Source organism: Paenibacillus oenotherae (assembly GCF_019443105.1).
GTDB lineage: Bacteria > Bacillota > Bacilli > Paenibacillales > Paenibacillaceae > Paenibacillus_Z > Paenibacillus_Z oenotherae.
In genome coordinates this window covers 230,686-321,657 of sequence record NZ_JAHZIJ010000005.1, presented here as the reverse complement: position 1 = coordinate 321,657, position 90,972 = coordinate 230,686, and the positions used below count along the sequence as shown (strand labels likewise).

At 52.9% G+C, this 90,972-nt stretch carries 76 protein-coding genes and 1 pseudogene (1 of these 77 only partly in view); 41 read left to right on the top strand and 36 right to left on the bottom strand.

The window, feature by feature from the left end; all coding sequences use genetic code 11:
- The 7 genes from K0T92_RS10540 to trhA form a co-directional block, all read left to right on the top strand.
- On the top strand, window positions 1-944 hold a 944-nt coding region (locus K0T92_RS10540), incomplete at its 5' end, for an RHS repeat-associated core domain-containing protein (RefSeq protein WP_219872412.1).
- A gap of 24 nt (window positions 945-968) precedes the next feature.
- Window positions 969-1,616, top strand: a complete 648-nt coding sequence (locus tag K0T92_RS10535; RefSeq protein WP_219872411.1) for a hypothetical protein — start codon at window positions 969-971, stop codon at window positions 1,614-1,616.
- A gap of 194 nt (window positions 1,617-1,810) precedes the next feature.
- A complete protein-coding gene (locus tag K0T92_RS25630; protein ID WP_246628052.1) occupies window positions 1,811-2,008 on the top strand; it encodes a hypothetical protein in 198 nt (65 codons plus the stop codon).
- Window positions 2,009-2,137: 129 nt separating this feature from the next.
- Window positions 2,138-2,581: an RHS repeat-associated core domain-containing protein gene (locus K0T92_RS24985; protein ID WP_343223687.1), complete on the top strand. Its 444-nt coding sequence runs from the start codon at window positions 2,138-2,140 to the stop codon at window positions 2,579-2,581.
- A 6-nt stretch (window positions 2,582-2,587) separates the two neighbouring features.
- Window positions 2,588-2,701 (top strand): ParB N-terminal domain-containing protein, encoded by a 114-nt coding sequence (locus K0T92_RS25625; RefSeq protein WP_219872435.1) that lies wholly within the window; start codon window positions 2,588-2,590, stop codon window positions 2,699-2,701.
- Entirely contained in the window at window positions 2,702-3,244 is a 543-nt protein-coding gene (locus K0T92_RS10520; RefSeq protein WP_219872410.1) for a hypothetical protein, read from the top strand.
- Window positions 3,245-3,323: 79 nt separating this feature from the next.
- Window positions 3,324-3,965: a PAQR family membrane homeostasis protein TrhA gene (trhA, locus tag K0T92_RS10515; RefSeq protein ID WP_219872409.1), complete on the top strand. Its 642-nt coding sequence runs from the start codon at window positions 3,324-3,326 to the stop codon at window positions 3,963-3,965.
- Window positions 3,966-4,091: 126 nt separating this feature from the next.
- Here trhA and K0T92_RS10510 read toward each other — a convergent pair whose 3' ends face one another.
- Both K0T92_RS10510 and K0T92_RS10505 read right to left on the bottom strand, forming a co-directional pair.
- On the bottom strand, window positions 4,092-4,814 hold the full coding sequence (locus K0T92_RS10510) for an amino acid ABC transporter ATP-binding protein (protein ID WP_219872408.1): 723 nt from the start codon (window positions 4,812-4,814) through the stop codon (window positions 4,092-4,094).
- Window positions 4,807-6,255: an ABC transporter substrate-binding protein/permease gene (locus tag K0T92_RS10505; protein WP_246628051.1), complete on the bottom strand. Its 1,449-nt coding sequence runs from the start codon at window positions 6,253-6,255 to the stop codon at window positions 4,807-4,809. Before K0T92_RS10505 ends, K0T92_RS10510 begins: the two co-directional genes overlap by 8 nt.
- 166 nt (window positions 6,256-6,421) lie before the next feature.
- Here K0T92_RS10505 and K0T92_RS10500 point away from each other — a divergent pair, with 166 nt between their 5' ends.
- Window positions 6,422-7,033, top strand: coding sequence for a DUF2087 domain-containing protein (locus K0T92_RS10500; protein ID WP_219872407.1), 612 nt, complete (start codon window positions 6,422-6,424; stop codon window positions 7,031-7,033).
- 955 nt (window positions 7,034-7,988) lie between these two features.
- On the opposite strand, the gene K0T92_RS10495 is transcribed toward K0T92_RS10500, so the two are convergent.
- Window positions 7,989-9,869: a GGDEF domain-containing protein gene (locus K0T92_RS10495; RefSeq protein WP_219872406.1), complete on the bottom strand. Its 1,881-nt coding sequence runs from the start codon at window positions 9,867-9,869 to the stop codon at window positions 7,989-7,991.
- 252 nt (window positions 9,870-10,121) lie between these two features.
- Here K0T92_RS10495 and K0T92_RS10490 point away from each other — a divergent pair, with 252 nt between their 5' ends.
- A complete protein-coding gene (locus K0T92_RS10490) occupies window positions 10,122-12,428 on the top strand; it encodes an ATP-dependent DNA helicase (RefSeq protein ID WP_219872405.1) in 2,307 nt (768 codons plus the stop codon).
- Between the two features lie 108 nt (window positions 12,429-12,536).
- Here the strand turns inward: K0T92_RS10490 and K0T92_RS10485 are convergent, their stop codons facing one another.
- A complete protein-coding gene (locus K0T92_RS10485) occupies window positions 12,537-12,998 on the bottom strand; it encodes a GNAT family N-acetyltransferase (protein ID WP_219872404.1) in 462 nt (153 codons plus the stop codon).
- Between the two features lie 462 nt (window positions 12,999-13,460).
- On the opposite strand from K0T92_RS10485, the gene K0T92_RS10480 reads away from it, so the two are divergent.
- Window positions 13,461-16,409, top strand: a complete 2,949-nt coding sequence (locus tag K0T92_RS10480) for a M6 family metalloprotease domain-containing protein (RefSeq protein ID WP_219872403.1) — start codon at window positions 13,461-13,463, stop codon at window positions 16,407-16,409.
- 605 nt (window positions 16,410-17,014) lie between these two features.
- On the opposite strand, the gene K0T92_RS10475 is transcribed toward K0T92_RS10480, so the two are convergent.
- From K0T92_RS10475 to K0T92_RS10460, 4 genes are all read right to left on the bottom strand, one after another.
- Window positions 17,015-18,634, bottom strand: coding sequence for a glycosyltransferase family 2 protein (locus K0T92_RS10475; protein WP_219872402.1), 1,620 nt, complete (start codon window positions 18,632-18,634; stop codon window positions 17,015-17,017).
- A complete protein-coding gene (locus tag K0T92_RS10470) occupies window positions 18,627-19,727 on the bottom strand; it encodes a tetratricopeptide repeat-containing glycosyltransferase family 2 protein (protein ID WP_219872401.1) in 1,101 nt (366 codons plus the stop codon). The genes K0T92_RS10475 and K0T92_RS10470 overlap by 8 nt, the downstream gene beginning before the upstream one ends.
- Before the next feature lie 79 nt (window positions 19,728-19,806).
- Entirely contained in the window at window positions 19,807-21,027 is a 1,221-nt protein-coding gene (locus K0T92_RS10465; protein ID WP_246628050.1) for a BclA C-terminal domain-containing protein, read from the bottom strand.
- A gap of 964 nt (window positions 21,028-21,991) precedes the next feature.
- Window positions 21,992-22,237 (bottom strand): hypothetical protein, encoded by a 246-nt coding sequence (locus K0T92_RS10460; RefSeq protein WP_219872400.1) that lies wholly within the window; start codon window positions 22,235-22,237, stop codon window positions 21,992-21,994.
- Between the two features lie 264 nt (window positions 22,238-22,501).
- Between K0T92_RS10460 and K0T92_RS10455 the strand changes: the two genes are divergently transcribed.
- The 3 genes and pseudogenes from K0T92_RS10455 to pdaA form a co-directional block, all read left to right on the top strand.
- Entirely contained in the window at window positions 22,502-24,262 is a 1,761-nt protein-coding gene (locus tag K0T92_RS10455; protein WP_219872399.1) for a DEAD/DEAH box helicase, read from the top strand.
- Between the two features lie 645 nt (window positions 24,263-24,907).
- Complete coding sequence (locus K0T92_RS24980; protein ID WP_246628074.1) at window positions 24,908-25,357, top strand: hypothetical protein; 450 nt, start codon at window positions 24,908-24,910, stop codon at window positions 25,355-25,357.
- Window positions 25,269-25,964, top strand: a pseudogene (gene pdaA, locus K0T92_RS10450) (delta-lactam-biosynthetic de-N-acetylase); the annotation flags it as partial. The gene K0T92_RS24980 and the pseudogene pdaA, both read left to right, overlap by 89 nt.
- Before the next feature lie 104 nt (window positions 25,965-26,068).
- On the opposite strand, the gene K0T92_RS10445 reads toward pdaA, so the two are convergent.
- On the bottom strand, window positions 26,069-27,052 hold the full coding sequence (locus K0T92_RS10445; protein ID WP_219872398.1) for a helix-turn-helix transcriptional regulator: 984 nt from the start codon (window positions 27,050-27,052) through the stop codon (window positions 26,069-26,071).
- 170 nt (window positions 27,053-27,222) lie between these two features.
- Window positions 27,223-28,731, bottom strand: coding sequence for a copper amine oxidase N-terminal domain-containing protein (locus tag K0T92_RS10440; protein ID WP_219872397.1), 1,509 nt, complete (start codon window positions 28,729-28,731; stop codon window positions 27,223-27,225).
- 206 nt (window positions 28,732-28,937) lie between these two features.
- Between K0T92_RS10440 and K0T92_RS10435 the strand changes: the two genes are divergently transcribed.
- A complete protein-coding gene (locus tag K0T92_RS10435) occupies window positions 28,938-29,771 on the top strand; it encodes an SDR family oxidoreductase (RefSeq protein ID WP_219872396.1) in 834 nt (277 codons plus the stop codon).
- 48 nt (window positions 29,772-29,819) lie between these two features.
- On the opposite strand, the gene K0T92_RS10430 is transcribed toward K0T92_RS10435, so the two are convergent.
- The 4 genes from K0T92_RS10430 to K0T92_RS10415 all read right to left on the bottom strand — a co-directional run bounded on the left by K0T92_RS10430 (window position 29,820) and on the right by K0T92_RS10415 (window position 37,015).
- Entirely contained in the window at window positions 29,820-31,997 is a 2,178-nt protein-coding gene (locus K0T92_RS10430) for a response regulator (protein WP_219872395.1), read from the bottom strand.
- Window positions 31,998-32,019: 22 nt separating this feature from the next.
- Complete coding sequence (locus tag K0T92_RS10425) at window positions 32,020-32,856, bottom strand: CheR family methyltransferase (protein ID WP_219872394.1); 837 nt, start codon at window positions 32,854-32,856, stop codon at window positions 32,020-32,022.
- 1 nt (window position 32,857) lies between these two features.
- Window positions 32,858-36,562 (bottom strand): response regulator, encoded by a 3,705-nt coding sequence (locus K0T92_RS10420; protein WP_219872393.1) that lies wholly within the window; start codon window positions 36,560-36,562, stop codon window positions 32,858-32,860.
- Window positions 36,563-36,679: 117 nt separating this feature from the next.
- Complete coding sequence (locus K0T92_RS10415) at window positions 36,680-37,015, bottom strand: YflT domain-containing protein (protein ID WP_343223686.1); 336 nt, start codon at window positions 37,013-37,015, stop codon at window positions 36,680-36,682.
- A gap of 184 nt (window positions 37,016-37,199) precedes the next feature.
- Between K0T92_RS10415 and K0T92_RS10410 the strand changes: the two genes are divergently transcribed.
- Window positions 37,200-38,948 carry an alpha-glycosidase gene (locus tag K0T92_RS10410; RefSeq protein ID WP_219872392.1) on the top strand — a complete coding sequence of 583 codons (1,749 nt, stop codon included), beginning with the start codon at window positions 37,200-37,202 and terminating at the stop codon, window positions 38,946-38,948.
- Between the two features lie 199 nt (window positions 38,949-39,147).
- Window positions 39,148-40,377 (top strand): glucose-1-phosphate adenylyltransferase, encoded by a 1,230-nt coding sequence (locus K0T92_RS10405; protein WP_219872391.1) that lies wholly within the window; start codon window positions 39,148-39,150, stop codon window positions 40,375-40,377.
- 170 nt (window positions 40,378-40,547) lie between these two features.
- Here the strand turns inward: K0T92_RS10405 and K0T92_RS10400 are convergent, their stop codons facing one another.
- Both K0T92_RS10400 and K0T92_RS10395 read right to left on the bottom strand, forming a co-directional pair.
- Window positions 40,548-41,051 (bottom strand): ferritin, encoded by a 504-nt coding sequence (locus K0T92_RS10400; RefSeq protein ID WP_281423138.1) that lies wholly within the window; start codon window positions 41,049-41,051, stop codon window positions 40,548-40,550.
- 127 nt (window positions 41,052-41,178) lie between these two features.
- The gene (locus K0T92_RS10395) at window positions 41,179-41,403 is read right to left on the bottom strand and encodes a DUF1450 domain-containing protein (protein WP_219872389.1); all 225 of its coding nucleotides are present in this window, start codon (window positions 41,401-41,403) and stop codon (window positions 41,179-41,181) included.
- 657 nt (window positions 41,404-42,060) lie between these two features.
- On the opposite strand from K0T92_RS10395, the gene K0T92_RS10390 reads away from it, so the two are divergent.
- Window positions 42,061-42,273 carry a YwbE family protein gene (locus K0T92_RS10390; protein WP_219872388.1) on the top strand — a complete coding sequence of 71 codons (213 nt, stop codon included), beginning with the start codon at window positions 42,061-42,063 and terminating at the stop codon, window positions 42,271-42,273.
- Here the strand turns inward: K0T92_RS10390 and K0T92_RS10385 are convergent.
- The 4 genes from K0T92_RS10385 to K0T92_RS10370 all read right to left on the bottom strand — a co-directional run bounded on the left by K0T92_RS10385 (window position 42,251) and on the right by K0T92_RS10370 (window position 44,636).
- Complete coding sequence (locus tag K0T92_RS10385) at window positions 42,251-42,610, bottom strand: DUF6463 family protein (protein WP_219872387.1); 360 nt, start codon at window positions 42,608-42,610, stop codon at window positions 42,251-42,253. The genes K0T92_RS10390 and K0T92_RS10385 overlap by 23 nt on opposite strands.
- 44 nt (window positions 42,611-42,654) lie before the next feature.
- On the bottom strand, window positions 42,655-42,897 hold the full coding sequence (locus K0T92_RS10380; RefSeq protein ID WP_219872386.1) for a hypothetical protein: 243 nt from the start codon (window positions 42,895-42,897) through the stop codon (window positions 42,655-42,657).
- Between the two features lie 24 nt (window positions 42,898-42,921).
- Window positions 42,922-44,094 (bottom strand): ArsA family ATPase, encoded by a 1,173-nt coding sequence (locus tag K0T92_RS10375; RefSeq protein WP_219872385.1) that lies wholly within the window; start codon window positions 44,092-44,094, stop codon window positions 42,922-42,924.
- Window positions 44,095-44,159: 65 nt separating this feature from the next.
- Window positions 44,160-44,636: a MarR family winged helix-turn-helix transcriptional regulator gene (locus K0T92_RS10370; protein WP_219872384.1), complete on the bottom strand. Its 477-nt coding sequence runs from the start codon at window positions 44,634-44,636 to the stop codon at window positions 44,160-44,162.
- Window positions 44,637-44,842: 206 nt separating this feature from the next.
- Between K0T92_RS10370 and K0T92_RS10365 the strand changes: the two genes are divergently transcribed.
- The 3 genes from K0T92_RS10365 (at window position 44,843) to K0T92_RS10355 (ending at window position 49,494) form a co-directional block, all read left to right on the top strand.
- Window positions 44,843-46,915 (top strand): Calx-beta domain-containing protein, encoded by a 2,073-nt coding sequence (locus K0T92_RS10365; RefSeq protein WP_219872383.1) that lies wholly within the window; start codon window positions 44,843-44,845, stop codon window positions 46,913-46,915.
- A 665-nt stretch (window positions 46,916-47,580) separates the two neighbouring features.
- Window positions 47,581-48,087: a DinB family protein gene (locus K0T92_RS10360; protein WP_219872382.1), complete on the top strand. Its 507-nt coding sequence runs from the start codon at window positions 47,581-47,583 to the stop codon at window positions 48,085-48,087.
- A 72-nt stretch (window positions 48,088-48,159) separates the two neighbouring features.
- A complete protein-coding gene (locus K0T92_RS10355) occupies window positions 48,160-49,494 on the top strand; it encodes a DUF2252 domain-containing protein (RefSeq protein ID WP_219872381.1) in 1,335 nt (444 codons plus the stop codon).
- Between the two features lie 116 nt (window positions 49,495-49,610).
- Here the strand turns inward: K0T92_RS10355 and bioC are convergent, their stop codons facing one another.
- The 6 genes from bioC to bioA are packed head-to-tail and all read right to left on the bottom strand — an operon-like array spanning window position 49,611 to window position 55,782.
- Entirely contained in the window at window positions 49,611-50,531 is a 921-nt protein-coding gene (bioC, locus tag K0T92_RS10350; protein ID WP_219872380.1) for a malonyl-ACP O-methyltransferase BioC, read from the bottom strand.
- Complete coding sequence (locus tag K0T92_RS10345; protein ID WP_219872379.1) at window positions 50,470-51,477, bottom strand: alpha/beta hydrolase; 1,008 nt, start codon at window positions 51,475-51,477, stop codon at window positions 50,470-50,472. Before K0T92_RS10345 ends, bioC begins: the two co-directional genes overlap by 62 nt.
- Window positions 51,474-52,652 (bottom strand): 8-amino-7-oxononanoate synthase, encoded by a 1,179-nt coding sequence (gene bioF / locus K0T92_RS10340; RefSeq protein ID WP_219872378.1) that lies wholly within the window; start codon window positions 52,650-52,652, stop codon window positions 51,474-51,476. The genes K0T92_RS10345 and bioF overlap by 4 nt, the downstream gene beginning before the upstream one ends.
- Before the next feature lie 14 nt (window positions 52,653-52,666).
- Window positions 52,667-53,665, bottom strand: a complete 999-nt coding sequence (gene bioB, locus K0T92_RS10335) for a biotin synthase BioB (protein WP_219872377.1) — start codon at window positions 53,663-53,665, stop codon at window positions 52,667-52,669.
- Window positions 53,666-53,683: 18 nt separating this feature from the next.
- The gene (gene bioD / locus K0T92_RS10330; protein WP_219872376.1) at window positions 53,684-54,424 is read right to left on the bottom strand and encodes a dethiobiotin synthase; all 741 of its coding nucleotides are present in this window, start codon (window positions 54,422-54,424) and stop codon (window positions 53,684-53,686) included.
- The gene (gene bioA, locus K0T92_RS10325; RefSeq protein WP_219872375.1) at window positions 54,421-55,782 is read right to left on the bottom strand and encodes an adenosylmethionine--8-amino-7-oxononanoate transaminase; all 1,362 of its coding nucleotides are present in this window, start codon (window positions 55,780-55,782) and stop codon (window positions 54,421-54,423) included. Before bioA ends, bioD begins: the two co-directional genes overlap by 4 nt.
- A 702-nt stretch (window positions 55,783-56,484) precedes the next feature.
- On the opposite strand from bioA, the gene K0T92_RS10320 reads away from it, so the two are divergent.
- From K0T92_RS10320 to K0T92_RS10300, 5 genes are all read left to right on the top strand, one after another.
- A complete protein-coding gene (locus tag K0T92_RS10320) occupies window positions 56,485-56,952 on the top strand; it encodes a MarR family winged helix-turn-helix transcriptional regulator (RefSeq protein ID WP_219872374.1) in 468 nt (155 codons plus the stop codon).
- A gap of 46 nt (window positions 56,953-56,998) precedes the next feature.
- Complete coding sequence (locus tag K0T92_RS10315; protein ID WP_219872373.1) at window positions 56,999-57,547, top strand: glutathione peroxidase; 549 nt, start codon at window positions 56,999-57,001, stop codon at window positions 57,545-57,547.
- Between the two features lie 205 nt (window positions 57,548-57,752).
- Complete coding sequence (locus K0T92_RS10310; RefSeq protein ID WP_219872372.1) at window positions 57,753-58,277, top strand: PadR family transcriptional regulator; 525 nt, start codon at window positions 57,753-57,755, stop codon at window positions 58,275-58,277.
- 16 nt (window positions 58,278-58,293) lie between these two features.
- Window positions 58,294-59,826 (top strand): MFS transporter, encoded by a 1,533-nt coding sequence (locus K0T92_RS10305; protein WP_246628049.1) that lies wholly within the window; start codon window positions 58,294-58,296, stop codon window positions 59,824-59,826.
- A gap of 117 nt (window positions 59,827-59,943) precedes the next feature.
- Window positions 59,944-61,602 carry a glutamine--tRNA ligase/YqeY domain fusion protein gene (locus tag K0T92_RS10300; protein WP_219872371.1) on the top strand — a complete coding sequence of 553 codons (1,659 nt, stop codon included), beginning with the start codon at window positions 59,944-59,946 and terminating at the stop codon, window positions 61,600-61,602.
- Between the two features lie 73 nt (window positions 61,603-61,675).
- Here K0T92_RS10300 and rocD read toward each other — a convergent pair whose 3' ends face one another.
- A complete protein-coding gene (rocD, locus tag K0T92_RS10295; RefSeq protein ID WP_219872370.1) occupies window positions 61,676-62,902 on the bottom strand; it encodes an ornithine--oxo-acid transaminase in 1,227 nt (408 codons plus the stop codon).
- 485 nt (window positions 62,903-63,387) lie between these two features.
- On the opposite strand from rocD, the gene mobA reads away from it, so the two are divergent.
- Window positions 63,388-64,044, top strand: a complete 657-nt coding sequence (gene mobA / locus K0T92_RS10290) for a molybdenum cofactor guanylyltransferase (RefSeq protein WP_219872369.1) — start codon at window positions 63,388-63,390, stop codon at window positions 64,042-64,044.
- A 181-nt stretch (window positions 64,045-64,225) separates the two neighbouring features.
- Here mobA and K0T92_RS10285 read toward each other — a convergent pair whose 3' ends face one another.
- The 5 genes from K0T92_RS10285 to K0T92_RS10270 all read right to left on the bottom strand — a co-directional run bounded on the left by K0T92_RS10285 (window position 64,226) and on the right by K0T92_RS10270 (window position 68,798).
- Entirely contained in the window at window positions 64,226-66,373 is a 2,148-nt protein-coding gene (locus K0T92_RS10285; RefSeq protein WP_219872368.1) for a molybdopterin oxidoreductase family protein, read from the bottom strand.
- Between the two features lie 32 nt (window positions 66,374-66,405).
- Window positions 66,406-66,573, bottom strand: coding sequence for a hypothetical protein (locus K0T92_RS10280; protein WP_219872367.1), 168 nt, complete (start codon window positions 66,571-66,573; stop codon window positions 66,406-66,408).
- Between the two features lie 12 nt (window positions 66,574-66,585).
- The gene (locus tag K0T92_RS10275; protein ID WP_246628047.1) at window positions 66,586-67,572 is read right to left on the bottom strand and encodes a nitrate/nitrite transporter; all 987 of its coding nucleotides are present in this window, start codon (window positions 67,570-67,572) and stop codon (window positions 66,586-66,588) included.
- A gap of 18 nt (window positions 67,573-67,590) precedes the next feature.
- Complete coding sequence (locus tag K0T92_RS24975) at window positions 67,591-67,827, bottom strand: hypothetical protein (RefSeq protein WP_246628046.1); 237 nt, start codon at window positions 67,825-67,827, stop codon at window positions 67,591-67,593.
- Between the two features lie 413 nt (window positions 67,828-68,240).
- Window positions 68,241-68,798 carry an ANTAR domain-containing response regulator gene (locus K0T92_RS10270; RefSeq protein WP_219872366.1) on the bottom strand — a complete coding sequence of 186 codons (558 nt, stop codon included), beginning with the start codon at window positions 68,796-68,798 and terminating at the stop codon, window positions 68,241-68,243.
- 323 nt (window positions 68,799-69,121) lie between these two features.
- On the opposite strand from K0T92_RS10270, the gene nirB reads away from it, so the two are divergent.
- From nirB to K0T92_RS10225, 9 genes are all read left to right on the top strand, one after another.
- Complete coding sequence (gene nirB / locus K0T92_RS10265; RefSeq protein WP_219872365.1) at window positions 69,122-71,575, top strand: nitrite reductase large subunit NirB; 2,454 nt, start codon at window positions 69,122-69,124, stop codon at window positions 71,573-71,575.
- A gap of 24 nt (window positions 71,576-71,599) precedes the next feature.
- Window positions 71,600-71,932: a nitrite reductase small subunit NirD gene (gene nirD / locus K0T92_RS10260; RefSeq protein WP_219872364.1), complete on the top strand. Its 333-nt coding sequence runs from the start codon at window positions 71,600-71,602 to the stop codon at window positions 71,930-71,932.
- 49 nt (window positions 71,933-71,981) lie between these two features.
- The gene (locus K0T92_RS10255; RefSeq protein WP_219872363.1) at window positions 71,982-72,815 is read left to right on the top strand and encodes a uroporphyrinogen-III synthase; all 834 of its coding nucleotides are present in this window, start codon (window positions 71,982-71,984) and stop codon (window positions 72,813-72,815) included.
- A gap of 69 nt (window positions 72,816-72,884) precedes the next feature.
- Window positions 72,885-73,643, top strand: coding sequence for a uroporphyrinogen-III C-methyltransferase (gene cobA / locus K0T92_RS10250; protein ID WP_219872362.1), 759 nt, complete (start codon window positions 72,885-72,887; stop codon window positions 73,641-73,643).
- Between the two features lie 203 nt (window positions 73,644-73,846).
- Window positions 73,847-74,524, top strand: coding sequence for a DNA alkylation repair protein (locus K0T92_RS10245; protein WP_343223684.1), 678 nt, complete (start codon window positions 73,847-73,849; stop codon window positions 74,522-74,524).
- 44 nt (window positions 74,525-74,568) lie between these two features.
- Window positions 74,569-74,988 carry a hypothetical protein gene (locus K0T92_RS10240; protein WP_219872360.1) on the top strand — a complete coding sequence of 140 codons (420 nt, stop codon included), beginning with the start codon at window positions 74,569-74,571 and terminating at the stop codon, window positions 74,986-74,988.
- A gap of 97 nt (window positions 74,989-75,085) precedes the next feature.
- Window positions 75,086-75,910 (top strand): alpha/beta hydrolase family protein, encoded by an 825-nt coding sequence (locus K0T92_RS10235; protein ID WP_219872359.1) that lies wholly within the window; start codon window positions 75,086-75,088, stop codon window positions 75,908-75,910.
- A 280-nt stretch (window positions 75,911-76,190) separates the two neighbouring features.
- Entirely contained in the window at window positions 76,191-77,186 is a 996-nt protein-coding gene (locus K0T92_RS10230) for a cation diffusion facilitator family transporter (RefSeq protein ID WP_219872358.1), read from the top strand.
- Window positions 77,187-77,233: 47 nt separating this feature from the next.
- Window positions 77,234-78,565 (top strand): glycoside hydrolase family 3 protein, encoded by a 1,332-nt coding sequence (locus tag K0T92_RS10225; protein ID WP_246628045.1) that lies wholly within the window; start codon window positions 77,234-77,236, stop codon window positions 78,563-78,565.
- A 340-nt stretch (window positions 78,566-78,905) separates the two neighbouring features.
- Here the strand turns inward: K0T92_RS10225 and K0T92_RS25490 are convergent, their stop codons facing one another.
- The 3 genes from K0T92_RS25490 to K0T92_RS10210 all read right to left on the bottom strand — a co-directional run bounded on the left by K0T92_RS25490 (window position 78,906) and on the right by K0T92_RS10210 (window position 83,896).
- Window positions 78,906-80,873 (bottom strand): glycoside hydrolase family 15 protein, encoded by a 1,968-nt coding sequence (locus K0T92_RS25490; RefSeq protein WP_343223683.1) that lies wholly within the window; start codon window positions 80,871-80,873, stop codon window positions 78,906-78,908.
- On the bottom strand, window positions 80,870-81,898 hold the full coding sequence (locus tag K0T92_RS10215; RefSeq protein WP_219872357.1) for a LacI family DNA-binding transcriptional regulator: 1,029 nt from the start codon (window positions 81,896-81,898) through the stop codon (window positions 80,870-80,872). Before K0T92_RS10215 ends, K0T92_RS25490 begins: the two co-directional genes overlap by 4 nt.
- 231 nt (window positions 81,899-82,129) lie before the next feature.
- Window positions 82,130-83,896: a glycoside hydrolase family 13 protein gene (locus tag K0T92_RS10210; protein ID WP_219872356.1), complete on the bottom strand. Its 1,767-nt coding sequence runs from the start codon at window positions 83,894-83,896 to the stop codon at window positions 82,130-82,132.
- Between the two features lie 400 nt (window positions 83,897-84,296).
- On the opposite strand from K0T92_RS10210, the gene K0T92_RS10205 reads away from it, so the two are divergent.
- From K0T92_RS10205 to K0T92_RS10190, 4 genes are all read left to right on the top strand, one after another.
- Window positions 84,297-84,881, top strand: a complete 585-nt coding sequence (locus K0T92_RS10205) for a TetR/AcrR family transcriptional regulator (protein ID WP_219872355.1) — start codon at window positions 84,297-84,299, stop codon at window positions 84,879-84,881.
- A 6-nt stretch (window positions 84,882-84,887) separates the two neighbouring features.
- On the top strand, window positions 84,888-85,256 hold the full coding sequence (locus K0T92_RS10200) for a DMT family transporter (protein WP_219872354.1): 369 nt from the start codon (window positions 84,888-84,890) through the stop codon (window positions 85,254-85,256).
- A 21-nt stretch (window positions 85,257-85,277) separates the two neighbouring features.
- A complete protein-coding gene (locus K0T92_RS10195; protein WP_219872353.1) occupies window positions 85,278-85,601 on the top strand; it encodes a DMT family transporter in 324 nt (107 codons plus the stop codon).
- An 87-nt stretch (window positions 85,602-85,688) separates the two neighbouring features.
- Window positions 85,689-86,360: a serine/threonine-protein kinase gene (locus K0T92_RS10190; protein WP_246628044.1), complete on the top strand. Its 672-nt coding sequence runs from the start codon at window positions 85,689-85,691 to the stop codon at window positions 86,358-86,360.
- Between the two features lie 74 nt (window positions 86,361-86,434).
- On the opposite strand, the gene K0T92_RS10185 is transcribed toward K0T92_RS10190, so the two are convergent.
- Window positions 86,435-87,073, bottom strand: a complete 639-nt coding sequence (locus K0T92_RS10185; protein WP_219872352.1) for a DsbA family oxidoreductase — start codon at window positions 87,071-87,073, stop codon at window positions 86,435-86,437.
- A 391-nt stretch (window positions 87,074-87,464) separates the two neighbouring features.
- Here K0T92_RS10185 and K0T92_RS10180 point away from each other — a divergent pair, with 391 nt between their 5' ends.
- Together K0T92_RS10180 and K0T92_RS10175 are read left to right on the top strand one after the other, a co-directional pair.
- Complete coding sequence (locus tag K0T92_RS10180) at window positions 87,465-88,682, top strand: ATP-binding protein (RefSeq protein ID WP_343223682.1); 1,218 nt, start codon at window positions 87,465-87,467, stop codon at window positions 88,680-88,682.
- An 83-nt stretch (window positions 88,683-88,765) separates the two neighbouring features.
- Window positions 88,766-90,972, top strand: the 5' end (the start) of a protein-coding gene (locus K0T92_RS10175; protein WP_219872350.1) for a HAMP domain-containing protein. It continues 3,508 nt past the right edge of the window; the window shows 2,207 of its 5,715 coding nt (coding positions 1-2,207); the start codon lies at window positions 88,766-88,768; its stop codon lies beyond the right edge, outside the window.

Here is a 90,972-nt window from a genome sequence, read left to right as displayed (position 1 = left end):
CGGGCAATACGAGTGTGAACCGGTACACGTATGATCTATGGGGCAACCCGCTCACGACCACCGAGGGTGTAGAGAATCCATTCCGCTATTCGGGGGAAATGTGGGATCAGAGCGCAGGCCTGCAATACTTGCGGGCAAGATGGTATGACCCGAGCATGGGGCGGTTTATTAGTAAGGATACGTATGAGGGGCAGATTGATAATCCGCTGACGATGAATTTGTATACGTATGTGCATAATAATCCGTTAATATTCACTGATCCGTCAGGGCATATGTATGAAAATTTAACTGAAGCAGAAGAAGATCGGATTGCATCGCTTCAGTCTTCATTTTATCTCGCTAAAGCTAAGCATGATATAGCCGGTATGCAAAGCTATCACGATCAGGCTGTTGCGATTAGACTTGCAAGCGGTGAATATGAAGTAGTTTACAGGACGAATTATACTACAGGTAAAAAAGATCCTATCGAAGGTACACTCGGAGGGGTTACTGAAGATTGGCTATCATTATCACTGGCAGTGCCTGCTTTGGCGGCTGGTATTATGTATGCTCCTGCCTTAATTTCATCGGGGCTAGCTGCGGCAGATGTTGCTACAATAGGGACAACTAGTGGAACAATTATTGGGGGAGCTTCTGTAGCAGTACAGACAGGTGTTAAATACTACCAGGTTACTTCAAAAGCAGCGGCTAAAGAAATAATGGAAGCGGGTGTTTTAACGGGATCTAAACAAGAAGCTGGTCAGGTTTTCGTATTTACACAAAAACCTACTCTTGCTCAGGCTAAACTATCTGGAGCTAGATCTTTTGAAACGGTAATTGAATTTGAGGTGAAAACAGGTAGTTTTTGGGCGATTGATGGTTCAATATATGGGAAATTGACGGAAATAGCTAGAAAAGCAGATGGCCCAGTTCAAATTACGAATGTGAAGGAAGTGGGTTACTGAACACTATTATAAAGGAGGGTAAGTATGATAAAGATCCATTCAATTTCAGTAAAGAATTTAAACATCAGTTGCACAGCAACTATTTTTAATATGAGATCCATAAAGGAAGAGATTGCAGGATTTACTTACTCTTTTATTCCCGGAAAAGTGTACGGCCTTATTGGCAAGGCGGGTATGGGAGCTTGGGCAATTTCTTATGTATTAGCAGGAAACAGCAGCGCTTATTCCGGGAGCATCTCTATCAATGGTATTGAGGCAGACACAACTATTTTAAGAGAGAATGGTTGGTATGTCGGAGAGCAATTGAAGAGAAGAGGCTTATTGGGGATGAGTAAAAGCCTTTCGGTATTACAGGAACTGGAGCGGGGAAAGCAGAACGCTGAATCTATTAATAACTGGATACAACAATTAGAATTATCACCGACCCGTTTAAATAGGCCCATAGAAAACATTAGTAATGAGAGATGGAATGCATCGGTAGCAATTGGGCTTGCACAGGGGAAAAGTTTGTTCTGTTTCCCGTGGTTTGACCAAGAGTGGAAAGAATTATTGAGAGTTAGACTGGCAACTTGTGCTGAACTTTTAAAGAAACAAGGTTGTATTATGATAATTCCTTCGGATAGCCCATTGGTTATTGAAAGATTTGTGGATGAATTTATTTATTTAAAATAAGTCGATTTTGTATGCTAGTGGTTTGATAGATTATATGATTTAATGAAGCCTTCAGATCTACTTTCCAAAGTAGTTTTGGAGGTTTCATTATTCTTATACAAGAATACGACACCAACACAGTTAAGCTGACCCATAAGAAAGCCAACAACGTAGAGATCAATTCCTTCAACTACGATTATGATGGAAAAGGGAATTTGACGAACCAATCTCTAAGTTTGAACGGGCAAAGCAACAACTATAGTTACAGTTACGATCCCTTGAACCGGATAGCCACCTCGTCCCAGTTCAATGGGACGTATGCTTACAATAACCGGGGCAACCGCTTGTCCCTGCAGAGTGATAAAGCGCGAGAAATTCCAGCGGGGGAGACGAACTACACGTATGATGCGTAGAATCGATTAACGCAGGTTGCCAAGCCTGGAGGCGGACAAGTAAGCTATAGGTACAACGGTGACGGACTGCTTTATGAACGGACAGAGAACAGCACGACCGTTCGCTACTACTATGATGGCGATCAGGTAGTGGCAGAAGGAATTGTCGCCAGTGGCAGCGTTACAATGAAGGTGCAGTACATTCGGGGCAAAGGATTGATTGCTCGCAAGGATGCGAACGGGAAGAATTACTACCTGCATAATGGTCATGGTGATGTGATTGAGCTTCGGGACAGCACGGGCAATACAAGTGTGAACCGGTACACGTATGATCTGTGGGGCAATCCGCTCACGACTACCGAAAGTGTATCGAACCCATTCCGCTATTCGGGGGAAATGTGGGATCAGAGCGCAGGCCTGCAATACTTGCGGGCAAGATGGTATGATCCGAGCATGGGGCGGTTTATTAGCAAGGATACGTATGAGGGGCAGATTGATAATCCGCTTAGTCAGAATCTTTATACGTATGTAGAAAATAATCCTTTGATTTATACTGATCCTTCAGGAAATAAATTAGAAAAGGACAGTAGATAAGAACCGATAGATGTAAAAATTCTTGAAGATGGAACTTTTCAAATAGTCAATGGACATCACAGATGGTGGGCAGCAAAGCAGGTGGGAATAACTACTGTACCTGTAAAGGTGGTCAATTAAATGGGGATAGAGAGTTTCTATGTGAATTTACTGCCTGAAAATATAACTCGTGTTCAGGTAGAAAGTGAGTTTAGTAATATTGGATATATCGGTGATGCGAACGTTACTATATCAGAGTTTGTGAATGCTTTAAGTACTGAGGAAATAGATTGTAACCCTTTAAATCAACATGAATATATTTTGAATGATTCTTTATATCTAACGATTCATTCGGAAGATCTCTTTGTGAAGGAAATAGCACTGGAAGGTTGTTTTTCATGGTATGAAAATTGCGCAAAGGAAATGTATCGAGTAGCGATACTGATTAACAACCGTATTTTAAATGTTAAACTGAATTTTCCGAATAACAGGATTCTGATCATTCCTCCTGACGAACAAGCTTTTTGTCAATTAATTTACGAGAGGTATCGTCTGAAATACGAGGGTTTTATAGAGACCTACGGACAAATCGAAGTTAAATGTCTTCCGAGGAATTATTTCTACTCATTCATTGAAAAAAAATCTTCAAAGAATATCTTTGGGAAAATTTTCAAAAGAAGATGATTTTACTGCGACTCCACGTGACCAGAAGGTGGTCTCAACCACAGCAATAAGGTACACTTGGAACAAGGAGGTGTGCCGGATGGCTGCTACACATATCTACACCAAGCGTGAGGAAATCGCCAACGCTGCTACGCATGGTATCGGGGCTGCATTAAGCGTGGCTGCTCTCGTGCTGCTTGTTGTATCGGCAAGTATGAAAGGTAGTGCTTTGTATACCATCAGCTTTATTGTCTACGGTGTTACCATGCTGCTGCTCTATCTGTGCTCGACGCTTGTGCATAGCTTTCCTGAGGGAAAAGTGAAGGATATCTTCGAGATTATGGATCATTCGGCCATTTATTTGTTTATTGCGGGCACTTACACGCCGATATTATTCCATGTGGTGGAAGGCACGCTGGGCTGGGTGCTGTTCGGCATCGTCTGGGGAATTGCTGTAACAGGCGTGGTGTTTAAGGCATTTTATACGAAAAAGTTTCTGTTCACCTCCACCATTCTGTATATCTTAATGGGCTGGATCATTGTGTTCGCATGGAAGCCGCTTGTTACGAATATGAATGGAATCGGCCTTGTGCTGCTCATTATCGGGGGCGGCTGCTACACGGTCGGAACGGTGTTCTACATGTGGCGCGGGTTCCCGTACCATCATGCGGTATGGCATCTGTTCGTACTGGCAGGGAGCATCTTTCAATTCTTCTCCATTCTCTTATATGTAATGCCGTAACACCTCAGCAGCAGCAAAAGGGCAGCCCTGATAACATCGCGAAGACCGGATCATGCGGTCTGCAGATGTTCTCAAGAGCTGCCCTTTACAATTGTTGCTTAAGTCGCCCTAATTGAATTGCCCCGGCTACAGCACCTTCTCCAGAAAACGGGCAGCACGCTCGTGCTGAGGCCGGGTGAAGAAACGTTCAGGCTCGGCTTTCTCGACCAGACGACCGCCATCCAGGAAGTAGATCGTATCGGCTGCTTCTCTGGCAAAATTCATCTCATGCGTCACTATGAGCATCGTCATCCCGGTGGAGGCCAGGTCGCGGATAACGGCGAGCACCTCCTTGACCATCTCGGGATCGAGTGCGGAGGTCGGCTCATCGAACAGCATAATATCCGGGTCCATGGCCAGACTGCGTGCAATTGCAACACGCTGCTTCTGTCCGCCGGACAGCTTGGACGGATAGGCATCAGCCTTATCTCTTAGTCCGACCCGTTCCAGCAGCACCTTCCCCTTGGAGCGGGCCTCCTCCGCTGTTAGTCCTTTCACTTTGACAGGGGCGAAAGCCAGATTCTCGATAACCGTCATATGCGGGAACAGATGAAAATGCTGGAAAACCATGCCGATGCCCTGCCGCACCTTCGTGATGTCCGTCTTCTTGTCGGTAATATCCGCGCCGTTAATTGTAATGCGACCGCTTGTCGGCACCTCCAGCAGATTCAGGCAGCGCAGGAAGGTGGACTTGCCTGAGCCGGACGGCCCGATGACCGCTACAACCTCTCCGCTCTCGATTGTGGTGGATATATCGTGCAGCACCTCTTGCTTGCCGAATGTTTTGGACAGATGCTCTACATTAATCACTGCGGCGCAGCCTCCTTTCAAGTACACGGGCCAATGAGGTTAGAATGAGCACCAGCACATAATAGATTACCCCTACGAACAGCAAAGCTTCGAATGCTCTGTACGTATTCGCCTGAACGACCGTCGCTCTTCGCATCAAGTCCTGAACGCCGATGACGGAGACCAGCGACGATTCTTTGAGGAGGGCAACGCATTCGTTGACCAGTGCAGGCAGAATGTTCTTGACCGCTTGCGGGAAGATGATGCTGATCATCATTGTCCGGTAAGGGATGCCGAGCGCCATGGCAGCTTCGCGCTGTCCGCGGTCAACCGCCATAATGCCGGCACGAATCGTCTCCGACAGATAAGCGGCGGAATTAAGGCCGAATGCCAGTCCGGCGGCCAATAGCGGCGAGATGTCATAATCCAGCAGCTGCGGTGTGGCGAAGTAAATGAGGAACAGCTGAAGCAGCAGCGGAGTGCCGCGGAACACGGACGTATATGCCGTAGCGAACCATTGGAGCGGCCGGACATGCGAGATTTTGAACAGAGAGAGAATGGCCCCCCACACAAAGCCGAATAAAGCGGACACGAGCGTGAACAGCAATGTAACGTAGATACCCTTCATCATGTAGTTCATATAGTCGCGCAGAATAGTGAAGTCCAGATTAAGCCCTCCTGCTGGGCCTGTTGTCGCCATTATGCTGTCGAACCATTTCGTAACGATTGCCTCTTTCTCTCCGCTTGCTTCAAGCTCCTGCAGCGCCTCATTGAACTCGTCGACCAAGGGAGAGCCTTTGGGAAAAGCAACTGAATACCCTTGATCCTCATCACCATCACCGGAGGGGATCATCGTGAACTTGAGATCGGGATTCGCTGTTGTATTGCCCAGAGCTACGGCATCCTCGACGATGGCGGCATCGATCCGTCCGGATTTGATCTCTTGAATCATATCCGGAATTTTATTCAGCTTCTTGATCTCAGCGTTCTTGATGCTCGCCGCAACTGTTTCTTGCGTTGAGCCCAGCTGGACGCCGATACGCTTGCCGGACAGCTCCTCCAATGTTCCGTAATTATGATTGGCCTTCGAGATGATCGTATTGCGCGCAACATAATACACCTTGGAGAAATCCACGCTCTGCTTGCGCTCATCTGTCACAGACATGGCAGACATGACAAAATCAACCCGGCCTGTCTGTAAAGCAGCGATCAGGCTGTTGAAGTCCATGCCGGAAATCTGGAGCTCATAACCCAGCTTGTCCGCAATCGCCTTGGCGATATCAATATCGAGACCGACGATCTCGCCGCTTCCTTTGGCATCTACGCTTTCATAAGGCGCATAGTCAGGGGAAGTGCCCATGACGATGGTTTTTTTAGCGCCCTCAGCGCTGCTGCTGGAGCCTGAGAATACTAGAAGTAATATGGCGACAACAATGATTGTACTCATCCTGGTATTGGTCATACAGGTAATATACCCAGAATATGAAATAACCTCACACACGGGCCCAGAGAATAGCGCGAAATTTCGACACGGAAAAGTAATTGACAAATGATTCCTGTTTGCACTATCATCTAATTAGTTAATTATCTAATTGTATATTTATCTAAATTAATGGAGGTGGTTCCGTATGCAGCTGGATAAGGTGGTCAATTACCATAAAGCGCTTGCGGATACGACGAGAATGCGGATGCTGATCCTGCTGGCTGACGGGGAGCATAACGGCGGAGAGCTGGCGGAGAAGCTGTGTATATCGCCTGCGACGGTTACACATCATGCGGCGAAGCTGCGAGAGGCCAGCTTAATTAATGAGCGGAGAGATAAGAACACGATTTATTTCACCTTGAACGATTATTTTGTGAAGAGCGGTTCCACGGCAGCGGTTGATTTGATCTATCGCAATGCGGCCGGTGTGAAGGAAGGGGATGGGGATGGAATGGAAGATAAGAACAAGCGGCTGAAGGATTCTGTGGTGAAAAATTTCTTCACTTCAGAGGGTAAGCTGAAGCATGTGCCCGCACAGCTCAAGAAGAAGCTTATCGTGCTGGAGGAGCTGGTGCTCCAGTTAGAGAAGGGGCGAAAGTACACGGAGAGGGAGCTTAATGCGTTCATTGGGCAGTTTCATGAGGATTACGCCACGATACGCAGAGAATTTATTATGCATCAATTCATGTTCAGGGAGAATGAGATCTACGAGTTGAATCCTTCGGAACTTTGGGCAAAATGGGAGGTTCTGTCCTGAGTCGGCGGGAGGTAGCTTGAACGAGGGAATGGTCCAACAGGAAGAGAAGCATCAAGACCGCCTGTACAAAGGGGGTCTTGATGCTTCTTTGTTATTATTCGGGGTCAGGCACATTATGCCTCCCATCGTGTGGAACAGCCTTCATTGTAAAGGCAAACGTGCAGGGCCCTTCAACTGGACGCCTGCCAATGTGTGATCCCGATAACGTGCGACTCTGTGAATTTTGGCTAACCTGCGATCCCGTGACCCCGTGACCCCGTGAACCAAACAACCCGTGACCCCGTGAACCCACGAACCCACGAGCCTGTGAACCCAACAACCCAACAACCCAACAACCCAACAACCCAACAACCCCGAACCCAGCAACTAGTGAACCTACAAACCTGCGAAAGAGCAGGCTTTTCCGCTGAAATCCGCCTATTTGATGATAAGCCTGCGAAAGTGCAGGTATTTCAGCCAATTATTACTCGTAGGGGGTTTAGACGGTACAAAAGATGCGCAATCGCAGGAATATTGGCGGTGAGGGCACAAAACAAAGCGAAAAGATGCGTAATTGCAGGAATACTTCAGCGCTCCCGAGACCAAGCGATCTGATGGGCCCCTGGCGTCCTGATGCCACCCGCTGTTCACTCGGTGGGGCCCATTGGGTCGCCCACTGGCCCACTGGCCTCCCGCTGGGCGTCCGGTGTCTCCCTGCGGAGCCGCTGGCCTAGCAACGGGTCACCGCCGACCTCCTGCTGTGCACCAGCCGTCCTGATGCTACCCGCTGTTCACTCGTTGGGCCCAGTGGTTGACCCGCTGGGCCCGCTGGGCGTCCGATCCCTCCCTGCGGAGCCACTGGCCCACTGGCCCACTGGCCCACTGGCCTCCCGCAGGCTTCCCGCCCGGCCCTCCAGCCTATCCAACCGGCGCCCTCCCGCCGGTCACCTGGGGGAACTCGGCGCCCACCAAGAGGCTATTCATTCGCGCATACGCGGTTTCTGCCCATTGACTTGGCCTTGTACAGATTCTGATCTGCCAGATCAATAATGGCGCGATGATTCGTATCCGGTCCGGGTTGGATGGTGGCAACGCCGATGCTTACGGTGACATGGTCGGCTGCGAGTGATTTGCTATGCGGAATGTGAAGATCCCGAATAGCAGTGCACAGGATTTGTGCCATTGCGAGCGCATTCTCTTTGTTGCAGCTTGGCAGCACGACAGCAAATTCCTCTCCGCCGTAGCGGGCGGCCAAGCCTTGGTGCGGTGAGAGGCTGGCTTTGATCGCACGCGCGACTTCCTGCAAGCAGTGATCCCCTTGGATGTGCCCATTGGCATCGTTGTACAGCTTGAAGTAATCGATATCAATTAATAGAAGCGTAAGTGGTGTGTTCTTCTTCGCGCAGTGTAACAACTGGTTGCTGAGATACTCGTCAAAATGTCTGCGGTTCGATACATTGGTAAGTCCATCCACAAGAGACCATTCCTGCAGCTGGCGATTCAGCTCCTCCAGCTTCTTGTTGGACTCTTCGATGACGAGTGTGCGCTCACGCACTTTCTTGTCGAGACTTTCATTCAATTCGGTCAACTGCTGGGCAAGTTGCTCCGCCATATTGAAGGAAGTGGAAAGTTTCCTCGACAGGACGAGCGAGAAGCAGACGATAAAGGTCGCGACCCCGAGAGAGTGAAAGCTTTGCCATGAATGCCGCTGCAGAACAAAGCCAGATAGATCGAATAATGAAGTTAATACGAACGCTGAGAAGCCGACCAGTGCAAATATAGCGCCATCCCGCTTGTAGAAAATAGCCCGAATCATTAAATAGATGGCATAGACAAAGGAGATTACGATGAAGATCTGATAGTAAAGCAGGATCAGATAGTACACGTTTGCTGTTACTGCGATTGTAACGATGGCATAGATGGCCGCCAATATGACGGAAATCTTGCTGAATAGGGCCGACGCTTCCGCTGGAAACAGCCGTTGAAGGAACAGTGCGAACAAAGGCACCATGGAATAGAGGCAGATATATTCGATTTTCATAGCGATTTCCCAAGGAAAGTCAGGGAATACCTTCGTGAAGAATACCTCTCCGACGAGCGTATTTCGCAGGGCGACAATGCTGCAGAATAGTCCAAAATAGAGCATGGATGTATCCTTGTTGCGGAAGAAGCTTAATCCGATATGATAGATGCCCGATAATAACAGAATGCCGAAAAGAATGAACTGCACCGCAAGATTGCGGTCATGGTTTTTCTGTATTGCAGGAGCCGGGCCGTAGAGAAGGGGCTCGAACATTCCCCCCGCATAGTTATGGTAGTTCGATATTTGGAGCACCAGTTGGACATTCCCGGATGGAGCATCAAAATAGATGACTCTTGTGTCCTTCTGGGGAATGCTTTGTTCCTTGCTTGCTCCGACATGACCGCTGACTGCCAGAAGCTGATTATTCACCCACAGGTTGTAATTGGAATACATCGGCGGCACCAGAATGCCCTTGGTTTGACTGGAGTGGGGAATCTTCATGTCCAGCACGAATGTTGCGAACCCGGTCAGAGGGAGGTTGCTTCCGTCTTCCGTTGTATATTTGTACCAATTGCTAGGCATCTCTATATATCCGGTCTGCTGGCCTCGGCCTGCAGGCACATCTCTTGGCTCAAGCAGCTGATTCCAGTAAAACGACCATTCGCCATTCAGCGCAAACAATGTAGTGTTATCCGCCGGCAGCTTGCTCAGATCCAACAATCCGGCAACCGCCTCAGGCTCTATGTCCAGCTCCTCGGACGGAGTGGTGCATCCCGCCAAGAGCATAAAGATAGCCATTAAAAGTGGAAAGGAAAGACAGGTACGCAGCTTCATATTTAGCCCCCTTTATTTCTGCTGTGGGAGGTTCTATAGGGATATCTTTACAAAATTCGACAGAGCTGCGCATTTCCCTCTAGGTCTGATAGGCTTCTAAACAATAATTATAGGAAAAATTATTCACTTCCAGTTTTCCAATTGTTTTTATATTTCAGGAAAATGCTATGAGGAGCTGTAAATGCGAACGTATGTGTGGTATTTTAGTTGATGAGAAGTATGTGACCATTCCAATTCAAGCGAGGAGCATATATGCCGGATTTGATCTCAATCTCCGTGAGAGCCTTGGTGGAATATGTGTATCGCAGCGGGGATATCGAAGCTGGATTCCGAACGTCGACTACGCTGACCGAGGGGACGAAAGCGCATCAGAGGATACAGAAGCAGTACAACGAGCAGGATGAGAAGGAAGTATATCTCTCGGCGGAGATGGACTGCGGCGGTCTTCGATTCATAATAGACGGACGCTGTGACGGCATTCTAATGACAGAGGCTGGCGTGACGATCGATGAGATCAAGTCAACGTCAATGAGCCTTGCGAATATAACGGCGGATCGGCATCCTGTCCACTGGGCACAGGCCAAGTGCTACGCTTATATGGCAGCCAAGGAGCGGGGGCTCGGCCATATTCATGTTCAGCTTACTTATGTGCATGCCGTCACCGGGGAACAGAAGCGCTTTGTTGCAGAGGCGGTCCTTGAAGAGCTGACAAGCTTCATGCAGGTGCTGGTAAAAGGCTATTATCCTTATGCCGAGCTGAGGACAAGACATGAGCGGGAGCGCGACAGAAGCGTGAAGAAGCTGGCATTTCCCTTCGAATCTTACAGGGAGGGCCAGCGCAAATTGGCTGGTGCTGTGTACCAATCCATTGCGGACGGACATAAGCTGTTCGCTAAAGCGCCGACAGGCATCGGCAAAACAATCTCGACCTTATTCCCCTCCATTAAAGCGATAGGCGAAGGGCTGCTGAAGCGGATCTTCTACCTGACAGCTAGGACGATTACGAGAACGGCGGCGGAAGAAGCTCTGGCGCTTATGCGTACAAAGGGGCTTCATCTGCATGCTGTGACGATAACGGCAAAGGAGAAGGCATGTCTGCAGGAGGAGATGAGATGCTCGAAGGAGCATTGTCCGTATGCGGACGGGTATTATGACCGTGTGAATGGAGCTATTCTCGATATGCTCTCGAACGAAACCTTGATGGGACGCGCGGTCATTGAGCAGTATGCGCGCAAGCATGTGGTGTGCCCCTTTGAATTTGCACTTGATGCCGCATACGCATCGGATGTCATGATAGGCGACTATAATTATATTTTTGACCCGCGGGTGAGCTTGAAGCGTCTGTTCGAGGAAGGGAAGCGGCAGTCGGTCCTGCTGATCGACGAAGCGCATAATTTGGTGGACCGGGCGCGAGAGATGTACTCCAGCGAGCTTAGAAAGTCCGACTTTCTGCTGCTGCAGCGGATGTTCAAAGGTGTTCACTCCTCCTTGTATCATGCTGCCAAGGGGATCAACGAAGGTTTTATCAAGCTGAGGAAGCAGCAAGGGGAGGCCAGGGAGCATGTGTCGAAGGAGCTGCCGGAACAGCTTGTCGGGCTTCTTGACAGCTTCATAGCGGAGGCAGAGCAGGAGCTTGCCGTCAAGGGAGCGGGCGGGGGGAATGAGCTTCTGCTCGATACGTATTATTCCGCTGCAAGCTTTGTCCGCATAGCCAAGCTGTACGACGAGCGTTATGTCACGATTACGGCATGCACGAAGAGCGAGGTGGAGGTCAAGCTGTACTGCCTGGACCCATCGCATCAGCTGCAGGTAATGGGCAAGGGGTACCGGTCGCATGTTCTGTTCTCGGCAACGCTATCTCCGCTCTCCTATTATATGGATGTGCTCGGCGGCGATCCCGAACGTGATTATTCGGTATCGATAGCCTCTCCCTTTTCCCGTGAGCAGCTGGAGGTATTCATACAACCGCTCTCTACCAGATACCAGGATCGCGAACGCTCGATGTCGCCCATTGTGGATCTTATCCGTGGACTGACGGGCAAGCGCCCCGGCAACTATCTGGTGTTCTTCCCCTCCTATGAATATATGAACCGGGTGTATGAGCTGCTGTCACAGACAGCGCAAGGAATGAGCACAATTATTCAGCGCTCGAACATGAGCGAGGAGGAGCGGGAGAGCTTTCTCTCTGCCTTCCAAGCTAATGGGGAGGGCGTGTTCGCGGGCTTTGCCGTCATGGGCGGCATGTTCTCGGAAGGCATTGACCTGGTTGGCGATCGGCTGAACGGGGTCATTATTGTAGGCGTCGGCCTGCCGCAGCTATGTCTGGAGCGCAATATTATTCGAGACTATTACAATGCGAGAGGCAAGAGCGGGTATGACTACGCTTATGTAATGCCGGGCATGAACAAGGTTCTGCAAGCAGGAGGACGATTGATTCGATCAGAGCATGATCGTGGAAGTCTGCTGCTTATCGATGATAGGTATCTGCAGCCGCAGTATCATCGTCTGCTGCCTGCGGAATGGCAGGGCTCCACAATTCTCCAGCCATCGGAGAGATAGGGGATGCCTGGGGATCCGTTTCCGGTAGGAGAAGCAGCAAGAACCTCCGACCCGCATTTGTGGTAGCGGCAGCTTCGGAGGTTCTTTGTTTATGGCTGCAACCTGCTGTCAGCCAATTGTTTTCTCGAACAGGTTGACGTCGAAGCCATCAATATTGGCGGAACCAATGGGTGCATACCCGTTGTTCAAGAAGAGCTTCTGCGCTCCGGTCTGATTCGTCAAAGTATCCAGATAGATGCTGCGGAAGCCGAGCTCAACGGCCCGCTGCTCCAACTGAGTCAATAACTGCTGGCCATATCCAAGCTTCTGGTAGCTGGGATGAACACGAAGTCTCTTGATCTCCGCTCGATCGCCACCCAGCCTCTTCAAGCCGCCCATTGCAACAACAGTGCCGTCCACTCCCGTACCGACAAGAAATTCCCCGCCGCTATTCAAGTACTGCTCGTTAATGTGAAAGATATCATGATAATGCTGATGGGTTGGCTCTACTCCCGCCTCCGAGATAACGAGCAGGTGAACTCTCCATACATCTTCGTGGTCTACCGTGGAATATTGACGAATGTTAAACATATACTGATCTCCCCTTCGATCTCTTAATGAGAGCTGGCCAATGATTTGGTTAATGATTTAATGTAAGTTTAACTAACATATTGTTCGGATTCAAATAACGATTTTTGATGGTTGGTATCGAAATTATATATATATCTATTAAAGTTTACATGACATGTTAACTGTTAGAAGCTATAAATAGAATGTGAGAGATGAATAGGACAGATTTACTTACGTCACGAAATATATCAACACTCCCCCTTTTTATAAGGAAAAAAATATTATATAGGAGATATTTATAATGTATTCATTTTATTTTTGTTAAATAGTACTAAATAAGGATGTCAAAATATTTAAATAGGAGTAGTATAAATATGTAATCGAAAACTCGAACTAGGGGGGATCATATTAGCCCGTTGCGGCGCGCGTTGTCATATCCAGAGTTAGTAGAGTTAGAGAATTGGAAGGAGAGAGATGAGAGAGATGAAGATGAAATTCCATACTGTAAGGTACACGACAAGCTTGGCTGTGATGCTGCTTGCTATGCTTGCATTCGCAGCGGCCGCTATGGCTATGCCCGCAAGGGAAGAGGTTCAAAGTTTCGAGCAGCCTACAGGCCAGACCTTCAGCGGTGTACTGAAAGGCGACGAGCATTTGAACTGGGTAGAGACCGTTAATGGCGAGGTACTGGTAAGAGACGACGCGAATTATTGGAACTACGCAGAGCTGGTCGCACAAGAGGTGCAGCCAGGCGGTGAGAAGTACTTGATAGACGGCAAGCCTAAGCAAGCAGTCACTCAAGAGCAGATCGAAGAAATCGCAGGGGATCAGGCAGTTGAGCTGAAGCGATCAGTCGATCCTGGCGTCAGCGAGCCGAACGCGCTGCTGTCGCAGCCCCATACCCAGCCTGTACTGGTGCTGTTGATTGGATTTACCGATGCCGGTATCCAATACTCCGATCAGGCATGGAGCGACACCTTCTTCAGCACGACGTCCAAGAGCGTCAAGGATTATTATGACGAGGTGTCTGAAGGCCAATTCTCGCTCGTGCCGGTGAATGAAACTGCAGGGACGGCGAATGACGGCATTGTGAAAGTGAATCTGAACTATGCGCATAGCGGCGGTGAAGAGAAGTCGGTTCGGGATGCTCTGCTTGCGGCTGACGCGAACATTGATTTCGCAGCTTACGATACAGATAACGATAATGTTATCTCCAATAAGGAGCTGCTAGTCGTTACGATTCTGGGAGGTTATGAGGCTAGCTATAATCAGCAGCTGCCCAGTGTGTGGGGGCATGTTACCAGCTTCTTCGATTTCTTCGTCCCGTTGGATGGCAAATATTTTGGTGCAGCCGGACAGCGCGGCGATTATTCTATGCAGGGCGAACGGCAAGGCGATCATAAAGCGACTATCGGTATATTTGCGCATGAGATCGGACATCTGCTTGGTCTGATCGACTTATACGATACAGATGGAAGCTCTGCTGGAATCGGTGCTTACAGCATTATGGCCGGCGGTTCCTGGAATTCGCTCGTCGGTGAATATTCAGGCGCAACCCCAGCGCATTTTGATGCATTCAGCAAGCTGAAGCTTGGATTCGCGGAGGCGCATGTCATAGAGTCCAATACTAGTGTCTCTTACACGCTGAACTCCATAGGAAGCGGGAATTATAATATCGTGAAGGTTCCTACCTTGAATACGGATCAGTATTTTCTGGTGGAGAATCGGCAGAAGCAAGGGTATGATGGATCGCTCCCTTATACCGGCGGTATTGCGATATGGCATATCGATGAAACCAGAGGATCGAATTCGAATGACAATCGCAGACTGATCGATATGGAGGAGGCAACCACCGGCAATCCGTTCTTCTATAACGGCAATGCGACGGCCTTCAACGCGACTACAACGCCGAACAGCGGCCGGTACGTAGGCTACGGCTCGGATCTCACATATACGGGAATATCGATATCTACAACTTCCGGTAACGGCAATGCGATGAATATCAACGTCTTCGGCGATTACCTGTTAGGGCCTGATACTCCGCCTAATTTCAATTTGGTTCATAAGACGAAGAGTACGGTGCAATTGTCATGGTACCGCTCTTCTCCCGACACCGTTGATTATGTTGTTTTCCGCGATGGTGTTCCCTTCCATACAACAACAGGCACGTTTGTTAAAGACTTTGGCCGTAATGGCAATACAACGTATACGTATACAGTCAGAGCAAGAGATCAATATGAGAACTTGTCTCCTGCAAGCAATACCATTCAAGTAACGACGGAAAGCACAGACAGCTCGACGGTGTATTATAATGGCGGCTTCACAAACCCTTATATTCACTATCAGTTGAACGATAATGCGCCGTGGGTGGAACTGCAAATGACGCCATCGGAAGTTCCGGGTTTCTGGAAGGCTGTTGTTCCTATTGAACAGTACGGCAGCAAGGTCTATTTCCAGGAGGGCCAAGGTGGTCCGGTTCAAAACAACAGCGGTTACTATTATTATGCTGCACCGGGCGTCGTAACATTCGAGACGTATATGGCTGACGGCTTTCCGCCCGGAGACAGATTGGCGCCGCTCGCTCCCGCCGGATTGACCAGTACAGGCGCTAACGCGACGAGCATCAATCTGTCGTGGTCGCCGTCATCGGACAACTATACTGTGACGGGTTATAAAGTGTATCAGAACGGGGTGGAGATCGCTACGACGGCGACTACGAGCTATTCCGTGACGGGGCTAACAGCGTCGACCTCTTACAACTTCACGGTAAAAGCTTATGACGGCGCGGGCAATCTTTCGCCTTCAAGCGATACGCTGACAGCCTCTACAACGGCTCCAGGCAATTCAGTAACGATTTATTATAAAAAAGGCTTTGCGACACCGTATATTCATTATCGTCCTGTTGGCGGCACATGGACGACATCTCCGGGTGTGTCGATGCCAGCCTCAGAGATTACAGGCTACAACAAGCTTACAGTGAATATCGGAACTGCGACCGGATTGGAGGCAGTGTTCAACAATGGCTCCGGCACTTGGGACAACAATGGCGGGCAGAACTATATGTTCCCGGCCGGCACTTCCACCTTCAATGCGGGTACCATTACTTCGGGACTGCCTCAGCCGAGCGGTGTCACCATTGAAGTTACCGCTCCATCGAACACACCGGCCAATGCTGCGCTTTATGTAGCGGGTTCATTCAACAGCTGGAACCCGGCGGATCCTGCATACCAGTTGGTGAAGCAGAGCAATGGGAAATATACGCTGACCTTCTCGCTGCCCTCTGGAACGAATATGCAATTCAAAATTACTAGAGGCGCTTGGACCAATGTGGAAACCAACAGCAACGGAAGCGATATTAACAATCGCACCTTCACGACTACTGGAGGAGCGGACGCGATTAATATTACCGTTCAGCGGTGGAAGGATCTATAACAATCGGTAAGTGAAGAGGGGACTGTCCGAAGAGTCCAATACCCAATGAGCCAGTCCCGAATGAAGTGAAGGGATGCCTCCAAAACCACTAAAAGTGGGGCTGGATGCATCTTTTTCATTTATATGGGGACTTAACGGCCCCGCCTTGGTTCATGCTCGCCCACTGGGCAGGTACCCGAATCTCCCGAATTTGCCTGCGGCTTCTTCGTATCTCCAAGTGTGGTTTGACGGCAGCGTGACGGAGTAAGAAGCCTGCGGATGTGCATGAATTTCGGTTTGAAGACGCCATAATAATTAAATTCCTGCGATCATGCATGAATTTGAGAAGAAATCGGCAGATAAGGGGAAACGAAGGTGAAATACCTGCACTCTGGCAGGCAATTCACCTTCATGGGGCCAGAAATGAGAAAAAAGCTGCTGTTTCGCATGTTTCGCCTAGCTCGCATCTCGCATGTCACGACGTTTGAATTACGGATCGTCCCCTTCTTTTTCTCTGTCTGCTCATATGCACTCATATGGTGCGCGGCCTCCTGCCTGCGGCTACAAGCGAGCAGCTGGTGGCAGTTATGTGTTTGGTCTAATTGTGCTCCGGGGCTTTCCGCGCTCTACTCCACCCATTCTATCAGCCGCGGATTCTTATCGAGAATCGAAAGCACCTGCTCCCTCCAGCCATAGCGGGCCTCAGGATCCAGCTCCATATAGCGTTTGAACTTGAGGAGCCGGGAGTCGGCATTCGCCCAACCAAGATGCTTCAACCTAAGCTCGGAGAGCTGGTGCGGAAGCTGGAAAATGTTATCTGGGAATCTGCCGCAATGCTGGGGCGTTTCCTTCCACTGATAAGGAAAGCCGGGGCGATACCGGAATAAGAAGGGGCGGTAGGTCAGATGCGCCCGCCAGTAGCGGTCATCCCTATAGTGAGTGTCGTTCCAGAAATCAAACAGACGAAAGCAATACAGATCGGTGTCGCTGTTATTCAGCATGGCCGGGAGGGCTTCTCGGAATCTGTTCTCGAAGATTTCATCCGCGTCCAGATTCAGAATCCACTGCGGCTCCGACTTTACAGTCTCCTGCCACTGCTGCTTGCGCAGCTCTACTTCGTTGCCGAACTTCGAATCGCTATTGCGAATGAGCCGGACGGGTACGCCTTCCAGCAGCTCCAGACATAGATCGGGTGTATGGTCAGTGCTGCCGTCATCGATGATGACAGCTTCGTCAATGTATTGGCGGTGGGCAGTCAGCACCTGTCTCAGGTAACGGCTGCTCTCATTCTTGACGATCATGGTCAAGGTCAGCTTGGGGCTGGATCTATGCGAGGGGACAGACACAGAGATCGGGATGGGGGCGCACAGCGTTTTTGCTTGAGAGCGGAACATAGCTGCCTTGCAATCATCCCCTTCAGCTGCAGAGGATTCTGCGGAATTTGCGGAGAGGAAGGCCTCTACTCCCGCGAGGTCGGAATCCCTGTAGATGTGATAGGCGGGACAGCTGGTATCGACATACAGCCGGAAGCCCAGTGCGGCGGCCCGCACACAGAAATGGCGGTCTTCTCCCCAGAACGACAGATTCGATATCGGGCCGTAGTGAACACCGCCAAGCAGTGCCTGGCGGCTGATTAAGGTGCACGCCCCCAGCCCGCCTACCTCGTAGAGACCGGGCTGCTTGAGCTGTGCGATGAATTGATCGTAGCGGAGGGCTGCCTCCTCATCGCTTACCCTTTCCCCGCGCTGCCGCTCGTATTGCTCGTATTCGTCACGCAGCCATACCTGCGGCTGGGGGCTGGCGTGAGGCTGCCAGCGGGTCCAGAACACCTCCGATACAATATCCTTGTCTGCCTGGATGAGGCGGGAAAGTGTGTCTGGCTGGATGACCAGGTCGGAATCCAGCAGGAATAGATAGTCATAGTGCTGCTGGAGGGCATGTATGATCAAATCATTTTTGAATCCGGCAACCTTCCAGATCAGCCCTTCGTTCCAATAATGAGTCTCCTCCGTGCGGACATATTCGTCGGGCAGGCCGGTAGAGGGTGTTACGATGACGCGATCGCCGATTCGGGCGAACAATCGCAGCATCTCGCTGCTTTGTTCGTCCCGGTTATCGTCAATGAACATAAAGTCTGCTTGGAACGATCCGCTATTCAATTGCAGGAGAGCAGACAGATTCTCGCGCAGAATCGCAGGCTTCTGATGGACGGGGCTGCCAATTAGAATGCGTGGGCTGCTAGGCATAGCTGTCACTCCGGCTGCTGCTAGGCTGGATCAGGGGCTGCAGGTAGGAACGGTTATATAGAATTCGCTGATCAGTCGGCCTGTACTCTCCAGCTTTCTCATTGTGCTGGTGAGCCAGTTCATAATTGCCCAGCCGATCATAACAGACGCAAAGCTGTAGATGGGGCAGCCAGGTGGAGCAGGAGCGGTTCGTGAACCCCCATGCGTCATGGGGCTGCGGGAGAGCGGCTGCTGTCTCGTACCAGTGGACGGCTGCGGCGAGATCATTCTTTTGGAGAAAATAGTAGCCTAGCCGGCAGCAGGAGTCTGCGCGTGGAGCGGCGTACTGAAAGGCTCTTAGAGTGGATTCCAGCTCGCGCTGCGGATCGTTCAGCTCATGATAGCAGTCGGCCATGCGGCCGCAGCAGGACAGCAGGTCTTCAATCCAGCAGTCGCCGGTGGCAATGAATTTCTCATAGTAAGTAATGGCCTCCCGATAGCGGGCGTGGTCTTTGAGCTCATTGGCATAGTAGAACAGGTCGCGGGGGGATAATTTCTCATCGGCTGCAAGCCTCTTCTCATAGATGGCAATATTCCGGTCGCTGTCGTGGCGGATGCTGCAATGCGTAACGGCTATGTCACTGTTGATCGTGCGGCCGTGGACGAGAAGGTATTCATGGACAGGGCCGATCCATTGGAACCGCTTTGCCCTTTTAACGAGCCTGTTGCGTCTGATGACGGAAGTGCTGTTGCCGAATTCATCGGTACTTAGAATATAGGGCATGGATACGGAGTCTACGGCAGGATCGAGCGTTTGCAGCAGCGCTTTGAATTGCTCCCGATCTTTCTCGCGAAAGATATCATCGGAATCCAGCCACAGGATATAGTCGCTTGTTGCGAGGCTGAATGCATAATTCCGGGCAGCGGCAAAATCATCGATCCACGCAAAATGATGAATCCGGTCGGTAAACTGCCGGGCTACAGCAACAGTTCCATCGGTAGAGCCGGTATCTACGATAATGATTTCGTCGATGTGTTGTGCGACAGAGCCGAGGCAGCGTCCCAGAGTCTCTTCCTCATTCTTGACAATCATACATAGACTGACTGTTATCAAAGAGATCACTCCTGAATGATGGGAATAGTGATTTATTGTATTCAGGCGGGCGGCATATGGAACGCGCGGAAGCTCTGTATCAGGTAAGGCGGATTATTGTGACAGCAGCGCCGGCTCCGCTGCCGAGCAGTGTCGCAACACCGGCGATTCCGAACAGCTGAAGGGCAATGGTGGAGTTGGCGGGCAATGTAACGATAACGTCATTGTTGAAGGAGGATACATTCAGAACGGGGAAGAGTGTTGAAGCCAGATTGGCAGCTCCGTTAATCAAGAGCCGTGATCTCACGAGAAGGGCTGCTGTGATGTTGATCTGGTAAGTGATGTAGTATCTGCCCGCAGCGGTTACAGTAAAAACCTCGTTGGCAGCGTTTATGCTAATACCTGCTCCGATGTTCTGCGCATTAGGCAACGGTATATTCGCACCGCCTAGAAGGACGGTAATAAGGCTGCCTGACGTGTTGGCGGCAAAAGCAGAGACGCTCGTAGTGCTGGGGCCAGTTTCTCCGGTGGCCCCGGTAGGGCCGGTGTCGCCTGTGGCTCCGGTAGTGCCCGTGGCCCCGGTAGGGCCGGTGGCGCCGGTAGCGCCAGTGGTTCCGGTGTCGCCCGTGGCCCCGGTAGAGCCGGTGGCTCCGGTAGCGCCCGTGGCTCCGGTAGCTCCGGTGGCTCCGGTAGAGCCCGTGGCTCCGGTAGAGCCGGTGGCTCCGGTAGTGCCCGTGGCCCCGGTAGAGCCGGTGGCTCCGGTAGCGCCGGTGGCTCCGGTAGCGCCAGTGGCTCCGGTAGCTCCGGTAGCGCCGGTGGCTCCGGAAGCGCCGGTGGCTCCGGTGCCGCCAGTGGCTCCGGAAGCGCCCGTGGCTCCGGAAGCGCCCGTGGCCCCGGTAGAGCCGGAGGCCCCGGTGTCGCCAGTGGCTCCAGTGGCCCCGGTAGAGCCCGTGGCTCCGGTGTCGCCCGTGTTTCCGGTGTCGCCAGTGGCCCCGGCAGTGCCGATAGCGCCAGTGCCGCCCGTGTTTCCGGTAGCCCCGGTAGCGCCGGAAGTAGCCCCGGTAGCGCCGGTAACCCCAGTAGCGCCGGTAGCCTCAGTGGAGCTGGTATCGCCAGCGGTCCCAGATGTGCCGGTGGCACCAGTGACACCAGCGGCTCCGGTAGCCCCAGATGCACCAGTCCCACCAGTTGAGCCTGTGGTGCCTGAAATTCCTGTCGGCCCTGTCGCTCCTGTTGCTCCTGTCGCTCCTGTCGCTCCTGTAGCCCCCGTGGCTCCTTTTGCATGTCGTGATGTAGCTCGTTTTCTCTTTGTATTGCACAATGAGCAGCGTCTGGTCGCTCGAATATAAGTGATCGCTTGATTAAGATGTTGAACGGTAGTCTTGATTGATCTATGTCTGCAGGATTTATAACGCCTAGGGGTTCTCTTCGCAGTGCGCAACTCTCGTATGGCCATGTCAATTTTTCGGAGACATCTTCTATATTTATGTTTACGTCTCTGACTGCCCAAACAAAGCTCACCTCCTGCGGCGACTGTAATCCTTGCTTTTATGCGCGCTAGTCGTTGTGCCGAACAATCTCCCGTGGAGGAACTTGAGTGTGCGCACAATATTTTCCTCGGCCTTATGAAGCGCCCCTGATTTTAAGTAGTCCTTTGCTCGATGCAGTTGTTTAATTGCGCGATTCAGCATACGGGTGCGTCTGTGCATTTGAAACATCGCTAGTTCCCCCGAATATATGTCGTATCTTCATTCTTAACGTTCGTTACAACAGTCTATGGACGAAAAAGAGAAAGAACACGGTATATACCCAGATGCGCTGCTCAAAGTCACCTTAATAATTCCATGCCGTGCAAATGGCTCAGTCTCCGGGATGCTGTAAATGTTGAACATTCTTGCGAAAATGCAGTTTTTTCACTCGTTTTAGCCCTCTGCAGAGTGAATGCCTGCTAAAGGGCAGGGATTTTGCGACAGTTGACCTCAGTCGGCCTATTCCGCTTCATATTCATGAACATTTGCAGGTATTTTATCACGCGTGGATTTTTTAACCTAAATTCCTGCGCTTATGCAGGCTTCCTGCTCCATCGGGCGCACCGGGCGAGTTGAAGTCACTCCTGATTTTCATCGGGGTAGTAGCACAACAAGGTCCGCCGGACCTGCTTAATTTGGAAGTTATAACAGACGGGTGGCAGGGATCGAAGTCTGGCAGTAGAGCAACTAGTGGAGTTCGGTTCGTGTACCGGGAATCGCATGTATCGGTTTTGACGGCTATTTCGGAATCTGTCTCTAGTGAAAAAAGCTGACTATTGCAACACTGCCCGCCATAATGACAGCAATAGCCATAAGCAGATAAGCAAACCATCTTACAGGTCGGGGGAGCATATTCAACTGGACTCTGGCAGGCGGGCCTCCGCCTTCAATAATTTGCTGAGGAAGGAGATGCTCGTTGGTGGAGTTTTTTTCGGAGATCAATTCGGATGCTGGCTGAGAGGTGTGAATGTGATTGCTGCTGCTGTTATCCTTTATTTTCATAGACGCGACAGCTCCTTAAAATATATAGTTGCAGATGAACGGGACGGGCTTGAACGATGGTCGGCAATGGGGCGGTAATGAGTGAAATAGATATAATTTTTAACGCTTGCTTATCGTTCTATATTTTACCATAAATAATATTAAACTTCCATTAGGTATGTTACAAAGCAAATATCGGTACATGCTCAAAGTAAGATTGTGGTACGATAGGGTATGCCGGATGTTAGATACGGGAAGGTTTTTAATTATAATGAGGTGGATGTAATGGCAGGATTTATAGAGCTGGGAATATCATCGGAACGGACTGCAGCACTGCGCAATGGCGGGATTGATGTAGCGACGCCGATTCAGGAAAGCGCGATACCGGTCATTTTGCAAGGTAATGATGTGATCTGTCAGGCGCAGACCGGAACAGGGAAGACACTTGCTTTTCTGCTGCCGATGCTGGAAAAGATAGATGGAAGCAAGGATGCGCTGCAAGGGCTGATTCTGACGCCTACACGGGAGCTGGCCCTGCAGATTACTGCCGAGCTCAAGCGCTGGGTTGCATCCCGGGCGGAGTGTAATATGCTTGCTGTGTACGGCGGGCAGGATGTGGAAGCGCAGATGCATAAGCTGAAGCGCAGTGTTCATATGGTCGTTGCAACGCCAGGGCGGCTTCTTGATCATATTCGGAGAGGTACGATAAAGCTTGGAACAGTAAAAATGCTAGTGCTGGACGAAGCAGACCAGATGCTGCATATGGGCTTTTTGAATGAAGTGGAGGAGATTATCAGCCAGCTGCCCTACAAACGGCAAACGATGCTGTTCTCGGCGACAATGCCGGCGCTGGTAAGATCGCTTGCGACTCGTTTCATGCGGGAGCCCAAAGATATTACGGTCAAGGCGCCTCAAGTGACGGTTAAGGCCATTCGCCAATTGATTGTTGAAACGACTGATCGGGGTAAGCAATCTACGCTCCGGAGGCTGATAGATGAGCAGCAGCCTTATCTTGGTCTGATTTTCTGCCGCACGAAGAGGAGAGCCAAGACACTTAACGAGGAGCTTCAAGCACTCGGTTACAACAGCGACGAGCTGCATGGTGATTTGTCACAGGCTAAGCGCGAGCAGGTCATGAAAAGGTTTCGCGATGCAAAGCTGCATCTGCTGATCGCAACAGACGTAGCTGCACGCGGGCTCGATGTCGAAGGTGTTACGCATGTGTTCAACTACGATATCCCGCATGATGTTGAAAGCTATATTCACCGGATTGGCCGGACAGGCCGTGCTGGTGAGAAGGGCTTGGCTATCACAATCGTGGTACCCAAGGACAAACCGGAGCTGGCTGCGATTGAGAAAGGCATTAGCCAATCCATTCCACGTGAAGGAGGAGTCCAGCCCAAAGCTGATCGAAGCGCGGGCGGCGAGCGCAGCAGTGCCAAACGCGGTGAACGTCGCGGCTCGTCGGAACGTGGAGGAGCGCGAAGCGGAAGTGCAGAGCGAGGCGGCGGAGCGAAAGGCGAGAAGACAGGGCGCAGCGGCCGGGGCCGTGCGGCGAGCGGGCGCGCGGGCGCGGAGCAAGCTCGTCCGCAGCGCGGTGAGCGCAGCGGTGCAGGTGAGCGCCCGCAGCGTGGCGGAGCTAGCGGGCGTCCGCAGCGCGGCGCGTGGGGATCATATGCAGGCGAGCGTGCAGGAGCCAGCGAGCAGAGCTGGGGCGCTGAGCCGCAGCGCAGCAGCCGGGGACGCGGACCGAGCGGGGACGCCGATCCGCAGCGCAGCGGCCGGGGCCGTGGGCCGAGCGGGGACGCCGATCCGCAGCGCAGCGGCCGGGGCCGTGCGGCGAGCGGGCGCGCGGGCGCGGAGCAAGCCCGTCCGCAGCGCGGTGAGCGCGGCGGTACAGGCGAGCGCCCGCAGCGCGGGGCAGTCGGCGGGCGCCCGCAGTACAGCGAGCGCTCGGGCAGCAATGGGGCCAAGGGCAAGCAGCGTGCTGGGGGCCCTAGCTCCAAGGGGCGTTCGCAGTCGCGGAGCAAGCCTCGTTCACGTTAAAGATAATAAAAGGGTTTGTCTAGAAAAACCTTTTTTTAGAAATCTCAACATCCACTTTAAGAAGCAGTACGATGTGGAATGCCTGCGATCATGGGAATGTTGACGTACTCCTCGCCAGAGGATGATCCGTCATTCAAACGCCGAGACATGCTAGATGCAAGATGTGAGCGAGGTAAAACCTGCAAAACGGCATTAATTTGCTCGTTTCTGGCCCCTTGAAGGTGAAATGCCTGCCAGAGTGCAGGTATTTCACCTTCGTTTCTCCTTAACGGCCGATTTTTTCCGAAATTCATGCATGATCGCAGGAATTTAATCAATATGGCGTCTTGTAACCGAAATTCATGCACATTCGCAGGCTTCTTCCTCCGTCACTCTATCTTCACAACACTTGGAGAAGGGTTTGTCCAGAAAGCTGTTTGATGATCTCAGAGGCCCACTAAGTCTCCATATATAACAAAAAAGATGCTTCCAGTTCCACTTTTAGTGGTTTTGGAGGCATCTTTTCACATCATTGGGGACTGACTCATTGGATATTGGACTTTTCGGACTGCCCTTCGTTTATCCGAAGTCCAGTCAACGATATGTTATATCTCACATAACTTTCCCTTTGTAGTGAAATAGTAATGTTATGAAGCTGCGAAGGAAGTGGATAACACTGATTATGACAGGTTGCAACTTTGTACGGTCCATCGTGTGTTTGATGACAATTTTTTTCATGGCTGCCCCTTCGGCAGCTATGACCTCTGCCGCAGCAAGCACACCACCAACATCAGCACCACCACTAGTATCATCAGCGCCAACAACATCACCAACATCAGCAACATCAGCAACATCAGCAACATCACCAACATCACCAACATCACCAACATCAGCAACATCGCCAACATCGCCAACATCGCCAACATCGCCAACATCGCCAACATCGCCAACATCGCCAACATCGCCAACATCACCAACATCACCAACATCCTCGGCCTCACGAGTTGCTTCGGCTCCATCCGGCGGTGCATTTCATTTTGGCTTCAAGCGGAGTGTGAACGGGGCGCTGCCATCTATAGCGGAGGAGGGGTTTCAGAATCTGCTCCGCAAGCATGAGGCGATCTTCCTTGGCCAGACGGCCCAGAAGGAGCTGTATTTGACGTTCGACAACGGTTATGAGAACGGCTATACGAGCCGGGTGCTGGATGTGTTGAAGGAAAAGCAGGTGCCGGCGATATTTTTCATCACAGGGCACTATATCAAGGATCAGCCGGAGCTAGTTAAACGTATGGTGAACGAGGGGCATTTGGTCGGGAACCATTCCTGGAGCCATCCGGATATGAGCGGCCTTTCGCGGGAACAGATCAGAAGCGAGCTGGAAAAGGTGAAAGCGGCTGTTGCTCAATTAACCGGGCAGCAGGAGATGCGCTATCTGCGCCCGCCAAGAGGCATTTTTAACGACAGAGTGCTGGCGGCAAGCAAGGAGGATGGCTATACAAGCGTCTTTTGGTCGGTAGCGTACAAGGACTGGGATACGAAAGCCCAGCGAGGCTGGAATTACGCCTATACGAAGGTCGTGGAGCAGCTTCATCCGGGAGCGGTTATTCTGCTGCATTCCGTATCCAAGGACAATGCGGAGGCGCTCGGCAAGATCATCGATGCTGCCCGCCAGCAGGGCTTTGAGTTCAAGAGCCTGAATCAGCTCACTAGCAGAAATTATTAGCGGTCTCGCTGCTCAGAGGCCGTTCCTATATAAGGAGCGGCATCGTCGGCGATCGATCTCGTCCATACGGCTAGCTTAGAGCCCGGATCCTTCTTATCCGGGCTCTATTGCTGCTGCAGAGAGGCTTCATAGTAACGCAGCAATTGCGCTGCATTCTGTGCCAATCTCTCCTTCAATGCTTGGGGCTCTACGACCCGAATGAGCTCGCCATACTGTGTGAGAAAATTCGGAAGATAGCGGTTCATCATCTCCTCGTCCAGTTGGAATGTCACGGTATCTTCCGTATGCCCCGCACTATAAAACCGCCAATATCTGTTGCTGTATATTTGCCTGACGGCATCCGGCTTGCCCTGGATCACCACAGTAATCAGCGAGTCCTGCGGGGGCATAGGCGGCTGGATCTGCTCGGCGAAGAAGTTACCGGCGGAGAAGCCTTCCGGCCGCTCGAATTCCTTGTCGGTGCTGACCAAGGCACTCACACGATCCACCCGAAAGCTTCGGATATCACAGCGCAGCTGGCAGTAAGCGACGACATACCATTTGTTCATCCAGTGCACGACACCGTAAGGATTGATGAAGCGGGTCTCTTCCTTCGTCTGGTTCTCCTTCCGGTAAGTAATCTCGACCGTCTTATTGTTGGCAACCGCCTCTTCAAGCTGGCGGAAGACGGGCTCGTCATGTATGGGTCCGGCATCCAGCGGTGCCAGTACGTCGAAGCCGCGCGTATAGCGCTCCAAGTTATCAAGCTGCTCTTCATTGGTATACAGCTTGATCTTGGTCAATGCGCGCTCCAGCGCCTCTCCGTAGGGATATCCGGCTTGCCGGGCGAACAGTGCGGAATGCACCATAGCTTTGCGCTCTTCTTCATCGAAGAATAGCGGGGACTCGACAAATTGGTTCAGCAGGCTGTATCCGCCCTCGCGCCCGAATTCGGCGACGACGGGCACGCCGCTGGCACACAGGGCGTCAATATAGCGGTAGACGGTGCGAACGCTCATCTCAAGCTCTTCAGCCAGCTGCGGAGCGGTCATTCGTTTGCGGGTGGTCAGCAGCCAGAGAATGGCGAGCAGGTTATCGGTTTTTGACATGTGTTGCTTCAAGCTCCTTTATAGACAGGCTTCATACTTTAGGTTACTTCAATCAGGCTTTCCGCGCCAGTGGCTTTCAGCATCCCCTGCACAGGACAAATAACAGCCTCCGAGGTTGGCGCACCCAGCGCTTCTCTGACCCCGGAGGCTATTATTGCTGCAGCGGGAACTTAATCGACATCGAGAATGCGCCAATTGCCATTCTCTAGTCCGAATACGATACCCTGTGTACTCTCGGTATTTCCATTCTCGTCGAACAAATAGGCGAAGGTTACATAGGCCAGCATGTTCTTCCCCTCATTCCGTGCTTCAAACTTAATATCACGAATGGAGACGATGAGGCGATTGCCGATCGATTGAAGCCCCGGAGCAGGCTTTGCAGTCGAGCTGAACAGGGCTGCAAGCCGCTTCTCATCGCGGGCGTTAAGCGCGGCGGCATAGTCGTTCACCGCTTTGACGATGAGCTGCTGCTGCTGATCCTTCGCGTATGCCTCCACGGAGAGAAGCGCCGGCTTGAAGAGCAGATGGGCGCTTCTCGTTTCGGGAGTCCAGGCAATCCCGAATCCGAACGCCTCCGCAACCGTCCGCAGCGGAACGTAGACGCTCCCCTTGACGATGATAGGCGCTGTATCACTCTTTATTCGTTTGCCTTTGACCCAAAGCGATATCGACTTGCCGCTCCCCTTGTTACCCTCCGCCTCTGCGACAGCCGCTGATGTCCCAATAAGCACCCTTTTGTTCACATGATCCCATTGTACCGGCCATCCGAACGAAACCGACAGGGAGCGCAGCGGCAGCATGATTCGGCCTTGGTGCGTGATGGGCTTCATGGCTGAATCGCTGACAAGAACACCATTAATCGACAGCTGTGGAGCTGCGGGGGCGGCGATCTTCACCTCTCTGCCGCTTTGCAGCCAACCGGTGGAATAGACCAGTGACCATTCGCCAGGTTTGACGGGCTGAAGTGTGCCGTCGGATGCTTCGCCGAAGGCGGGCAGCTGAAACGCTGTATTGTATCTGGCATGGGTGATAGGCGCCCGATGAATCAGCAGAGCCCTCTTGGCTGGGAAGGCCACGCCCTTCACGGAAGTGAAGCTCTGATAGGAGCCGCCCTGAACCAGGAAGACGGTAAGCGTTCCGCTCTCGAACCCGGCGTCGTTGCCTTTGAGCACGATTTTGTCCCCGATCCTCGGTGTTGTGCTGCTTATTGTCGTTTGATCGGGATTATGGAACATGTTGTTCAGCTCTTCAACTGCTGCTGCATCCTTGGCGCGATACGAGGCGTCGGCATAGTAGAAGGTCAGTGTATCGGGATGAGTGAGGGTCAGCGAGGTCGATGTGCCATCTGAGAATGTAATGTCGACATCATTGCCGAAGAAGCTTTCCATCCCATCAACAGGCTCCTCTCTCGTATAGAGCTCTGCCTTCGCGGCAATTCGCTTGAGAATCGCGGCGAGGCGTTTCAGCACAGGGCGATCCTCCTCGCGGGAGCCGAATAATGGAACAGAGCTCATGTCGGCATGGCTGTAGCCCGCTTGCTTAATGGAGTCCACATCCGTAGGGATCGGGGCGCCGGATTTCACAGCTGCTTGTGCAGGAGCGGCTTGAGCGGCGGGCAGAACGCCCACGACGAACAGGGACATCATGAATGCTAGAACAATTGCTTTCTTGCGGAACATTATCATCACCTCTTGAAGTTTGAATAACGGCACATCTTATAGACAGAGGGGATGGCAAAAAGGTTTCATTCCTCATTCCCCGAACCCCCGGATATCGCCTCCTTATTCTCGCCTGAAGCAGCCTATCGGATTGGGGCTGTTTTTGCCCCCTCCCGGATGGGTAAAGAGAGACAAATCACTTTACTGTATAAGGGGCTGTTCTATTCATGGTATATAAACAATCCAATCCACAACCGAATCGACAACCGAGCGAAGCGGGAAGAGTACATCATAAAGTCGCGCTGGTCACAGGAGCAGGCTCCGGTATTGGTCTGGAAGCAGCGTTAAGACTGGCGGAGGAGGGGGCTAGAGTGGCTCTGCTGGACCGGGAGGAGGACCGTCTCGATATGGTAAGCAGGCGGATTGAGAAGCTGGGAGGAGAGGGGCTGGCCCTTGCAGCGGACATTTCCAGGCCAGAGGATATCGAGCAGGCGATTGAAGAGGTGCTGCAGAAGTGGGGAAGGCTTGATATTGTGTTTGCCAATGCGGGCGTCAACGGGACGCTCTCTCCGATTGAGACCATGACGCCGGAGGAATGGAGCCGTACGCTGGATATTAATCTGAAGGGGACATTCCTGACGGTGAAATATGCTGTGCCGGCACTCAAGGCCAATGGCGGCAGCATTATTATTACGAGCTCGATCAACGGCAATCGGGTATTCTCGAATTTCGGGATGAGTGCCTACAGCACATCCAAGGCAGGGCAGGTCGCTTTTATGAAGATGGCGGCGCTTGAGCTTGCTCAGTATGACATTCGTGTGAATGCCATATGTCCGGGGGCCATCAGCACGCTTATTGATGAGACTACAGAGCGCAAGCCGGAACTGGACGAGATTATTATTCCTGTGGAATTCCCTGAAGGCGACCAGCCGCTTCAGGATGGGCCGGGCAAGCCGTCGCAGGTCGCGAATCTGGTGCTGTTCCTCGGCTCGGACGAATCGAGCCATATAACCGGAACAGCTATTTACATAGACGGGGCGGAGTCGCTGCTGCGCGGATAATGGATCAAGCGGCGGCCGCGAAACGGCAAAGGAACAGCCGATCTCACGTTAAGGCGAGGTCGGCTGTTCCTTTGCGGCGAGCGATAAGATGCCATGTTCCTTGAGCAGCTTCACGACCGTATCGAATTGAATGGGCTTCATCAGAAAATCGGACATTCCCGCCGCCATGCAGCGCTCCCGATCTGTGGGCAGCACATTGGCGGTCATTGCTACAATAACCGGGGGCTTGCCGTGGCGGGCTCCCTCCAGAACGCGCTGGGTCGCTTCAAGCCCATCCATATTCGGCATGCGCATATCCATTAGAATGAGGTCGTAGGAGTGCTGGGCGGCCTTCGTTACTGCAGCGCTGCCGTCATCCGCCACATCCGCCGCAATTCCGAGCTTGGCGAGCAGCCGCTGTGTCAGCCGCTGGTTCACCTCGTTATCATCTGCAATAAGAACGCGGGAGGAACGCTTTAGATCAGCGCTGCCGCATGCCGTCTCCCGCCGGGCTGCTGCCAAGGCTGATTGGGCCAGCAGCCTGGACTCCTTCTGCTCCCCTGTATCCACCGCTTCGGGCTGTCCTTCCTGCTGGGACGGATCCTCGCAGCGGCTGTCGGCCGAAGCGGCATCCTCCAGGGCGCAGCCAGCCTCAGCAGTCCGGCCGAACATGACTGTGAATGTGAAGGTTGTGCCTTTCTGTACATTCGATTCCACGTGGATGGTGCCGCTCATGAGCTCGATGAGATTTTTGCAGATGGCAAGTCCCAGTCCGGTACCGTTATATTGCCGCGTCAGGGAGGTATCGACCTGAGTGAAGGGCTGGAACAGCAGCGGGAGCTTGTCCTCCGGTATGCCGACACCTGTATCCTCTACCGCGAATTCAATGGCAATTGCCTGATCATGCTCTGCGAGCAGTCGGGCGCTGACCTTGATGCTGCCCTCAGAGGTGAATTTGACCGCATTGCCTACGAGATTAATCAGCACCTGCCTGAGCTTGATGCCATCGCCCACCAGCGACAGGGGCAGCTCGGGGTCGAGGCAACACACAAGCTCCAGCCCGCAGGCCTTCGATCTGGCTGTGAACAGCTCGAAGGTCTCTGCGACAATGAGATCGAGACGGAAGGGCAGCTCTTCAAGCTCCAGCTTGCCTGCTTCGATCTTGGCATAATCGAGAATGTCGTTGATGACGGACATAAGCGCATCCCCGCTTTTGCGGATAATGTTGGCATATTCCAGCTGCTCCTCGTCAAGCTCGGTATCCAGCAGCAGTCCGGTCATGCCCAGTACACCGTTCATTGGCGTGCGGATTTCATGGCTGACCATGGCGAGGAAATTCGTCTTGGCTCTTGCGGCGATCTCCGCCGTATCCTTGGCTGCCATCAGATCCTGCTCGAACTGCTTGCGCTCTGTCGTATCACTTACCGTACAGGCGTATATCCGCTCCTCGTCGAGAATCGCAACGCCGATCTGAATTTCCGCAGGGAAGACGCTGCCGTTCTTGCGCACAGACTCCAGCTCGAACCGGACGCCGATTGCGGGATCGCCCCCTCCATGGCAGCTCCGCTCGTTGAAGGCCTGGCTGCAGAAGGAGGGGAGAAGCAGCTTGACAGACTGCCCCAGAACCTCTTCCTCGCTGTAGCCGAACATGGCGGTTACGGCAGGATTGACTGTTAAAATCGTGCCAGAATCGTCGAAGATCATCATCGTATCGATGCTCGTCTCTTGAATGACACGGGCCAGCGCCTGTGTTCTGATCAGCTGGTAGGCCGTCTGCCTGAGCTCATGATTGATCTGCTCCAGCTCATGCGTCTTCTGATGGAGCATCTCCGTCTGCAGCTGCAGTGTCTTGCTGTTGACATACATCCGGACGAAGCCTTCGATCTTGCCCCGCAGTATTTGCGGCACGAACGGCTTCAGCATATAATCGATGGCGCCCGCCTCATATCCGGTGAAGAAATGCTCCGTTTCATTGCTCGTCGCAGAGATGAAGATAATGGGCACTTCCTGTGTTTTCTTCCGTGATTTGATCAGCCGGGCGGTCTCGAAGCCGTCCATCTCCGGCATCTGCACATCCAGCAGAATGACGGCGAACTCATCCTTGAGCAGACAGCGGAGCGCCTCCTCGCCGGATAGACATTTCACGAGATTATAGTTCAGATCCCCCAGTACAGCTTCCAAGGCCAGCAGATTGTCGGGATGGTCATCTACCAGCAGTACATTGATAGGTCCGTCATAAGCAATCATTGAGGTCATGCACCTGCCCTGTTTACGTGATTTTACGATAGAGCCGGCTCTGCGGGGCCAGCTCCTCGTAAGCATTGGCGTGACGGGTGAAATTGATCGATTCCTTCGTGCCGAGCGCCAGTACACCGAAGGTGCTCAGGCTCTCATACAGCAGACTGTGAACATGGTCCTGCAGCTCCTTGTTGAAATAGATCATCACATTGCGGCAGAAGATGACATTGAATTCATTGAAGGAGCGGTCGGTAACCAGATTATGCTGTGCAAATACGATGTTCGATTTAAGCTCCGAATGGAACAGGGCGGAATCGTATTTGGCCGTATAATATTGGCTGAAAGCCTCCTTGCCGCCCGCTTCCAGATAATTGCGGGTAAAGGTCTGCATCCGTTCAATAGGGAATACGCCTTGTCTGGCAGAATCCAGCACACGCTCATTCATATCAGTGGCATAAATGCGAGTTTTATCATAAAGCCCTTCTTCTTTGAGCAGAATCGCCATGGAGTAGATTTCTTCCCCTGTCGAGCAGCCTGCGTGCCAGATCCGGATGAACGGATAGGTGCGAAGCAGCGGCACAACATGCTTGCGGAAGGAGAGGAATACTTCCGGGTCACGGAACATCTCCGTCACATGGATGGTCAAATCCGACAGCAATCGTGCCATTGTATCGCGGTCATGCAGCACACGCTCCAGCAGTGCCGTAATTGTGGTCAGCCGTTCCGAATGGACGCGGTGCCAGATTCGTCTTCTCACAGAGGAGAATGCATAATTGCGAAAATCATAGCCGTACAGCTGAAACAGCCCTTCCAGGAGCAGCTCGATCTCGATTCGCTCCCGTTCTCCGGCGCCGTCTGTTATCTCCATGTTATTTATACAACCACACCCTCATCAATGACAGCAGTTGGTCAATATTAACCGGCTTGGCGATATAATCGGACGCGCCGGCTTCAATACATTTGTCGCGGTCTTCCTTCATGGCCTTGGCTGTGATGGCGATTATCGGGAGGCGTTCGAACGCCGGCATCATTCGGACGCGGCTCATCGTCTCGTAGCCATCCATCTCCGGCATCATCATATCCATCAGAATGAGCTGAATGTCGGGATGCTTCTCCAGCATATCGAGCGCCTCCAGACCGTTCTCGGCAAAATGAATATTCATATTATAGCCTTCCAGCGCGCTGGATAACGCGAATACGTTGCGGATGTCATCATCCACGATCAGGATGGCCTTGCCTTCGAAGATCGCCTCCACGCTATGCAGCTTGCGCAGCACGTTGCGCTTCTCCTCCGGCAGCTCCGCAACAACCCGGTGCAGGAACAGCGTTGTCTCATCAAGCAGCCGCTCCGGTGATTTGACATCCTTGATAATGATTGTCTCCGCATACTTCCTCAATTGGAGCTCTTCCTTCTTATCCAGCTCGCGGCCGGTGTAAATAATGATCGGCAGATCCCGCAGCTTCTCGTTCTGGCGGATGCTGTCCAGCAGCTCGAAGCCGTTGATATCCGGCAGGCCGAGATCGAGGATCATGCAGTCGAAGTGCTGGGTATCCAGCAGAGACATGGCCTCGCGGCCCGTGGAGACCGCCGAGATGGCAACGTCATCGTGACCGACCAGCTCGACAATGCTCGTACGCAGCACCGCATCATCCTCGACGACGAGCAGATGCTTGAGATCGCGATTGAGGAAGGACTCGATCTGCATGAACAACTGGTCAAGCCGCTCCTTCGTCGCGGGCTTCTTGAGATAAGCGATTGCCCCCATTGCGAGCCCCTGCTGGACATCCTCCATAACAGAGATTACATGCACCGGAATATGGCGGGTGTCGGCATCATGCTTCAGATGATGAAGCACAGACCAGCCGTCCATAACAGGCAGCATAATGTCGAGCAGAATCGCATCGGGCTTGTATGTTCTTGCAAAGGCAAGTCCGTCATCGCCTTGAAGGGCGACGATACCCTTGAAGCCCCGCGAGCGGGTAATGTCCAGCAGCACGCGGGCGAAATGCATGTCGTCCTCTACGATAAGCACGACCTGATCCTCCGGCTCAATCCTGTCGCGGTCATCCTCCACAACCTGTGCCGCTTGCCTCATATCGGCATGCAGCTCGGCGGCGTCTCCCGCGAGCAGAGAAGGGGCGGCCTGAATAGCGGCATCCTCCAGCCCATAGCTGAGATTCTGTGCGAGGGATCTTCCGCCGACGCCAACAGGAATGGGTGCAGCTGACTCGACCACGTGGAATTCCGGCAAATAAAGCGTGAACACACTTCCGCTGCCCTCTGTGCTCTTAACAGCAAGCGTGCCGCCCAGCAGGGCGGAGAGCTCGCGGCTGATTGCCAGCCCGAGGCCCGTTCCGCCGTAGATCCGGCTTGTTGTCCCGTCCACCTGCTGGAACGCCTCGAAGATCATCTCCTGCTTGTCCTCCGGTATGCCAATGCCAGTATCCCGAACCTCGAAGGCAAGCATGCGGCCTTTATCTGCTGGTGCCATGTTGTCCTCCAGCGGCTGCTCAATACGGACATGCAGGTGAACAGAGCCGGATTGCGTGAATTTGAAGGCGTTGGACAGCAGATTTTTCAGCACCTGCTTGACGCGATGGCTGTCGGTGTACATTTCGGCAGGAACATCCTCATCAATCGTCGTATCGAATTGCAGTCCCTTCTGCTGGCTGATGGGGTGGAATCCGTTATACAGCGAGTTGGTCAGCTCCGTCAGCGGTACGCGCTCTGTTACAAGATTCATCTTGCCAGCGCCGATCTTGGACAGGTCCAGAATTTCGTCAATAAGCTTCAGCAGATCGCTGCCTGACGAATGAATCGTGGTAGCGAACTCGACTTGCTTGCCCGACATGTTGCCGCCCTTGTTGTCCATCAGCATCTGGGACAGAATCAGCAGACTGTTCAGCGGTGTCCGCAGCTCATGCGACATATTGGCGAGAAACTCCGATTTGTACTTGGAGGAGAGTGCGAGCTGTACAGTCTGCTTCTCCAGCGCCGCCTTCGTCCGTTCAATCTGTTCATTCTTCTGCTCGGTCTTCTTCATTTGCTGTTCCAGCAAATGCGTCTTCTGAAGCAGCTCCTCGTTGCTCTGCTCCAGTTCCTCCTGCTGGCTCTGAAGCAGCTCCTCCGATTTCTTGAGCGTGCTTGTCTGTTCCTCCAGCCTTTCATTGGAGCTGCGCAGCTCCTCCTGCTGGGATATAAGCTCCTCCGATTGCGCCTGCAGCTCCTCGCTTAATGCCTGCGATTCGCGCAGTAGTGTCTCGATCCGCATTCTTCCGAACAGATTGTTCAGAATGATGCCGCAGTTCTCAGCGAGCTCGCGCAGCAATTCACGATGAGTGGCGCTGAACGGTTCCAGCGCAGCAAGCTCGATAACGGCAAGCTGGCTGTCCTGATACATGACCGGAAGCAGCAGCAGCATTCCCGGCGAGGCTTCGCCAATACCCGAGCGGACCTTCACATAGGAAGGCGGCAGCTCCGTAATCTCGATGATCTCGCGGCTTCGGGCGCATTGGCCGACCAGGCCCTCTCCCATCGCGAAGGACTGCTCGAACAAATTCTCGTCATGAAGCGCATAGGAGCCTTGCAGCTTGAGGCGGTTGTCTTGGCCAAATCCTTCCCGCACATACAAGCCGGCGTAAGAAGCGCCTACCAGCGGCACAAGCCGTTCAATGAACGTCTGGCTAAGAAAACGAAGATCCTGCTCGCTCTGCAGTACCAGCGACATAGCGGCCAGATTGGTTTTGACCCAGGACTCATCCTCGATCTTCTTATTGTAGGCTTGCTCGATAGCTGTTTTGTGAGACAGATCGTCAGCAAGGGAGTAGAAGGCTGTGGCAACGGCGCCGAATTCATCCGGTGTCGCTGTTCGTTGGCGGACTGTGGGATCGAGCGTTCCTTTGGCAAAGGAATCGATAAGTGCTGCAAGCCCGTTCAAGCCGCGCGTTACACCAGTCAAGTTCCACAGCATAGTGGCAAGCCCGATCAAGAGCCCGATGATGGTCGTTGCGATCATTAACAGGCGCGTATTCTGATTCGTCGCTACCGCTTCCTCTACAGCCGTATCCATCGCCTGGCGGTGGTAGTAGGTGAGGTCGTCGATGAGCGCGACGGTCTCTTCCTGATAGCGCAGCCCTTCGCGCTCGCGAAGATTGACAGCCGAGCTGCCTTTGCCGTCCCGGACAAGCTGGACGACTTGATTCGTATAATTGGTGAATTGCTCCATGCTCTGTTCCAAATCACGAAGAATGGCTTGTTCCGTCTCCGATGAAGAGATCTCGTTAAGCCTCTTCATTAATTCATTAGCTCCTTGCGGGTCTACGGTCAGCAGCTTCTCGTTCTTGGCCAATACTTCCTGGGTCGGAACAGTAAGCACATTAGCAAGCCCTTTGGCTGTATTGTTGACATTGCCGCGAATATCGAAGGCAAGCATCAGCTTCTGGTACCGGTTATCGTAGACTTCATCCAGCTTGTCTCCCAGCAGCGAGAAGTTGTTCAATCCCGCAACCGAAATGGCCAGAAGGAGAAAAATCATTACAAAAAAGCTGATCATTAACTTCGTCTTGATCTTCATGCTAAGCTCCTCACTTGATTAAGGGATCACTGGAATGGGACAAATAATGAAAACAACATGCGAACAGGCCTCTGCCCCGGCGGGCAGCGGCCTTAACGCATCTTAAAGCAATTCCGTCTAGTTGATGTTCGTAATAACGAGTACACGTCCTTGATCAAGCTCCTCTTCATAGCGCTCGGCTTCCGCTTCGGTAATACCGATGGATTGGAGCTTCGAGCGGATTTCGTCGCCCCGTGAGCGGAAGACATTGGCCACTGAGCTCAGAACGCCTTCCTCGGTCATTCCGATCTGGTTGGCCTCTGTTGCAGCAGCCAGCTCCTTGGTCTTCTCGCTGTCATGAGCGAGCACGTATATGTCGTCCTGCTTATATCCCCGGCTGTTAAGCTCGCGCACAGCATGCAGAGCATCCATGGCAGTTGTCACAATTTGAACGCTCGGTTTCATAGGTTCCATTATCAATCCCTCCGAATTTCAACTGGATTTGCCAAGTGAGGCTAGTCTGTTCTTACCCGGCAGGATGGATGCTGAAACAGCTGGACAAGCGATTCTCTCGATTCAATGCGCGGGCCCCGGTGTATATGTCCATATAACCGCATAGATTGGCGCGCGGATACATAGATGAAGGAGCTGTTGAGCCATGTTCCAGGAATGTTTTCACCACTCGTCGCGCAGCAATTGGGCGTATGCCTATGACAAGGACACCATCCACTTGAGAGTGCAGACGAAGCGGGACGATGTCGAGGAAGTGACGGCCATTACCGGTGACAAATACGACTGGGACAGCTGTCATGAAGATATCCCGATGGAGAAGGTGGCTGCCGATCATTACTTTGATTACTGGGAAGCCGCAGTCAGGCCGAGGTACAAACGGTTCTCCTACGGCTTTCGCCTTCGCAGCGGGGATGAGACGGTATATATGACCGAATCCGGCATTTATGGGGAACAGCCTCATCCGGCAGGCGGCTATTACGAATTCCCGTATTTGCATGAAATTGATATTTTCGCAGCCCCGGAATGGGCCAAGGAAGCGGTCTTCTATCAAATTATGCCGGATCGCTTCGCAAACGGCAATGCCGACATCAATCCGGACGGCATGGCGGAATGGGGGTCTCCTCCGACGTACGAGAGCTGTTTTGGCGGGGATCTGCAAGGAATCATGGACAAGCTGGATCACTTGACCGACCTTGGCATTACGGCAATCTATCTGACCCCGGTATTCGTATCGCCCTCGAATCACAAATATGACACGGTGGATTATCGCAAGATTGATCCGCACTTCGGGGATACAGAGACGATGGGCAGGCTGGTGCAGGAATGCCATGACAGGGGCATACGGGTAGTGCTTGACGCGGTATTCAACCACACGAGCGAGCAGTTCCCGCCCTTCCAGGATGTGTTGAAGAATGGCGAGCAATCCCGATATGCCGATTGGTTCCATATCCGTTCATTCCCTGTCGAGGTGAGGGAGGACGGCGGAGCCACCTATGACACCTTCGGATTTTTCGGGCACATGCCCAAGCTGAATACATCCAATCCGGAAGTGAAGCAGTATTTGCTGGAGGTAGCGGAGCAGTGGATTAAGGAAACGGATATCGACGGCTGGCGGCTGGATGTGGCCAATGAGGTGGACCACCATTTCTGGCGTGACTTTCGCAAGACGGTGAAGGGGGCGAAGCCGGATATCTATATCATCGGTGAGGTATGGAGCGACTCGCGGATGTGGCTGCTGGGCGACCAGTTCGATTCTGTGATGAATTATCCCTTCGCGGACAAGGTTATGGGCTTCTTTGCATCCGATGGTGCAAGCGGGCGTGCATTCGCAGAGCAGATGAACAATCTGCTGATGCGTTATCCGCAGCAGACGAACGAGGTTATTTTCAACCTGCTGTCGAGCCATGATACGGCTCGCGTGCTGACGCGCGTAGGCGAGAACAAGCCGCGCCTCAAGCTTGCGGTTGTGTTTCTGCTCACCTATATAGGCACTCCATGTATTTTCTATGGCGATGAGATTGGATTGAAGGGCGGGGATGATCCCGATTGCCGGGCATGCATGGTGTGGGAGGAGGAAGGGCAGGATCGCGAGCTGTACGACTTCTACAAGCTGCTGATCCATCTGCGCAAGGAGCATCCTGTTCTGCGGAGCGGACGGTTCCGTTTCCTGCATGCGGCGGATGACAATGGGCGGCTCATCTATGAACGGCTGGGAGAAGGGGAGCATTTCACCATCTGGATGAATAATACGGGGGAGCATACCGTGCTTGCGCATCCTATGAACACGGATGACTGGCATGATGCGCTCACTGGCGATCATGTCCCGGCGGCGGACGGGGAGCAGCATGTCGAGCTGGAGCCATATGGCTATCGTATTTTGTGGCGTAAATTGTAAAGGATGATAACGAGGATCGGGCTGAAGCAGACGTGGTCATTGCCATTTAATAGGGAGAATTCGGCGCTGGCCATACCCACAACAGGATGAATTGACTCACATAAATCCGGCTGCGCAAAGAAATTTTCGGCGGTCGTTTCATAGCCTGTTGGGAAGTGTATTAACCTATTACAATAGGACACCGGGAGGTATATGTGTAATGACAACAAACAGTACTTGCATGGCTATGCTTCTAGCAGGTGGAGAAGGCCGCCGATTGGCGCCGTTAACGTCCAATATGGCGAAGCCCGCAGTTCCGTTCGGCGGCCGCTGCCGCATCATCGATTACACGCTGAGCAACTGCGTCAATTCCGGCATCGGCACGATAGGCGTGCTGACTCAGTATGAAGCGGCATCCCTTCATCGTCATATCGGGGATGGCTCGGCCTGGCAGATGAGAAGCGGCGATGCCAATGCCGACATCACACTGCTGCCGTCAACCCGGGTCGGCAGTGAAGGTTATGCCGGAACTGCGGATGCGATCTATCAGAATATAGATTATATCGATTGGTATGCGCCCGAGCATGTGCTTATTCTGTCTGGCGACCATATCTATCGGATGGATTATGATCAATTGCTGCAGGCGCATATTGCCAGCGGTGCTTCCGCAACGGTTGCGGTCAAGCACGTGCCCTGGAAGGATGCCAGCCGGTTCGGCATTATGAATACGGATGAGCATAACCGGATTGTCGACTTCGTGGAGAAGCCGGATCGGCCGGAGAGCAATCTCGCCTCAATGGGCATTTATATGTTCAAGTGGCCGCATTTGCGGGAGGTGCTGCTTGCGGACAGGGAGGATGAATCATCCAGCCATGATTTTGGCAAAGACATCATTCCATCCATGCTCCGCAGCGGCACGCCGCTTCAAGCACATCCATTCGACGGCTACTGGCGTGATGTCGGTACCGTAGAGAGCTTATGGGAGGCTCATATGGATATTATCGATGGCGAAGCTCCGGATGAAGAAGAGTGGCCGATCCAAACACGGCAATGGACAAGCACATTCAAGAGCTATGTCAGATCCGGCGTAGAAGTGAGCAGCTCCTATATTCACTCTGGAAGCACGGTGGAAGGGAATGTGAAGCGGTCGTTCATCTTCGGCGATGTTGCTGTTGGCACGGGTGCGGATATTCGCGAGAGCATCGTCATGCCTAATGCGCGAATCGGCCGGAACGTAAGCTTGTCGCGCGTCATTATAGGGGAAGGCGCGGTGATTGAGGACGGCGCAGTTCTCGGGAGCATGAATGGCGAGGTAACGGTGATCGGAGCGGGGGAGCGTGTAGCCGCACATGCGCAGCCAAGCTTCCGTTTCGCGCCATTCCGGCTGCCAAGCCTCTCCTTTGCGGAGCGGGAATCGTCCCTGGCTGGCGGGATCAGTCTGGAGAATTAGTCATGGACCAAGAGCGGGAAGCATAAGTTAGCTGAAGCGTGATTATGGCGGCGAAGCGGCCGTCCCTATGGATACGTGCGACAATTGAAGCGGCTTCTCGATGCTTTGAGCAAAAGAACCTCTGGAACCACGAATACGTGGAAGCCAGAGGTTCTTGTTTAGGCAGCCTATTAGGCGGTCGGTGGTGTGAATACGCGCTGTGCAAATTCATTATCGAGCATGAAGAAGGCATTGCTGTCCTTGTCAATTCGTTTGAGCTTGTTGATGATGCTGTCGAACATGGCTTCTTCCTCTACCTGCTCGTCGATGAACCATTTCAGGAACTGAATCGTGGCATGCTCGCGGTCATTCATGGCAATATCCGACAGGGAGTAGATACGCTTCGTTACTTCCTGCTCATGCGCGTAAGCATGCTCGAAGGCTTCCAGTATGGAGCTGTAGTCATTGTCAGGCGTATCCATTCCGGCGAGTGTGGCGCGTTTCCCGCGATCATTCAGAAATTTGTAGATCTTCATCGCATGAAACCGTTCTTCTTCTGCTTGGACGATAAAGAAGTTGGCGAATCCGTCCAGGCTCTCTCCTGAACAGTAGGCTGCAATAGCCAAGTAGACATGAGCGGAATAAAACTCAAAGTTCATCTGGTCATTCAGCGCCTTGCTAAGTGTATCATTCATCATCTGCCGCACACACCTTTCTATTCGGGTCATAACTAATATATACCCCTGCGCGTCTGGGTGCGAATCCGGGCACCTTGAGCGAGGGGCTAACAATATATGCTATATGGTATCATATTTTACCCGACTAGCCTATCCGCTTCTTTAACTGTTTATACAGGACCTTGGCGGATGGAGCAACGATGACCTCTGTCTTGCCGATTCTGACGATACATTGCTTGGAGCAGAGCCTGCAGTTGCCGAGGCAGCTCTTCTTCTTCTGCTTAATATCGGGGAATTTGCTTTTTAATGTTTTGTAAACCGACTTGGAGCCGTTCTTGAAATTTTTGCAGCAGTAATTGATCTTCTTCATTGTCCGTACCAACCTCTCTGAGGTGCGTAATGTCACTCTATTTCTCAATGATATTCATTCTCAACTAAACTGTCAACCACTTTCTCGCAGCACCTGTCCCATCCCGCGCCCAAAAGGGGAATTCTCAGCTCCTACTTAATAAGAAGCTGTAAGCTGTGAGTGCCTGCGATCATGGGACTGTTGAGATTGGCGCACTCCTCGCCAGAGGACGATCCGTCATTCAAACGCCGAAGCATGCGAGATGTGAGCTGCGAGCTAGGCGAAACCTGCGAAACGGCATGTATTTGCTCGTTTCTGACCCCATGAAGGTGAAATGCCTGCCAGCGTGCAGGTATTTCACCTTCATTTCCTCTTTTCGGCCGATTTTTCCTCAAATTCATGCATGATCGCAGGGATTTAACTATTATGGCGTCTTGTAAACGAAATTCATGCACATTCGCAGGCTTCTTGCTCCGTCACGCTGCCTTCAAAACAGTTGGAGAAGGGGCCAGAAGATGCGAAAGTTGCGAGCAGGCTTCGTACTGCCGTATGATAGGGGATGCCGGATATCCATTCGGCTATTGTCCTATGAGATATGCCGCCACACCGTGCTGAGAGCGTGCGGTGCGAGCTGCAATTTCGCGGGGCAGGTATGCTAATAAAGGAGTATGAGAACAAATGAGCAATGGACAGCAGCGGTCGGCCATTCATCCCGGCCTGGTCGTCGATATTGTATTGAAACAGGATCAAGCCACGGGGAAGACAACCCGCGGCGTAGTGAAGGATCTATTGACCAAATCTCCGAATCATCCCCATGGCATTAAAGTACGGCTGCAAAGCGGTGAGGTCGGCAGGGTGAAGGCGATCGTCAGCGCCGATTCCAAGCAATAACGATCCCTTGAAACAGCACAAGCCAGAAGCCGGATATAGGCATGATAATAGCGCCAATAACCGAGAGGACAATGAGATGCCAGCCCAGGCTGACGGGAAGGGGCAGATGCTGCCGAACCATGGTCCAGCGCATGAAGCGGGCGAGCAGCCACATCATCGCGCCACCGAATAGAAACCAGAAGGCAGCTTCTCTGTCATGCTGGCCGATGATGGTATTCACGATGCCGTCTGAGCCAATGAGGCGGAGAATGTCCCAGGTGAGAACGATGCCCAGAGCGCTGTGGATATACGCAGTGAGCTCCATCATAAGCGGGCTGTAACGCTGCAATTTAATCATAATTACACACCTTCCTGCTTTGGAATAGAACGCGGGCTCGAAGGCTATTCGATAGCAATTGGCCGGGCGGAACGGGCTGCGGGCTTGGAGCCCGAACCCGTATTCCCGGTACCGCTGTCAGCCTCCAGGCTGTCAATCAGGCTGCCGAGCATGGCCCGGCCTCCAAGAAGAGCTTCGCGGGCTGCGGCCCGGAAGTGCCCTCTTGCCTCTTCGGGGATCGTTTCACGGGCAATTACCTCGCTTACTTCCGTAACTAATCGCGCTAATACCACCAAGGGCTTCTCCATCTGACATTCCTCCCAAAAGTTTCGTTACTCCCGTTTGCCGAACCGGATATGCAGCGCATCTTCGCGGAATCGTGCGCCTTCAATGGGGCGGCCCATCAACGTTCGCGGCAGATGGATCTTGCGCTTATAGGAGCCGACATGAACGGTCAGCTCATCGCCGAGCTGAGTAAGCCCGACCTGGTCCTTGCTTATGAAAGGCAGCAGCAGCTCCAATGTATACATCTCCCCGTCCTTGCGAATGGTCTCTGTGCGACCCGCATAGAGTATAGCTCCGGCATCGGCATCGCGGAAGGCTTCCTCTCCGACCCGGCTGAGAGGCTCCAGCCCGAATACCTCGCCTGGCATAAGCGGGACGCGGAGAATGGGCAGCGGACTGAAGCATTGCTCGATTTCTCCCTCGTAACGAAGGTGGAGCTCCTTCCACTGGGCCATGAAGCCATCTCCCACCTCTCCCTGCAGCACGCGGTTCACTATTACCGCATCCGTGTGGAAGCCGAACAGATTCAGATAGGTGAAAGAGCGTCTGGCTTCCGAGATCACCATCTTCTCTGGATTGAGCACGAGCCTTACAGAAGTAATCTCTGGATTGAGCAGCATCGTCTGCAGATCCTCAAGATCATGGACGAACTGCTCTACGCTGTGCATCGTCTCATCGCTAGGCAGCTCAAGGCCGCCAGTGACCAGCTTGGCAACTGGACGCATCACTTTAATGAGGCGGCGTTCATGGGGGAAAATCTTCTCCAGCCACCAGTTCAGCACATTGGGATAGCTCAGCAGCCTAAGCGTCTCTCCGGTCGGGGCGCAGTCCACAATGAGCGTATCGAAAAGACCGCTGTCCGCCTGCCGCTTAATCTGAAGCAGGCAGAACAATTCCTCCATTCCCGGGAAGACGAGCATTTCCTCTGTTGTCACATCGTTCAGCTTCGCCCAGTTCATGAACTGGGAGAGCCAGCTCTGCACCGCGCCCCAATTGCGCTCGGTCTCCTGCATGCTGTCGATCTCTTGCGCCCACAGATGGGGAGCGACTTGAACCGGATCAGGGCCAAGCGGCAGATCAAGCGCATCAGACAGACTGTGGGCCGCATCCGTGCTCATAACCAGCGTCTTCGTACCCTGCGCGGCAAGCCGTACCGCTGTCGCTGCTGCGACGCTTGTCTTGCCAACACCGCCCTTGCCCGTGTAAATAATAATCCTCATCCTATCCGCCTCCAGACTGTTATCGCGAAATTTACTACGAAATCGTAATATATAAGTAAAAAAATTTAATCCTCAATCTGAATGCTGCGCGGCTTCTGTTCCGCTCCCGCCGGTCTGCCGGTCGGTGGTTGCTGCAATGCCTTGCCGACTTTAATCATAAGCTGCACGAATTGGGCAATTTCCTCTGGAGTCAGCGCGTCCTGTATACGATCGAACATATCGGACAATGTTGCCTTGCCCTTATCCGCAAGCTGCTTGCCCTCGTCTGTCAATGCGACCAGAATGCTTCGCTGATCGGTGTCGGAGGGTTTGCGGGCAATCCAGCCCTTCTTCTGCAGCCGCTTTGCAATGCTCGTTGCCGTACTAAGCGGCGCGCCGAGCTCGCCGGCGAGCTCGGACATCGCCATCTCTCCATGGAATTGCAGCACCATCAATGCACTTAGCTCCGAGCGGCTCATCTGTTCCTCCAGCGCGGTAGCGTCGGGGAATACACTTAGAGGCCGCAGCCCCTGCTTGAACAATAATTCGATCAGTTGGTCCATTGCTGCATCCTCTTTTAATACGATATCGTACTAACCACAGACTCATAATACTACGATATCGTATTAATTGCAAGGGGCGCTAGCTCGCAGTATAGCGAGAAACATTTTAAGTAACAGTTGACTAAAATTAACAGGTGGGTTAAATTCTTGATACGTAACGTATCGCACCAGAGGGTCGAAAATTTTGATTAGGGAGGTTATTTTGTATGCTTTCATTTTGGCGCCATGGTTCCACCCGGACCGGACAGAGATTAGCTTGTTTGGCGGTCGTCTTTCTGCTTGCTGTCTCGCTCCTTGCCCCCGGCTTGCAGCCGATTGTCCATGCCGAGGGCTCCGCAGGCCCGGCATCCACGGAATCGCCGGGAGTGCTGCAATTCTCGGCGGACAGCTACACAGTCAGTAGAAATGATCAAAATACCCTTTATTTGACGGTGACACGCACGAACGGATCGAAGGGTACAGTAGCGGTTGATTATCGCTTCGAAGATGGGACAGCTAAAGGGAGTGGTGGTAGTTATGGTTGGGGTGATTATACTAATTATGACTCCACTAGAACGTTGATATTTGCTGAAGGAGAGGTCCGTAAGACGATTAGAGTCTCGATCAATTTCCATGATGACAACCTGGAAGAGGAGTATTTCACCGTATGGCTGGATAACCCAACAGGAGGGGCGACGATTGGAGCAGTACACAGCAACAAGGTCACCATTAAAAGTCCCCCTATTGACCCGATAAAGTTTCGGTGCACCTTTACCAGTGATGACTATGCATTCTACGAGGGGGAGGATGAGTATATTACGGTTACCGTCGAATGCCGAGGTTCGGAATATGAGAGCACCTATCTCAGGTATAGAACGACGGACGGAACGGCTGTCAGCGGTAGTGATTACACGGCCCAAACTTTTAATGTTGGAACAGATTGGAGATATGCTCCCACTGAGATTAAAATACCTATCCGTGAGGACAAGGAGATTGAAGACGATGAATATTTCACCCTTACATTAAGTGATCCGTATCCGGCAGGTAAAACTGCCGCTGGGGCTATTGCAAGCGCGCGAGTGACGATCATTGATGACGATGCCAGTGAGGAGACAGAAGGAGAGTTGCAGTTCAGTGAAGCTAACTTCTCAGTGTCAGAGGAGGATTATTATGACTACAGCTCCCCATTATGTGATGAATACTATTGCTATGGCTTGAACTATGCCGAGATTAAAGTCATCCGGGAGAATGGTGCAAGGGGAATCGTGAAAGTCAAATACCAGATTGCAAACGGCAGTGCATCCGACAATGATTTTGAGAACCATCAGCATGGAGAGCTGACCTTCCTGAGAGGAGAGACGGAGAAAATCATTCGAGTGAAAATAACAGATGATTACCTGTTCGAAGGGGATGAAGACTTTACAGTAACGTTAAGCGATCCTACGGGAGGGGCGACCCTTGGCGGACAGACCAGCACCAGAGTGACCATTGTTGATGACGAGTCGGGAATTACCCTGCCAGAGAGAATTAGTCTGAACAAAACAGAGCTTCTGTTGCGGCCGGGGGGATATGGGGATCTGCTGAGGGCTACAGTATCTCCATTGAATTATACCCCCGGCTTGGTATGGAAGAGCAGCAATCCGGCTGTTGCTACTGTATCCGACGACGGCCTTGTAACCCCGCATTCGTCAGGAAAGGCAACGATAACGGTTGCATCGGAGCATGGCGGACCGACAGCCGAATGCTCCGTGAAAGTCGCGAACCAAGGGAAGCTCACGCATCTGGATATGGTCGAGAGTCAAATCGGGATGATGCCGCACGAGGTTATACCGTTGTATATCATGGCCGTATATGAGAACGGGGAACGGAAGAATATTGCCAAGGATCCTCGCACTAAATATACAATCAGCAATCCCGCCGCTATTAGTATCATCAACGGCAAGGTTTGGTCCGCACATGGAGGCGGAGAAGCGACAGTCACCGTCGTATATGACGGGAAGTACAAGACGACGTTTACAGTCTCCTCGTCCCTGGTTTCTGCGGTCAATCTTACTCCATCGGTAAAGCAGGTTACGATGCCATCAGGGTTCAGCCGAACCTATGTCGACTTAGTCGCTACTTTCTCCGACGGCACCAAGCGAAGTGTTACTCAACAAGCGACATGGCAAACGAACAGTCAGGATCTGGTTACTGTCAATGGAGGAACACTGACATCAGGCGCTCCCCGCTTCAAAGGCACAACTGCGGTTACAGCTGTCTATCACGGGATAGTTGTATACATCCCGGTACATGTCACCTAGGAAAGACCAGCAGAAATTCACGTCCGGCTGTTGAAGCTGAAGCCTCCTGACTAGGGGGAATTCCATCATCAACGAAACCATCAACGATGAACATTCCTGCGAAAGTGCAGGTTTTCCCTCGTTTCAGCCTGCTAAAGACGAAATGCCTGCCAGAGTGCAGGTATTTCGTCTTATTTGCCGCTCTAGACCCATTCCGCCTCCTAATTAATGCTTATTCGCAGGCATTCCACCTTCTACGCCTTCTTTTAACTATAATTCCTGCACTTTCGCAGGCTTCCTTCTCCCCCGGCGAGTAGTGTGGTCAATTGCTGCTTTCGTTCGGACATGCGCACGTTCTCAATACCGCCAATACCACTCAATTACCGTCCAAATACCGCTCAAATACCACCCAAGTACCACCCAAGTACCACCCAAGTACCACCCAAGTACCACCCAAGTACCACCCAAGTACCACCCAAGTACCGTCCAAGTACCGCTCAAATACCACCCAAGTGCCACCCAAGTGCCACTCAAGTATCACCCAAGTACCGTCCAAATACCACCCAAGTATCACCCCGACGCACAGTGCAGGCTGCGGCCTGAATCGTCATATTGACACCTTCCTGAACGGAGGGTGATAATTGTCGGGATAAACAAGAAATGACAGTCGAGGGAGCGATTGCAGGATGAACGAGGAGCTTGATTGGTTGACTCCATACAGAGAGGGGTTGGATAAATATACGCTTGAGCAGCTGCAGGATAAGCCCGACGCCGAGCAGTGGTCGCTTGGACAGCTGTATAACCATCTGATCCATGCGGCATTATCCATGCAGGTGCGTTCTATTGAAGCATGTGCCGCTGCAGAAGAAGAGCAGCCACTGGGAAAAACAGAGGCAGGCGAAGGGATTTTCCAATTGGGCGATATCCCGCCGGTTAAGATCAAGGTGCCGGGCTCGCCGGAATATACGCCGCATAATCCGCAGAGCAAGGAAGAACTGGAGAAGGGGCTTGCGGCGGTAGAGGAAAATTACAGGAAGTGGTCGGGAGCCATTGCGGACATTAACCCGAATTGTAAAGTGGAGCATTTCGCCTTGGGCTGGATGAACGCGCAGGAATGGTATTCGTTTATGCCGATGCATTTCCGTCATCATTTGCGGCAGAAGAGAGAGCTTGAAGAGCGCCTTGGCATGTAATGGCAGGAGATGACAATATAATGGAGAATGCTTTATAGGATGACGACATCTGACAAGTAAGGGGCTGCTTTAATGAATCCGCAACTGACAGAACGAGTGAAGCAAACCCAGCGTAAGCTTCGGAAACAAACATTGACCGCGATCTTTGATGAATTCGACGGCAAGCTGATGGAGCTGGACCGCAAGAAGCGGACGGAGAAATATCGGAAAATGGCGAGCGGGCCGTTCTCTTTTTTTCGCGGCAGCGCTTATCTGTTTTATTTTGACGTGACGAGAGAGTGGTTCCCGTATCATTCGCAGCCGGACCGGCCGACGTGGATTCAGGGCGATCTGCACTTTGAGAATTTTGGCGCCTTCCGCAGCGAGACGGGTGAGCTTGTTTATGATGTGAATGATTTTGATGAGGGATATTTGGGCTCGTATTTGTATGATCTGCTTCGGATGTCTGTAAGTATCGCGCTTGTATGCCGAATCAAGGAACTGCCGCCCGAGGCGCAGGCGAATGTCATCACGACGTATTTGCAGGCCTATTCGAAACAAATGCGGCGGTTCGCCAAAGGGAAGGATGATCCGGCGACGTTCTCTATGAATGAGGAGCGTGCGGAGGGGCATATCCGGAAGCTGCTCAAGAAGCTGCGCAAGCGCAAGGATCAGCATTTCCTTGAGAAAGTGACGGCGATGATGCAGGAGGGACGGCAATTCGCCGCCAGCGAGGAGATCGTTCCGGCAACAGAGGAGGAGCGGGCGGCGCTGCTGCAGGCATGGCCTCAATATTTGCAGGCTATGAGGGAGCGCGGAGCAGAGGAGCGGCATTTTCGCATTAAGGATATTGCGGTCAAGCATGGCTCAGGGACGGCTTCCATCGGGCTTGACCGGTTCTATGTGCTGATTGAAGGCGGGGACGGGGAGCAGGGGCTGGACGATATTGTGCTGGAAGTGAAAGAGGTGCGTGTGCCGGTCCCGGCTTATTTTATGCCGTATGACGAGTCGTTCTGGCGCTCATTCGGGCATCAGGGCAACCGGGTGATCACGACCCAGCAGGCGATGCATCATGAGGCTGATCCTTATCTCGGCTATCTGTCGCTTGGTGAGCGGGAGTTCTATGTGAGGGAGCGTTCTCCCTACAAGAAGAGATTGAAGCTGGAATCGCTGGAGACGGTGGAGGATCTCTTGCAGGTCGTTGAAGGGATGGGCAGCCTCACGGCGAAAATGCACGCACGGGCAGATGCTGATGTTGAGCATGGCGTGCTCGCCTATCATAGCGAGGCGGAGATCGTCCGGGCTATGGGCAATGACGAGGACACGTTCTGCGCATCTGTTGCACAGTGGGCATTATCCTATACGGAGCAAGTGGAGCTTGACTATGAGCTGTTCGTGGAGTGGTCGGGCAATCGGCGCAAGCGCTAATTCTATATTTCGTAAAAAGCATCCCCGAGCACTGCTGAACAAGCATGTGCCTGGGGATGTTTGTTTTCACGTATGCTTCCATCGCAATCGCGAAGCAGAGGCGTCGTGCAGCTTGTCTAGCTGGTGCAGGCTTGAAGGAGGAGCAGGTCATAGGTAGCGGGAACGCCTTCCGCATTGCCGAACCGCTGTTCATAGGCGTGGAACATATCCGCGAACAAGGAACGCTTCGAGAGACCTTGGCGGCTGGATGAATCTGCCTCCGAGGCACTGGCACCCACCGCTTTGACCGTATGCAGAAAGTCGCGGACTGTGGCATGCTGTTCGCTGTGCGCGCTGCGTTCACAGGCAATGCCGATAAATTCAGCCTCAGCGAGCATGGCCTGCCATTGCTGGGGAGAGCGGAGGGATAGCCCATGCCGCTGCGGCCTCAACCCGTTCCGGCGGTAAGCGTCAGCGAATGCCTCATGCAGCTCATGGAACGTATCGGGGCCAAAGGTTGTGCAAGCCAGCAATCCTTGCGGACGCAGCAGCCTCCGTAGGCTGCGGATCGTCTCCTGTGGATGGATCAGCCATTGCAAGCAAGCATTGGAGACGATCAAATCGAAGGAGCCGGGAACCGCTTGTGCCGCCCATGTCTCAATGTCTGCGGCAATCCAATCGACACGGCTGGAGGGCGGCGGGGTTCCTTGATGGGGCGGCGCAACTTCTGGCGGGTGTGCAGACCGTGCTGATGCTGCTGGCGAGCTTGCTCCACTTGCAGAGATCCGCCTCTGAGCTGCTTGTAGCATAGCGGGAGCTACATCGACCGCAGTAATGGAGGCGGCCGGGAAAGCGGCGAGCAGCTTGGCCGTTAAGGCTCCCGTCCCGCAGCCGATCTCCAAGATGCCCGTGATAGCAGGTGACCGTCCCGCGGATAACTTGAGCACATGCGCGGCAAGGGATTCCGCCATCAGCCGCTGTACATTCGCATGAGCATCATAGGAGCTGTCCGCGCTGCGGTTGAATTGGCGCTGTATCGTTCTTAGCCTGCTGTCCATGCCACCATCTCCTTATTGCATCTGCAGTTTCTTCATAGCGTGTCAAGCCGACCGCGTGCCCGCTGCCAGCCATGGGCATGTATTGCGCATCGGGCAATTCATGGCATAGCTCCTGAGCTGCACCGGGAGGGCAGACCGTATCGTCCGTGCCATGAATGAGCAGTGATGGTATTGCAAGGCCGGGCAGCAGCGGCCTGCAATCCTCGCTGCGCAGCAGGCCGAGGCCTGCAAGCAGCGCTTCTGTGGACCAGCTGCCTGCGGGCGGCAGCCTGTCGCTATAGCCTTCGAGCCGCTCGGAGGCCGTGAGCAGCGTCTCACGGAATTTGATCTCGACGGCCTCCCGGTTCTGCTTGAGGGCGGAGCTCATCTGCCGCACATAGATATCCGGCCAGCCGAGGCTGCTCTCACCCTTGGGCCGGACAAAACAGGCGGTCCCGCTCAGCAGAATGAGCCCGTCAACGAGCCTGTTAACAGGCCCGTTGGGCGATCCGCCTGCAGGCAAGACGGCAGACTCGCCATCATCACTGCCAGCCGAGCCTCCAGGCTTCCAGGCAGTGCCGCCAGCGAGCCCGTGAGCAGTGCCGCTAGCCAGCCCGTGGGCAGTGCCGTCAGCGGGCCCGCCGGCAGTGCCGCTTGGCGGCTGATTCGCGAGCCCGTTCCATGCGAGCCGCAGCGCGATCAGCGAGCCGAGCGACCAACCGGCGAGCAGCAGCGGGCCTGCCGCCGCTTGGCGGCATTCTCTTGCAGCGGCGTCAGCGATAGCATAGAACTGCTCCGGAGATTCCGCATGCGCATAGCCCGCTGCGGCATGCCGCCATTCCGGCAGACTGCCGCGCAGAGAGTCGAACGCGGCGTCAGCGATGCTCCAGCCGCTGAGCCATAGAATCGTCCCGGTGTTCTGGGACGAACGCTGCTGGGATTGCAGCATATGCGCAGAGTTGGTCATTGCTTCAGCACCCCCATCTCTATGCCGAGGCTGCGAATGTGCCGGGCGGCATCCTGAAGAGCATCATCCGAATGAGCGGCTGACAGGGAGAAACGGATCCGCGCTGTTCCTTCGGGCACAGTTGGCGGGCGGATCGCGACCGCCGCAATGCCGGAGGCTTGGAGCGCAGCGCTGAATGCAAGAGCGAGGCCGTTGTCGCCGATAATGACCGGGACAATCGGCGAATTGCCCTCACCGACCTGGAATCCGGCGTCCTGCAAAGCCGAGCGGAATTTCAAGCCCGCAGCAAGCAGGCGTTGGCGTCTTCCATGCTCTGTCTGTACAAGCTGGAGCGCTTGCGAGATGCCAGCCACAACAGCGGGCGGCAGCGCCGTTGAATATATGAAAGGCCTTGCTTTATTAATAAGCCAACGGATAAGGGTCCTGCTGCCGGAGACATAAGCGCCATAGACGCCGAAAGCCTTGCTGAACGTACCCATGTGAACGTCAATATCGTTCTGAATGCCGAGCGCATGGCACAGCCCTTCGCCGCGTGTGCCATAAATGCCGCCGCTATGCGCTTCGTCTACCATCAGCATTGCGCCGTATTGTTCTTTGAGCGCAACCAATTCCGGCAGCAGCGCCTGATCGCCATCCATCGAGAATATCGTATCCGTAACAATGAGCTTGCGCCTGGCGCCACGGTGCTTGTCTAGCAGGTGGCGCAGATGCTCCAGGTCGTTATGGCGGTAGCGGGCATGGTCAGCGCGGCTAAGTGTAATTCCATCCACAATGCTGGCGTGGTTGAGCCGGTCGCTGAACACGGCATCGCCCCGGCCGACCAAGGCGCTGATCACGCCGGTATTAGCCATATAACCGTTCGCGGCAACAAGCGCCGCATCCGTCCCCTGCCAGCTGGCGAGCGCTTGTTCAAGCTTGCGATACGGAGGCCGATTGCCGGTTACAAGGCGCGATGCGCCTGAACCGGCGCCATCGGCCGCAAGTGCCGTGCGCATCGCCTCAATAATGGCGGGATGCTGCGCAAGCCCAAGATAATCATTGGACGACAGGTCCAGAAGCTCCTGCCCATCCCGTATTATGAAGCCCGGCCGACCCGCAATAGGGGCGCTGTCGCGAAGCTGCCGTTCCAGCGCCTTGTCTGCGAGTGCAGCAAGCTCTTGCTCCATCCATTCCATCTGGCTTCCTCCGTCTACAGCGCGCACATTTCGATCTCGAAGCCCATATCTTCGATAATGTGATGATCCGTTGTTACCTCTTGGCCTGCCGTGGTCAAATAATCTCCGACGAACAGCGAGTTCGCCGCATAGAGCGACATTGGCTGCAGCGTGCGAAGATTAACCTCGCGGCCGCCGGCTACACGAATTTCTTTGGACGGGCAAATAAACCGGAAGAGGGCCAGCACCTTCAGTCCTTTCATGGCTGGTGTGCGTCCTGCGTTCTCCAGCGGAGTTCCGGGAATTGCGTTGAGGAAATTTATCGGGATGGAGTCCGCATCCAGATCGCGAAGGGAGTAAGCCATCTCGACAATTTCCTGATTCGTCTCGCCCATGCCGATAATAACGCCGGAGCAGGGGGACATGCCGTAGGACTTGACCTCTTCCACTGTTTCCACACGCTGGTCATAGGTATGTGTCGTTGTAATAGAAGGATAATTGGCTCTGCTGGTGTTCAGATTATGATTGTAGCGGTGAACTCCGGCTTCTGCGAGCTGCTTCGCTTGCCCGTCCTTCAGAATGCCGAGGCATGCGCAGATTTTGAGCGGCATCGTGTCACGAATCTCCTTGACGGCTTCTACGACCTGCTGAAGCTCCTTGTCTGTAGGGCCTTTGCCCGCAGCTACGATGCAGTACGTGCCAGCCTTGCGCGACATCGCCTCACGCGCGCCTGCCAGCAGCGTATCCTTGTCCAGCAGCGTATACTTCTTGACCGGAGCAGTCGATACGATCGATTGCGAGCAGTAGCCGCAGTCTTCCGGACAGAGGCCGCTTTTGGCATTGATGATCATGTTGAGCTTTACTTTCTTGCCATAATAATGCTTGCGTACAGTAAAAGCAGCTTGCAGAATCGGCAGCAGCTCATCATTGTCGGCTTCCAATACGCTGAGCGCTTCCTCCATCGTCAAACGTTCGCCGTCGAGCGCTTTCTGAGCAAGCAGCTGCCAATTCATCGTAGCGGATAAAGTTGTCATCCTAATCATCCTCCTGGATTATCTCAATTCATCTATGTTCAAAGCCTGCCTTATAGGCGACAAATCGATCGTTCTAGTGAGCTTCGCCAACTCCTTGGCGTTCAGAGCTCTATCCGGCGATATGCGGGGAAATCTCCCCAGCACCCGCATGCCGCTGTACTGCTCGATTAATGAGGCATTCCCTGCAATGCTGGGGTCGTCTGCCTCCAGGGCAGCCGCTGGGCCGGGGCCATCATTCAATACGACGCCGGCTACCTCAATTCCGCGCTGCCGGAGCATGAAGCCGGTTAGCAGCGTATGGTTGATGGTGCCGAGTGAGGAGCGGGCAACGATCAGCACAGGCGTTCCCAGCGCTGCAATCCAGTCAATGACGAGCGCATCATGCGTTAACGGGACGGCGACACCCCCTGCGCCCTCAATGAGCAGCGATTCATAACGCTCCATCAGGGGGAGCCCGCCTGCTGCGATTGCCTCAAGCGAGATCTCTATCCCGGCGGCCCGAGCTGCGAGGAGCGGCGTTAGCGGTGCTTCAAAAGAGAAGGGAGCGACCGACTCCGGCCGTTCATCTATCCCGGAGCCCCGGAGCAGCCGCTCGGCATCTGTATCGCCGCTGCCGATGGACGCTCCGGACTGAACCGGCTTCCACACGCCGACATTCCGCCCCTCCGCGCGCAGAGCGGCAGCGAGTGCAGCTGTAATCAACGTTTTTCCTACTCCTGTATCGGTGCCGGTAACGAATAATCCCCTTATTCGGCTCATAGCCGCCAGTCTCCCTCTGTTACATCGCGAATCGCTTCAGCAAGAATGCCGATCATGTCATCCAGCTCCGCTTCAGAACTGACAAGCGGCGGGATGAATACAATGACATTGCCCAGAGGCCGTGTCAGCATGCCAAGCTCCCTTGCCCGCAGGGAGGTACGGACACCGATTCGATCCTCCCAATCGTAAGGTTCCTTGGTTGCTTTATCGCGCACGAGCTCGATCCCGACCATAAGCCCTTGCTGCCGAATATCTCCGACATGCGGCCATGCGCCAAGCGGCGCAAGCTTTCGCGCCACAGAAGCGGCTTTATCCTGAACGCCTGCTACCAAATTCCGTTCTTCAAAAAGCTTGATGCTGGCAAGCGCAACAGCGCAGCCAAGCGGGTTGCCCGTAAATGAGTGCCCATGGAAGAACGTCTTCTGCTCCTCGTAATCGGCGTAGAAGGAGCTGTATACCTCGTCAGTGGCCAGCGTTGCAGCGACAGGCAAATAGCCGCCGGTCAGCCCTTTGCCGACAATCATCAGATCGGGCGATACATGCTCCAGATCGCAAGCGAACATCGCGCCAGTCCGTCCGAAGCCGGTCGCCACCTCATCGGCAATCAGCAGCACGCCATGCTCGCGGCATAGCGCAGCGATTGCGCTTAAGCAGCCGGAGGGCATAATCATCATGCCGCTGGCTCCTTGCACGATCGGCTCGACGATCAGCGCGGCAATCTCCTCCTTGTGCGCCTCCAGCATCGTGCGCAGGGAGGAGAGTGTTTCTTCCATCGCGCCTGCCGCACCGCCAGGATGGCGATAAGCCTGCGGATAGGGGATCACATGGGGCTGGAACAGCATGGGCCGGAAGCGTTCATGATAAAGCGGAATCGCGCCGACGCTTACCGCTCCGATCGTATCGCCATGATAGGCTTCCCTCATCGTAATGAAGGTTCGTTTATCCGTCATGCCGAGGTTATGCCAATATTGAAAGGCCATCTTCAGCGCAATCTCCACGCCAGTCGCACCGGAGTCAGAGAAGAATACCTTCGTCAATCCTTGCGGCGTGATCTCAGCGAGCTTGGCTGCAAGCTCAATAGCCGGAACATTCGCCATGCCGAGCAAAGTAGAATGAGCGACCTTGCCGAGCTGCCCGGCTATCGCCTCATTCAGTTCCGGCACGTTATGGCCATGCACATTCAGCCACACCGATGAGAAGCCATCATAATATGCGCGTCCCTGCACATCATACAGCTTGATGCCCTCACCCTTCTCGATAATGAGCGGATCCATATTGTTGTAATCTTTCATCTGCGTAAAAGGATGCCATAAATGCGCCTTATTCAGCTCTGCCAAATGTTCATAATCCGGGGTCAATGAATATCACACTCCGATTCTATGAATTGTTAACCGTGTTTATTGATTTTGGTTAACAATTAAACGTAGCTAGTTTATCAGACAGCAGCCTTGCTGTAAAGAGAAGCTTAACACCGCTTTCAAAAAAATCTCCCCGAGCCCAAAACTACTCTCAATAGGCAAGGGGAGCGCTCCCTATGGCCACTATCCCGTTCACTCAGATGAGACAGGCTGTCGAACAAGTCGAAGTATCATGCCGCGCTAAAATAACTGATGTGGGCAGTGATGTAAAAAGGTACTTCCCGCTTACAGCACTAAAAAGCAATATTTTCGCTGCTGTGAGAGGATATTTTCTTTTTACAGGTTGGGATAGCGGCAATGGATTGTATGTTTACTTCCTATAGCAGGATAAAATCGTCTTACAGTGGTCAATATCGGTGGTTTTTCCCCCGTAAGATGGAAGATCCGGCTTAACGCGAGTGCAGTAGTCAGAAGCAGGGCTCTATTCGACTATAGCTGCTGCCGAGGCAGCAGAGCTGCCCTGCACTACCTGCTCTGACTCAAGGGGATAGTGGCTATAGGATGCAAAGAGGTTGACTAATGCCGCATGCCTTGCTATTATAGCTATATAAATTGTATACAATTTAATTTTATTAAATTTTAATGGCATTAAATCTAGCAGGCCAGGCAAGTGCTGATGGCCGAAGGGTGAGACGGACAGTTATGAATCGTAATGAGCTGCTTCATTTGGATAATCAACTATGCTTTGCTCTGTATGCTTGTGCCCGGGAGGTTACGAAGCTGTATCGGCCATTTCTTGATGAACTCGGGTTGACGTATACACAATATGTGACCATGCTGGTTCTATGGGAGACAGACGGAATTCCGGTGAAGGCACTTGGCGAGCGGTTATATCTCGATTCCGGCACACTGACACCCTTGTTGAAGAAGCTTCAGGCAGCGGGATTGATCCATCGGGAACGAGACACGGCAGACGAACGCAGTGTTATTGTCAGGCTTACGGAGCAAGGCCGCGCGATGCAGCAGCTAGCTCTTGCGATTCCGGACAAGGTGTTCTGCCAGACAAGCCTGCAGCCTGAAGAGGTGGCGCAGTTAAGAGAGCAGCTTCACAAGCTGACTTCGACGATCCACCAATGCGAGCGCAGCAGTCCTGGTTCCGATCTCAATTAAGCGCAGGATCAAGCGGTGACATCTAAATTTTAGGAGGACTCTATTCATGACAACCTTATATGATTTTCAAGCGGAAACGATTAATGGACAAACGAAATCACTATCCGAATACAAGGGCAAGGTGCTTATCGTGGTCAACACGGCGAGCAAATGCGGCTTCACGCCTCAATATACGGATCTTCAAAAGCTGTACGAGCAATACCAGAGCGAAGGGCTTGAGATCGTCGGCTTCCCTTCCAATCAATTTGGCGAACAGGAGCCTGGAAGCAACTCGGATGTGCAATCCTTTTGCCAGATCAATTACGGTGTAACCTTCCCGCTGTTCGCGAAGACGGATGTTCGGGACGAGAATGCGCATCCGGTCTTTCAATATTTGACGGAATCCGCACCGTTCGAAGGGTTCGATACGACACAGCCAAGCGGCAAAATGCTCAATGCCTTCCTGAGCGAGAAGCTGCCACACTGGATGACCGACAATTCGATCAAATGGAACTTCACCAAATTCCTCGTCAACCGCGAAGGCCAGGTAGTGAAACGGTACGAATCCACAGTAGAGCCGCTGGATATGAAAGCTGATATTGAAGCGCTCCTGTAATCCAGCGGGGTGGTCACGATAAGCCCCGACCCGCAGCTCGTTAGCCTGCTATGAAAATGAACAAGAACCTCTCATCGCTCTGCAATTGGGCGTTTGGTGAGGTTCTTTTTGTTTTGGAGGCATGCCGCAGGCCTATATATCGATTAAATATATATTGATTCGATATATATAAAATGGTAAGATATGGACACCAAGGGGGTGTCTTATGACAAGCCAAGATGTAATTCTAGGCATTCTGATGAAAAAAAAGCTGGCCGGATATGACATCAAGCTCATGTTTGAGTCGGTATTTTCCTATTTCTACAATGCAAGCTTTGGGACGATCTATCCAACGCTCGGCAAGATGGAGAAGGAAGGATTAATAACGAAAGAAAATGTTATTCAGGACGGCAAGCCGAACAAACATATTTATTCCATCACAGAGGAAGGGAGAAAAAGGTTCTACGATTATCTCTATAGCGATATTCAAGCGAGTGACACGAAATCGGATTTCATGGTGCGCCTGTATTTTGGAGATCTGGCCGACAGAGGCAGAATCATACAGTGGCTTAAGAATGCAATTAGACGAGCGGAATACACCTCAGAGAGGCTTGAGACGGATTATGAGCGGTTGAAGGACACTCTGACACCTACGCAAATCATATGCATTCGGCTCGGCATCGAGAGCAGTGCCAATAAGAAGAAGGTGCTGATGGAAGGACTCCAACAGATCGAGTCTTTGGAGGAATAGGCAGGAGGTTGGATATATGGAAACGATGAAGAAGGATAGGAAGGGTTTAATTATAGCGGCCATAGCGCTTGGTCTGTTAATGTCTTCTTTGGACAATACAATCACTTCCTCGGCAATCAGCCATATTATTAAAGATATTAACGGCTTTGATCAATTCAGCTGGGTATTCACCGCTTATATGCTGGCATCAACCAGTATGATGCTCGTTTTCGGCAAAATGTCGGATTTGTTCGGACGCAAGCTCTTCTATCTAATCGGCATAGGGTTCTTTCTGTTAGGCTCCGCATTATGCGGCATGGCGCAGGATATGACGCAGCTCATTCTGTTTCGCGCGGTGCAGGGCATTGGAGCGGGCGCACTGTTCCCGATCAGCTTTACGATCATATTCACAATGTTCGCCGACCCCAAGCAGGCGGCCAAGATGTCGGGCGTTCTTGCTGGCGTATTCGGTCTTTCCTCGGTAGCCGGACCGCAGCTCGGGACATTTCTGTCGGAGCAGTGGGGCTGGAGATGGTGCTTCTACGTGAATTTGCCGATTGGCATACTATCATCATTGATTCTTATGCTCGCGCTGAAGGAATCGCGCTCGGAACGCCGTCCCTCGATTGATTACATGGGAACCGTCTGTCTGATCATTACGACGATATCGCTTATGCTCGCGCTTGAACTGGGCGGCAAAGATTTTGCATGGGGCTCCTGGCAAATTATATTGCTGTTCGCTGCTTCAATCCTTTGCGGAACGCTGCTGCTCTTCGTCGAGAGAAGGGCCAAGGAGCCTATTCTCCCGCTGCCATTGTTCAGAAACCGGATGATTGTCGGGATGACGCTGGGGTGCATTTGCCAAGGAGGGATTATGTTCTCCGCCATTTCTTACTTGCCGATATTCTCAACCGCTGTTCTGGGCAATGCCAACTCCAATACGCTGTTGACGCCGATGATGTTCTCCTTGATGGTAGGAGCTATTGCATTCGGGTTCCTGCAGCAGATTCTTAGTTACCGTCTCATGCTGGCTTTGTCCATGACGGGCGGAATTGTGGTAAGCGTACTGCTGGCAACAGTCAGTCATCATGCTTCTACATGGTATATGGTTGGTCTTATGATCGCTCTTGGATTAATTGTAATTGGACCGTTGATGAGCGTGGCTCAGAATGCGGTGGCAATGAGTGTGGATCGCAAGTATATCGGCATTAGCTCCTCGTTCGTAGGGTTTTGGCGCAATATAGGCGGTGTATTGGGCGCTTCGATTATTGCCACAATCGTGAACAACGATTACAAGCATATTGTGCAGGAGGGAGCTGTCAGCAACGGTATTCCTGCTGATCAGGTAAGCAAGTGGACGAATCCCGATCTCATTATTCAAGCGGGCGCCGGGATCCCCAAGCAAATACTGGGCTTCGTTCGGGACTCGCTTGGCTCGGCGATTAATCATGGCTTTATTCTATGCATCATTTTCGGTGCGATTGGGATTGCGGCAGCACTCATTGCAGGTCCAGGGCGATATGTAAGGCCCTCGCAGCCAGTTGAACAGGCGACTGCCGGGCACATGTAGCCCGCGGCGATCCCGCAAACATCCTTCTAACCGATACGCAGCAGTTCTCTCTTATAATCAAACGGGAAATTGTGTATTATAGTAGGATAGAAATTTACGTGGGAAAGGTTGGTCGCAGTGGACAACAAGACATCATCTTCGAACTTCATAAAAAATATTGTTGCGGAAGATTTGAAAGTCGGCAAAGTAAGCGAGATTGTTACGCGATTTCCGCCGGAGCCCAACGGTTATCTGCACATCGGCCATGCCAAGTCGATCTGCCTGAACTTCGAGCTTGCGGATGAGTTTAAAGGGATAACGAACCTGCGGTTCGATGATACGAATCCGCTCAAGGAAGATACGGAATACGTGGAAGCAATTCAGGAGGATGTTCGCTGGCTCGGCTTCGAATGGGACAATCTCCGCTTTGCGTCGGATTATTTTGAAGAAATGTACAACCGTGCCGTATTGCTTATCAAGAAAGGCAAAGCATACGTGTGCGATTTGTCTGCCGAGGAAACCCGTGAAGCGCGCGGCACATTAACGGAGCCGGGCAAGAACAGCCCGTACCGGGACCGCAGCGTGGAAGAGAATCTGGATCTGTTCGCCCGAATGCGTGCCGGGGAATTCAAGGATGGGGAGCGTGTCCTGCGCGCCAAGATTGATATGGCATCTCCGAACATCAACATGCGCGATCCGGTCTTGTACCGCATTGCGCACACGCATCATCACCGGACAGGCGATGCTTGGTGCATCTATCCGATGTACGACTATGCGCACCCGCTGGGAGATGCGATTGAGAGCGTGACGCATTCCATCTGTACGCTTGAATTCGAGGATCATCGTCCTCTGTATGATTGGGTGATTGCGGAGTGCGAGATGGAAGCGCAGCCCCATCAATATGAATTTGCCCGCTTGAACGTGACGAATACGATTATGAGCAAGCGCTACTTGAAAATACTCGTAGACGAAGGTGTCGTGGAGAGCTGGGATGATCCGCGCATGCCGACGATCAGCGGCCTGCGCAGAAAGGGCTTTACGCCTGAGGCGATGCGCGCTTTCTGCCGCGAGATCGGAGTGGCAAGAGCGTACAGCGTCGTGGATGAGCGGATGCTGGAGCACTTTATCCGGGAGGATCTGAAGCTGAAGGCGCTCCGTACAATGGCTGTGCTCCAGCCGCTGAAGGTTGTCATCACCAACTACCCGGAAGGGCAGGTTGAGATGCTGGAAGCGGAGAACAATGCCGAGAACGAAGAGATGGGTACCCGCCAAATTCCATTCTCGCGCGAGATCTATATCGAGCGGGATGACTTTATGGAGAATCCGCCGAGCAAATATTTTCGCTTGTTCCCGGGCAATGAGGTGCGTCTCAAGCATGCGTATTTCATTACCTGCCAAGAGGTCATCAAGGATGCTGCAGGCGATGTAATTGAGCTGCGCTGCACCTATGATCCCGAGACGAAGAGCGGCAGCGGATTTACCGGACGCAAGGTAAAGGGCACGATTCACTGGGTCGATGCATCCCAGGCGGTGCCGGCGGAGTTCCGTCTCTACGAGCCGCTGATCATCGACGATGCGGAAGACTCCGGCAAGCCGTTCCTGGAGCGGATTAATCCCAATTCAATCGAAGTGCTTCAAGGGTTCGTTGAACCGAACATGAAGGAAGCGGCGGGAGGAGACAAGTTCCAATTCTTCCGTCACGGCTACTTTAATGTCGATCCCAAGCATACCCGTGCGGAGCGCTTGGTGTTTAACCGGATTGTCTCGCTCAAGAGTTCATTTGATGTAAAAGCTTAATGGTGCAGCCTCCAACGCCGTGGATGATGATATTCGCGGTTTTGGAGGCTTTTTGCTGATGCAAGCTGGCCGGTTAAGGAGAGGCGGCGAATGCTTCCTCCACCTTGGAGAGGGCGAAATCCAGCTCCGCATCTGTAATGATGAGTGGAGGTGCGAAACGGATCGTGTGCGTATGCGTTTCCTTGCATAGCAGGCCGAGCTCCATAAGCCGCTCGCAATAGGGGCGGGCTGGCTCGAACAGCTCCAGCCCGGCGAACAGGCCGCGGCCCCGGGCCTCCTTGATCGCAGGATGCTTTATTCCCCGCAGCCGTTCCAACAATGTCTTGCCCAGTCGCCGCGAACGCTCGGCAAGCTGTTCATCCTCAGTGACCTCCAGCGCTGCCAGAGCTACGGCGCAGGCAAGCGGATTGCCGCCGAATGTGGAGCCATGCGACCCGGGCTCGAACAGCCCGAGGGTCTCGGGCCCGCCGGCGACGGCTGAGACGGGCAGCACACCGCCGCCAAGCGCCTTGCCCAGCACATAAAGATCGGGCTCGATGTTCTCGTGGTCACACGCGAAGCGTCTCCCTGTTCGCCCGAATCCGGTCTGGATCTCATCGGCAATGAGCAGGACGTTATGTTTGCTGCACAGCTCGCGGACTGCCTTCAAGTAGCCGTCCGGCGGAATGCGTATCCCGGATTCTCCTTGTATCGGTTCCATAAGGAAGGCTGCTGATTGCGGGGTAATCGCCTGCTCCAGCGCTGAGGCATCCCCGTAAGCGATCATGGTGAAGCCGGGCGTGAATGGGCCGAAGTCAGCTCTGTAGCCCGCTGTTGACGACAATGAGGTAGCAGTGAGAGTGCGCCCGTGAAAATTCCCTTCACATACGATGATCTCCGCTTGCCCGGCGGGTACGCCCTTGCAGCGGTAAGCCCAGCGGCGGGCCGCCTTCAAGGCTGTCTCGACAGCCTCCGCGCCTGTATTCATAAGCAAGCTCAGCGGCTTGCCGGTATAGGCGGCGAGGCGCTCGCAAAGGGCCGCGAACGGCTCGTTGTGAAAAGCGCGCGAAGTAAGCGTTACTTTGTCGGCCTGCGCTTTCAAGGCTGCAAGGATTCGGGGATGGCGATGCCCCGCATTCAGCGCAGAGTATGCGCTCAGCATATCCATGTAGCGATTGCCCTCAGGGTCTCTTACCCATATACCATTAGATTGCTCTACTACAATCGGCAGTGGCAGGTAGTTGCTTGCGCTGAATCGCTCCGCTCGTTTTATCGTTTCCGAGGATGGCCGTTTGCTGTTGCCGGTCAAATCTGCTGTCATCGCATTCCCTCCCTCACAGAGCATATGCTGCAAAAGGCGGGCTGCATGATTAATCCTTGAATTGGGGGAGAGCCGGGAATTGCTTGAACATGCTCCTGGTGGATTTACCCTGTGGCATTATCCCTTTGAGTCAGTCGACGGTAAAGTGGGCTGCTCTATTTTGAAGGAATAGGGCATGCCGCTGTTGCTGTCTTTATCGCCTATAGCCACTATCCCCTTGAGTCAGTCCAGATATTGAACCTTTCTGGTTTTTCTGGGTACATATGGGTGGTCTGTCGATCCATCTGAGTGAAAGGGATAGTGGCTATAGGGAGCAGAACCCCCAGTACCGGGGAACGGCAGCGTGAGAATAAATTTGAAAGCAGCCTTGCAGTGCTTGTGGTTGTTTGTGTTGACTTAACGGAGGGCGGGTGTTATATAACAGTCTAAGCGCTCTTGCGGTGGATATTCTGCGGTGATACAACGATCAATTAAAGGTGGTGATTATGATGAGGGATAAGGGAATTAGCGGCATTGTATTAGCTGGCGGGCAAAGTGTGCGAATGGGGACGGATAAGGCGCTGCTGGACATTAACGGAAAGCCGCTGCTGCAGCTTCTGGTTGAACAGCTGTCAGAGCTGTGTGAGCCTGTCATTATTGCTGTAGGAGATGGCGAACGGGAACAAAGCTACCGCGATGCATTGGGAGAATGGAGCCAGAGAAGCATATTCGTCCGCGATGCCTATCCCGGCAGCGGCCCGCTCGCTGGACTTCATGCAGCACTGTCTGCGCTGCCGGAAGGCTATGCCTTTGTTACGGCATGTGATATGCCTTGCTTGTCGGAGCCGCTGCTGCGGCGAATGATAGCGAGAACGGAAGCAGCCGGACGGACCGCAGCTCCTTCGCCGGATACATCGGCCGAGATAGGGATAGCAGCAGCTCCGGATGTCATCATGACAGCAGAGCAGCCGTTCCATGCGCTTTATCATGCACGCATTGCAGGCAAGCTTGAGGGATTGCTTCAAGAGGGAGAGTATCGTGTTATGAGGATGCTGGCCCAGTTAAGTACGGAGGTTATTCCGTTGGATGAAGAGGAAGAGCAAGCGTTCCAGAATCTGAATACACCGGAGGCTTACAGGCAGTTCCTGCAGCGCCGGACTTAGGCGGGACTTGCCCCCTTATACGGGGACATTCATAAGCGAGAACTTATACGTACATGCGGAATAACCCAGCGGCCATTGAGGCCGACTGGGTTGTTCCATTTGCGGGCGAGGGCGGCGCATGGAGAGGAAGACGGAGTGGTCGGGGTCTTCCTCGAATGCCGCGCGCACCACGCCCGCGGTGTTATTGTTCTTGTCCAAAGCTCTCGCGATCCGCTCGTTCAATCTGTGCTGCGCATACCTTGAATTCCGGCATCCGGCTTATGGGATGCAAGGCATCATTTGTGAGCAGGTTGATTGAATGCTCGCCGCCCCAATGAAACGGAACGAACACAGTAGTCGGATGTATTTCCTGTGAGATCTTCACATCGAATACGAGCGAGCCGCGGCGGGTAGTAATCCGTATCCGATCACCAAAGCGAAGCCGGATCCGCTCGGCGATGGAAGGATGAATCTCCGCCACCGGAACCGCCGCTTTCTTCATCAGAGCCGCGGTGCGGCGAGTCTGCGCTCCGCTCAAGTAATGGTTGCCGAGACGCCCTGTAGTCAAGATGTAAGGATAGTCGCGGTCAGTCGTTTCCGCTGGCTTCTTGGGCGTAATGCCATGCAGCTTGGCGCGTCCGCCTGGAAGGTAGTAAGTGTTGTTCTCGAACATCCGGGGTGTGCCTGGATGCTCATCTGACGGACAGGGCCAGAACAAACCCTTATGCTCCTTGATTCGTTCATAAGACATTCCACTATAGTCAGCCTTCCCGCCTTCCGTTGCGCGGCACAGCTCCTCGAATACCTCCTGCGGCGAGCCGTACTGAAAATACTGGCCGCGTCCGAGCTTCTCAGCCAGCTTGCGGATCAGCATATAATCCTCCATCGCTTCGCCGGGAGTATGGAATGCGCGCGGACGGTGGAAGACACGTCCTTCCAGATTGGTAAGTGTCCCCTCGGCCTCCAGAAAGGAAGAGCCGGGCAGCAGCCAGTGGGCATATGCTGCCGTTTCCGTCTCGAACATATCGACGACAATAAGCAGCTCCAGCTTCTTGAGCGCTTCGGCGACATGTGAGCTGTTCGGGCTTGATACGAGCGGATTGGACCCAAGTACGATCATCGCTTTAATCTCGCCATCGTGAATTTTGCCGAACAGCTCATAAGCGGATACCCCTTTGCCTGGCAGCTCATCGGGATGAATGCCCCAAACTCCGGCTACATGCTCCCGCGCTGCCGGATCATCAATCATCCGGTAGCCAGGCAGCTGGTCGGCCTTCTGTCCATGCTCGCGGCCGCCTTGACCGTTCGCTTGACCGGTAACGGCTCCGAAGCCGCTGCCGGGCTTGCCCATCTTGCCCGTCAACAGGCACAGGTTAATATAATTAAGCGTGTGCTCAACGCCGTTAACCTGCTGCTCCAGACCGCGCGCAGTCAGTACAATGCCGGTCTCCGCATTGGCGAAGCCGCGCGCAATCGTACGGATAACCTCTTTGGGAATACCGGTATAGACCGATACGGTATCGGGGGAGAAGTGCTGCACCGACTCCACGATTTCTTCAAAGCCAGTTGTATACGACTCCACGAATGCTTTGTCATAGAGCCCTTCATTTACAATAACGTGCAGCAGGCTGTTCACGAATACAGAATCGAAGCCAGGCTGCAGATTGACGTGGATATCTGCGAGCTTGGAGGTCATCGTTTGTCTTGGATCAATCGTAACGATGATCGCCTTTTGCTTCTTCGCTGCCATGAGATAAGGCACCATCGTAGGCTGGCATTCCGCAATATTCGTTCCGGCCAATATAATATATTTGGCCATCGGAATGTCATCGAGAGGCACGTTCATCCCGCGGTCAATGCCGAATGCACGAACCTGGGCGGCGGCAGCTGAAGACATGCAGTATCTGCCGTTGTAATCGATATACTTCGACCGCAATGCGACACGGGTGAATTTGCCGAGCAGATAGCTCATTTCATTCGTTAATGAACCGCCTCCGAACACCGAAACCGCATCGTTCCCATAGCGCTGCTGAATAGATTGAATGCGGGAAGAGATTTCATCCAGCGCATCGTCCCAGCCGGATTGCTGCCAAGGCTCCCCGGGCAGGGCGGAAGCTAGCCGGCGCTGCGGCGCCATAAGGCGCTCGGGGTGAAGAACATGCCCCAGCGTATTCAGCCCCTTTTGACACAGCCGACCGGTCGCCACAGGGAAATTTTGGCTTGGTTTGACCTCCCAGCCGACCTCATTGTCAGTACGAATGAGATCTATTCCACATTGCATACTGCAATAGCAGCAATGAGAATGCAGGCGATCCTGGTTCAATTCAGCGGCGATGGGTGCTGCAGGCATAGAAATCCCTCCGTTTGGTGTTCGTGGTTCATTTATCCGTTTGTTGCATCACGGGCCAGCGCGGGCTGCCCGGAAGTTTCAAGCAGGGCAGGGACTTCCGGGAGGCTCGCGTATTCGGCAGGGGATTGGCTCGCGCCTGTTCCCCACCAATCAATGACGTCAAGCAGCTCATGAATGTCGAAAACGTCGAAGGCATCCATATGCTGCACCTGTTAAGAGACAGCCGGGTTTTGGAGCGACGATTGATCCAATGCTTTGCCGCCGCTGCCAATCCAGGTCTTCTTCCATGATTTCTGTACAATGAAGATCAGTACAATACAAGATAAGGCGATACCGCTAAGAATCAGGAAGCCTGGCGTGTATGAGCCTGTCGAAAGCTTCAGATTGCCGAGAATCTTAGGCAGGAAGTAACCGCCCAGACCGCCTGCTGCTCCGACGATCCCTGTAATAATGCCGATCTCCTTCTGGAACCGCTGCGGCACAAGCTGGAATACGGAACCGTTCCCCATTCCAAGCGCCATCATGCCTACGAACAGCAATACCGTGATGACGGATAGCGGAGGAAGTGCAGAGACCGCCGCCAGCATGATGCCAACTACACCGTAGAGCACCATGAGCATTCGGATACCGCCGATCTTGTCGGCCAACCAACCGCCGACAGGCCGGAAGAAGCTGCCCGCGATAACGCAGATTGTCGTGAAATCCGCTGCGCGTACCGGGCTTAATCCATACTCTGTATTGAAGAAAATCGTTAAATAGTTCGACATTCCGACGAATCCGCCGAAGGTTACGCTGTACAGAATACAGAACATCCACGTATCGCGCTGCTTCAGAACGGCGCCGTAATCAGCAAGCTTGCGCGGCGATGGTTGTGTCGGACTGTCTTTGGCAAGCAGGGAAAAGGTTATAAAAACGATCGCAATCGGAATAAGTGCAAGGCCGAACACGACTTCCCAGGAACCGTAGTGCTGCGCAATCCGGTTCGCGAACAGGGTCGTAAATACAGTACCGCTGTTGCCGGCTCCGGCAATACCCATGGCCAAGCCTTGATATTGCGGCGGGTACCAGCGGCTGGCGAGCGGCAGTGCTGCGGCGAACGATGCGCCAGCAACGCCAAGAAGCAGGGCAACAATGTAGAGCTCGCTAAGCGAATCTACGAATTTCCAGCCCCATACGAGCGGCACCATTGTAAGCAGCATACCGAGCTGCCCGGTTCTTTAAGGTCCGATAACATCTGTAAGGTAACCAAGCACCAAGCGGAGAATGGAACCGCCCAGAATCGGCAGTGCAACAAGGTTTGCTTTTTGCGCGGCATCCATCGGATAGTCGCTCATAACAACAACTGCAAGCGGTCCGAGCAATACCCATACCATAAAGCTGACATCAAAGTACAAAAACGCGCTTAGCAACGAAGGGCTGTGACCACTTTTCAAAAAGCTTTTCCTATCCATCATTCAAAAAACTCCTCTCCGAATTGAGCTTTCTGTTTCTCTCTGTTTCTCTCTTTTGGTTTTCTCTCTTTTTCTGTTCTCTCTGTTTTTCCGCGTTTCTCTCCGTTTTCTTGCTGGCCTTTCTCTCACGTTCTCTCTGGTTTCTCTCCCGTGTACCTTTGCAGTTCAGTTGATTCCTTTGTCAGTAGTGACTTAGCGTCTGCTAATCCTACAACAATAAAAGGCCGCACTGCAGACGTAGATTCTGCAATCCGGCCTCTTTGCCATCAGTTGCACGTCGGTGTGCAGACTGAGTAATCTCTAAACGATTCACTTCTTTGTGAACATATTTGCATTATATGCGACACGTAAACATCATGTCAATATATCTAACATTAACTTTTTTTACAGATCGTTATCGCTCATAATGACCTGTCTTAGCCATGTATCAGCTGGTACACTTTGACGATGGACGCGGCAATATCGCCGATGCGCTTGCGCTCATTCATCGCCTGCTTGCGCAGGAAATCATAGGCCTCCGCCTCGGAGATCCCTTTAATCTCGCATAGAACGGTCTTCGCCTGGTCAATCCATTTGCGCTCCTCAAGGCGCTGCAGGAGCCCATCCCGCTCATCAGCCCATCTCTTGCGCTGTTGAAACACACGCAAGCTCCATTTCAGCGCGTATTGCATCTCAATAGAGTTCATGGAACTGAATAAAATACCATCCAGCGCAAAGCCCCAGTCGATTTCCTTGGGCGCAGCATTCTCTGAACACAGCCATATAATAGGAAGCTTACGCATACCTGACAAGGTAGACTGCCATTCGTTCAGCTTTGGCTGAGGAACATGCAGTACGGCGGCATCGACGACGCTAATAAATTCCTTGGCATCAGCTGGTGTGGCGGCGCGGTGCAGCGTGCGGCAGTTTTGCTGCAAACTATGCATGGATATGGTGCGATTGCTCTCTTCGACGAGCAGTATTGATTTCAACATGATAAACGTCACCTCTTTATTAAGGGGCATACCTAAAGACACGGTCCCAAGCCATTAAATGTGTAATAAAATATAACACATTGAAGCTTGGAATGTCGATGCAAAAATGAGCTCATTTGACAAACGTAACATGCCTCTTCATGGAATGTCTTTTTTATGTTAACTATATTGACATTAAAGTGTGTCTACATATATACTTAAACCTAAGAAGTGAAGTTTACCGACACAAAGGCGTGTCATTTAACCCGGCAATGGAGCCTATTCTACTCGTCACAGCGACAGTGGAATGGGCTTTTATGTTTTTATAAAGGAGAGAATATCGAATGAAGAGAAAATTAGTCATGATCGGCAACGGCATGGCAGGTGTTTCGTTCGTAGAGCAGCTACTGAAATTAAACCCTCATCGGTATGAAGTGACAATTATTGGCGCTGAGCCTCACCCCAACTATAACCGGATTATGCTCTCGTCTGTACTTGCAGGTGATGCGAGCATGCAGGACATTATTCTGAATGATTGGGATTGGTACCGTGATAACGACATTACCCTTCATTACGGTCAAACTGCCGGAAGCATAGATACTGCAAAACAGGTTGTTACAACGGATAAAGGCATCGAAGTGGCGTATGACGAGCTTGTGCTCGCGACCGGCTCGCTGCCGTTCATGCTGCCGCTGCCTGGGGCGGACAAGGAAGGCGTCATTGCATTCCGTGATATTAAAGACTGTGAAGCGATGATCGATGCATCGAAAAAATACCGCAAGGCCGTTGTTATTGGCGGCGGCTTGCTCGGCCTTGAAGCAGCGCGCGGTCTCGTCAATCTGAAGATGGATGTCAGCGTTGTTCACATTTTCGATTGTCTGATGGAGCGTCAGCTTGACCCGACCGCCTCCAAGCTGCTCCAGGCAGAGCTTGAGGGCCAAGGGATGAACTTCCTGCTGGAGAAGCAGTCTGAATCCATCATCGGCAAGAAGCGTGTAGCCGGATTGAAGTTCAAGGATGGCACGCATGTCGATGCAGACCTCATCGTAATGGCGGTCGGCATCAAGCCGAATGTGCAGCTGGCCAAGGACTGCGGTATCGAAGTGAATCGAGGCATCGTCGTCAATGACTACATGCAGACGAACATTCCTAATATATATGCAGTGGGAGAGTGCGCAGAGCACCGCGGGATCGCTTATGGCCTCGTTGCGCCTCTGTATGAGCAGGGGGCAATCCTTGCGAAGAAGCTTGCCGGTGTAGAGAGCGAGGGCTACCAGGGCTCGGTTGTTTCGACCAAGCTCAAAGTATCCGGTGTCAATGTGTTCTCGGCCGGAAGGTTCACGGATGAGCCGGGCACTCAGGCGCTGCGCATTCAGGACGGACTAGAGGGCGTCTACAAGAAGGTTGTCTTTGAGAAAGGCAAAGTGGTAGGTGCGGTATTGTTCGGCGATACAAGCGACAGCTCGCGGCTGTTCTCGGTTATCCGCAGCGGTGAGGACTTCAGCGGACGAGAGAAGGAAGTGCTCTTCGGCCCATCCGGCGGGGGCAAGCCGGCAAGCACGGAGGATCTCGTTGCGGCAATGAGCGGGGACGAAATCGTATGCGGCTGTAACGGTGTTACCAAAGAGACGATTACAGAAGCGATAATGGAGAAGGGCTGCGTCAGCGTCGCTGAGATTAAAGCGTGCACGAAGGCATCCGGCGGCTGCGGCGGCTGTAAGCCATTAGTGGAAGCGATTCTGACGGCGACGCTTGGAGCGGATAATGTTGCGGCGGTCAAAGAGGGCATATGCGGTTGTACGGCTCTTTCCCGCGATGAGGTTGTTGACGCCATCACACGGATGCGCCTCACAACGACAAAAGAAGTGATGCATGTGCTGGAATGGCATAATCCCGAGGGCTGCTCGAAGTGCCGTCCGGCGCTCAATTACTACCTGGGAATGGCTTTTCCAGAAGAGCATGAGGATGAGCTGGAATCGCGTTTCGTCAATGAGCGCAATCACGCGAACATTCAGAAGGACGGGACGTTCTCGGTTGTGCCGCGGATCTATGGCGGTGTAACGACGCCGGAGGATCTTAAGAAAATTGCAGTAGTTGCGGAGAAATACCATGTGCCGCTAGTCAAAATTACCGGCGGACAGCGGATTGATCTGCTCGGCGTGAAGAAGGAAGACCTGCCCGGCATGTGGAAGGATCTCGATATGCCCTCCGGCTATGCATACGGCAAGGCGCTGCGTACAGTCAAAACTTGTGTAGGCTCCACCTTCTGCCGCTTCGGAACACAGGATTCCATCAAGATGGGCATCGACATGGAGAAGAAATTCGAGCGCTTGAATACGCCGCACAAGGTGAAGCTTGCCGTATCCGGCTGCCCGCGCAACTGTGCGGAAGCAACGATTAAAGACCTTGGCGTTGTCGCGATTGACGGCGGCTGGGAGCTCTATATAGCAGGCAACGGCGGTACGAAAGTACGCGCGGCTGATCTTCTGGTGAAGGTGAAGACGGAAGAGGAAGTGCTGGAGTGGACCGGAGCCTATTTGCAGTACTATCGGGAGACGGCTAACTTCGGCGAACGTACAAGCGAATGGGCGCAGCGGATCGGATTGGATACAATCAAGCAGGAGCTGAGTGCCAAGGAGGATCGCGACAGCTACAACAGCCGCATTGATAAGACGCTTGATCTGATGAAGGATCCTTGGCTGCAAATCATCGAGAATGAGGAGCTGCGCAAAGCGTTCGATGCTTTGACGGCGCCGGCGAACCCGGAAGCTGCGGCAACAGAAGAGACGAGCAGCTGATAAGAACGAGAGGAGCAAGAGAGAATGAATGAAGTGATCGTAGGACATATTTCTGAATTCCCTGAACGGCGCGGCCGTGTCTTCCGTCTCGGTGAGCTGGAGCTGGCTCTGTTCAAGCTGTCGGATGGCGAAGTCAAGGCGGTGGAGAACAGCTGTCCGCATAAGCAAGGGAAGCTGTCGGAAGGAATCGTCTGTGACCACCATGTATATTGCCCGCTGCATGATTGGAAGATCGATCTGCAGGATGGCGTTGTACAGTCGCCGGATGAAGGCTGCGTGACGACTTTTCCTGCTCATGTGGACGCGAGCGGCAATGTCGTGCTGGTGATGAGCGAAGTGCATTCCAAAGTGTCCTAACACAGGTTATTATATATAGATAGATATTACTTCAAGGGGGGATCCGGGCATGGGTCGATTGGAAGGCAAAATTATTGCCGTGACCGGACCGCGCAAAGCGGACGAATTGAGCCGCATGATTAATAAATTTGGTGGAGAGACCGTATTAAGGCCGGCACAAGGGACGGTTTTTCTGGACGACAGTTTTATCGAGGATCAATTAAGGGCGCTTATTGACCAGCCGGCGGATTGGCTGATTCTCACGACGGGTGTTGGGACAGAGGCGTTGCTGCAAACGGCCGAGAAGCTGGGCTTGGCTGAGAGCTTTCTTGGCGCTCTGAAGTCGATGAAGCTTGGCGCAAGAGGCTACAAGACTGTGAATGTGCTGCGCAAGCTTGGGTTGACGCCGGAGGTTCGGGACGACGACGGTACGACGAGAGGGCTGCTGCGGGCTCTGGAGTCTTATGATCTGCTGGGAAGCCGTGTGGCGCTGCAGCTGTATGGAGATCCTGCCCCGAGGCTGACGGGCGTGCTTGCCGAGAGAGGCGCGGTATGCGAGGAATTGCTGCCCTATCGGCATATTCCGCCAGAGGGCGACGTTGTAGAGCGTCTCATCGATGAGATCGTGACGGGCAAGGTGGATGCGGTAACGATGACGAGTACGGTCCAGGTGCGATATGTGATGGGCTGCGCTGCACGGATGGGCCAGCTGGAGGCTGTGCGCGATGCATTTGCCAGCCGTGTGCTTGCAGTTGCTGTCGGGAAAGTGACGGCAGAAGCGGTATATGAGGAAGGCGTGGAGCGGGTGCTGTTCCCTGAGGAAGAACGGATGGGCAGCATGGTGGTTGCGATGAGCAAATTTTTCGGAGGCGGCTCTGATGAGCCCGATTCCGGCAGCATTTAAGGAATGGCGGAATGAGCGGGTTCTGCTTACTATATTCGGATAAAAAGCGATCGAGGAGCGTGGGTGTATATGTACGGTAAAGTGTATCTGACCGGCGCTGGACCGGGAGACCCGAAGCTGATTACGCTTCGCGGGCTGGAAACGATTCGACTTGCGGACGTCATTGTGTATGACCGTCTTGTATCCGAGGAGCTTGTGAAGGAAGCTCATTCTGGCGCAGAGCTGCTGTATGTAGGCAAGGCATCCGGACATCATTCAATGAAGCAAGAGGATATCAACGCTCTGATCGCGGATCGTGCAATGCGCGGTCTGACGGTGACACGGCTCAAGGGCGGGGATCCGTTCGTGTTCGGCCGCGGTGGAGAAGAGGCGGCCTATCTGGCGGAACGGGGAGTTGAATTCGAGATTGTACCGGGTATCTCCTCTTGCATCGCTGCGCCTGCTTATGCCGGTATCCCTGTGACGCATCGTACCCTGGCTGCATCCTTTGCGGTTATAACCGGTCATGAATGTGTGGGCAAAGATACGGCTTGTGTCGATTGGGCATGGGCTGCTGGCGCGGAGACGCTGGTCGTGCTGATGGGGTTGCAGCAGCTGCCGTTCATTATCGATCAGTTGCTTGCGAATGGCAAGCCGGCAGATACGCCGATTGCGCTTATTCAAAGCGGGACACGCGAGGAGCAGCAAACGGTGGTCGGTACGCTCGCTGATATCGTAGGTGACCCGGAAGTATCACGGCTCTCCAGTCCTGTCGCGATTGTGATCGGCCCTGTGGTCGCTATGCGGGATCGTTTGCAATGGCGCAAGATTGAAGCCGTCATTGCGTAATTCTAAGTCGTGCATTGCCGACCTCTCCCGCAGGTTTGGAGCTTGCGGCCGGTTAAATCCGTTCGATGGTTCAATTATGAACCCGGGCGGATTTTTTTGCTGCGCATTTTATTTCTCGTCTCCTATTGGTATATGATAGAACGAAAGAGCATGCTGTAAATGAATACTGCCGAGGATTGATGGCGGACCTGGAGGATGATGGAGTGGGACAAGTGCCCTATGTGGCAGAGCTGGAAGTGTGGCTTCGTGGTCATTCGGATGAGGACAAGGCAGTGGCAATGGCTGCATATATGCGGGATCAATTTCCCTTTCTTGGGATTAAGTCTCCGGAGCGGGTCGAGGCGACGCGGCAGTTTCTGAAGGAGAAGGGGACGCCTGAGCTTGAAGAGCTGGATGCTATTGTTCGCGCCCTGTGGAAGCTTCCGGAGCGGGAATACCAGTATACGGCATTGCTGCTGATGGAGAAGCGCCTGAAGAAGCTGGATGCGTCATGGATCGGGCTGCTGGAAATGATGATTACGACAGCCTCCTGGTGGGATACGGTTGATATCATTGCAGGCAAGCTTGTGGGAGGCCTGTTCGGGCGATATCCAGAGCTGATTCCGGAGTATGGGGACAAATGGATTGCATCCGACAATCTTTGGCTGCGCCGGAGTGCTCTTCTATTCCAGTTGGGATACAAGGGAAAGACGGATAAGGACTTATTGTTTGGATACATTCGCCAATGCGCGGACGAGGAGGAATTTTTCATCCGCAAGGCAATCGGCTGGGCGCTGCGGGAATATGCGAAGACCGATGAACATGCGGTGCGTGCATTCGTGAAGGAGACTCCATTATCTGCTCTCAGCGTTCGTGAAGCCTTGAAGAGAATCGGGGCATAGGCACGCCCGGCCTCGCGATATTCAGATCCATGGGAGGGCTGCTAATGAAGAGGTTCATAGGAGGCTTGGCGCTGCTTGGATTGCTGCTGCTGACGGCTTGCTCGGAGGGAAAGCCGCAATCTTTTGCAGATGCATTGAAGCAAGAGGAGGTCGCGTTCACGGAAGTGGTGCCGGCTGCGAATAGCGATTTGGAAGGCGTCCAGCCACACATATATAAGCTGGATGATGTGAATCAGCTGCATATTTATGACTTCGGTACGATAGAGAAGCGGGAATCAGGACATGATAAGTTTCAAGAGCGGCAGCAAAGCCTCAGCTCTTATCCGCCTATTGTGCTTCAAGAAGGCAGCTACTTGGTTCTCTACTATAATGACACCGTAACTACCGGCCCGCCAATAGCTGCAGATCTGGAACGAACCAAGTTTGGAAGCCAGATAGAAGCGGCGATGGAAGCCTTGAAATAAAATAGGTTAAAGACGATTGACGGCAGCATTTGTTCATGGTATTCTTAATCCCAAGCAAATAGGTAGGATTAATAGGATTAAGGTGGTGCCACCAACGATGAATCATCCCATAACCATTAAGAGCGGGCAGTTGGAACTGTCCGGTGTACTGCAATATCCCCCGCTTAATCGTGGTGAGATTAGATCGAACAAATATCCGCTCATTATCATATGCCATGGCTTTATAGGCAATCGTATAGGAACCGACAGGCTGTTTGTCGAGGCTGCCGAACGGTTAACGAAGAGCGGCTATCTGGTGCTTCGTTTCGATTACGGAGGCTGTGGCGAAAGCACGGGGGATTATGGCAGCGGCGGGTTGGATGCGCTTATTGAGCAGACGAGAACGGTGCTCGATTACGCGGCGGGCCTTGACCTTGTTGATCCTGAACGTATTATTCTGGTCGGACACAGCCTTGGGGGAGCGGTGGCTGTTCTGACGGCATCGCGCGATACCCGGGTGAAGACGCTTGTGCTGTGGGCGCCGGTTGCCCATCCCTTCATGGATATCCGCAATATTATCGGAACGAAGGCCATAGAAGAGATAGAACGGACAGGCAAAAGCGATTATATGCATTACGAGCTGACGAAGCAATTCACAGACTCGCTGGCGCAGTTCCAGCCTCTTACGGAGCTTCGTGGCTACAATGGCGATGTGCTGATCGTCCATGGCACGGCGGATACGGTTATACCGGTTGATTATTGCTTTTTGTATCAGAAAATGTTCTGGCTGCGGAAGGAAGGGAACTGCGATAAGGAAGTCATTATGCAGGCGGATCATACCTTCTCTTCCAAGGCGGAGCGTGAGCAGCTGTTCGACATTACGTTCCGTTGGATCGACGCCATTGGCAAGCGCCGCAACGATTGGAGCCTGTGGACTATCTAGCGATGTTCTAATATCCATTCACAATACAGTGGGAAAGCCCTCCTTTACGATGACTGCAAGCGGTCTCTAAGGGAGGGCTTTCCCGTGCAATAAAGGACATTAGAGGATTTAGGAGAAAGACCCTTGACAAAATTTCACTTCTGAATCATATTTAATATATGAACACATAATCATATGTTATTTCTGGATCGTGGTTAGGCGCGGAGGTTTTATCTGCGGATCACCATCTGGAGGGAGATCGTATAGTACTATAGAAGAGCATTCAAGGGAGAGGATATTTATGCACGGGCATCATAACCATTCGCATGATCACCATGGACATAACCATTCGCATGATCACCATGGACATAACCATTCGCATGATCACCATGGTCACGGTCACCATCACCACCATCATGATCACGGCAGAGACGGCAACAAGAAGGGGCTTTTCATTGCTTTAGTGATTACCGGGGGAATTATGCTGCTGGAGTTTTTCGGCGGATTAATTACGAACAGCCTTGCCCTCCTGTCAGACTCGGGCCATATGTTGAGTGATGCCAGTGCCCTCCTGCTAAGTCTGATCGCGTTATCCGTGGCAGCCAGAGCCGCTTCGCCCCGTAAAACATACGGCTACCACCGTTTCGAAATATTGGCTGCATTGTTCAATGGTGTGACGCTCTTCGTCATCGCCGGCTTTATTATATGGGAGGCTTATGAGCGCCTCTTCGCTCCCCCGACTGTAGCTAGCGGCTCGATGATGCTCATCGCATCGATCGGCCTGCTTGCGAACATTGTGAGCGCCTGGTCGCTTATGAAGAAGGGCGATGTCAAGAACAACGTTAATTTGCGCAGCGCGTATCTGCACATCATCGGAGATGCGCTCGGTTCATTAGGAGCGATAGCGGCTGGACTTGTCATGCTTATATTTGGCTGGTATATTGCAGATCCTATTATTAGTGTGATCGTCGCTTTGTTGATTCTGAAGGGTGCTTGGGGTGTAGTAGCGCATACCTTTCATATTCTGATGGAAGGCACTCCCTCCGGCATTAATCAGCAGCAGGTGAAGAAAGCGCTGGAGGATATAGAGGACGTCAAGAATGTCCATGACCTGCATATTTGGACGATTACGTCGGGGCTTGATTCATTAACCTGCCATCTGCTGGTGAGGGATGAGAGTGATCAGTCCGCCATTCTTCAAGAAGCGATTCGCATGCTCAAAGAGAAATTCAATATCGACCATGTGACGATTCAGATTGAGACGTCGATCATCCATCATGCGGAATTGCGTGTATAGGATGGCGAGAGGACGATGAGGACTTGCTTAGAGGAAGAATGCGCATCATGTTTGTTTTACTCCTGATCTGTTGCCTCTCAGGCTGTTCCAATTCGAAGGGCAATACTGCTCCACCTGAAGCGGGGGCGCCAGGGGCTGGTCAAGCTCCATCGGGGAACTCTCCGCCAGTTCATGAGCCGGAGGCCGGGCTTCAAGATGCTCTGAAGGGAATGACGCTGGATGAGAAGCTGGGACAGTTGGTTATTGCGGGGATTGAAGGAAAGACACCCAGTGGGCGCATGAAGGAAATGATTCTGGGGCAGCATGTGGGCGGTATTATTTTCTTCAAGGATAATTTATCCGCCAGGCCCCGGGAAGTTACGGCCTTGGTCAATCAGCTCAAGGCCTGGAACAGGTTGAACCCTGCCGCGCCGCCCTTGCTCTTCTCTGTTGATCAGGAAGGGGGGCGGGTCAGCCGCCTGCCAGGAGTAGAAGCACTGCCCGCTGCGCATGCAATTGGCGCAAGGAATGATGCTGGATTCGCTGCTTGGATCGGCAGCACGCTGGGGAAGATGTGCAGATCCATGGGCATGAATATGGACTATGCCCCGGTGCTCGATATTAATAGCAATCCCGATAACCCCGTCATCGGCAGCCGGTCCTTCGGAACGACAGCGGAGCTTGTAACCAGAATGGGGTTGAAGGAAATAGCGGGACTGCGAGAGCAGGGCGTCATTCCGGTTGTGAAGCATTTTCCGGGGCATGGGGATACGGGGGTTGATTCACATCTGGACTTGCCCGTCGTGCGCAAAGGGGTAGAAGAATTGCGGGCGTTGGAATGGGTGCCATTCATTGAAGCGATCCGTGAAGGCGTGGATGCGGTTATGGTGGGACATCTGCTGCTCCCTGAGATTGATTCGAAGCAGCCGGCGTCCCTATCCAGGCTGATGATTACTGGACAGCTAAGGGGAGCGCTTGATTTCAAGGGTGTCATCATTACCGATGATATGACAATGGGCGCGATCTCGAAGCATTATGGAATAGGAGATGCAGCTGTTCTGACGATCAAGGCAGGCGGAGATCTTGTGATGGTCGCGCATAAGTACGATAACGTAGCTGCTGTGCTGGGTGCGCTAAAGCAAAGTGTCGAGAACGGGGAAATATCGGAGGAGCGCATTGATGAAAGTGTCGGCAGAATTCTGAAGCTGAAGAACAAATACAGACTCACAGACGACCCGACGCCTTCTCCTGATAAGGAGCTTGCGCGGTTGAATCAAGCAATCCGCAAGAAGCTTGCGGTAATGGGGATAACTCAGGGACAATCGTATCCAGGTGCGCCTCGTGAGCTTGGTACAGTAAATGACAACAAGGGGCTGTCCGAAAAGTCCAATATCCAATGAGCCAGTCCCAAATGACGTGAAGGGATGCCTCCAAAACCACTAAAAGTGGGGCTGGAAGCATCTTTCATTGTATATGGGGGGCTTAGGCAGCGTGACGGAGCAAGAAGGCTGCGAATGTGCATGAATTTCGGTCACAAGACGCCATAATGACAGAATGCCTGCGATCAAGCATGAATGTGAGGACAAATCGGCCGATAAAGGAAAATGAAGGTGAAATACCTGCACGCTGGCAGGCATTTCACCTTCATGGGGCCAGAAACGAGCAAATAACTGCCGTTTCGCATGTTTCGCCTAGTGGGAGCTGAGATTTCCAAAAAGGACTTTCAGGCTTTCGGGGCAACTACAGCTGATTGCCTTCCGCAAGCATGGATACCGCCAGTATGAACATGGCATGCGACCAAGTAAGAGGGACAACCCAGGCGGTCTCTCCGGTCACCCGATCTACTTGCTCAGGGAGCAGGCCCATGTCGGTCCGGTGTTCTACGGCCCAGCGGAGCATCTCTCTCGCTTTGTCATATTCGCCTACTGTAATGCGATAGTGGGCCAGCCATAGTGTGGTAAGTATCCACGGATTGCCGCCCATATAGTCGTCATTCTCGTAACGTCTGATCCCGCCAACTTCAGGAGAGGCAAGCAGCTTTTCGATTGTATCGGCAGTCATGCGCATACGCTCGTCGGTCGCATCCACAGCGGCGAATGGAACGGCGATGCCAAGCAAGCTGATATCCACCATGGAATCATACTTGAGATAGTGAGTCGTATAGCCTTTCTTGGATGTTACGGTATAGACGGGATGCCCTTGCCCAATCGCCTGCTCGTATGTATGCGGCCACACTTCCAGATTCAAAGCGCGATGGTAGCTGTTCTTGGCTTCATTCCAGCAGTTCTGGTCAATGCCATTCTTAATGGAATTCGCGGCTGCTTCCCATGCAGTGGCAAGATCCTCGCGGTTCTGCAGGCGGGCGAATGAAGCTGCTGCCGATAATCCGCCATATACTGCAGCAGCTGTATAGGTATGCTCGGCAATCCGCTCTTCCCACAGGTCGCGGCTCGGACGCGGCAGGCCGGTCTCTGCATCCAGCTGGCTGGCAAGATAATCGGCGCCCTTGGACACTGCTGGCCATACACGATCGAGGAAGGTGCGATCCTGCGTATGATTGTAGTGCGACAGCATGCCCCAAATAATGGAGGCCCCTTCATCGAGCTGGATGCCCCAGGTCGGCGCGGCAGTGCCGTCATGATAATGACGCTGCTGCCAGGAGCCGTCAGGGTCTTGGGCGGTAAGCGCCCAGTCGTAGAAGCGGGACGTAAGCTCCGTCAGGCCGGCCTTGTCCAGCGCAGTTGTAATGAACGCCGCATCCCGTCCCCAGCAGTATGCATAGCCGCCACAGCGGGTGTAGCCCTCGTCGAACTCAGGCGCGGCAACGATGCTGCCTGTCGCTTCATCGGACATTAATTTGAACATAAGAACAGAGCGCTCATACAAGTCCTTGATATCCTGGTCTTCTGTAGGGCATGGAGCGGCATTATCGATGAGATTCTTCCAATAGCTGACGGTCTCCGCATACCATTCGTCAGAACGGCGGCTTGTCGCCAGACGAAGCGCATCCAGGGAGGAGAACCGATCCAGACCTGCGGCGATATAGACGGGTATAGTAGCAGTCTGTCCGGGTTGGAGTGCATCAACACGCCAGCTGAGAGCTCCATCTGTTGTTGTGTCAATTATATTGCCATAGAGGGTTCCCCGCCCGGCATGATCCCAGGCGCGGCCTGCATGGAAGCCGCTGCATTCCGTGGAGCTTGCAATTGAGAAATAATACCGGTGGCGGTAATGAACGAGCGCATCTGCCTCTTCATCGAAGAGTACGGTGTTGTATAGACGATTATCCGTGATATGGAAGGAAGAATAAAATATAAACTGGAATGAAACCGGGACATCGCTTTCATTCGTGAATGAATATTCACGCACATAAACGTCTTGATCCGGCACGGCGAAATCTACCGTGACACAGGAGACAGGGATGCGTTCGTTGGCAGCCTTCACCCGGAACACATTGGTCTGCGGGACATAGGCAGCCTCGTGCTGCCAGCCGTCCTGACCATCATCAAACCAGGTCGTTGCTCCGGTTGATAGATGCCCCTCCAGGTACAAGCCGCTGCGAATACGATCCAGATGCTGCGGGAAATCGATGTTCGGCCACCATAGCCGGTAGATCCGGCCTGTGCGGCCCAGTGATGCGAGAAAGCGGGAGTTGCCTGTAATAGCGTCGATTAAGTACGGTTTGTCAGTAGAAGAGATGATATTCACGACCTTTTTGAAATTTGATTAATGGATGACTGGCGCACGACAAGACGGTGCGGCAAGATTAGCTGATTCTCTGGCAGAGGCTTGCCCTGCGCTGCGCGAAGCAGGGATTGCGACGCAGTATAGCCAAGGTGATAGATGCCAATGTCCACGGAACTGATCGGTGTCGAAGCCAGCTCTGATAACGGATTATTATTGAAGCTTATCAGACTGATATCATCGGGGACGTTGTAGCCGAGCTCTGTTAATCCGCGAAGAACGCCAAAGGCAATAGCATCATCGAACACAACAAGCGCGCTCGGGCGCTCGGGCTGGTTCATATAGCCCGACATGGCACGGAATCCGCTTTCCTGAATCATATCAACGGACGTAATCCATTCCGGCCGGGTGGACAGATTCGCATCGCTTAACGCTTTATGGTAGCCTTCAAGCCGGTCTTGCGCAACGACCAGATTGGACGGTCCGTTAATAAAGCCGATTCGTGTATGTCCTTGTCTGATCAGGTGGTTGGTCGCATCCTGCGCCGCTTGAATATTATTGTTGTCGATGGAGAGCACATCGGGAAATTCGTCGCTTCTCCCGATCAGCACGAACGGAAATTTGTTCTCCTGGAGGAAGCCGATAATGGGGTCGCTAGTCCGTGAGGACAGCAAGAGGATTCCGTCAACCCTCTGTCCGCGAACGAGGCGCGATATCGCCATCAGCTCGTCCGTATCCTTCGTGACGGTCGTAATTAGCGTATCATAGCCGGCACTGGTTGCTTGGGTCACAATCCCGCGAAGCAATTCCCCAAAAAACTCATTGCGGAACAGCTCCTCCGCAGGGCGGGGCAGCAGGATGCCGAGTGTTTGCGTCGTCTTGGACACAAGGCTTTTCGCCATTATGTTAGGATGGTAGCCAAGCTCCTCCATAATTGCCTTCACTTTACGTGATGTTTCGTGACTGATTCTGGGATGATTAGAGACAACTCTGGAGACCGTTGATGGGGACACACCTGCGATCTTCGCTATGTCCTTAATAGTAACCATTGGGCTTTACCCTCCGTGAATAAGCGCAAACGTGTGCACTATATCCTTCTTTATTATACGCCAAGTGGCGATTGTGTAAATAGAGTATAGCACTGTTCGGGATGACGGTGAAAGGAAAATGATAGCGCTGTCATAAACAACCGGATCAGTCAATAAAGGGCAAAAAAAGGCCGCTCCAAGTCGCCATCAGATGAGATGACTTATGGAGCAGCCTTTATTTCAAGACTTTAATCAGGTCCTGCCCGCTCTGTTCACGGACTGTCTGAGAATAGTGAAGCTGTAAGGCGCCAGGTTCAGCGACAGCAGCTTATCCTTAATGCGCACGGACTCGCCGGTGAAGACATCGCTCCAGGCGCCATTGGCGGATGGAACAGCGAGCTTGCGGGTACGCTCGCCAGCGTTGATCGCAATAACAAACCGGTCGCCTTCTGTGCATCTGCGCTCGTATACGATAGCAGCATCTTTGGCGGCAGCATGCATGAAGCGAATATCCATCGAACGCAGTGCCGGGTTCTCTTTGCGGAGCGCGATTATCGTGCGGTAGAAGCTAAGCAGATCGCTGTTCTGTGCGTTCTTGTCCCACACCATGCATTGACGGCACTCCGGATCATTGCCGCCCGACATGCCAATCTCATCGCCATAATAGATGCAAGGGGTACCCGGGAAAGTGAACTGGAACAAGGTAGCCAGCTTCATCCGGCGCTCGTCTCCGCCGCACAGCGTCAACAGCCTCGGGGTGTCATGGCTGTCCAAGAGATTGAATGCGGTCTCGCCAACCTGCTGCGAGTAAGCGGCAAGCTGCGCTCCAATGGCCTGGGAGAATTGCAGCCCGTCAAGCGTGCCATATGCCATATAATCCAATACAGCATTCGTGAACGGGTAGTTCATGACAGCGTCGAACTGGTCGCCATCCAGCCACATCAGGGAGTCGTGCCAGATCTCGCCGAGAATGTAGGCATCAGGATTGACGCGCTTCACCGTCTGTCTGAACTCGCGCCAGAAGTGATGATCGACCTCATTGGCTACATCAAGGCGCCAGCCGTCGATGCCGATTTCTTCGATCCAGTATTTGGCCACCTTGAGCAGGTAGTCCTTCACCTCGGCATTCTCGGTGTTCAGCTTGGGCATAATAGGCTGGAACGAGAAGGTGTCGTAAGTCGGAATGCCGTTCTCGACCCGCAGCGGCCATTCGCGCACATGGAACCAGTCCGCATACTTGGACGTTGCTCCATTCTCCAATGCATCGATGAAGGGCGGGAATGTCTTGCCGGCATGATTGAATACGGCGTCGAGCAGCACGCGGATGCCTCTTCTGTGGCATTCATCGACAAGCTCCTTGAGCTTCTCGTTCGTGCCAAAATGCGGATCCACCTTCAAGTAATCCTCGGTGTCATATTTATGATTGGTGGTTGCCTCGAACAGTGGGGTGAAATAGATAGCATTCACGCCAAGATCGGTCAAATAATCGAGATGATCCATGACACCCTGAAGATCGCCGCCGAAGAAATTGAACGGTGTAGGCTCGCCTCCCCACGGTTCTACAGCCTCGGGGCTGATGGAAGGATCTCCGTTGGCAAATCGTTCAGGGAAGATCTGATAGAATACGGCTTCCTTCACCCATGCCGGCGGCTGAAATACATCAATGGGATTAATAAAAGGAAAGTCGAAGAAAGTATCCGCATTGTCCGGAAGTTTGGTGACGAAGCCTTTCTCTGTCATCCACAGCTTCTTGCGGCCCTTCTCCAGCTGGAAGGAATAGCGGAGCCTCCGGTAAGGCGGCTTCACGGCAACCTCCCAATAATCGAATAACATATCTGAGATAAAGAGGCGCATCGGTACTTTATTAACCGTGCCCTCCCAAGCGTATTTGTCACCGACAACTGCCTTTACCGCATCGATATCACCCTTCTTCGTCCGGATGCGTAAGTGCAGCGTCTCACGGTCATAGGCGTAAGCCCAGTTGTGCTTCGGGCGATGATAAATGGCTTCCAGCAACATTGCGTGGTCACTCCCGTTTAGTAATATAGGTCCATACAAAAAAAGGCACACCCCCGTTGTAATGCTCACGAGGTTGTACCTTCTAGGTATCAGGGCCTTCTAATTGTGTACGGCAATTATAGCATGCACCGCTATGTTTAGGTAGTGTAAGGATAGTGAATACTAGGCAAATTATGCATATTTAACTGCATTCATAGATAATACCATAATAAGCTAATTATAGTCCATTAGTCCTGGGTATAAAAGCGGATATTATTATTGCTTTCAAAGTTGCTCCCTATGTTTTTACACTTAAAGGGAGTGGAAGTTGACCATTGACAATAACGAAAGTAGCGGATAAAATCAAGTAAAACTAACGTTCGTTAGGCAGTGGGAACAAAGGGGTCAGGGGGGATGGAATGTGACAGCCAACCGGTTGAAGCAGGCGGCGCTTGCGCTGTTCGCAGAGTCAGGCTACGAAGGTGTGTCCTTATCGGAAATTGCTAAAGAGGTCGGAATTAAGACGCCGTCGATCTATGCGCACTTTGAATCGAAGGAACAGCTGTTCCTCTCTCTGATCATGGACGAGATGGCAGCGGAGCAGAAGCGCTTTGCTGCAATGACGGAGCAGGCGGCGAATGGACAGCCGATGGAGCGGTTATATGCGGCGTTCAAGTTCTTCACCGATCTGGACAACTTAACGAAGGTGCAGACATTCATGAAGCGGACGCTGATTGTTCCGCCGAGACATCTGCAGGATCAATTGCGCGGCCAATTTTTGGAATACGAGGCGTGGTACGATGAATATTTTATAACATTATTTGGTGAATGCTTGCCCGGGAGCAGCGAGGCTTCGGTCAGCAGATTGATTGCTCTGTTCTATGCGCTTATTGACGGTCTGCTGGTGGAGCACAAGTTCTATGAATCGGAGATTTACCGGCAGCGGCAGGCAGTTATATGGGATTGGATTTGTGAGGCGGTGCAACTTACAGAAGCGAGAGGGTGACACATCATGGCATGGTTGTATCTCATCATTGGCGGATTGTTCGAGGTAGGTTGGGCGTTCGGCTTGAAGGAGGCGGACGGCTTCACCCGGCTGCTGCCCAGTGTGCTGACGATAGCGGCGATGGTAGCGAGCTTTGTATGCTTCGCCAAATCGCTGCAGAGGATCGAGATCGGAACCGCTTATGCGGCTTTTACAGGAATCGGGACGGCAGGGACTGTGGTGATCGGGATGCTGGTGCTCGGAGAGCCGGCTGAGCTGCTCAAGCTGTTCTTCGTTGCCCTGCTGCTCGGCGGCATTATTGGTCTCAAGATGATCTCCTCAAAGCCAGACAGCGCAGCAGAAGAGACGGACAACGAGAGGGCGCAACAGATCTAGATCAACGAGGGGGGAATCAAGATGGCGTGGGTGTTCCTGCTTTTATCAGGGCTCGGAGAGGTCGGCTTCGTTACGTTCATGAAATTATCCGACGGATTCAAGAAATGGAAGGGAACGCTCGGGACTGTTCTTGCAGGCGGATTGAGCTTCTATTTCTTATCCCGGTCGCTGCAGAGCATACCGATCAGCACGGCATACGGTGTGTGGACGGGCATCGGTGCGGCGGGAAGTGTGTTGCTGGGCATGATTGCATTCGGCGAATCAAGAGATCGCAGGAAGCTGCTGTTCATCGCGATGATTATCGCTGGTGTGGCGGGCTTGAAGATCGTTGGGGGAGGGCATTGAAGCCTGGACCTTTGACGGTCTTTCTTTTTGCGCGGGATCGTTTTAAAATGTAAATCATAGACCATGTATCCAAGAAAGAGGGAACGATTGATAGTGGCCACGGATCGGAATGCAGAACAATTGGCATCATGGATAGAGAAGGAGCTGCTGCCCGGGCTGGTGCTCGAAAGCGTGCATAACGGCGAGCCGATCGTTGTGCGGAATGCGCCGGAGGGGTGGAAGAAGCTGGGGGCAGGCAACTACGCGGCTGTATTCGCTCATTCGGATGCGGAGGATGTCGTCGTCAAGGTGTATGCTCCCGGACGTGAAGGGTGGGAGGATGAGGTTGAAGTATACCGTCGTCTCGGTGATCACCCTGCCTACTCCCGGTGCTATTATGCGGGCGAATGGGAAGGGCGCAAATATTTGGTCATGAAGCGGCTTCATGGAACGACATTATATGAATGTGTGAAACAAGGCATCAAGATTCCCAAGGAAGTCATAGACGATATTGATGCTGCGCTTGACTACGCGCGAGAGCGGGGGCTGCATCCCCATGATGTCCACGGCAAAAATGTCATGGTGGCGGATGGAAGGGGCATCGTTGTTGATGTGTCTGATTTTCTGAAGACAGAGCCCTGTCTCATGTGGGACGATTTGAAGAAGGCATACAATCGGTTCTATATGCCCTTCTTGTCCAAAGCTCCGGTGCCTATGCCGGATTGGGTGATGAACAGTGTCCGCAAAGGGTATCGCTTGTTCCGCTCCGCCCACTCCTGAATACATTGTTGATCGGAAGAGCGCGGGCGGACAAGCCTGCGCTCTTGTCATGATTGAGAGACTTCACTTCCGGTCTAATCCTTCCTGGCCGCGCGCTCCAGCAATTCGACAAGCTTCTCGGCAGGATAGGCGCCAGATAAGGCGTATTGATTATTGAACACGAAGAAGGGGACGCCTGTAATGCCAATCTGTGCTGCTTGCGCCAAATCCGCATCAACGGCTTCATTTCCTCCGCCTTCCTCCAGCTGCGCGGACAAACGGTCGGCATCCTCGCCCAGATCGGCTGCGATGGCGGTGAGCTCACTCCATTGTGCAATATCGCGGCCCTCTTCAAAGTTGGCGCGGAACAATGCTTCAACTGCATCGGCACGCTTCTCCTCAGGCAGCAAAGCGACCATTCTATGGGCCAGACGGGTATTGGGCATCCGCTCAACAAGGTCGAAGCGGAAGGTGATGCCGACGGCTGCCCCGGCCTGTGCCACCTGCTCCTGCATCCCCTGCAATCTGGCGATGTCGCCGCCTGTCTTGCGAAGCATCACTTCCTCGAATGGACGGCCCTCAGCAGGCAGCTGCGGGTCCAACTGATAAGCATGATAATGAACAGTGGCTGGTTCTCCTCCCTTCTCCTCCCACAGCTTCAGTGCGCGGTAGAGATTATGCTTGCCGATTCTGCACCAGGGGCAGACCATATCCGAGTAGAGATCAATACGCATCGTTACAACATCCTCTCATTTAGTATTTCAAGTTGAACCAGAGATAAGAACAATAGAGTGGAGCAGGGGGAATGATTATGGAGAAGCGTCAGCGCTCGCCTTTGTTCCCGGAATTCCACTGCGAGCTACTTAAATGCAAGAATTCCGGATCAACAGTGATCGTAAGATCATTCCCCTGCGCAGCAGCCTGGAAGTTCCTAATGAACGAAATCATCCCTGTTTCATTCAAGCTCCCAGCGGTTACATATATAAGGAGTTCAATCAGGATCGAAGCTTACGGGAGAGCAATTAGCTCTGCGGAGCTTCGCTACTTCTGTATGCGGGCAAGTGCGATCATTATACTCCATTTGTCCTGATGCAAGAAAGCAGGACAGCGGCAAGGAGGGATGAGGTGGATTACCCTGTCAATATACTGCTCGTGGACGACCATCCGGAGAACCTGGTTGCCATTGAGGCGGTGCTGGCTGGTGAGCCATACCGGCTATATCGGGCTTATACCGGACTGGAGGCGCTGCGCTTCCTGCTCGAAGACGAGTTTGCCGTCATTGTGATGGATGTGCAGATGCCGGATATGGACGGGTTTGAGACAGCCCGCATTATTAAGACACGAGATAAATTGAAGCATGTACCCATTATCTTCTTATCGGCGACCAATCATGCAGAACAAGATTTCAGAGGCTATTCAATTGGCGCCGTTGATTATATGAGGAAGCCGTTCATTCCGCAAATTCTCAAGTCCAAGATCGAGGGCTATGTCAGCATCTATGAAGCCAATAAGGCGCTCCAGCTGCAGAGCGAGCTGCTGCAGAAGCAGACCAAGGAGCTGGAGAAGACGAATCAGGAGCTGATTCAAGCCAAGGAGTCCGCCGAGATTGCTTCCCGGGTGAAGTCGGAGTTTCTCGCGATGATGAGCCATGAGATCCGGACACCGCTGAACGGGATTATCGGGATGTCGGATTTGCTTATGACCTTGAAGCTGACCGATGAGCATGCCGAGATGGTGGAGATCATCCATAAGAGCAGTATTGCGCTGCTCTCGGTCATTAACCACATATTGGATTTCTCCAAGATCGAGTCCGGCAAAATGGAGCTGGAGGAGCAGCCTTTTGTACTCAAGCATTGTGTGGAGGAAACGGTTGATCTGTTCACGGCGGAGTCGCGGGAGCGCAAGCTTGAGATGGTCGTTGCCATGGATCCGTCCCTGCCTGTCATTATATATGGCGATATGACCCGTCTGCGGCAGGTGCTCATCAATCTGGTAGGGAATGCGGTTAAATTCACGCATGAAGGAGGCGTCTACATTGTCGTCAACAAGCTGGAGGAGCAGGAGAACCGGATTGAGCTTGAGTTTATTATCAAGGATACCGGGATCGGCATTCCTGAGGATAAGCTCGGGCAGCTGTTCCAGCCCTTCTCCCAATTGGACGCCTCGACTGGCCGCAAGTTCGGCGGCACCGGTCTTGGCCTTTCGATATGCAAGTCGTTAGTGGAGCTTATGGGCGGCACGATCCGGGTAGGCACGCCCGAGGAAGTCGGCGCGACTATTATTTTCACGATAAAGGTCCGGCAGTATGCGGATGAGGATCATGACGAAATGCCGTTCCTGTAAGGGGCAGGCATGAAACGATGTTATGCGCTGTTCGCTGTTCGTGATGGGCGAGTTTCTATAAACCGGTATATGGAGTGGATAAAATGGCGGATCAGGATATGAAGCTGGAAGCAGAAAATGGACAATTAGATACCGGATTGCTGCTAAATGCATTAATGGCGTTCAAGAAGGGGGATTTCTCCTATCGAATGCCTTACGATCATACAGGCGTTGCCGGCAAGGTGGCGGATACCTTCAATGAAATTATGGATATGCAGGAAAGCATGGTATCCGAGGTGCAGGCTGTCGCAAGAGTGGTGGGCAAGGAGGGCAAGCTCACCAGAAGGTTCACGCATAGGAACACCGGGGGTATGTGGGAGACGGCTGTTGAATCACTCAATGGTCTCGTCATTGATCTGATCCAGCCGACCAGCGAGATGGTCCGCGTTATTAACGCGGTCGCCCAGGGCGATCTGTCGCAGAAGGTGGAGCTGGAGTTCGAAGGCAGAGCGCTGACTGGCGAGTTTCTGCGGACGGCCAACAATATTAACCGGATGGTCAATCAGCTCAGCATCTTCGCCTCCGAGGTGACGCGCGTAGCCCGTGAGGTGGGTACGGATGGCAAGCTGGGCGGACAAGCGGATGTAAAGGGTGTATCCGGCACGTGGAAGGATCTTACGGACAGCGTGAATAACATGGCCAGCAACCTGACGGATCAGGTGCGCAACATTGCGGCTGTGACGACGGCGGTAGCCAATGGCGACCTGTCCAAGCAGATTACGGTTAACGCCAAGGGGGAAATTCAGGAGCTCAAGAACACGATCAATACGATGGTGGAACAGCTCTCCATGTTCTCCTCCGAGGTGACGCGCGTGGCGCGTGAGGTCGGCACGGAAGGCAAGCTGGGCGGGCAAGCGGATGTAAAGGACGTATCGGGCACATGGCGGGATTTGACGGAGAGCGTTAACTACATGGCCTCCAATCTGACGAATCAGGTGCGCAATATCGCAGTCGTCACAACGGCGGTTGCAAACGGGGATCTGAGCAAAAAAATTACGGCTGATGTGCAGGGCGAGATTCTGGAGCTGAAGAACACGATCAATACGATGGTGGATCAGCTCTCGACCTTTGCTTCGGAGGTTACCCGGATGGCCCGTGAGGTCGGCACGGAAGGCATTCTCGGCGGACAAGCTGAGGTTAGCGGCGTGGCGGGCACCTGGCGCGATCTGACGGAAAGCGTTAACTATATGGCGAGCAATCTGACGAATCAGGTGCGGAACATCGCCGAGGTGACGACTGCCGTTGCCAAGGGCGATCTGTCGAAGACGATTACGGTGGATGCCAAGGGTGAAATTCTGGAGCTGAAGAGTACAATCAACACGATGGTGGACCAGCTCAGCAACTTTGCCTCTGAAGTAACGCGCGTGGCGCGTGAGGTATCCAATGAAGGGATACTGGGCGGTCAAGCGGATGTCAAGGATGTATCGGGCACGTGGAAGGACTTGACCGATAGCGTTAACTTTATGGCGAGTACGCTGACGGATCAGGTGCGGAACATCGCCGAGGTGACAACAGCGGTCGCCAAGGGCGATCTGTCCAAGCAGATTACGGTTAATGCCAAGGGCGAGATCATGGAGCTGAAGAATACGATCAATACGATGGTGGATCAGCTCTCGACCTTCTCCTCGGAGGTTACACGCGTGGCGCGAGAGGTGGGCACGCTTGGCATTCTCGGCGGACAAGCACAGGTAAGAGGCGTAGCGGGTACCTGGTACGATTTGACGGAGAGCGTTAACTATATGGCCTCCAACTTGACGAATCAGGTGCGTAATATTGCGGTGGTCACGACGGCGGTTGCGAACGGGGATCTGAGCAAAAAAATTACAGCGGACGTTCAAGGTGAAATTCTGGAGCTGAAGAATACGATCAATACGATGGTGGACCAGCTCTCGACCTTCGCTTCGGAGGTTACGCGCGTGGCGCGCGAGGTTGGTACGGACGGCAAGCTGGGCGGTCAGGCGCAGGTTAAAGGCGTAGGCGGCACATGGAAGGATCTGACCGAAGGCGTTAATAATATGGCGCGCAATCTGACGGATCAGGTGCGCAATATCGCCGAGGTGACGACAGCGGTAGCCAAGGGCGATCTGTCCAAGAAGATTACGGTAGATGTAAAGGGCGAGATTCTGGAGCTCAAGAACACGATGAATACGATGGTGGGACAGCTCGGCAACTTTGCCTCCGAGGTTACGCGCGTGGCGCGTGAAGTAGGAACCGAGGGCAAGCTGGGCGCTCAGGCCGAGGTGAAGGATGT

Excerpts from the sequence above, each read along its gene's own strand:
- bioB (WP_219872377.1), bottom strand. The coding sequence starts at position 53,665 with ATGACAACTTTATCCGCTACGATGAATTGGCAGCTGCTTGCTCAGAAA.
- K0T92_RS10200 (WP_219872354.1), top strand. The coding sequence starts at position 84,888 with ATGGCATGGTTGTATCTCATCATTGGCGGATTGTTCGAGGTAGGTTGG.
- K0T92_RS10445 (WP_219872398.1), bottom strand. The coding sequence starts at position 27,052 with ATGTCAAAAACCGATAACCTGCTCGCCATTCTCTGGCTGCTGACCACC.
- trhA (WP_219872409.1), top strand. The coding sequence starts at position 3,324 with ATGGCTGCTACACATATCTACACCAAGCGTGAGGAAATCGCCAACGCT.
- bioC (WP_219872380.1), bottom strand. The coding sequence starts at position 50,531 with ATGGACAGCAGGCTAAGAACGATACAGCGCCAATTCAACCGCAGCGCG.
- K0T92_RS10360 (WP_219872382.1), top strand. The coding sequence starts at position 47,581 with ATGAACGAGGAGCTTGATTGGTTGACTCCATACAGAGAGGGGTTGGAT.
- K0T92_RS10275 (WP_246628047.1), bottom strand. The coding sequence starts at position 67,572 with ATGCTGCTTACAATGGTGCCGCTCGTATGGGGCTGGAAATTCGTAGAT.
- K0T92_RS10460 (WP_219872400.1), bottom strand. The coding sequence starts at position 22,237 with ATGAAAATAAAGGATAACAGCAGCAGCAATCACATTCACACCTCTCAG.
- bioD (WP_219872376.1), bottom strand. The coding sequence starts at position 54,424 with ATGAGCCGAATAAGGGGATTATTCGTTACCGGCACCGATACAGGAGTA.
- K0T92_RS10415 (WP_343223686.1), bottom strand. The coding sequence starts at position 37,015 with ATGGAACCTATGAAACCGAGCGTTCAAATTGTGACAACTGCCATGGAT.
- K0T92_RS10430 (WP_219872395.1), bottom strand. The coding sequence starts at position 31,997 with ATGATTGCTTATGACGGACCTATCAATGTACTGCTGGTAGATGACCAT.
- K0T92_RS10490 (WP_219872405.1), top strand. The coding sequence starts at position 10,122 with ATGCCGGATTTGATCTCAATCTCCGTGAGAGCCTTGGTGGAATATGTG.
- K0T92_RS10235 (WP_219872359.1), top strand. The coding sequence starts at position 75,086 with ATGAATCATCCCATAACCATTAAGAGCGGGCAGTTGGAACTGTCCGGT.
- K0T92_RS10440 (WP_219872397.1), bottom strand. The coding sequence starts at position 28,731 with ATGTTCCGCAAGAAAGCAATTGTTCTAGCATTCATGATGTCCCTGTTC.
- nirB (WP_219872365.1), top strand. The coding sequence starts at position 69,122 with ATGAAGAGAAAATTAGTCATGATCGGCAACGGCATGGCAGGTGTTTCG.
- K0T92_RS10520 (WP_219872410.1), top strand. The coding sequence starts at position 2,702 with ATGGGGATAGAGAGTTTCTATGTGAATTTACTGCCTGAAAATATAACT.
- K0T92_RS10535 (WP_219872411.1), top strand. The coding sequence starts at position 969 with ATGATAAAGATCCATTCAATTTCAGTAAAGAATTTAAACATCAGTTGC.
- K0T92_RS10320 (WP_219872374.1), top strand. The coding sequence starts at position 56,485 with ATGAATCGTAATGAGCTGCTTCATTTGGATAATCAACTATGCTTTGCT.
- K0T92_RS10285 (WP_219872368.1), bottom strand. The coding sequence starts at position 66,373 with ATGCCTGCAGCACCCATCGCCGCTGAATTGAACCAGGATCGCCTGCAT.
- K0T92_RS10230 (WP_219872358.1), top strand. The coding sequence starts at position 76,191 with ATGCACGGGCATCATAACCATTCGCATGATCACCATGGACATAACCAT.
- K0T92_RS10365 (WP_219872383.1), top strand. The coding sequence starts at position 44,843 with ATGCTTTCATTTTGGCGCCATGGTTCCACCCGGACCGGACAGAGATTA.
- K0T92_RS10215 (WP_219872357.1), bottom strand. The coding sequence starts at position 81,898 with ATGGTTACTATTAAGGACATAGCGAAGATCGCAGGTGTGTCCCCATCA.
- K0T92_RS10225 (WP_246628045.1), top strand. The coding sequence starts at position 77,234 with ATGTTTGTTTTACTCCTGATCTGTTGCCTCTCAGGCTGTTCCAATTCG.
- K0T92_RS10255 (WP_219872363.1), top strand. The coding sequence starts at position 71,982 with ATGGGTCGATTGGAAGGCAAAATTATTGCCGTGACCGGACCGCGCAAA.
- K0T92_RS10425 (WP_219872394.1), bottom strand. The coding sequence starts at position 32,856 with ATGGAGATAACAGACGGCGCCGGAGAACGGGAGCGAATCGAGATCGAG.
- K0T92_RS10500 (WP_219872407.1), top strand. The coding sequence starts at position 6,422 with ATGCAGCTGGATAAGGTGGTCAATTACCATAAAGCGCTTGCGGATACG.
- K0T92_RS10355 (WP_219872381.1), top strand. The coding sequence starts at position 48,160 with ATGAATCCGCAACTGACAGAACGAGTGAAGCAAACCCAGCGTAAGCTT.
- K0T92_RS10385 (WP_219872387.1), bottom strand. The coding sequence starts at position 42,610 with ATGATTAAATTGCAGCGTTACAGCCCGCTTATGATGGAGCTCACTGCG.
- K0T92_RS10400 (WP_281423138.1), bottom strand. The coding sequence starts at position 41,051 with ATGAATGATACACTTAGCAAGGCGCTGAATGACCAGATGAACTTTGAG.
- K0T92_RS10420 (WP_219872393.1), bottom strand. The coding sequence starts at position 36,562 with ATGAAGATCAAGACGAAGTTAATGATCAGCTTTTTTGTAATGATTTTT.
- bioF (WP_219872378.1), bottom strand. The coding sequence starts at position 52,652 with ATGGAATGGATGGAGCAAGAGCTTGCTGCACTCGCAGACAAGGCGCTG.
- K0T92_RS10505 (WP_246628051.1), bottom strand. The coding sequence starts at position 6,255 with ATGACCAATACCAGGATGAGTACAATCATTGTTGTCGCCATATTACTT.
- mobA (WP_219872369.1), top strand. The coding sequence starts at position 63,388 with ATGATGAGGGATAAGGGAATTAGCGGCATTGTATTAGCTGGCGGGCAA.
- K0T92_RS10395 (WP_219872389.1), bottom strand. The coding sequence starts at position 41,403 with ATGAAGAAGATCAATTACTGCTGCAAAAATTTCAAGAACGGCTCCAAG.
- K0T92_RS10345 (WP_219872379.1), bottom strand. The coding sequence starts at position 51,477 with ATGACCAACTCTGCGCATATGCTGCAATCCCAGCAGCGTTCGTCCCAG.
- K0T92_RS10305 (WP_246628049.1), top strand. The coding sequence starts at position 58,294 with ATGGAAACGATGAAGAAGGATAGGAAGGGTTTAATTATAGCGGCCATA.
- K0T92_RS10185 (WP_219872352.1), bottom strand. The coding sequence starts at position 87,073 with ATGCGTATTGATCTCTACTCGGATATGGTCTGCCCCTGGTGCAGAATC.
- K0T92_RS10370 (WP_219872384.1), bottom strand. The coding sequence starts at position 44,636 with ATGGACCAACTGATCGAATTATTGTTCAAGCAGGGGCTGCGGCCTCTA.
- K0T92_RS10410 (WP_219872392.1), top strand. The coding sequence starts at position 37,200 with ATGTTCCAGGAATGTTTTCACCACTCGTCGCGCAGCAATTGGGCGTAT.
- K0T92_RS10240 (WP_219872360.1), top strand. The coding sequence starts at position 74,569 with ATGAAGAGGTTCATAGGAGGCTTGGCGCTGCTTGGATTGCTGCTGCTG.
- K0T92_RS10495 (WP_219872406.1), bottom strand. The coding sequence starts at position 9,869 with ATGAAGCTGCGTACCTGTCTTTCCTTTCCACTTTTAATGGCTATCTTT.
- K0T92_RS10475 (WP_219872402.1), bottom strand. The coding sequence starts at position 18,634 with ATGCCTAGCAGCCCACGCATTCTAATTGGCAGCCCCGTCCATCAGAAG.
- K0T92_RS10280 (WP_219872367.1), bottom strand. The coding sequence starts at position 66,573 with ATGGATGCCTTCGACGTTTTCGACATTCATGAGCTGCTTGACGTCATT.
- K0T92_RS10310 (WP_219872372.1), top strand. The coding sequence starts at position 57,753 with ATGACAAGCCAAGATGTAATTCTAGGCATTCTGATGAAAAAAAAGCTG.
- K0T92_RS10195 (WP_219872353.1), top strand. The coding sequence starts at position 85,278 with ATGGCGTGGGTGTTCCTGCTTTTATCAGGGCTCGGAGAGGTCGGCTTC.
- K0T92_RS10435 (WP_219872396.1), top strand. The coding sequence starts at position 28,938 with ATGGTATATAAACAATCCAATCCACAACCGAATCGACAACCGAGCGAA.
- K0T92_RS10455 (WP_219872399.1), top strand. The coding sequence starts at position 22,502 with ATGGCAGGATTTATAGAGCTGGGAATATCATCGGAACGGACTGCAGCA.
- K0T92_RS10270 (WP_219872366.1), bottom strand. The coding sequence starts at position 68,798 with ATGTTGAAATCAATACTGCTCGTCGAAGAGAGCAATCGCACCATATCC.
- K0T92_RS24975 (WP_246628046.1), bottom strand. The coding sequence starts at position 67,827 with ATGATGGATAGGAAAAGCTTTTTGAAAAGTGGTCACAGCCCTTCGTTG.
- K0T92_RS10485 (WP_219872404.1), bottom strand. The coding sequence starts at position 12,998 with ATGTTTAACATTCGTCAATATTCCACGGTAGACCACGAAGATGTATGG.
- K0T92_RS10375 (WP_219872385.1), bottom strand. The coding sequence starts at position 44,094 with ATGAGGATTATTATTTACACGGGCAAGGGCGGTGTTGGCAAGACAAGC.
- K0T92_RS10390 (WP_219872388.1), top strand. The coding sequence starts at position 42,061 with ATGAGCAATGGACAGCAGCGGTCGGCCATTCATCCCGGCCTGGTCGTC.
- K0T92_RS10210 (WP_219872356.1), bottom strand. The coding sequence starts at position 83,896 with ATGTTGCTGGAAGCCATTTATCATCGCCCGAAGCACAACTGGGCTTAC.
- K0T92_RS10480 (WP_219872403.1), top strand. The coding sequence starts at position 13,461 with ATGAAGATGAAATTCCATACTGTAAGGTACACGACAAGCTTGGCTGTG.
- K0T92_RS10380 (WP_219872386.1), bottom strand. The coding sequence starts at position 42,897 with ATGGAGAAGCCCTTGGTGGTATTAGCGCGATTAGTTACGGAAGTAAGC.
- K0T92_RS10315 (WP_219872373.1), top strand. The coding sequence starts at position 56,999 with ATGACAACCTTATATGATTTTCAAGCGGAAACGATTAATGGACAAACG.
- nirD (WP_219872364.1), top strand. The coding sequence starts at position 71,600 with ATGAATGAAGTGATCGTAGGACATATTTCTGAATTCCCTGAACGGCGC.
- K0T92_RS10405 (WP_219872391.1), top strand. The coding sequence starts at position 39,148 with ATGACAACAAACAGTACTTGCATGGCTATGCTTCTAGCAGGTGGAGAA.
- cobA (WP_219872362.1), top strand. The coding sequence starts at position 72,885 with ATGTACGGTAAAGTGTATCTGACCGGCGCTGGACCGGGAGACCCGAAG.
- rocD (WP_219872370.1), bottom strand. The coding sequence starts at position 62,902 with ATGACAGCAGATTTGACCGGCAACAGCAAACGGCCATCCTCGGAAACG.